This window comes from Taishania pollutisoli, from assembly GCF_014518315.1.
Taxonomy (GTDB): domain Bacteria; phylum Bacteroidota; class Bacteroidia; order Flavobacteriales_D; family Crocinitomicaceae; genus Taishania; species Taishania pollutisoli.
On record NZ_JACVEL010000002.1, the window covers coordinates 402,414 to 497,533 of the forward strand.

The window sequence follows — 95,120 nt, forward strand, 5'->3', positions numbered from 1 at the left end:
CAAATGACTTTCCTTCAATCAGGTCTACGTCTCCGCACAACACTTCAATGTGTTTGCAATTGTTGCGTTGCGCATTTTCGATCGTACTCTCAACAGACCAGTATTCGATATCAATTGCGAGCAATTCAGAGGCTCCAAGTTTCTCCGCAATAATTGCCAGGACTCCCGTTCCTGTTCCCATGTCCAGAACACGCTGCGGAATTTCTTCCTGTTCAAACAGTGCTTTTGACATCATCCAGGTCGTTTGGTGGTGTCCCGTTCCGAATGACATTTTCGGTTGTATTTCCACCAGCATTCCTTTTGCCAGTGTTTTATCGTGAAAAGGAGCCAGGATGCTGACGTACTCTTCTACGTAAACGGGTTCGAAATCACTTTCCCATACCGCATTCCAGTTTTGTCCTTCAATAATAGTAGCTTCGAAGGAGCAGGTAACATCTTCCCGTTGCTCACCGAGGAATGTTTCATTTAACGCGCGTTCTACGGATGTTTCAGACACCTGTCCGTATGCCAGTACACCCTCTTCTGTGTCAACAAAACTTTCAAACCCGGCATCGGCGAGTTGCGCAACAATGATTTCATTGAACGGTTTTACAGGAGACAGTTTTATGTTCAGTTCAAGATAATCCATTCAGAATGCATTGATAATTTGTGTGAATGAATCAGCCTTCAGAGAAGCGCCTCCGACCAATCCTCCGTCTACATTTGGACAGGAGAATAACTCGGATGCATTCTTTTCGTTACAGCTTCCTCCGTAAAGAATAGAGATGTGTTCAGCCGTCTCATTCCCATATTTTCCGGCAATGTACTGACGAATATCCCGGTGCATTTGTTCCGCCTGTTCACTTGTGGCCGTCAACCCGGTACCGATTGCCCAAATAGGTTCATACGCGATGATACATTTTTTGAACTCATCCGCACTCAGGTGAAATAAACTTTCTTCAATCTGCCGGGTTACAAATGCTGTTTCTTCATTTTTTTCACGCACAGGAAGCGATTCACCACAGCAAAAAACAGGGGTGATCCCGTTTTCCAGGCAAGCATCCACTTTTTCTTTCAGAAACGCGTTGCTTTCAGAAAAATAATCTCTTCGCTCACTGTGTCCGATCAATACGTGGGAAACGCCGATACTTTTCAATTGAGAAAAAGCGATTTCACCCGTATATGCGCCGCTGTTTTTCGGATACGCATTTTGCGCACCTACTTTCAGGGAATGGTTGTTCCCGGATGAAAACGCTGCTAAATACAAAGAAGAAGGAAATACAATTACTTCCACCTGTTCGTTCTGAATTGTTTTCAGCGATTGGAATAACGCATTTGCGGCATCCCAATCCAGGTTCATCTTCCAATTCCCCGCTACAATCTTTCTTCTCATTTTTTAGTTAGAATATTTTTGTTTAACCAGTCGAATGTCGGTGTGGAACGGTGAGCGAATTTCCCTTTCACAATTCCCTTCTGAATCACCATCATTGATGGATTACTGCGTGCAATGGCTTTTAACTCGATCTCGTCATTGGTAAACATCGGAATTTCGAAATTGTATTTCTTGCGGAACGCCAGCATATCTTCACGGCTGACACTGCAAAGTAACACCATCGGAATTCCTGCTTTTTTAGCTTCTTTAAGGATGTTCTTATACCGCTCAATCGCATCCCAGTTTGCTTCATTGATGTTTTTCGATGTGATGACAATGATCTGATCGGCAGTGGTGATGTAGTCGCGGATATTGATTTCCGATACCTCCGGATTGATCGTTCTCACTGTATCCAGTACCTGGTAATATTCCGGGGTATATTCCTCCAGAGTAAACTCTTCAGAAGGTACTTCATAGATGTCGCCTGAACTCAGGTTTTTAACACGTATGATATCTACACCGTTATTGGCAATGAAATCCCGGATAAACTCCATTTCTCGCTCCGGTTCGGAAAGGTCAGCGATGGAAATAAACGGGTTAAACTGTTCTGTAATGGACGGAAGTTTGGTTGGTTTGATTACTTTTTGAACCATGTCTTTGTACTCCCAGTCCGTATTTTCCCAGATTTTTGAATCAATGTATGCTTTCGAGGAAGCATCAAAGAGTTTTTCTTCTTTGGTCTTTTTATTGACGTAACGAAGCAGGTTCTGGTAAATTCCCTCTTCACCATTGTTCATCAGTTTTACGAGGTTATTACCCAATGCATACGGACGGTAATCTTTCATCGGTTCATACCGCAATACGAAATAAATAAAGATCGCGGAAATCAACGTTACGAAGAATGAAACTCCGAAATAGTTCCCCATTGCCCGACCTCCGATGCGTAGAATCCAGAGCGATCCTACGATACCTACAAAGGCAAACAATACCGGGAAATACCAGGAGAAAATTGTGGAGAAAAAGACCACCACCAGCAATGAGGCAACGGTGAAAACAATGTTCTGTTTTCGGGTATTCGGTTGAATCAACCATTGGGCGATAAAAATCCACAATCCCAGGTACAGTACAACGATGTCTTTCCAGAGGGATTCTTTTGGTGTCAGCGATCGTCCGATTGAACCTTTCATTGCATCACCAAAGCACCCGCAATCATCTACGCATTGTGGTTGTTTCTTTTCTTCCACAACGATTTCTTCCGAATTCTGACTGACAATTTTGATGCTCTTGTCGGCCTCCGCCTGTTTCAGTTTCACCGCAGCGATCGGATTGGAAAGTGCGTATACATCACGGTCAAGGAATTTTTTACTCGAGTCACACGTTGCCGTATGCCAGGTCAGGAAAGTGAAAAAGACCATCATCAGAACAAGCAGGTAGGAAACCAATTTTATTTTCCCCCCGATAATGAGCAAGACCCCCAGAACGATTTCAACAATACAAATAATTACACTCAGTAACAGGGCATGTTCAATAAGGAATTCCAGGGAGAATCCGGGAGCTCCGAACCATTCTTTAATCCGGTACGCCAATGCACCGTCTTCAAAATATTCTTCGAGTTTGTAAGCAAAACCCAATGGATCGTTTGCTTTTACGAGGCCGGAAACGATAAATAATCCCCCGATAACAGCCCTTGCTACATTGGCCATCATCAGGCGTCCTCTGAAAATGAACAACCCGACGGTGGACAATGCCAAAATTCCAAACCCAATGGATTTGAACAGGGATGCATTTCCTGAAAAGCTTTCATGATAGGCAATCGTGATCAGGGTCAATCCTGTAAGATTGATCAATACGAAGAGTACATTGAATAAAAATGACCTTCCCGAAACAGAAATGTTAGTACTTTTTGTTCTCATAAGTGTTCATTGTTTTCTTGTGTTAAATGAATCAATGCGAAAACAGCATAGTTGAGCATGTCGTAGTAATTTGCATCAATTCCTTCACTGATTAATGTATTTCCTTTGTTGTCTTCTATTTGTTTGACCCGTAATATTTTCGTGAGAATCAAATCGGTCAGGGAGCTAACCCGCATATCCCTCCAGGCCTCACCATAATCGTGATTTTTCTTTTGCATCAACTCGAACGCTTCCCGGGTATATTTTTCATACAATGCAACAGCCTGGTCAGCCGACAAATCCAATTCTTTCAGGGTTGTTTCCTGTAATTGAATCAATGCCATGACACAATAGTTGACAATGGCCATAAATTCACCTTCAACGGTTTCTCCAACCCTGTTCTCGCCGGTCTCCTGAATGGTCCGGATGCGTTGCGCTTTGATAAAGAGTTGGTCTGTCAGGGAACTCGGGCGAAGAATCCGCCAGGAAGTACCATAGTCTTTTGTTTTTTTACTGTAGATTTCCTTACAGTTCGCTATTACTTTTGTATATTGGGCGTCTGTTTGACTCATTATTTATTCAAATGCAAAATTCAAGGGTTGAAGATACAAATTATAAAGATAATCGCATTCAATTTAACGGAATTTTAATGGATTTTACCGTTCCGAAGATCATGGGAATTCTCAATGTGACAGAAGATTCATTTTTTTCAGAAAGTCGGTTGAAGTCTGATAGTGAATTGCTTAAAATGGCAGAAAAACACCTTTCGGAAGGTGCGACATTTTTAGATCTGGGAGGTTTTTCAACGCGTCCCGGGGCGGTGGATGTGGATGAAAAAACAGAGCAACTCCGGATTCAATCGGCCTTGAGGCAATTAAAAACGGAATTCCCGGATGCGCTGATATCAATCGACACATTCCGGGGAGAGGTGGCCCGAACAGCAATTGGTGAAGGAGCTTCTATGATTAACGATATCAGTGGTTTCCAGTTCGATGAAACATTACTGGATGTGCTTGCTGCGGCAACGATTCCATATGTACTGATGCATGTAGAAGGTACGTTTGAAACAATGCACAATATGGCGATATCGCCAGCTGCCGGTATCATAAAAAGACTGACAGATTATTTTGAGAAAAAACTGGCTGTTTTGGGAGAAAAAGGAGTGAAGGATGTGGTGCTGGATCCCGGTTTCGGATTCAGTAAGACCATGGAGGAAAACTATGAGTTGCTACAGCGAATGGATGAATTACTTGTCTTCAAAAAACCGTTGTTAGTCGGTGTTTCCCGAAAATCAATGATCTATAAAAAACTGGGAATTACCCCTGAAGAATCGCTTAACGGAACAACGGTGTTGAACACACTCGCTGTGACGAAAGGAGCAGGAATTCTACGTGTTCACGATGTACGCACCTGCAGTGAAATTATTGATTTACTTTGCCGTTGATGTTACTTCTTCTTCGAATAGTCGAATGGTGTAATCCAATAAATTCTTGTTCCCTGTTTTTCCATGGCCGGGAATCACTGTTTTTACATCCGGAAATGCTTGTTTTATTTGTTGGACTGTTGCCGGCCATTCTTTTGTATCTGCATCGCCCAGATATCCTTTCCCGGCTTTCCGTTCTTTAATCAGACATCCGCCAAACAACGTGTGTTCATCTGGGAAATAAGCAACAATGTTATCACTGGTATGTCCTTTTCCGAAATAACGGGTGTACACTTCTTTCGTTCCGATCCGGAATGTGAAAGTATTACCAATGCTGTTCTCGGGAATGTTAAACTTGTTTTTCTTGGCTAGTTCAATTGTTTGAGCAGAAGCATAGGACGGGATTTCATGTTGATGAAATGCTTGCAACCCGCCCAGGCAATCGACATGAAAATGAGTTGCTACAACCGCTGTGATTTTGCAATGGAGTGTTTCTGAAATCCAATTGATCAGTTCTTCAGAACTTGCGTCATCGATTGTTGTATCAAAAATAATGACTTCATCACCGTCTTTGACAATCATTCCGTTGCAGGGAACTATTCCGAAATCATCGGTTTTCAGAAATGAAATGTGCTCATATACTCCGGGAGACAATTGTTTGATAACCAGTTTGGTTGTTCGGTAAATCACTTTTTCTTTCCCTGCGGAAACAGACATGCTTACCATCAGGGTGCTAATCAACAGGATATAAAAGGTTTTCATGGGAAATTATTCTTTATGTATGCTTTCAACATACAGGTTATCCCCAAAGATAACATGAATCAGGTAAAAACCGGCCTTTAATAACGAAATGGTAATGATTTCTTCTTGTGAAGTTAACTTTACAGAATAAACAAGTTTTCCTGATACATCATACATCTGAACATTGCTGTTTTCCGGATACATTTTATTCAATCGTACATGGATGATTTCCTTTGAAGGGTTCGGAAAAATGGCAACCGGACTTTCCTGTCCTTGTTGTGCTGTTCCGGCAGAAGAGGGTGGGAGATCTGCGTGACAGTAACTATAAGTTCCGGAAAGATAGTTGACTTTGGCTGCGTTATTTCCTGTATTGTAAAGGGTTGGTGTTCCGATTGCCGGAAACGAACCGGTATTGCTCAGGAAAGAAGGAAAAGATGAATGGTAATAAGAAGCCTCCGGTAATAGCTGCGTTCCGGAGGGATTCAACGTGCCTTTGACTGTATTCCCGTATAAAAAATGATCGGTTCCGGACAACAGGTACAGTCCCAGTGTCAGCCCTGTGTTGGTGATTTCATTTCCGACGATGTTTTGCCGGTCGGATGCCGGTGCATTGTTCATGAAAATGCCGTAACGTTCAGCTCTGTTCCTGAAAAAGGTGTTGTAGGGGCCATTTTTACCGTGAGAATCATCGATAACGATGTTTTGCCCGATGTTCCCTTCAAACAAATTAGCGTACACATAATTGCCGTGCAGAACCATATCACCGGCTGAGCCAGAGGGCAGAGATACTTCTGTCCAGTAAGGTGAAACAGAGTAATTGTAGCCGAATACATTGCCGTTGGCTCCGGCCTGGAGAATCATCCCATGACGCAGCTGCCGGAATATATTGTTTTCGACCAGGCATTCTCCCGCGGTCATGTGAATCATGACTCCGTATCCTTTTCCTCCGTTCCCGTAACTGTAGGCATTCTGAAAAAACGAATTCCTGATTTCGATATTGGAACTGTTGGAAATCGCAATGTGTGCATAATTACAGCTGTCGCTTTCAATTCCTTTTACCCAGCTTTCAACAGAATACTCAAACAGGATGTTGTTGGATTGGAAGTTATCGTTACTGCCACGAACAATTTTCATGCATTCGATTCCTACATTTTTCCGGGGATTTATTTTCTTTATCCATGGGGAAAGAGAGAGGGGATAGTCCATCCGCAACGGACTGCTCAGAAAAACAGTATCTGCGTGTACAACCGCTATTTTGTTGATTTGCCCGACAGAACGCAATGCCCATGCAGAGGTGACCAACGTGTCATCATTGAGTGTCAAGAGAATGAAATCACCGGGATTGATCCCATGATTCGGGTTCAGAACCAGGTAATTTTGATTTTTCCCTGCACTTTCCAGTACATTGATTTCCTGATTTTCAATGCTGCCTTTTGCCTGAATTAAATCTCCGGATGCCGTAAATCTTAATGTGGTTAATTCAGCCCCTTTTCCCCGTATGATAACAGCATCGGGGAGGTTAATTACCTGATCAAACAGGTAGGTTCCTTCATTGAACTGAATAACTCCCGGTGTATTGTTGAGTGAATTAATTGCAGCTGAAAGTGCGGTATTAGTGGGGCTACTCCCGTCTCCCGTACCGCCGTAATCGGCGATGTTAACAATCGTCGGGTAGTCCTGAATGCCGTTTTTTAGTCCCGCGAGTGACCAGTTGACCGTTCGTCCGGATGGAATTACCTGGGCAGTGCTGCAAAATGGAATGCCCGTTGTGAGTAGTAATAGTACAAAAATTCGTGTCATAACTGTAGTGATAGAATGACAACTAAAGTAAAGAAATAATCTGAAAATGAGTAATTACAGCTACTGATTGTTAGCTGTAAAGTCGTTATTTTATTCGTAAATCAGGTATTTCTTCCTGATTTTCCGGAACTCTTTCAGGTCATCTTCCCAACTGTCGCGGATTTCAGTTTCGCTGCAAAATGAGTTCAATTGCATGATCAATTGATCGTTGCCTGCAAGCAGGTTGAAAAATTTCGGTCGATCCACCCACTTTTCACCATATTTTTCATACAGAATATCACGTGCTTCAAACAGGTAATCCAGTCGTAATCGCTTGAAACGACGATCATTTTGAGTTAGATCTATACCATAACAAACGGTGTTTTTTAACTTCGGATCGGTTGCTCCTTTTACAGAGACAGGTGTAAATGAAAATTCTTTTCGGGGGAAATCCGGACTTCCGAAGAGTTCAAACGGTGTTGGAGTTCCTCTTCCTACACTGACCATTGTTCCTTCAAAAAAACACAAACTCGGGTACAGGATAATGGCGTTATCCGTTTTCAGATTGGGGGAAGGAGGGACCGGGAGTGAGTAACTGTCTTTGTGGCGATAATTTAGAATTTCAATAACTGTCAGATCACACTTCAGACTGTCTTTCATCCATTTTTCCCCGTTGATCATCTGTCCGTATTCTCCGATTGTCATACCATACAATACAGGGACCGGATGCATTCCGATGAACGACTCAAATCCGGGGGTTCTGACTGGCCCGTCAACGATGTGTCCGTTTGGATTTGGACGATCCAGTAACAGTACCTTAATTCCTTTTTCAGCAGCAGCTTCCATAACGTAATGCAGGGTAGAAATATATGTATAGAAACGTACACCGACATCCTGCAGGTCAAATACGATCACATCGATACTGTCTAATAATTCGGGCTTGGGCTTCTTATTATCGCCATATAGCGATATAACAGGAAGGCCGGTTTTGTCATCGATTCCGTCATCGATTTTTGCTCCTGCATCTCCGTCTCCCCGAAAACCGTGCTCGGGACAAAATACTTTGACTACCTTAATGCTTCTGCTGATGAGTGAATCCACCAGGTGAGTCGTACCAATCAGGGACGTTTGATTTCCGACAACGGCAATGCGTTTATTTTCCAACTGAGGAAGGTACACGTCCATTTGATAAGCACCGGGAAGAATTTCTTCTCCTTTTTCTTCGACATCAGCATCATCCGGAGTATCAGAATTACTATATGAATAATGGGTACTTCCAGTCAGGAGAATTAAAATCATACAAAATGTTTTCAAGCCAAAAACCTTTGTGTAATTTAGCGTCCAAAATCGCATTGTATTGTCTTTCGAGTATTTCATATCAAAACGTATCCTAAAAAGTGAAGCACAAGGTAAGAAAGTTTCCAGGGCAATTGTACGTATCTCTGTAATAAGTATTGCACTGGCCATTGTTGTTAACTTAATCACACTGGCTGTTGTCAAAGGCTTTCAGAATCAGGTAAGGGACAAAGTTTCTGGTTTCGGAGCACATTTAAGCATTTTATCTGCATCCGGCGGAAACATGCATGAATCATCACCAATCCTCAAAAATCAGGCCTTTTTTGACGAAATAAAAAAAATAAAAGGAATCAAGAACATTGCTCCGGTTGCCTATAAACCTGTTTTGTTTCAGAGCGACAGAAATCAGCGGACGGTAAAACTTCCCGATGGAAAAGATACCGTGATTACTGAGCAAAACGTGCACGGTGGTTTGTTGAAAGGTGTGGACAATCAATACGACTGGGATTTTTTTAAAGCCAATCTCAAGGAAGGAAGCATTCCTGTTTTTCAACCAGGTAAAGTTTCGGAAGAAATTTTGCTTTCCCGTAAAATGGCGAATGATCTGAGCTTTAAGACCGGTGATACAATCCGTGCTTATTTTGTCCGATCGAACCCGGTGTTGAAAAAATTAATCGTAAAAGGGATTTATGAAACCGGACTGGAAGAACACGACGCAAAAATTGCGATCGGTGATTTACGTCTGGTACAGGAGTTAAACGATTGGGGAATTCAGGCGACAATTGAAATCGAAGATTCACTGTATACGGTTCCGGGATATGAAAGTCAATTGATTGTTCGTGTCAAAGCACGTGGCGGACAGGGACAATTTCGCTACGATTGGGGCAGGGGAGCTGAAATTTATGGAGCAAAGACATATAATGCAGATAAAGATACGACGTTCCGTGTCATTGTTTCGGATTTTTCGACGAGTCTGTTGAAGGAAGAATCCATTACGCTCGAAGATACTGCTTATTTGAAAATTTCCATTACAGGTGATAGGAACAGTGTGAATCAGTTTGAGAAAGATGCAGACGGATTTCTTGTTAAAAACTACGAAAACGAAGACGGAACTATCTATACAATCAATGCGGGAAATAAAACCGTGCGGGTGGAGCAAATAAACGGACAGGGAAGTTATCAGCAATACATCGCGGGATTTGAAATCAAAGTGAACGATTGGAACCAACTGGATGCCATTCGAAAGGAAGTAAAATCAAAGGTAGAGTTTCTTCCATCTAAAAAAGGAGAGCTGTTCCGGGTAGAAAGCATTCGTGAAGCAGAGAGCGATATTTTTGTGTGGCTCGGATTTCTGGATCTGAATGTATTGATCATCATTGTACTGATGATTCTCATCGGGATTATTAACATGGGGTCTGCGTTGTTGGTACTGATTCTGGTCAGAACAAATTTCATCGGCATCCTGAAATCGATGGGGGCGACGAACTGGGCCATCCGGAAGATTTTCCTGATCCAGGCTGCTTTCCTGATTCTGAAAGGAATGTTGGTTGGCAACATTGTCGGTATCGGTATCGCTTTACTGCAATATTATTTCAACATCATTCCACTCAACCCGGAAGTATATTACCTGAATACCGTTCCGATCGAATTGAGTTTTACCAGCTGGTTCTTATTGAACCTGGGGACACTCATTGTGTGTGTGGCTGCATTGATCGTTCCGAGCATGGTCATTACACGGATCAGTCCGGCAAAAGCAGTGAAATTTAATTAATTCAGATTATTTACAGGAAATAAAAAAAACGGGCTTTGTAAGCCCGCTTCTGTGTTTTGTACGATCCAATCAATTAATCCAGTACGTTTTTATTTTCATCCAGATCAGCAGCACTTTTAATCACAGCTTCTCTCAAATCTTTCATGTAATCATCAATTTTTGCCAGAATCTGATCATTGCTGGCTCCGATGATTTTTGCTGCCAGAATACCTGCGTTTTTCGCTCCGTTCAGAGCAACTGTTGCAACGGGAATTCCATTTGGCATTTGTAAAATGGACAAAATACTGTCCCATCCGTCAATGGAGTTGGCAGATTTAATCGGAACTCCGATCACGGGGATTGCTGTCAATGAAGCAGTCATTCCCGGTAAGTGAGCAGCTCCTCCGGCTCCGGCAATAATTACATTGATTCCTCTTTTTCTTGCTTCACGGGCATATTCGACCATCAAATCCGGTGTTCTGTGCGCCGACACAATATTTAATTCATAAGCAATTCCAAACGATTCCAACATTTCAGCAGCTTCCTGCATGATTGGTAAATCCGTTTTGCTTCCCATGATAATTCCTACTTTTGCCATCCTTTAAATTGTTTATTAGTTGTTAATTCCGAAATGTCGGTTATTGTCTTATAGCCCTCTAAGTTATCAATTCCCCAGTTATCTAACTCACTATCGGTCCATAATTCTGGAAAAAATATTCTTTTCTGGTATTGTGGCAGCATGTATTTCTTCCAGTCACTTCCTCCGGTTGCTTCACCGGAACCTTTACCGCTTTCAATGTAATGTCTGGCGGCATTGAAGTGATTCATGACCCATGAAATGTTTACGGTATAATCATAATGGCGCATCGCATTGACCAATTCCAGGTTGTTGCGATCCTCTTCCGGTAGCGATTTATACTTCGCAAGCAGATTGATGGTATTGTATTCCTGCATGAAATCAATGAATTCCTTTTTATATTTCTTTTCGAAATTGGATAGCAGTGCTGATTTTTTTCCTGTTTTCGGATTCAGTCCCGCAGCCTGCCAGTACATGTTATCAAATGCATGTTCATACGGCGTGTTCCGATCGATGGTCGGACGTACTCTGAAATCGATGAGATTCAGCAGGTCTGTAGAGGCAAATTCTACTTTCCGGAATTGGGCACTCTGGAATCCACTTGCAGGTGTCAATGTATCTCTGTATTTCATGTACTGCTCAATTTCCATTCCGCTCTGCATGATATTGAACGAGTTGGAAAGCATATCAAAATAGCGACTAATACGTCCCAGGTGCATGGAGAATTTCTTGGGAGTAATTTCCTCACAATGAGAGACCTGTCCGATCTCCCATAAGATCATTTTAAATAATAACTCATTGATTTGGTGGTACATGATAAATACCATTTCATCCGGTTCGGTTGTTCGCTGGATCTGTAGTCCAAGCAGTGCATCCACCTGAATATAATCCCAGTAAGTTAACGGTTTCGAATGCAATAACCCTGATAAATAAATATCAGGATTTTCACGCATCGCCTGATATTTTTCATCAATCAACTTCAAAAGTTCCTCTCTACTCAACATTGCTAACGGTTTAATTTTGAATCAAAAATAACAGAATGATTCATTTATAGCAATGTTTTTTATAACAACGAACGACTTATTTGTTAAATAATAAACTCAGTGTTAAATATGTCTTGGGAGGGTTAATTGTTTGTGGTTTGTAGTTTGTTGTCTTACAGTTTGTTATGTTATTTTTTTGTTGAATATTGATAGCCGATCAAAGAAAATAAGAAATCTCCTTTCAGTATATTTCCATAACTAAAACTAAGAAGCATAAAAAAGGGAAGTGTGTTAAAACTTCCCTTTGTGATATATTGTAACATTTTATAACCTGAAGGTCAGCCCACCCAATACCTGGAAGCTGTGAACCGGTGCGTTGTACCAGCGTTGGTAGCGTTGTGCAGCGATGTTGTTGAGCTGTACAAAAACAGACAGTCTGCGTGTATAACGGTATTCCAACCCCAGGTTGAAATCATAGATAGCTCCCAGTTTTCTGAAATACTGTAAATCTTCTTCCTGTACACCGTCTCCCGGTGCATAGACCAATGCTTTCCTTCCCGTTTCCAGTTTGAAATCAAAATTAGCATAGAATTTATCGAATAAATTATAGTGTACGCGGGTTACTAATTCAAAATCTGGTCTGTTCCACGCATGGACATTGTTTCGCAATTCATACGAACGGTAGCGACCCAAGACATCTATTTTTAACTTTTCAAGCATCTGATAGGAAATAGATCCTTCCAGTGTAAATACTTTTGCGGTATCAAAAATAACATCAAAGCGATTTCCCGGTGAATAAACAGTATCATTAACAAACAACGCCATGTTTTGGATAAATGAATATCCTCCGCCGATGTTAAAAGAGATACTTCTGCTCAAGGTTCCTTTGAACCCTCCGTAGACATCAATCGCTGTATTTTCGTTTTTCATCGCCACGTTTGGCCGCAGAAATTCATTTTCCAATGTCAGTGATTTCAATGAAGTTTGTTTCATTCCCCCGCGAACACCAATGTACGGGATAAACATATCGTTGAAAAGGGAATATTTTACTTCGGCAACAGGGTAGATATGTACTTTTGTTTTCCCGTCTGCATTCACCGTCAGGTCCAGTCCGACCGTTGCTTTAAATTTGTCGTTCCACAAGTAGGTTTTAAAGCTTGGCTTTAAACTAATGATGGTGTTTGGTCGTACAATTGCCGTATCGATCGGGCTGATGGAATCGGTTTCATTTCCGTACCGGTACTTGTTGTGCATAATGTCGAGTCCTACCGAATAAATGTTTTCGTTCAGTCGATACTCTCCCAATCCGTTGATGGCAAAGAAATTTTCTCTTGAACGCCAGTCTGCCAGTGAATCAATCGATGGTTTCAGTGTATTGAAATGGTTGTACTTCAATCCCAGTTGGTAATTAATTCCAAAAGTGTCAATTTTTGCATTGCTTTTGTACAACACATCAAATCCCAAGTCATTGTAGCGCTGGCGGGTTCTGTCTTTTCCCAGTGAATCCAGCGGAGCCTGAATGGCATAGTAATGCAATCCCTGATTTCTGTAATGGAAGTCTCCCAGTAACTGGTAGCGTTTTTCATTAATTCCTCCATATGCTCCGATTGAAGTCCTATCAAACGTGTTGCGCTCATAACCGGGAATATTTCCCCATGAACTCAGGTGTTTTACATTGGCACCATACACATATTTCCGCGAACGTGTATTGTTGAAATACACTTCTCCCAGAGGCATGAGTTCTGTTCCTACCCCCAGTTTAATATACGTCGTATATAGTTGATCGAGTTGTTCTTTGATCTTGATTGTTGCCGGTTCGATCCGGTCAACCTCTGTTGTTGTTTTGAATTGTGTGGACAACAAGGGGTATTCGGTAACCTTTTGTTGGATGATGGTATCATCAATCACAGGTCGTCCCGCGATGCGTTGCGCTTTTTCAATTTCACGGCGCGTTTGTCCCTGCAGGATTACATCTTGTGCTAAAACGGCTGAACCGATTCCAAGAAATACAATTGAGATGAATGTCTTCATGGCGATTATTTTCCTTCGTTAATTTCAATTACTGTCGTACCTTGAGGTGTAATGTTGCTCTTCGGTGCGTTTTTGAGTTGCATCAATTCATCGTAAACAGCTTGTGCTTCTGTTTTGATTCCGTCTGTTTCAACCGGGTATTGTTCGATGACGGATAAAATAGTTTGTTCTGCCTGGAAGAGATCGTTTTGTTTCACCAGAATCTTTGTTTGAAGAATCAACGCTTTTGCGATCCAGTAATCGTATGTCGGCTTCATTTTCAATACATCTCTTGCCGTCACATCTGCCTCCGCCAGTTTGTTTTGGTCGAAATAAATTTGAGCAATTAAAAATTTGGCTTCGGATGCGAGCGCCTGCGTTGTGTTCTTGCTGACATACGTCAGAGAGCTGATCGCATCGGAATAATTTTTTGTATGGTAATTGGAAATTCCTGAAATATACTGTGCCTCTAAGCGGTTTTCCTGCTTCAGTAAATTGCTGGCCAATACTTGTTTCGCGTATGCGGCCGCAGGCGTATATTCGGTTTGCTGGTAATAACTTCTCATCAAGCCCGTTTTCGCATTGAAGATCACTTCCGGATCACTGCTCACTTGTTCTGTTCGCTCGTAGTGAGGAATTGCTTTTGCATATTCTTTATTGTTATAATAATAACGGGAAGCACGAATTGCTGCCAGCTCTGTGAAATTAGATGTCGCCTCACTCAGAATCTTCTCATAATTTTCGATGGATTTTGGTAGGTTATCCAATTCATAGTAACAATCCGCCAGGTAATAAACCGCTTTTTTTGCGTGGTATCCTTGCGGGTATTTTGCCAGGTATTCTTCGAATTTAGTTGCTGCATCTGCATATTTCTTGGCGTGATAATCTGTTTCGGCAGGATTGTAAACCAGGTTTTCCAATGTCAGTCCGTTGATGTTCAGACACGGGTATTTTTTTGAGTATTCTTCCAGTTTATTGACCTGTTTTGTCGCTGCATATACATTCTGAAGTCCGTCACCTACCGCATTACAGATGGTATCATGACTGTATTTTTCCAGTACTGTCAGGTATTCAGCTTCCGCTTTTTTGTAATTGTTCTGCTTGTAATAAATGTCCGCCATTTCAATACGGATACTTGCTTCTTTTGATGTGTTCGGATAATCGCGGAGCAATTGTTCGTAATATTTCAATGAATTGTCATAGTCCGGAATCAGTTTATAGGTAAACGCGATTTCAAATAACGCATCCTGTACGTATTTTGACGTTGAATAATTGTTGACCAGGTTCAGTAAAGCTTTGATCTTCTCCTGTTTTTCATTTTTAACTCCGTGAGTTAACGCTTTGTAATACAAGGCCTGGTCCTGGTTGGATGTATTCAGGTTAATAGCCAGGTCATAGTACTGAATAGCAGATTGGTTTTCTCTTCGCATGAAATAACTATCAGCCAGACGCATGTAAGCATCAGTTAATTTGCGTTTATTGGTCGGTTTCTCCTGTGCATAGGTTCTGAAGCTTTCAATAGCTGCTGTTGTGTCCCCTTTGTACAGGTTGGCGTAACCGATGTTGTAATATGCATCTGATTTGAATTCAGAAGTAGCTCCGGGCATTCCCAGGTACGATTTATAACCGCTGATTGCACCGTTAAAATTATTCAACTGGTAATTTGCATCCGCTGTCCAGTACACCGCTTTTGCGGATAATTGTGGATTTACCGGGTATTTTTCGACCAGCTTCAAGGTGTTGATTGCCGGTTGATATTGCTCTTTCTGGTACAATTCAATCCCGTAATTGTATGCGATTAGTTGATAGACCTTACGCAGAGTAATGTCTTTGTTATCCACTCTGTCCAGGCTTTCCAATGCCTTTTGGTAGTTGTTGGTAGATGTGTACACATTTACCAGGTACTGATAAACATCCTCTTTCCGTTTTGAATTCGGGTAATTATTCAGATAAGTTTCAAATGCACGGATGGACTCATTGTACGGGTTGATATCCAACTTGTACGATAACACTGCGAACTGGTACAATGCATCTTCCTGCAATTTCAGATCGGCATCTATTTCAGATGCTTTCTGGAAAGCGGAACGCGCAGACAAGTTGTTCTTCAGGGCGATATAGGACTCACCGATGTGATAAAAAGCGACTTGCGCTAAACTGTCTTTTTCATTACGCGTTACACGATCGAATACTTTTACGGCCTTATCGTATTGCCCGCTCTTGTAATAGGCATATCCCATCTGGTAATCTTCATCGCGGGTTGTTTCTGCGAGTTTATCATAGGCCTCCAGATGAGGAACTGCTTCATCGTATTTTCCGATGCGGTAATATGCATCACCGATCAGGTGGCTAATATCTTTTTCGTTGACAACTGTAGCATTTTCCAATTTTGGTGCATATTCGGTAACAGCATCATATTTTCCCTGTAAATAATAGATTTGAAGAATGTAATACGGAACAACTTTTCCAAAGCTTTCGTCCCCTTCCAGTTTCAGAAAACCGTCCAATGCTGTCTGGTAATTCTTATCCGTGTACGCAATGTGCGAGAAATAATACAGTGCAGGATTGGCATATTGAGAATCACCGTCCTTGATTTCTACAAATGCGTTTCTTGCCGCATCATTATTCCCGAGTTGAAAATTAGAATAACCGACTTTGAAATAATACTCATTGCGGAATTCTTCTTCCAGGTCTTTTGCCGTAAATTTTGAATAATAGGCAAGTGCATCCGTATAATCTTTACTCCGGTAATAGTAATTTCCTAATTTAAAATGAATGATATGCTTGTAAATGCTTTCCGGGTAGTTCATGATGAACCGTTTCAACAGGTCAACGCCATCGTTGTTGAATAATTCCAATGCTGACATTCCTTCGTAGTACAATGCTTTGATGTACATCGGGTCATTCGGCTGGTTGAAGCCGTTGATGAATGTCCGGAATTCTTTTCTGGCAGATCCGTACTGCTGCTTCTGATACAACTCTTCGGCACGGTAGAAACCGGCGTAGACACTATTGTATTTCTCCGACGACTGTCCGAAAACCGACAGTGAAAAACACACGAATAAAATAACCAATAAACGGTTCATACGCAAATTACATTTAATGGAGTAAAATTAGTTGACATAATCGCCACGAACGATGGCTTTTTCAAAAGTTTTAAACGTAGAGATGTTAAGATTATTTCAGTATGTTACTGAGTGAGTTGGATAATTTATTCGCAATTTTACAAAAAAGAAGACGCGTGGAACAGATTATTCGCATTCAGAACGGGAAGATTTTTCAAAACAATAATTTGATTATCAGGGACATCAACTTTGAAATAAAAGGGGATGAATTGGTGTACCTGATCGGGAAGACAGGATCCGGGAAAAGTAGCTTGCTGAAAGTACTGTACGGTGAATTGCCGTTGGGAGAAGGTTCCGGTGAAGTAGTTGGGTTTGATTTACCGTCACTGAAAAAGAAGCAAATTCCGCTGCTGAGAAGAAAGTTAGGAATTGTTTTCCAGGATTTTCAATTGTTAACAGACCGTACCGTAGGGGAGAACCTGCTGTTTGTAATGGGGGCAACCGGATGGAGCGATAAGCGCCTGATGGAAAAACGGGCTACGGAAGTGTTGCAGCTGGTTGGACTGGAGACAAAAATCAATGTAAAACCACACGCGCTTTCCGGAGGAGAACAACAACGGATTTCCATTGCCCGATCATTGTTGAATAAACCGGAACTCATTCTGGCAGATGAGCCGACAGGAAACCTGGACCCAGAGACATCGGAAGAAATCATGCAGCTGTTAATTGCCGTTGCCAAGGAAGAAAAATCAGCAGTTTTTATGGCGACTCACGACATGACAATCGTCGAAAAATTCCCGGGAAGAGTGGTGCGAGTGGAAGACGGACAATTGAAAGAAATCAATACACTAAATCGTTTCAATCCGTTTGAGACATTCGGAATCTAACCCGGCTGTCCTTGTGCGAACAAACAAATAACACAATTCCCAAATCTTTCCAGTTTTCATTTCATACATTTGTCGTATGAAAATTCTGGTAGTTGAAGACGAGAAAGAGTTGCTGAAAAACATTGTCGATTCATTGACCAAAGAACACTTTGTGATTGAATCTGCAAGTGATTTCAGAAGTGCGTCCGACAAAATCGGTTTGTACGATTATGACTGTATTTTACTGGATATTATGCTCCCGGGAGGGAACGGACTTGAACTGCTGGAGCAACTCAAACAGTCCGGGAAAGCAGACAATGTGATTATTATTTCAGCGAAAGATTCCCTGGATGATAAATTGAAAGGCCTGGAGCTGGGAGCGGATGACTACCTCACAAAACCATTTCACATTGCAGAATTAAACGCGAGGGTCAAAGCCGTATTGCGGAGAAATAAACAAGATGGAAAAAACACCATTGAGTTGGCAAATACTGTTCTGGACCTGCAGGATCGTTTGTTTTTAGTGAATGGAGAATCCGTTCCACTCAACCGAAAAGAATTTGATATCCTGAATTATTTCCTGTTCAACAAAAATCGACTGGTTACGAAGACCGCACTGGCAGAACATGTCTGGGGAGATAACATCGATCAGGCGGATAATTTTGATTTTATTTATTACCAGATTAAGAACCTGCGTAAAAAACTAACTGATTCCAATTCCGAGCTGGAAATTGAAGCTGTTTACGGAATCGGTTATAAGCTTGTCGAAAAATGAAATTACTCAACCAATCCATTAAATATTTCTCCATCTCTCTGCTGGTTATTATCAGCTTGTGGGCGATTGTGTTTTATTTCAACATGCTCAGTGAGATCAAGAGTAGCGTGGACGAGGGATTGGAAAACTACAAACGCCAGATTGTATACCGGGCGGAAAATGATTCGACTTTATTGCAGCAACACACGTTTGAAGAAGGTTTTTTTACCATTCACGAGATCAGTCAGGAGAAAGCCATGCGCTTCAAGGATCGCTACATCGATACGATGATGTACATGCAGGATGCGGATGATGAAGAGCCTGAACTGGAACCCGTACGCATGTTGACAACTGCGTTTGAACACGAAGAGAGGTACTATGAGCTGAGTATTATCAATTCCATGGTGGAAGAAGACGATTTGGTTAAAGAAATGCTCTGGGAAACAATTTTTTTGTATGTTTTCCTTGTTGCGGGGATCATTTTGCTTAACAATATTGTTTTGCGCAGGCTGTGGAAGCCTTTTTACGACTTTTTGAGCCAACTCAAAAGCTACCGTTTGGGAAGCAGTAAGCAATTGCCACAAGTGGAGACGACAACCAAAGAATTCAATGATTTACAGCAGGCAGTAACGACATTGTTGTTGCATAGCATTGAATCGTATGAACACCAAAAACAATTCATCGGCAATGCATCGCATGAATTGCAGACTCCCCTGGCGATTGCAACGAATAAGCTGGAGTTGCTGATCGAGCAAGGGAATTTGAAAGAGCAAGATGCCGGAAGTATTTCAGAGGTATTGGAGATTATCCAACGGTTGGTTCGACTTAATAAATCATTGCTATTGCTAACAAAGATTGAAAACAAACAATTTTTAGACAATCAGCTCATTTCTATTAATGAAATTGCCAAACAAAGTTGCGAGGATTTGGAGGAAATGGCTAGCTTTAAACACGTGACACTATCCATTGTTGAACGCGCTGAGTTGAAAGTTGAAATGGACACATCTCTTGCAACGATTATCGTTTCAAACATAGTGAGAAATGCAGTGTTCCACAATCATGACCATGGAAGCGTAGAAGTTGTGGTGTCTGAACAATCGATTCGCATCATCAACACAGGCCATCCGTTTCCGTTGGATGCTGAGAAAGTGTTTACCCGTTTTTACAAATCTGAACTGGAACAAGGAGGTTCCGGACTCGGGTTAGCAATCGTCAAAGCAATTTGTAGCATGTATGGATATTCCGTTGTGTATGCGTTTGAAGAGCAAAAACATTGCTTTGAAATACAATTCAGGAGCTGATTCCTAACGATTCCCAAATTTTTCCCAATTCATGTGCTTGCTTTGCCACATGAAAACAATACAACCATCCATTTTTTTGTCTGGTCTATGCATTCTTGGTGCAATGCTGTCAACGATTGCCACGAGTTCTGCACAAACACAAAATGAACTTCCTCCAAAAGTACGTCATGCAGAGCCGTTGTACCTCGATTTGGTGAGAGATCTTGGTGCCCGGAAAGGAGAAAAGGAAATCAATGTGGGAATTGATTTCATGAATGTACGAAACTACAATCAACATGTGATTCTCGCAGAATACGAATTTGCTCCAATCAATCGGTTGGGGCTGGAAGTGGAAACAGATTTTTCCTTTTTTAAGCGAACAGCAGAAGGGGAGGAGGTACCCAACAATAAACTGGAATGTTTGCGCTTGTCTGCTCAGTATTCGTTTTGGGTGTCGGAGAAACACCGAATGACCCTGGCAGCAGGCTATACCCAGATTTTCGAATTCCCGGATTTTAAAAATTACGGAAAAAGCAGTGCCATTACAGGGGTTGGTTACAACCCGTTTTTTGTCGCTGCAAAACGATTGGGAAAGAACATCCATACATTGGTGTATACATCTCCGGTTGTGGAGCATGATGTATTACAACGTACCACACAGGTGAGATGGCAAATCAATACCGCCGTCCATTATTCAATACCTCAGACAAGCCATTTGATCGGGATCGAAATCAATAAAGAAATCGAGCATGGAATGTTTGAAATGACAGTACGTCCGCAAGTGAAGATCAAATGCAGTAAAAACCTGTCATTGGGACTGGTTGCAGGTATTCCGGTTGTACGAAAACACGAACACTTCAGTTCATTTATCCGGCTCATTTATGAACTCTGAAGGATGATTTTATGATTGGTTGACTTGATGACTAATTGATTATATGACGGAATGACTTTAGGACAGAATGACTGGATGATGGGTTGAGGTTATGAACAGTGATTTTGAATGATCAATAATCAAACGGAGGGATTTTACGTCGCGAAGATTTGATCATTAAAAACTTGAAACAATATTCAATATTATAATAACATGAAAAAGAAACATTCCCAAATGTTTCCAGATTCGGGAAGTTACTTTGTATTAAAATTAAAAATTAAACATTATGAAAAAGTATTTTTTAATCGGAATGTATGTTGCAGGAGCACTGTTTTTCAATACCACTCTTGCACAAGATATTAACCAAAGCGAGGTGCCATCTATCGTTGTAAACAATTTTCAACAACAATTTTCCAAAGCATACGACATTGAATGGGAAAAAGAAGTGGCTTACTATAAAGTAGAATTTGAACTGGGAGCAAACGGAAGAGACCACGAAGTATGGTACGATGCAAAGGGAAATATAGTCAAACACAAGGAAGAAATTTCCAAAAGTGAATTGCCAAAGAGTATACATACAAAGATCGGAAGTGATTTCAACGGTCACAGAATAGATGATACAAAGAAAATTACAGAAGGTTCCAAAATCGTTTATTCCGTAGAACTGAAATCCGCTGCAAGTGAGTGGAAGGTGTTGTTCGACAAAGACGGAAATGTTCTCAGCAAACGCCCGGATTAAAGTGAGAACGTTTATACATACTTTTTCAATGGTGTGTATTTGCTGGAATGGCATGACACAAATCAGTCCGCCGGGATTGGGTGCAGCTCACTCGGCAAGTTGGTTTGCGGCAGGAATCCGGCAGGACGTGGATTCTGCCGGAAACTGGCAATCGGTCAGCTACGTTGGATTTGGAAGAAAAAGCAATCCCACCAATTATTCCCCGTTCTACAAACCGGAGATTTTTGTCGTAAACCAGGAGTTTTATCATACATTTCGCAAAAACTGGCAGTATTCGGTGGCATTGAGTTACAGAAGACAGGATGAATACCAGGACAGTTACCCGTTTGAGCGGGAAAACCCGGGAATTGTACAGGAATTTCGGTTCTACAGCAGATTGTCATACGTGTTTAAAACGCCCCGTATTAAATTCGTACCAACGATTCGGCAGGATGTGAGAACGTTTTTCAATCCCGATTTTTCAACTCCCGATGAAGTCTTTCAATTGCGAAGCCGCTTTCGTATGCAACTGACTGTAAACCTGACCAAAACCGCCAATCACAAACTTATCACAAGTACGGAACAGTTGTTCGCTGCCTCTCAGGAACGAAATGAAAAGATGGGGGCGTTTAATTACCGGGAAAGCCGGTTTTGTTTGTATTATTCCTATTCCCCTTCAAGAATACCCGTTGTCATTAATCTGGGGTATATGAACAACCTGATCGGTAACCAAAAACCGTATTCAGTTCATTACTTAGCGGTTGATGTAATCATTCAGAATCCGTTTGGTTCAAAATGATCGATCCCATCTGTTTTTTGTAGATTATAGCTAACTTTGCATTCAAAACGAATACGAAATGGACGCATTGAAAATTGTAAAAGATTACTACGCAGCATTTAATGACAAAAACTGGGATGGAATGTTGGCGTTGGTAGCAGATGATATCCGGCATGAACCCAATCAGGGAGAGCCGAGAGAAGGAAAAGAATTGTTCACAGCGTTCATGAAAAAAATGGACGAGTCATACGAAGAAACATTAACGAATATGAAGTTTTATGTTTCTGAAGAAAATGACGGAACAATTGCTGCTGAATTCACAGTAAATGGTATTTACAATAAGGCAGAAGACGGATTGCCTGCTGCAGAAGGACAAGCATATGTATTGCCTGCCGCTGCTTTCCTGAAAGTGAAAGACGGGAAGGTGGTTCGCGTTGCAACACATTACAACCTGGAATTGTGGATTGAACTGGTTTCGTGAGATGCCTGAACAACTGCGATTTGTAAAAAAACAAGGAAAAGAAATCCTCAGTTTTGCATCCGATTTTGCAGCGCTGAGGATTGCTGTTTTCAGGGACTTTCCATACCTCTATGAAGGAACACTGGATTATGAACTGGAGTATATTCAAACCTACGCTTCCTGCGCAGACGCATTTGTTTTTACCGTGTATGACGGAGATCAAATGGTGGGGGCAACAACATGTGTTCCCCTTAGACATGAAACACAGAATGTACAGCAACCGTTTCTGGAGAAGAATTACGATATTTATTCCATCTTCTATTTTGGAGAGAGTGTCCTGTTGAAACCCTACCGTGGTCGCGGATTGGGACACCGTTTTTTTGATGAGCGGGAAGCGTATGCCCGTTCGTTCGGAACCTATTCCATTGCTGCGTTTTGCTCCGTAAACAGAGTGGAGCAGCATCCGTTACAACCGGTTGATTACATTCCGAATGATCACTTCTGGGAAAAAAGAAAGTATATAAAACATCCTGAATTGACTTGTGCAATGAGTTGGCAGGACATTGATGAAAAGCAGGAATCACTAAAAACATTAACCTTTTGGTTGAATCACCTTTGATATGACAATAAAAGTAGCTTCGGCACAGTATCCTATTGCCCGGCACAAAACACTGAATGACTGGAAAACGTACACAGAAAAGTGGGTAAAATCAGCAGTTGATCAACAAGCAGATCTGTTGGTCTTCCCGGAATATGGTTCCATGGAACTCGTCAGTATTTTAGCTGTTGAGGTGCAACAGGATTTACACCTGCAAATTGCTGAAATGCAACAGTTACTCCCAGCCTTCAGAGAAGCGTTTACAGCATTTGCAAAGAAATACAATGTAATTATTGTCGCTCCGAGTTTTCCTGTAAAAGTGAAAGACCGTTACTTTAACCGGGCGTATGTATACAGCTCGAAAGGTGAGGCAGGATATCAGGACAAACTCTTCATGACCCGTTTTGAAAACGAAGAATGGGGAATCCATTCTGCCCCGAAACAATTGACTGTTTTTGAAGCCGAATGGGGCAAGTTCGGAATCCAGATTTGTTATGACAGCGAATTTGCGTTGGGAACACATCACCTGGCTGAACATGGGATTGACCTGGTGCTCGTCCCAAGTTGTACCGAAACAATTAGAGGAGCTGCCCGTGTACATGTGGGATCCCGTGCCCGTGCAATGGAACAGCAAGTGTATGCGGTTGTTGCACAAACGGTTGGGAATGCCCAATGGTCCCCGGCGGTGGATATCAATTATGGCTACACCGGTTTTTATGCGACACCGGATAAACAATTGCCGGAAGAAGGAATCATCGCGACAGGAATTCCACAGGCAGAAGAATGGCAGATTATCGAGCTTGATTTTGACCTGATCAAACTGGTACGGAAAGACGGACAAGTATTAAATTTCAAAGACCATCGGCCGTTGGTGACAGCATTTAGACAGGAAACCATACGCATTGTGACGACACAAGTGTAACTTCGTTTGAATGTTTCAAGTTTTTAATGATCATTGATCATCCATAATTTCAAATCATTGTCGTTCGAAGCAAAATTTACAACAAGATAGAGTCAATTAATCATCAAGTCAACCAATCATCCCATCCCCTTTTTAAGGATTCTTTAACGTTTGAAGGAATTTCGGTAACAGTTCGTATGAACTTCTTTGTTTATTTTTGTAGTATGAATAATTTTGAAGCATACAACCCGACGAGAATCATTTTCGGTAAAGATCAACACCACCGGATTCCTGAATTATTAAAGCAACATGCTGTAAAAACAGTTCTTCTTGCATACGGAGGTGGGAGCATCCGGAAAAATGGCGTTTATGATAAAGTCATGCGTCAGCTGGATAGTTTTCGCGTTATTGAATTCGGAGGCATCGAAGCGAATCCGGAATACACGACGTTGATGAAAGCAGCGGCAATTGTCAAAGCTGAGCACATAGATTTCATTCTTGCTGTCGGAGGAGGTTCTGTCATTGACGGAATTAAATTTGTTGCAGGAGCTGCCCGATACGATGGCGATCCGTGGGATGTGCTGGAACGAAAGCCCGGATGTGATTTTAAAGCCGCTGTTCCGTTTGGTACGGTACTCACCTTACCGGCCACCGGTTCAGAAGCGAATTCCGGCGCGGTAATCAGTCGCTCGGAAATTAATGAGAAACGCACGATGGGAGGGCCACTGTTTTTTCCGGTCTTCTCCGTATGTGACCCGCAAGTCGTTGCATCGCTTCCGGCGCGGCAAATTGCTAATGGAATTGCGGATTCATACATGCATACACTGGAACAATACTTAACCTATCCAACCGGTAATTTCCTGCAGGAACGACAAGCGGAAGCCATTCTTTCCACCTTGATTGAAATTGCACCGAAAGTCATGCAAAATCCGGATGATTACGAAGCGGCAGCCAACCTGATGTGGTGTTCCACACACGCGCTGAACGGAAACCTGAGACTGGGAGTTCCAACCGACTGGTGTACGCATATGATCGGACACGAACTGACAGCGTTTTACGGAATTGACCACGCGCGTACACTGGCCATTATCGCACCGCGCCTGTTTGAAAATCAATTTACCAATAAATTTGAAAAATTGGTGCAATACGGAACCCGCGTTTGGAATCTGAAAGGAAGCGAACAGGAAATTGCTCAACAAGCAATCCGTAAAACAGAAATATTCTTTCAGGAACTGGGAATCCAAACACGAATCTCAGCCTATACAACAGATACTGGTTTTATTGCGGAAGCGATTAAACAGCGTTTTATAGACAGAGGATGGACGGAAATGGGAGAGCGAAGAGCCATTACTCCTGTTGATGTTGAGGAAATAGTTTTGAAATCGATATAACGTACGAACGAATTTTGATTATTTTTGACTCCTAAAAACTAAAACTTGTCAGACGCAGTTGTAATAATACCAACCTATAACGAAAAGGAAAATGTAGAGCGGATGACCCGTAAGGTCATGTCGCTGGAAAAAGACTTTCACATTCTCTTCGTTGATGATTCTTCTCCCGATGGAACGGCCACTATCATTCGTCACTTGATGGATGAATTTCCGGGGCGGATTTTCCTGGAAGAGCGCCGGGGGAAATTGGGACTGGGAACAGCCTATATTCATGGTTTCAAATGGGCAATTAACCGGAAATATGATTATATTTTTGAAATGGATTGCGATTTTTCTCACAATCCGGATGACCTTATTCGCCTGTACAAAGCCTGTGCGGAAGGAGGAGCCGATTTGAGTATTGGTTCCAGGTATACAAAAGGAGGGAAGGTCGAAAACTGGCCGATGAAACGGTTGTTGCTTTCATTCTTTGCCAGTATTTATGTGCGAATGATCCTGTGGATTTCTATCCGCGATACAACGGCAGGGTTCAAGTGCTACAAACGGAATGTGCTGGAAACGATCAACCTGGACGGGAATACATTCAAAGGATATGCCTTCCAGATTTGTATGAAATATGCGGCAGTTCGCCATGGATTTAAAGCAAAAGAAGTTCCGATTACCTTTATCGATCGCATTTACGGTGAATCAAAAATGAGCACAAGCATCTTTAAAGAAGCATTTATCGGTGTGTGGAAAATGAGAACGATGAAATTATGAGTAATTACCTGCTGAAGAATGCCGTTATTGTTAACGAAGGAAAAAAACAAAACGGTGATGTATACATCAAAGACGGAAAAATAGAACGTATCGGTTTTGACGTTACTGTCAGTGAAGCACATGAGTTAATTGATTTGAACGGAGCGTATTTATTGCCCGGATGCATCGACGATCAGGTGCATTTCAGAGAACCCGGGTTGACACATAAAGCAACAATTGCATCCGAATCCAGAGCGGCAGTAGCCGGAGGAATTACCTCCTTCATGGAAATGCCCAATACCGTTCCCAATACATTGACACAGGAATTACTGGAAGAAAAATACCAGCGGGCGGCAGCGACGTCGATCGCCAATTACTCTTTTTTCATGGGGGCTTCGAATGACAACATCGAAGAGGTCTTGAAGACAAACGCGAACACCGTATGTGGAGTGAAAGTATTCATGGGGTCTTCAACGGGAAACATGTTGGTGGACAATGAAACAACGCTCAATAACCTGTTTTCAAAAGTGCCGATGCTCATCGCGACACATTGCGAAGACGAAGCGACAATCCGGGCAAATATCGAACACTACAGAGCGATCTACGGGGAAGATGTTCCGGTAGAGATGCATCCGCTCATTCGTTCGGAAGAAGCATGTTATAAATCGTCGTCACTGGCGGTTGGATTGGCAAAAAAACACGGGGCAAGACTTCATATTTTACACATTTCCACTGCGAAAGAACTGTCGTTATTCGATAATTCCATTCCGTTGGAACAGAAAAAGATCACAGCCGAAGCCTGTGTACATCATTTGTGGTTCAGCGATGAGGACTATGCCGCAAAAGGTAATTTCATCAAGTGGAACCCGGCAGTTAAAAAAGCGACCGACAGAGCTGCAATCTGGCAGGCTGTACTCGACAACCGCATCGATGTCATTGCAACCGATCATGCGCCGCATACCATTGAGGAGAAGCAACAGTCTTATTTCAAAGCGCCTTCGGGAGGACCGCTCGTACAACATGCGTTGACAGCCGTGTTGGAACAATCAAAACAAGGGTTGATTTCCATCGAACGGGTTGTTGAAAAGATGGCACATGCCCCTGCGATCCTGTTTCAGATTGAAAAAAGAGGGTTTATCCGCGAAGGGTATTACGCTGACCTGGTTGTGGTAGAAGAAAAACCAATGACTGTAAATAAATCGGATCTGTTATACCAATGTGGCTGGTCTCCGTTTGAAGGGACAACATTTTCATATACCGTTTCAAAAACATTTGTAAATGGAAATCTTGTGTGGAACCACGGAAAAATCATGGAGGGGACAAACGGAAAACGTCTGAAGTTTGTTCGCGGATGAAAAAATGGTGGGTGATAGCAATAATTCTGGCCGGGATGGCTTCCTGTCAGATCGACTATTCAGATGTTTATTCTGAACCGGACGAATTGCTGACATCGGAGCAAATGGTGGATATTCTTACTGAATTATCCGTTGTAGAGGCCGCTTACCAGGCGAAATATATTCAGGTTTCCCGTTTTAGCAGTTTGTTGCAAAAGGAAGCAGATTCTATTTTCACAACCTTTAAAACAAATCGAACTGTTTTTGAAGAAAACATGACCTATTACGGGTACCAACGGGAAGAATTGAGGGAGATTTACCAGCAGGTAAAAGTAAACCTTGAAAAGCGAAAAAGCGAAATTAAAATTGATCCGGATGAACTGCCGGAGACCATACCGGTAAAAAAAGAAGATACGATCCCTAAAATATTAACAGAAGAGGATCTATAGAGCATCCGTTCTTCTAAATTAAGATTATATTTGCCCTTTATTTACAAAGTTTTTAGAATAAAATACAACGATACATGACTGTCTGGATTATATTTTTTGCACTGATTACACTTTTTCTTGCACTGGATCTCGGAGTTTTCCATAAAAAAGATTCGGTTGTATCGATGAAAGAATCGTTGATCTGGACATCAGTGTGGGTGACATTGGCATTGTTGTTCGGAATAGCTGTCTATTTTATTTATGAACACCAACTGTTCGGATTGAATACCCACGGATCTTCAGGTGCTGATGCCATTACGAAATATTACACAGGATATATCCTGGAAGAATCACTGAGTCTGGACAACATTTTTGTGATCGCGATGATCTTCAAATTCTTTAAAATACGACCTGAATTTCAACACCGGGTGTTATTTTGGGGAATCATCGGAGCCGTATTCTTCCGTTTGGTGATGATTTTACTGGGGCAGGCGTTCATAGAGAAATTTGAGTGGTCCATGTACGTATTTGGTGGAATCCTGATCTGGTCGGCAATCAAAATGATGAAAGATGATGACGAGGAAAGTGACTTTAAAGAAAGTATGGGGGTTCGTTTGCTGAGCAGGATTTACCCGATCGATTGGTCCATTCAGAATGGTCATTTCCTGGAAAAAGTAAATGGAAAAACAGTAGCGACTCCTTTACTGGCAACGCTTTTGGTTGTCGAATTTACAGACATTTTGTTTGCAGTGGATTCCATCCCGGCAATTTTCAGTATCACAGATGATTCGTTCATTATCTTCAGTTCCAATATTTTTGCGATCTTGGGCTTGAGAAGCCTTTATTTCTTCCTGTCGGGAATGCTTGACAAATTCAAATACATCAAATTTGCGTTGGTATTTGTACTGATGTTCGTCGGATGTAAAATGATTTTCCACCACCAGCTCACCTTCCTCAAGGAACATTCCTGGGTTTCCCTGGTTGTCATTTTGACGGCTCTTGTCAGTGGCGTAATTGCCTCCATGATTTCCAACAGAAAAGAAGAACGCAATTCAATTGACTAAAAATCAACACGTCCGGGCAACCAGTTGTTTTGCCAGAACAGAAACACCTGCCAACCGGTCAAATATTTCTTACCGATCGCTTGCAAATTGAATCTGATTTTAATTATCTTTGCTCCTGATGGAAAAGCAAATCATTCTGAACAAACGGCACATAGATCTGACTCTGAAACGCCTTTGTTATCAATTGATTGAGTCTCACAACGATTTTTCAAATGCTATCATCATCGGTTTACAGCCACGTGGAATCCATGTGGTGACCCGCCTCAAAAAACAATTGGAAGAAATTCTCGGAAAAGAAGTGATCTGTGGTAACCTGGACATTACTTTCTACCGCGATGACTTCCGGAGAAGAGAAAAGCCACTCATTCCAAGTGCTACCAACATTGATTTTGTAATTGAAGGAAAAAACATCATTATTGTGGATGACGTTTTGTTTACCGGAAGAACAATCCGTGCGGGTCTGGATGCGCTTCTTGCATTCGGACGCCCTGCCAGGGTAGAGTTGCTGGCATTTATCGACCGTCGCTTCAACCGGGATTTACCGATTCAGGCCGACTATATCGGAAAAACAGTGGACACCTTGAGCGAAGAACGGGTTTCGGTAGAGTGGAGTGAGACAGAAGGAGAAGATAAAGTTATATTGTTTACACCTGATAGTAATGAATAATTTAAGCGTAGAACATTTAACCGGAATAAAAGATCTGACACCAGCAGACATTGAATTGATTCTCAATACCGCTGAAACGTTCAAGCAAGTGATCAACCGGCCGATTAAAAAAGTTCCTTCGCTCAGAGACATTACCATTGCCAACCTGTTTTTTGAAAATTCCACACGTACACGGCTCTCTTTCGAACTGGCTGAAAAACGTCTCTCTGCCGATGTTGTCAATTTCAGTGCGGCGAGCAGTTCCGTGAAAAAAGGAGAAACATTGATTGATACCGTCAACAATATCCTGTCGATGAAAGTTGACCTGGTGGTGATGCGGCATCCGAACCCGGGAGCAGCTAAATTTTTATCTGAGCGGGTGGACGCGCGCGTCATCAATGCCGGTGACGGAACACATGAACATCCTACGCAAGCTTTACTGGATGCTTTTTCCATTCGTGAACAACTGGGAACACTGGAAGGGAAAAAAGTCGTGATCGTAGGAGATATTCTACACTCACGGGTGGCGTTATCAAATATTTATTGCCTGCAAAAAATGGGAGCGGAAGTAATGGTGTGCGGACCGACCACCCTGATACCGAAATATATTTCAGCGTTGGGAGTGAAGGTAGAACACAACTTACGTCGGGCATTGGAGTGGTGCGATGTAGCCAATATGCTGCGCATTCAATTGGAGCGCCAGGATATTAAATTCTTTCCTTCCCTGCGCGAGTACAGTATGCAGTTCGGTTTGGACAAGCAATTGCTGGATTCCCTCAACAAACGTATTATTGTGATGCACCCGGGCCCCATTAACAGGGGAGTGGAAATCACCAGTGACGTAGCCGACTCCGATCAATCCATTATTCTGCAACAGGTAGAAAACGGTGTCGCGGTGAGAATGGCTTGTATTTATTTGCTGGCTTCCAAGATCGGGCGATAGATCCGAAAGGCGTTGATAATTTGCGATGCAACACCGATAATTGATAAAAAATATTACTTTTGAGAAAATTAGATTGCTAATGAATTTCGAAACTACACAAAATCGTAACACGGCCATTGTAAAAACGCTGGTTGAGAAATTAGATGCTGCCAATGCGTCTTCGCTGAAGGCTGAGTTAGTCGTGTTAAACAAGAACGGAGTGAATACTGTTGTACTTGATTTTTCTGCGACAAAGTATTGTGATTCATCCGGTCTGAGTGCTATTCTGACAGCTAACAGGTTGTGTAAAGAATCCAGCGGGCAATTTATTTTGTGTGGATTGAATTCAACAGTTCGGAAATTAATTGAAATTGCGCAACTGGATAAAGTACTCTCCATTGCCGATAACCTTGAAGAAGCAAAGAAATTGATTTAAGTGAAATTTGAAGTAACCATTCTCGGCAGTAGTGCCGCCCTACCGACTTTACAACGCAATTCAACCGCCCAGTTCGTTACCTGCTGCAATCGGAGCATCCTTATTGACTGCGGAGAAGGAACACAAATGCAAATGCGCAAATTTGGTGTACGTTTCCAACGATTAGACATCATTCTCATTTCCCATTTACACGGTGATCACTTTTTTGGATTGGTTGGTCTGCTGAGCACAATGCGTTTGCTGGGAAGGGATGCCAAACTAACAATCATTTGCCCGAAGGGATTACCGGAAATCATTGTACAGCAATTGGAAGTCGGACATGCACAGCTGGATTTCGATATACGTTTCATTGAATTAACAGGTAAAGAACACGAAGTGGTGTATGAAGATAAATCAATGCTCATTGAAACAGTTCCGCTAAAGCATAAAATTCCGACAAACGGATTTGTTATTCGTGAAAAGCCGAAAGAACGGAAAATGCGAAAGGAATCCCTGGAACATCCGTTGATGAAGGTGGAATACATTCACCGGTTAAAAAAAGGGGAAGATATTGTGACCGAATCGGGAGATGTATTGAAATCACTTGAATTGACAGATGCATCGAAGCCTGCTTGTTCGTATGCCTATTGTTCGGATACCGCATATGCGGAGAAAATAATTCCTTTTATTAAAGATGTGACGGTTCTATACCACGAGGCAACATTTACCGAGCAGCACCGGGAACTGGCAAAAGCAACCATGCATTCGACGGCAAAACAAGCCGCTGAAATTGCCCGGCAGGCAAATGTTTCCCGACTTTACCTGGGACATTTAAGTGCCCGGTACGCAGATGGAAAGCAACACGAGGAAGAAGCAAAAGAAGTGTTTTCCAATACCATTTACGTGGAAGACGGAATGTCTTTTTTAGTGGAGAATTAAGGGGTTAAAACCATTTTGAATAACTAATTTATTGTTTTTTAAAAGTTTATATTTTTGTTTCCAACTCTGTTCCTGTAACTTGAACTTCATAAACTGAAAAATCGTTTAGTTATGAAACGAAAACCATTTCTCACGATCGCAGTCGTGTTGTGTGCGACAATACTCATGTGTGCATGTAAAAAGAAAGAAACAGGAATCTGTTACTGCAAATACCTGAGTGGCGACAAAAAACAATTTGATTTAAGGCATTTACCCCGTACAGAACAAATAGATAGTTGTTACGTCTACAACCAAAACGCATCTCATTTTGCAGGAGAATGTGAATTGGAGTAAAATGGTGGTAGAATAAAAAAGCTCTCTTGTTTGCAAGAGAGCTTTTACAGTATCGTATGAAAAGTTTACTTTACTACAAATTCATTGATGATCAGTTCTGCCAGTTCCGCGCCGATTCTGTCCTGTGCTTCCATTGTTGCAGCTCCGATGTGAGGAGTACATGCAATTTTAGGATGTGTTAGTAATTCTTTATTCGGATTTGGTTCGTTTTCATACACGTCCAATGCGCATGCGGCTACTTTTCCGCTGTTCAGAGCAGCGAGTAGTGCCATTTCATCGAATACACCACCCCGTGCCGCATTTGCCAGTCGTACACCGTTTTTCATCAACGCGAATTCCGCTGCGCCGATGACAGCACTTCCGTCTGCCTGCTTTGGAACGTGAATGGAAATATAGTCACATTTTCCCAACATGGATTTCAAATCTGTTTCCGTGGAGATCGAAACACTGACATCCTGGGAGTTTCCTAATTTTACAGGAATATTCACGGTACATGCCATGTTGTCCACGGCAATGACATCCATACCAATTCCCAATGCATACGAAGCAAGGCTTTGTCCGATTCTGCCGAACCCGATGATACCGAGTGTTTTTCCTCTCAGCTCAACTCCTTTTCCGTAATTCTTCTTCAAGGTATTGAAATCACCGTGCTCCATGTTCTTAAAGGAATCATTCAGGAAACGGGAAATGGAGAACAATTGGCCCATTACTAACTCCGCAACCGATTGTGAAGAGGATGCCGGCGTATTGATCACCGTTTTACCCTTTTCCCGTGCGTATGCCACGTCAATATTATCCATTCCGACACCTCCGCGTCCAATTAGTTTGAGTCCCGGGCATGCATCGATGACTTCTTTTCGAACAGTTGTTGCACTGCGCACCAAAACGATCTCATAGTTTTCCGTGTTGATGGCATTGATCAGATCTTCCTGGTTCACTTTGTCTGTGACAACTGTAAAACCTGCTTCTTCCAGTAATTGCTTACCGATTGCAGAAATACCGTCATTCGCTAAAATTTTCATTTCTGTTTATGCGTTTTTAGTTGCGAATTCTTTCATTACATCTACCAGTACCTGAACACTTGATAACGGAAGTGCGTTGTATAAAGATGCCCGGTAACCACCTGTTGAACGGTGACCTTTTAACCCGACAATTCCTGCATCATTCCAGGTTTTGTTGAATGCTTCTTCCAGTCCTGCATATTCATCTTTCAATACGAAAGCGACATTCATTTTTGAACGGTCTTCAACAGCAACTTTTGATGCGAATAACGGGTTGTTATCAATTTCATTGTACAGCAATCCTGCTTTTGCATTGTTGCGCTCTTCAGCGGCTTTTACTCCTCCCGTTGCAATCAGGTCCCGGAGGTTCAACATGGCCACATATACTGAAAATACCGGTGGTGTATTCAGCATCGATTCTTTTTCGTGTTGTTTTGCCAGGTTGAAGTACGTCGGCATAAACGGTGTTTTGAATTGACCGAGTACTTCCTCTTTTACGATGTACAATGTAGCTCCTGCAGGCCCCAGATTTTTTTGCGCTCCTGCATAGATCAGATCGAAATCGGAAACATTGATTTCTTTTGAGAAAATATCCGATGACATATCACATACCAGCGGAACAGTCGTCTTAATTTGTTCCTGGAATTGTGTTCCGTAAATGGTATTGTTGGATGTGTAATGCAAATAGTCCAGATCAGAAGGAATTGCATACCCTTTGGGGATGTAAGAAAAGTTTTTATCCTCGGATGAAGCCAACACTTCCACATCAACCCCGACAATTTTAGCTTCCTTGATGGCTCCGCTGGCCCATACACCTGTGTTGATGTACCCGGCCTTTCCGCCTCGTGTCATGTTTAATGCCGAGATCGTGAAACCTAAAGTTGCACCGCCCTGAAGATACAAAACAGTGTACCCGTCAGGTACATTCAATGCTTTTTTTACCAGTTCACGGGCTTCTTCCATCACAGCGACAAAATCTTTGTGCCGGTGAGATACTTCTAAGATGGATAGTCCGTTAAAATCTAAAACTCCTTTTGCAGCCTGTTCAAATACCGTCTGTGGTAAAATACAAGGTCCTGCCCCAAAATTGTGTTTCATTTTAAGATTATTTTTATGTACAACTTTTACTCCTGCAAAGGTGTTAGTTTTTTTTGTTTGGAAACAGATTTTGCGGAATAAAAATGAATGAATCTATGTTTAAGGAATTGTTACGCCTCCGATTCCTTTTTTGTCGGCTTTTTTTCAGCCGGAGCTTTCTTTGCTGCCGGTTTTTTCTCAACGGGCTTTTTCTCCGTTACGGTTTTTTTAGGTTTTACTTCTTTTGCAACGGTTTCCTTTTTTTCAGCCACCTTTTTGACACCCGCTTTAGGAGTTGCAGTTGACTTTTTGCGCTTTCTTGTTATCCCGTAGCTTCCTTGTGCACGTTTACCTTTGGCAGTCTTTTTATCACCTTTTCCCATAACTCAATAGTTTTAAATTTCCATTACTGACAAATATACCAAAGTTTTTCAATTGAGAGTCAAGAATTACGGGTTGTTTGCGGCTTTACAAAAAAATAACTTTTAAGCGTTTGATCACCTCCGGAACAACCTTATTCCCGTGCGGAATAATGCGTGTGCACCAGTTGATTTTTAACTTCACAAGTTCTTCAGGAGTCATTTTCCAGTTGATATCTGATTTTTCGAGGCGTGAGCGCAGCGCGTACATTGAAATAGCAGCAGAAACAGAAATGTTGAAGCTTTCAGTGAAGCCATACATCGGGATTTTAACAAATTCATCCGCCAGGCCGATGACGTCCTGTGAAATTCCGTCTCCCTCTGTTCCAAATACCAGTGCCATCGGTTTGTCAATGGAAACTGTGTCAATGGTGCAGTCATTTTCATGTGGTGTGGTCGCTAAAATGCGGTATCCTTTAGATTTTAGTTGTTGTAAACATGTGATGGTCGGGTTTTCGTCATTGTAGTTATACATATCGACCCATCTTCCTGCGCCTCTTGCGATGTCACGCTGAACCTGGTATTTACAGTCTTTTTCAATGATGTGTAAACTTTGAACACCAAAACTCTCGCAGGTACGCAATACCGCAGACGCGTTGTGTTCCTGGTAAATATTTTCCAGAACAACAGTAAGGTAATCAGACTTCATGGGAGCCAATCGTTCGAACATTTCCACTTTGCTCGGTGTAATCATGCCGTACAATTGTTCCAGAACTATTTCATCAAATGTTTTCATCGGGCTGCAAAGATGAAGAAAAATAAGGGAAATCGGAAGATGAAGCAGCAGAAAAGCTATCTTTGACACTCCATAAAAATGTATGAAAAGAGATTCTTCAACTATATTTTTTGTCTCCGGAATCGGAACAGATGTCGGAAAAACAGTCGTTGCTGCGATTCTGTCAGAGGCGTTGAACGCACATTACTGGAAGCCCATTCAGTCAGGAGACCTGGATCATTCAGATTCGATGAAAGTGCAAGGCTGGACAGAAAATGTAACAGTGCTGGAAGAATGCTACCGGTTGACAAAACCACTGTCTCCGCATACAAGCGCTCGTTTGGACGGTGTTACAATTACCACACAGTTTCCGATTCAGGAAGTCGATGGAACCCTTATTATCGAAGGGGCCGGAGGAGTGTTGGTTCCTGTTAATGATCGGGGGAATACCATTTCGGACATAGTCGCTTATTGGGATATCCCCGCGATTATTGTGGTAAAACACTACCTGGGAAGTATCAACCACACACTGTTGACGCTGGAATACCTGAAGACAAAAGGAATCCGGTTGGCCGGACTTGTTGTGACAGGAGAGGCACACGAAGAGTCGGAGAAAATCATTGAAACGATCACCGGAAATAAGGTGAACCTTCACATCCCTCTTGCTGCACAGGTAGATGCTGCTTTTATCCGGCAACAGGCACTGATTCACAAAGAAAAAATAGAACAATGGCTTCTTGGATAGAAAAAGACAACGCGTATGTGTGGCATCCGTTCACACAAATGAAAACAGCTCCGTTGCCACTGGAGGTTGTGGCTGCGAAAGATACTTGTTTTTATACCGCAACAGGCGAAAAATACATTGACATTAATTCGTCGTGGTGGGTAAACGTGCACGGACACGGAAATGAATACATCGGAAAAGCGCTTTCGGAGCAATTCTCAAAAATAGATCATACCATTTTTGCTGATGCCACACACCACAAAGCAATTGAACTGGCGGAACGGGTGTGTCAAAAACTTCCGGAAACGTTTCAGAAAGTATTTTTCTCGGACAACGGATCGACAGCTGTTGAAGTAGCATTGAAAATGATTGTGCAATACTGGTACAACCAGGGGATTCATAAACCAAAAATTCTGGCCCTGGATGGCGCTTATCACGGTGATACCTTCGGAGCAATGTCCGTAGGACAGCGGGGTGGATTCAACACACCTTTCGAACCGTATTTTTTTGATGTGGACTTTTTAGACTTTCCGACTGCGGAAAATGAACAGCTCATTCTGGAAAATGCGCGCCTGAAGATGGAATCGGGAGAAGTCGGGTGTTTGATCATCGAACCACTGGTGCAGGGATCGGCAGGAATGCGCATGTACCGGGCTGAATGGCTGGATGCACTTGTCCGCCTGGCACATGCGTTTGATGTGAAGGTGATTTTTGACGAGGTAATGACCGGATGGGGGCGAACGGGTAAACTGTTTGCAATGAACCATTGTGAAGAAGTTCCGGATATTGTTTGTCTTTCTAAAGGATTGACCGGTGGTACTTTGCCATTGGGACTGACCGTTGCCACGCTTGAAATTTACAACGCTTTCCTGAGTGATAAAAAAGCGAATGCACTATTACACGGACATTCATTTACCGGTAATTCACTTGCCTGTGCCTGTGCCTGCGCAAGCCTGGATTTGTTTGAACAACAAAAAACATGGGACAATGTAAAACGCATTGAAGGCTGGAATCAGCGCCTGATGGGAAAGCTGGAAAAACATCCGGCCATTTTCAATACCAGGATGACCGGTACAATTCTTGCCATTGAATTACGACAACAGGAAGGAACATCCTATTATTCAGCTATCCGGGATGAAATTGTGGCTCATTTCCTTGAAAACGGTATTTTTATCCGACCGTTAGGGAATGTTTTTTTCTTTAATCCCCCTTATTGTATTTCAGATGAAGAATTGCGGCAGGTGGAAGACGTGACAATGTGCTTTTTAGAAAAAATAATAGAAATGTGACACTGCTATGAAAACAACTATTTATTTACTACTTCTGAGTTTAATGCAGGTTCTTCATTCCACTGCACAACATGACCAATTTCCCCAGGCATGGGAGGGAAACTGGAGAGGAGATCTGATGATTTATTCTTCCGGGGTTGAAGGGAGTGGTCCTGCTCAGGTTATTCCAATGGAACTGGATATTCAGCCGCTGGGAGCAAAGCGTTGGACGTGGACAATTACATACGATATAGAGCAGGAAACCACCCGTGCGTATGAATTGGTACAGGATTCGGTAAGCGGTCAATGGATGATTGATGAAAAAAACGGCATTCAACTTCCCCAAATACGAATCGGCGGGCGGATTGTAAGTTCCTTCTCTGTGATGGGGAGCTTATTGATTTGCTATTACTGGTTTGAAAATGACGCGATGAACATGGAGATTCATGTAACAAGTACGAAGGAACAAAGTACAACAGGATTGGGAACAGAGGAGTCGCCGGAAGTAGGTAATCACTTTATCGGAACGTTTCAGAAAGCTGTTTTATACAGAAAATAATGCGTTTTTCTATTCAATAATACGGTAGGAGTATGGATTGATTTTCCACTTCCCGTTTTCTACGACCAGGTTATACCGCCAATTGTCGGAACGAAGTTCAAACTGATGTGCCCCTACTTTTACCAACTCAGACACATCTATTGACCGGATAATTTCAGTTAAATGTTCAATTACCTGCCGTTTTTCTGTTTCCGTCATCAGCATTCCGTCTGTTTCAAGATGTTTGTAAACTTCTTCTGCAATGGCTTCCGATTCATGTTCTTTGTATACGCACAGAAACTTTAATACGTAGACAATATTATTTTGCTCAAAGCCTTTGATAAGGGAATGAAACAATTCCTGAACAGTGGCCTGGGGGTAGTTGAATGCATCTTCCTTTACCCGTTCAATTTTATTGAGAGGTCGTTTCTTCGGTGCTTCGAATGCGGGGGATAATTTTTTCTTATTAAATGAGACGTCCGCGTAAATGCCGGGAATATGGTAGTAGAGGTTGTTCTCATTGATAACACGGATATAATTGTTGTTGATGGTGTCTTTTATGTTGAACCGGGATTCATCAGTGAGCGACCAACACACCCATTCGTTGGATTTATTCCGGTACCAGAGTTTATTTTTTGAAAGACGGTATGGTTCAGCGACCGATCCCAGAACGGCTCCGTTTCCGGATTGAATCTTTATAACATCCTGATTGTTTGCTCCTTTTAAAACAAACGTGTCTGAATAGTTTTTTGCCTTCGGGGAATCAAACCATTCAATGCTGATAAAGCATCCGTTCTCTCCTACTTGAATATGATCCTGTGAGACGTCGACAGAGACCCATTCATTTCCGGAAGTGCCCGATACAATACGATTGGATTGAGTGAGTTCTTGTCCCGGTTTTTTCTCAAGGGGATTACATGCATAGATGTGGATACGAATCGCAGCATCCGGAAAACCGGAATCGGTTAAATAGATGTGCACTTTTTTCAGAAAACCTGAAGAAGAATAAGGATTGGGAATCCAAACTGCTTTTTCCTCTCCGTTCTTTCCTGTATAGCTATATAGTTGAGCCACTCGTTCTGTTTTTGTTACACCCAGCTTTTTTGTTTGATCGTTTCGTTGCTGTGCTGCGACATGAACTTCTGCGAGGTTTTGAACGACAGGCTCCAGTTCAATGACGGATATCGATTGAAGTGCCTGGAAAGGAATGGTTGCCGGTTTATACCCAGTACAGGAAAATAAAAGTGTGTCCGATGCATTGAATGTCTCCGGATACTGAAAGATTCCATTCACATCGGAAATTATTTTGTGTACCTGTCCGATTGGTTGTAGTGTTACATAAGAAATGGATTGCTTTGTTTCACGATCGAGTACTGTAACCTGAGAGAAACTGTTGAGATGAATGAGAAGTGGAAGAAATAACCGGATGGTATTTAGTATCTTTTTTTTCAAGCGTATTACTGTTGATTGGTTTCTTCGTAAAACTATAATAAATAACGTTCAGTTTCAACCAGGAAACATAAAAACGTTGCTGGTTACATGTACTGTTGTCTGGTTTTTTATATAAACTTAAGCGCAATGAAGGAGGTGTCAATTATTTTGTCATCTTTGTTAGAACATGAATCCACAGCATGCCGAAAGCACTTAAAATACTGATTGGTATCTTCGTTCTTCTTTTCGCGGGAGCTGTATTGTTCGTTTATTTCCGGACGCGGCAACAATTGGATTATGTTAAAAATGAATCTTCCGAACAGGTTGAACCCGCTGTTTCAACATTGTATTTTCCAGTCTACATCGCAGTTGATGACCTTCAACAATTAGCTAACAAAAAATTGAAACGCATACTGGCGGAAGAGACTCAACCGATGAAAAATCAGAAAGATTCAGTGGAATTGAAAGTAACACGAACGGGAAATGTGACGTTCCGTCTGAAAAATGAACAACTGTATACCACAATTCCATTAAAAGTAGATATTGTTCTCATCAAAAAAGTAGGGAAGTCTGCTGTTCGGATTTTTGAGAAGCAACCATTGACTTTCACGATCTCCGCTCACCTGTTGTCATCTGTTGATTTGAATGAATACATTCAGCTGAAAACGAAAACACAATTGCAGTCTATCGAATGGATTGAGGAACCAGTTGCCGAAATTGCAGGTTTTCAAATCAACTTGAAAAAAATAGTAGAGAAGAAGCTCCTGGAAAAATCAACGGAACTAATTGCAACGGTTGATCAGGTATTAACGGAAAAAGTTAACCTGGTAAAGCCGGTTAAAAAGTCTGGACGAATCTTCAAAAAAACAAGCCGGTAGGGAAGGGGTACAGCGATTTTTACCTGCATGTTCAACCACAACATATGGGAGTACACATTGATCAGTCAATGGGAGACTCGATCCGGTTGAATTTAGCGGTGCAGTCAAAACTGTATGTGCGGCATGGTTCGGATACCAGCACCATTGAAAAGACCCCGTTTCCCAAAAAGATAGAAATTCTCAAACAATATAGCGGTGAACAACAAAGTACAATTCACCTGCATGTGTTACTGCCACTGCAGCAGGTGAACGATGCTGTCAACCTGCAGCTAAAGGGGAAACAGGTCCACATGAAGGGATTTACTTTTCGGATATCTTCCGTCAGTATTTCGAGCGGAACGAATAATTTAATTGGTGAAATCGGTATTTCAGGAGACTTAAACGGAATTGTTAAGACAAAGGGATTTCCGCAATTCTCGAAACAAGATGCAACGCTTACAATTAACAATATTGGCATTGAAAGCAGGTTGGAGGAAGAGTTGGTCAATTCGGCAACTGATTTGCTCCACGCAGAAATTCTTCAACTGTTAAATAAGTATGCAGTAATTGATGTAGCGGAATACCTGCAGGTGATTCCGACCTTGATAAAAGAGGGCGTGCAAAAGACAAAACTGGTTCAGAAGGCGGACGTAAGAATCAATGAGATCGATATCAATGCGGTGGATTTAAAACTTGGGAAAGACAACGTTCAGGTACTGATTACCGCATCCACAGATTTCGAAATCGCATTGAGAAAAGAAGGATTGAAGTTGAAAAAGATAGAAAATTACTGATTACTTAACCACTTGAATGTATCAGCTTCAATCATTTTTAGTTCATATAGAGTAAATTAAAGACAGGATGAATCAAACAGAAAACGAAGTGAGCTGTTGTGTGTCGCTGTGCCTGTTTTGCATATGACACCGATTGCCTGTATGTTCTATGTGGTTTTATAACCATAGCTTCCAATCACGATCGGGATAGATTGTCTCTGTTTATTGGTGTTATTTTTTCTTCTGTTATTCCTTTTTCATCCGTGAATCAGGGGCAAAAATGATTCTTCGTTTTTTAGAACAAAGTCAAAATTAAACATCAGATGAATTGGAAATCGACTCTTCTGTTGCGCTGCCGTCCTTCCGGCGTAGAATTGGTGTCGGCTGGTGCTTTTTCACCTTTAAAATCAAATTCCAACCGGTCTGCGCTTAGTCCTCTCGCGACAAAAAAGTCGATGATGGCTTGCGCACGTCGCTGTGATAAACCATCATTGTAGGCATCCGAACCATCAGAATCGGTGTGTCCCGTTACTTTTACCCGCAGGTCGGAATGTCCTTCAACGACATGAATTAATTTGTTCAGAAACTCATGAAATTCCGGTTTGATCTCTGATTTGTCATAATCGAAATAGATGGGTTGAAATACAAAATTATCGCGCTCTTTTTTTCGTATTTCAGGGGCATTCAATCCCTTTTTCAAGTCTTTTGCCAGTACGTCAAACCAATGATGAGATTCCGGATTTTCAGTTTCTCCGGGAAAAGAACCTTCTGCCCGGTACAAAACCACTTTTCCCATCTGATTTTTACATTCATTACTGGAGTAGGTTCCCTCGAGGTAACCCGTTTCCTGATTATAGGTGAGTTGGAATTGCATTCTGCACCAGCTGGTTCTGCTTCCTGTTGCTTTTTTTGAAAGCACTGTTTCATTGAGGGAGATTTTCCCTCCCTTTTTTTCTCCTTTTATATTTTTGATTGCAAAATCAGCGGAGTTGTAGAGCTCATTTCTAAACTTACCGGTAATTTCCCCTGTTTTTTGTTCGTTTAGTTCCAGATAGACGGCCATTCCTTTTTCAGGAGCAGTTCCGTTCGGGTAGAGGCTTCCTTTCCACAACCCTGTTTCAGACTGTCCGAATAGCGGGATTAGAAAGCAGACAAACGATATGAAACTAAAAAATTTACTCATGCTTATTGTATTCGGAGAAAAGCAAAAAATGTTCCGTTTTTCCGGGATTTTTGTTCTCCCGGATCACTTTTTCCCTTCTTTGTTTAACCAGCGATGGTATGCCAGGGCATTTTTAACGTGAACGATATCCGAATGTGTAAAATCGTGTTCTCCTGAATAGTCGGGTTTGGCACACATAAATAAATAATTATTTTCAGCAGGGCTTAAGACCGCATCAATTACTTTTTTAGGGACAATACAAATCGGCCCGGGAGGAAGTCCGTTGATTTTATAAGTGTTATAATCACAATCAATGTTTCTGTGTTTCCCCACCAGTCGTTGAACGCCATTTAATTCACTCCCCCAGCAAAACTTAAACGTCGGGTCTGACTGGAGTTTCATTCCTTTTTTCAGGCGGTTGAGGTACAAACGTGCAATGACAGGCCATTCGGCAGCAATCTTTCCTTGTTCCGCATAGACAATACTGGCCAGCGTGGTTGCCTGGGAAGGGTAGGCGAGTCCGATTGCTTTCAACTTACTTTTTCGTTCTTCTGTCCAGAATTGTTTGAATTCATCTGCCATTGCAGCAACAAATTCAGCTGCATCGGTATCGTAATACATTTCGTATTCATCCGGTAAAAAGAGTGCGGGCATCTGTTGGAGTGTGAAACTGTACTTTGATAACGTGGACGGCGCACTGATGTAATCGACAAGCGAACTGCTGTCTGCTGAGATGCATTTGGAGATGTTCATCCCGATGTCTTCAATTGTTGTGCACCGGTTGAAGAGCACCTTTACTTTCAGTTCCGCCACACCGTGTCCGTTTTCTCCCCTGGAAAATCCATGAGCGAGATCTGTGAGTTTGGTGCCTGATAAGATAACGTATTTTCCGGCGTCGAATGTTTCACCTGACAACTCTTGTTTTTCCAGTTGTTTTAAGAAGGGTTTCGTCTCGTTTAAAACCCCTTTTTCAACCAGGAATCCGGCAAGTGCATCTGCGGTCATGTCTTCTTTGATCAGCAGGGTGACTTCTGAGCGGTTAATTGTTTTTTGCGTGCCAAACAATAATTGTTTGATTTCGGCCCGTTTCAAATATGCCAATGCAATTCCGGCTGCAATGAAACCTATAATAATGATGCGTTTTGCCATGGGGCTTTTCAAAGAATGTTAAGGAAATATTTCAAAAATGTCAACACTATACCGTTTAATCAATAAAAACTACAGTTAAAATTTTTTGTCAAAACTAATCGGATACTTTTGTTTAATTTCAACGTCAAGTAGAAGTTCCATAAGAAAACATTATATAGATTGTTTTCATTTGTTTTTGGTTTAGGTGCCTGATGTTGAAAAATACATCAGGCTTTTTTTATGCTGTATTGCTGAGGTCATATTGTCATAAATGAATAACCGGAAGAAATAGTCAGTTCCTCTGCATTTGCTGTTAACAATGGAATCTGACGATCATTTTCAATCAGTGCCTGGATGAATGAGTTCATGGTTGGCAGGAAAGTATCCACAAAGAACGAGGAAGCAATCAAATCCGCATTTACTGTATCCGTATATTGTAGCAGTGCATCGATGTAAACACTTGATTTCGGAAGGTTGGCGATTTCGTATTTGACATTGTGTTCTTCAAATTGCTTGCGGACCACCAATTGATTGGCATGCGATTTACCTCTGAGCCATTCATCGTTGTCATGGTATCCGACCAGGTGAATTGTCGCATCAAATTGTTTGGCGATAAATCCTGCGAAATTGGCAATCTGAATGCTTTCCCGCTCAAAATTGAACGGCATCACGATTGTTTTTATGTCCGTCAGTGATCCGCCTTCCTGAAGAATGACAAATGGCGTTCCTGTACTGCTGACCAATCGAAGTGCGTGACTTCCGAACAGTTTTTGGATTCCTTTTGCCCCATGTGTTCCCATGACGATCAGGCTGGCCCCGATAATTTCGGCAGCTTTTGCAATGTCTTCGTAAATTCCTCCGATCAATACTTTCGTTTCAATCAACTCCTGATCTTCTGTCTGAAGCTCCTGGATAATCTGTTTAAACTGAGTTCTGGCAGTATCTCTTTCCGATTTTTTTGCAACAATATGAATGGCAAGAACAGAGCCGTTGTTTCGTTTAGCCAATGCGATTGCTGTTGTGATGGCTTCAATGGAAACCGGTGAAAAATCTACAGGAACTAAATAAATGGGTTTTTTCATGGTTATTATCTTTTAATGAACTAAAGTTACGTTTTTTATATTGAACTACACACCGGGGCATCAAATTCATTTACGATACATCACCTGTGTTCTGAAGCAGGTTCTTTTTGCTGGTGTCAATGAGAAAGTGTTTGTTGAGCAATTTTCTTCCAAGCAGAATGGGATAACGCATTCCGCTTCTGTCTGTCAGCGAAAACGGGGTGTTATAATCAATATCTCCCAACCGGATGGTACCTTTTATAACATAACGTTCCTGTATAATGCCATTGGAACTTTTGACACGTTTGACTTTGTACTTTTTAAAGAGTACCTCTTCCTTTCCTTTTTCAAACAAGACAAACAATAAATCATTTTCCAGTCGTACATTGACGATGTCAATACTGGAAGTATATGCTCCGGAATCTATTTTTACCGTTTTGTTCATCAATCCGAATGTGGGCAAATCCGCAGTCTCTTGTCTTCCGATAATTCGTTTATCCATACCAGGAAAATGTAAATGTTTCAAAAGTTTTCAGGTGTTAAATTTACCAAATCAGCTATATTTACCAAGGAAAAAGGAGGTTTAATTTTTTTTTCGAAAAAAGTTTAGGTGATTCATGTGTTATTAAATAAAATATTCGTAATATTGCACCCCGTTTCAGGCGGAGTGAATTAAGAAAGAAATTAAGAGTCATGAGCAATAATGTTATTATCAGAGAAATTCAAAACGAATTGGTAGAGCGTAAAGAGCTTCCTAACTTTGGAGCCGGAGATACAATCATCGTTTCGTATAAGATCAAGGAAGGAAACAAAGAGCGTACTCAGTTGTTTCAAGGTGTTGTAATCCAGCGTCGTGGAGAAGGTTCAACTGAAACGTTTACTGTTCGTAAGATGTCAGGAAACGTAGGAGTTGAGCGTATCTTCCCTGTTTCTTCACCGTTTTTGGAGTCCATCCAAATCGTGAAAAAAGGTGCTGTTCGTCGTGCTCGTATTTTCTACTTCCGTGAAAGAACAGGAAAATCAGCAAGAATCAAAGAAAAGCGTTCATTCGCAAAATAATAATAGTTCTGTTTGTAGAATTAGAAAGGGATCTTCAATCGAAGGTCCCTTTTTTATTTCAGAATTATGCCGAATTATGAATGTTGAAGAATCAACTCATCATACCGTCAACCCTTCATCAAATCATACTATCAACTCATCATACTGTCATCCCCTTACTGCTTCAGCATGCGCTTGGTTGCTGCGATCTTGCCATCGGCGACCAGTGAATAGGTATACATTCCCGTACTCAGATCGTTCGCATAGACGTTGAGCTGTCCCTCACCCCGTTCATGAATGTCCAGTGATTTGATTCGGGCACCTGTTGCATCGTGGAAGATGATTTGCGCGGTCTGTACACTGGAAGGAATGCGGTATGTAATCACGGTTGACTCTGCAAACGGATTCGGTACATTTTGATTCAGTACAATCGCTTCACCATTGCTCAACTCCACCTCCATGATGTGTCTCAGCTGCTCCTGTGCTTCCGGCCCGTTCTGTTCAACTGCTTGTTGACTGAGTTGACACAACAGCGGTAAAATTCCACTCAGGCAGTTTTCCAGCTGTGAAAGCCGATCGTTGAGTTCGCTGATTTGGCTTTGCAACGAGCCATTAGCTGCCTGCAATGAGTCAATTATAGTACTTTGTTCCTGGTGTCCTTTTACAAGAATGGGAATCAGCCCTTCGTAATTCATGGTTTTGAACTCGATTGCAGCAGCAGTTTCATTGCCCAGGCTGTCATATTCGGCAGGATAATGCCCTTGTTTGATCAATGTCGGGAGAACCGGCTCTACTTCTTGTGCGATTAATCCATATTGCATGTTTTGTGGCATGTGCATTCGCTCATAGATCCCGCTGTGCTTGTAGGCAAATGAAACCGGATTCAGGCTGTTCAGCGTGGCTCCTGCATCGGTAAGCGGTGTTATGTTTTCTTTCAGGTTAATATCCGAGGTTAATACGATATTCCCATTGGCAAAGACATCCCCTGTCAGGTGAGCAGCGTAGTTTGCCGTGGAGGCACCGCTTGCCACAGCATACAATCCATAGGCATGCGTTCCTCCGTGCCCGTTTGCCATGACACCATAATTCAACCCGGACGCATAAGACCCTGTCGCCCGTATACCAATCGTTTCAGTACCTTCCACCGCACGGAAGACACCAGCATGATTGTTCGATGCGGTCTGGCTTCCTGCTTCAGCGTATGCAAAAACAGCATAGTTTGCCACTGCATTCGCGGCGTGAAAATCTCCTCCTTTGTTCTGTACGTAGTCGGTGGTGGTATGTGCTCCCAGCGATTTTCCCTGTACACCGATGTGTTCGGTAAGTGCCGTCACCGAAAGGTCTTCATTGATCCCACTGACAGCGACCGTTGTTTGATTCACCACGGCAGGATGCCACTGATAGGTACTCAATTTGGCTGGAAGTATTTGAGAACAATCATACCCGATCCCGATGTGGTTCATTCCTTGCAGATCATTGCCTTCGAAATACAGGTTGTTATTGTTCAGGTTTGTCTTAACATCTGCAGTCAGGTCAGCCGCTGCTGTTGTATCTGTACAGTCAACAAAACCATTTCCAGCAGGTAGGTTTATATCCGCCCAATGCACCCGGTTGTGGTCTGCCGGGTCGATCACCAGTACCTGTGTGAGGGAATTGTCTTGTGTAACGGTTCGGATGCGGAGATCCCCGTCAATGTCCAGCTTGGCATCAATTGCATTTGCCGGAGCAGTGTTGGTGCCGTTTGCGGAAAAGTTTCCGATGCCCACCATTCCGTAGTTATTGGTTAGCGTAGAAGCCTGTCCGGGATGCATGCGCGCTACTTCCAGTCCGTCAGTGGAGGTGGAGACCGGATCTCCCGGATTGGTGGTAGATGTCGTGGTAGCGGTGAAGATAAAGCGCAAGTTATCCGGTCCTTCATTACTGACAGGTCCCGCAGACTGGTTGTCCCCCCAGCTTACCACCGCATCCAGGCGGTCGGTTCCTTCGGCTTTCAATCCTACGTATACATTATCCGTTCCGTTGGAAGTAAAGGTTCCGATGTCCATCCAGGGTCGCCATCCGTCATCCGCGCCGGGTGGAAAGGAGTTCAGACCGGTATTGTATCCCAGGTGGAGCAGACTCATCGGCCGGGTTACCGGTTGTGCCGGATTGTGGCTGACAGCCATACGGGTAAGGTTGGTACCGATACCGGCAGGATTGTGAATTCCCATGCCTCCTGCTGCCAGGTTGGTTGGCGTACCTGCCGACATAATGCGGACACGCTCCTGTGTGCTTCCATTTGTCACGTTAATGGAATTGGTGTTCACATTTGTAGAAAATAAAAGTGCTGCATTTTCCTGGTTGTAGACAGCTGCGGTTCCATTCACATTGACATTTGTGTGCCCGATGATTCCGATGCGTAGCCCGTCTGAAGCTGTTTCTCCCGTTCCGGAACCGGTTGTGGTGTTTCGGTTGGTGAACTGCTGCCACACGGAGCGAACATTACTCAGACTGTAATGTGCCAACGACTGTGGGCGGACATACAGGTTGTTCGGTGTTCCGGCAGCATTGATGCCAAAGGTATTTCCCAACCCGAATTCACCTGTGCCTGCAAAACGTGCGACGTGCAAGCCATCCAGGTCTCCGGTTTCCTGTAGGTTGGTAGTGCTGATAGCCGTATTTCCCGAACCACCCATAAAACGAATGGAGAAATCATCCGGTCCGTTGGTAGAGGAAGGATTATCCGACCAGGCAATGACTGTTTCCGTGACATCAAATCCGCTGCCTACGCGGCGCATTCCCAGGTACGACAAATCCTGGTTATCCGTAAGGGTGATTCCCGCCTGCATCCAGGGACGGTAACCCAATTCCTGTACAAAGGTGCCGTTTCTGCCATTGAGGTGCAGTAGTGAAAAAGGACCTTTGTTGGACCACAGAAACTGATTTCCGGGAATGGGACTATTTACACCCAAGCCCATGTAACCGGTAGTGTTGACGTTTTGATTCCAGCCATAATTGTTAATGGAATATTGGGGGACTATAGTAAAATCACCGTTCAATTTCATTCGTACATGTGCAGGAGAAATCCCTCCTGTAATTGTGTAAATGGGAGAATTCCATTTGGGGCCAAAAATATTGTTATTGGAACCGTTGTGGTTATTCCCACTTCTCGACCAGTATTCAATGCTATTAGTGCCCTGTCCGCCACCAACGGGGGCAATTTGTGCTATACCGGTGCCATAAACTAATAGTGCACCGGCAAATAATAATTTTCGTTTCATTATTTGACAAGTTTTACCTCACCAACTGAATGAAACCGCTTTGGTGTTTTTGTTTACTACTTACTTCATATTTAAAAATGTAATAATACACTCCGTCCGGGCAATTGCTTCCATTCCATATGGGATTATCCTTGTTTAACAGAGTAATTACATTTCCCCACCGGTTCAGTATTTTCACTTCTTTCACAAATCCCAACAGGTCAGAAATATTAATTATATCATTCATCCCATCACCATTGGGAGTAAATACATTTGGAAAAGTTATCTGAAAATCACAAGGAACAGTGTTATTAGATTCCACTTGATACAAAGAAATGCTATCAACATAATAGTATGGATGAAAATAGAATCCCAAAGAGGATTGCACAAAAAGTGTATCAATATTTTCATCAAAAAATCCAATGGTTAAGTATTGCTCTCCGCCATCGGCGGTAAATGTTCCTTCTATTTTTGTCCAGTTAATGGTGTCGGTAATTGGAACTCCTGTATATTTGATCTGAGGATTATTTATAATTCTACTTGTATTTTGTTGATAAGGATTATCAGTAGAAAAATAGGCACCTAATTTACTTAATCCGTGCGTTGAATAATCGGCTAATGAAACATACATACTGAAACGATATTCTATACAAGGTTTCAACGGAGAAATTAATTCAGTTCTAAAATATTCATATTCCAATCCACTGCCATCCATAACAGGAATAAAACCGGCATAGCCATCTCCATAAAATGTTTCCTGATGTCCCCAAAAATTATTTGGTATCCATACTGAGTTCCAAGTACCATTATTATCATTATTACAACGATGATAATAATCCGGTGATGCCAATGTAGGTATCCACCAACCTCTTGCGCGTTCAAATTGCCCATTATTCATTTCAGCACTTACAGGGCATTCAGAATATTCTTCAAAACTTCCGTTATACACGAGGTTCTGTTCCTGAGCATTCAAAAGATGACTAAAGAATAATAAAATGATATGTAAAACAAAACGGTTCACTCAATTAAATGAAGGTTGTTTATAAAATTAGTTATTTTCTTTCATTTCGCAGAAAGCGAGCGTGTAAAAGCGCTTATACTCTATAAACGAATGAACAAGGGGAATAGTTGGTCTGTCTGTTTTGTAGCATTGAGTTTTATGTTTTCGATATAAATATACGACAATAATGTCATATTTATGTTTTTTTGTTTATTGAATTTTGTATGTGCCTGTTGAATTTGAAAATAGCAGAGAAATTCTACCAAAAATTGGAGATAAAATTCGTAAACTTAGAATGTCAAAAAATCTAAGTCAATCTCAACTCGCTTTTGAAGTTGGAACAACATTACGTCAAATACAACGCATTGAAGTTGGAACAGTCAATGCTGGTATTCTTTACTACATACAGATCGCAAAAGTTTTAGATATAGAGTTTCACGATTTTTTTGAATCACTTTAATAAGAAAATTCCACTTCGTTCCAAAAATGTTGTTGTTGGAGCCATTCTGATTATCTCCACTCCGAGACCAGTACTCGATACTATTGGTACCTTGTCCACCTCCTGCAGGTGGAAGCTGACCATACGTGTTACTTCCAAAAAGTAACAGGGTCATAAAAATGATACTTTTTTTCATGTTTGATAAGTTTTACCTTATCAACTGAATAAAACCTGTTTGTTTTTCTTTTTTATTATTTATTTGGTATTCCAGCACATAGAAGTACACTCCTTCTGTCAGTTTTTCTCCTGATTGCGGCCATAGTAATTCTGAATCTGAGTTTTTGTACACAATATTTCCCCAACGATTCAAAATTGTAAACGTTGCTCCCGATGGTAGTTGCAATTTAAAAAAATCGTTGATTCCATCACTGTTTGCCGTCACTACATTGGGAATAGTAAATTCCAACTTGCACAGGTCCGATTCTACCACAGAAATATCATCCCAGTAATAGCCAGCGTGAATATCTTCAGGATGAACTAAATTTGGATATGCAGGTTGAACAGGATAATAAATGTAATTATCCCATTCATCAAACATTCCAATCGTGAGAAATTGCTCTCCACCTTTTGCGAGATAACACGTGGTTAAACATTGCCAGTTAGCGGTATCGTTTTTAATTCCTTCAAAATAGGCATCCGCTTCCGTCCACCGTTGTAAATCATTCCGGTAGAGTGTGTCTTTTGTAAAACGAATACCTAACTTTTCAACCCAGTACTGAGAAGTTTCAGTTAGACTGACATAAACAGAGATTAAATACAATTTATTTGCTTTCAATGATTCCGACAAACGACATTCCATGTATTCAGAACCACTACCAAAATTGATGGAATGTGCATATCCATTACCTATTTTAGGATATTGATAACCAACAGCATTCTGAGGAATCGTATTATAAATATAAGTAGCGCACAGATTCATATAATCACTTGTCGCTAAGTTAGCTTTGAACCATCCTGTGGCATAATTCAATTGCCCCTCATAATCAGGGCATTCAGTGTACTCATCAAAGCTCGGATTCGGCACCAGATTTTCTTGTGCTTTCAATGAAACAACAATAAAGAGTAAAATGATGGTATGTAAAACAGGTTTTATCACACGTGATAAGATTGTTTATAAAATTAGTTATTTTCTTTAATTTCGCAGAAAGTGAGCGTGTAAAAGCGCTTATACTCTATAAACGAATGAACAAGGGGAATAGTTGGTCTGTCTGTTTTGTGGCATTGAGTTTTATGTTTTCGATATAAATGTAGTAAAAATATTTTTAACGCTCAAATATGAGCGAAATTAATTTTACTATTCGACCATATTTGGATATGGTTATTGAACAGGATAAAATTTTTCTTCAACGACTTGGAAAAAGAATTTCTGAGTTAAGATTGCGTTATAAGTTAACCAAAGTTCAATTGGCTTTTGAAATTAACACAAGCGAAAGCAATATACGGAGAATTGAAAAAGGTCAAATAAATGTTGGTATTATTACGCTTAACAAAATTGCAGAAGTTTTCAATATTTCTCTATCTGAGCTTGTTAGGTTTGATTAGACCTTGTTTAGCTTTGTCTGAGGGTGGTTTTTCTTATTATTTATTTTTTTCCTGTCTATCAGCTATGTCTTATGTGCAGAATAAAATCCCTGCGCTACTATAACCCGATAAAATTCCGCATCAGTGTTTCTCCTGCTTCATAGCTTTTTTCCGGGTGGTATTGCACGCCGAAAATGTTCTCGTGTTGAAATGCGGAAGTAAATGTCTCTTCAAAATGAGTTGTGTTCAGAATGTTGTTGCGGTTGTTGCAGATGACATGGTAGCTGTGTACGAAATAAAACTCTTCTCCTGTTGAAATTCCCTCCATGATCGGGCTTTCTTTTTCTACAGATACCTGGTTCCATCCGGTGTGCGGAACTTTGAAGCGCAATGAATCGTTTACCCGGAACCGTTTGACCGAAGCATCCACCCAGTTTAATCCTTTGTAGTTGCCTTCTTCGCTTTCCGTGCACATCAGTTGCATTCCCAGGCAAATGCCCAATACCGGGGTTTTGTCTACCAGTACTTTTTTGTTTAATACATCGATCAAACCGCGTTGAGCAAGGTTTTCCATGGCTTTCCCGAAATGGCCTACTCCGGGCAAGAGAATCTTGTCAGCTGTCTCAAGGGCTGTTAATGAATCGGAAACAACAGCATCTGCTCCGATCCGTTTGAGTTTTTTGATAACGGAAAATAAATTTCCCATTCCATAATCGACAACAACAACTCGCTGCATGGTTTTGTATTTGATGGTAAAGGTATAATAATTATCGATTGTATGATTGAATAAAAAGTGCATTGTATTTCGTACTTTTGTAGGGAAAAACGAGGTTATGAAATTAGATATTCTTGCATTTGCAGCACATCCCGACGATATAGAGATCTCAGCATCCGGAACGCTGATAAAACACATTCAAAACGGAAAAACAGTTGGAATTGTAGACCTTACACAGGGGGAGTTGGGAACGAGGGGGACCATTGAAACAAGATATGCGGAAGCTGCAGAAGCTTCCAGGCTGATGGGATTGCATTACCGTACCAATTTAAAAATGGCGGACGGATTCTTTGAAGACAATGCGGAAAACCGTTTGGCGATTATCCGGGAAATCAGAAAGTGCAGACCTGAAATCGTCCTGGCAAATTCGATTACAGACCGTCATCCGGATCACGGAAGAGCTTCCAAACTCGTTTCAGATGCCTGCTTTTTTGCCGGATTGGAAAAAATCCGTACAGAACTGGATGGAGAACAGCAACAGGCTTACCGCCCGAAAGCAGTGTACCATTACATTCAGGATCGCTATATTGAACCTGACTTTGTAGTAGATGTTACACCATTTGCCGAACAAAAAATGGAGGTTCTTAAGGCATTCCGTACGCAATTTTACGATCCGAATACCGATGCACCGAAGACACCGATTTCCGGAAAGGAATTTTTTGACTTCATCAAGGGAAGAATGTCCAACATGGGACGCCCGATCGGGGTCGAGTATGCCGAAGGATTTACCGTAGAGCGGTTTATCGGTGTTGAAGACCTGTTAGCGTTGAAATAACCGTCGGATAAACAGGACCTGAGACGGCATATTTGTATGGATTTCCTTCTCGCAGACGAATGAGTACATCTTCAATGTAAAATGGAGTTTTAGCTTTGTTCCAGATCATGATTTTAAGTTGATTGTTTCGGATGTAATCCAGTTTAGAAACCGTCATGGAGTGAAAGATTTTTCCCCGGTCACTGTTCGCATCCGGAATATAGGTGCTTCCTCCTGTCCACATCAATGTAGAGTCGTTGTCGGTAACCATTGCCGTAATGATTACTTCTTTTCCCGGGACTAATCCCTTTGTCGTGACTTCGATATCAATAATGTTGTGAGGAGCAGCGGTAATGTCTTTCAGGTCGAACACAATTTCGGGCCCCCATTCGGTGATTGAATCCATCCTGTAGTACCAGTGATTATCTATGGTTGTCCTGTTTTTCTCATCGGTATTTATCCAGCTTTTTGGCAGACGGGAAGGTTCCCAGTGATGAATGACAGGGGTGTGACTTCTTTTTCCTTTTTTTGAAAAAACATAAATGACGTTCACCTGATTGGTTTGTTGCTGTTCGATGACCGGGAAATAATGTTGAATCAACGGAACTATTTCCGGTGGATTGTCAAATGACAGTACGCAGTATAACCGATCACTTTTTTGTGAAACAGAATCCAGGTAGTGAAGGAGCTGTGCATTGTCTGTAAATGTATATTTATCAAATGGCACCGGGTACGTTCGGTGTTGCTGATCAAAATCTGAAAAACGAAAATCAGTGGCAATCAACGCGGGAATCTCCGGGTATTTTTTTCGTACAACTTCCAGTTCATCCAATGCGGAAGTATACCCGACCTGGTAATTGACCTGGTAATGTTTTCTGACATAAATCAGTGTCAACGTATTGGTTAGTACGATCGCTGCAACAAGTATTGCATTGTAAACAGGTTTTAGTTGTTTCAGCCAGCCAAACAGAAATAAGTAAATCGTGAAATGTGTGAAAATAAGCACGGAAAACTGAAGAATCGGATTTTTGTACACCGAATAAAAATAACAGATCAAAAACGGCGTAATAAACCAGCATAGCAAGAAATAAAACCGGTATTTCGACTTGTTAACAGTCGATTCTCCTGGTACGGAACGCCCCCCGTACCAGCCCAAAAAAAGAATGAAAAAAATCAAAGCGATTGACCACCGGGAGTAATGTCCCAGGTATGCCAGGTAATCTATGATAAAGCCAGGATCGGGTGGAAGTAACCACCCGTCACCACCTCCGACACCTCCCTTACTCATGTGAAAGAACAGGATGGGAAGATGGGGGATGTAGAGTAGTCCGATTGTAACTCCCGCTATGATGTACTTTAGAATAAACGTTCGCGGGATAAGGGGAAGAACAGAAATTCCGATGACACCTGCGATCAGCATATTCACATAATGATTGTAGGCGCAGGCAGTTCCTGCCAGAACGAATAAAATCCAGTTCCACCAAAACCGTCGCTCCGGACGTTGAATGAAATTGGTGACTGCCAGTACCAGTAACAAGGTGAAAAACAACCCGGAAGCGTAAGGACGGGCATAAACACCGTAGAGAACAGTATATTGAGTGGTAGCCAGAAATGCGGCTGAAACCAAGCCCGCTGTTTCGCTGGACCATTGTTTTACGACGCGATAAACCAGGTAAACGCTTGCAATGCTCATCAGTACAAACGGAAACTTAACAACCCAGGTGGCAGTCCCGAATAAGTGTACCCAATAGAACAGGAATAGTTGTACTCCAGCCGGGTGAAAATCGGGGAGAACTCCGTGTGTGATTAAATCGTCTGTGTTGGAATAGGCTGTTCTGACGATGGCACTGTATTCATCGTGAAAAAATTGTAACTCAAAAAAATTATAAAACCGAAGAATGCCCGCAATAATCAGGATTCCCGACAAAATAATGTGATTGTTTCGGAGCGTAATTTTCGGATAGAGCATTTACAAAGTTACTTTTTTTCCGGTTGATGGTTCTTTTCTGAAAAAAGTAACTGAAAATTTTCATTCAGGCAGGAGTGCTTTCAACGGCTATTTTTCCGGCTATACGTATAGTTCGAATTAATTTTAATAATTTCGACCAATAGATTGATATGAAAATGAAGAAAATTGCTCTTTTACTGATTGTTACCCTGGGATTGGTTGTGAACGGAATCGCACAATCGGGGAAAATCAGAACTTATACCTCCGAAGACTGGGACCATTGGGAAGTGAATTGTGGAAGTAATTCGGGAAAAATCAAAACCTATACTTCTGAAGATTGGGATTATTGGGAATATACCTATGCCGGAGTTTCCGGAAAAATCAGAACGTACACTTCTGAAGACTGGGATTACTGGGAACTGGATGGGGGAGCGATCAAAATCAGAACCTATACTTCCGAAGATTGGGACTATTGGGAGATTACCGGATCAGGAACTTCATTAAAAATGAGAACGTATACTTCAGAGGATTGGGACTACTGGGAATATTCGGGAGATGCTTCCGGGAAAATCAGAACGTATACTTCCGAAGACTGGGATTACTGGGAAATCTCAGGTAATCTTGCTTCGTTGAGTCCCCAAAAACAACTGGCTGTGATGTTTGTTGCCATTTTCACCAGTAGCATTCATATGCGTGGAATCAATAAATAAGTTATGTGATTTGTTCAACCACGGATTTACAGATTAGGTATATTGAACATACTGTCGTTAATCTCACAGATTTCAAATGCAAAATTTTTCACTACTTTGAGAGAATAGAGTAGACATTTCAACCTATTTTGAGTGTTTTTTGTTTATCTGTACCATATTGTTTTTGTATCCGTGTTCGTCTGTGGTCAATACGTTGTGAAGCCATAGAGCTGAGTAATTGACGGATAATATCCGGGAAGATGTGTGTTTGAACACTTTAATGGAATGCGTTCCGTTTTTTAGAGTATCATTTTTAAACTTTTTGTTATTTCCTAAAACGGTTAAATTAAAATCCGTAAATTTGCACCTCAATTTAGTTTCCGAATAACGATGAGCGATGCTATCAAACACGAGTGTGGAATTGCACTTTTAAGGCTGAAAAAGCCCCTTCAATTTTATCTGGACAAATACGGAACAGCATTTTATGGATTGAATAAAATGAACCTGCTCATGGAAAAGCAGATCAACCGTGGACAGGATGGAGCCGGGTTAGCCAATATCAAATTGGATATGAATCCGGGAGAGCGATACATTTCACGTTACCGCTCCATTGATAGCAAGCCGATTCAGGATATTTTCAGTCACATCAACAGTCGCTTTGCGGAGATTGGTAAAGAAAACCCGGCACTGTTAAAAGACGTCGACTATCTGAAAAAAAATGCGGGTTTTACAGGAGAATTATTCCTGGGACACCTGCGATACGGAACATTCGGACGCAATTCAATCGAAAGTTGTCACCCTTTCCTGCGCCAGAATAACTGGATTACGAGAAACCTTGTCGTAGCCGGAAATTTTAACCTGACCAACGTTGATGAATTATTTGACGTATTGACTTCCATCGGACAGCACCCGAAGGAAAAATCAGATACAGTAACAGTTCTGGAGAAGATTGGGCATTTCCTGGATGAAGAAAACGATGAATTGTATTACGAGCTGAAAGCAAAAGGATATGTTAATCCTGAAATTACACATAAGATTATTGATACACTCAATATTGAACGCATTTTGAAACGTGCTTCCGCCGATTGGGACGGAGGATACGCAATGGCCGGTTTGTTCGGACACGGAGATGCGTTTGTACTGAGAGATCCGAATGGTATTCGCCCCGCTTATTGGTATGAAGACGATGAAATTTGTATCGTAGCATCCGAGCGTCCTGTGATTCAGACGACATTTAAACTGAAACGTGAACAAATCAAAGAATTGACACCCGGACACGCGTTGATCATTCGTAAGAACGGAAGTGTTTCTGAGACATTGATCAACGAGCCGAAAGAACCGAAAAAATGTTCGTTTGAGCGTATTTACTTCTCCAGAGGAAATGATGCGTCGATCTATGAAGAGCGCAAAAACCTGGGAAGATATGTCGTGCCACAGGTATTGGATGCAGTGAATCACGACCTGGACAATTCGGTATTCTCATTTATACCCAATACAGCTGAAACATCCTTCTACGGGATGATCAAAGGATTGGAAGATTATCTCAATCAGCAGAAATTACAGCAGGTGCTGGAGTTGGGAACAGCGATCACAAAGGAACAACTGGAAAAAATCTTATTTCAGCGGGCCCGGATTGAGAAAATTGCGATCAAAGATGCAAAAGTGCGCACCTTTATTTCCCAGGATGAGTCGCGGGATGACCTGGTTGCGTCTTCCTATGACATCACTTACGGAAGTGTGATTCGCGGAAAAGATAACCTGGTGGTGATTGATGACAGCATTGTACGTGGAACGACCCTCAAGCAGTCTATTTTCCGCATTCTGGATCGATTGGATCCGAAACGCATCGTTGTTGTTTCTTCTGCTCCGCAAATCCGCTACCCGGATTGTTATGGGATTGATATGGCAAAAATGGGTGATTTTATCGCATTTGAAGCAGCCATTGAGTTGTTGAAAGAGTCGGGGAGAGGGCAGGTGATTGAAGACGTCTACAGAAAGTGTAAAGAACAGATCCAGTATCCGAAAGAACAGATTAAAAACTATGTGAAAGAGATCTACGCACCGTTTACCGATGAACAGATCTCAGCAAAGATCGCGCAAATGCTCACTCCGGAGGACATCAACGCGGAAGTATCCATTGTTTATCAATCCGTTGAGAACTTACACAAAGCATGTCCGGATAACCTGGGAGACTGGTATTTTACCGGTAATTATCCGACTCCGGGAGGAAATAAAGTTGTCAATAAAGCATTCATTAACTGGAAAGAAGGAATCAACGAACGGGCGTATTAGGAAACCAGTGGGTGACGGTATGACGTTATGATCTCATGATATTTTGATAGAAAGCAAGTAATGCGTTTATAATCAATCTTTTAATTATTGAAGATTCACCACTTGATCATTATTCAATTGATACTTGATGATTTCCCTTCTAAAATCCTTCCTGTCCTTTTAGTTTTTCAGCATTTTCCGCCAGTTTCAGTGAGTCAATCATTTCCTGGATGTCACCGTTCATAAAAGCAGACAAATTATAAATCGTTTTATTGATGCGGTGATCTGTAATTCTTCCCTGTGGATAATTGTACGTTCTGATTTTAGCGGAACGGTCTCCTGTCGATACCAATGTTTTTCGCTGCTCTGCACGCTCACTCTGCACCCTGTCCAACTCAATCTGATACAAGCGGGAACGGAGCATGGAAATTGCCTTTTCCAGGTTCTTGTGCTGCGAACGGCCGTCCTGACATTCAGCTACGACTCCGGTCGGAATGTGCGTCAGACGAATAGCAGATTCCGTTTTATTGACGTGCTGACCACCTGCTCCGGATGCTCTGAATGTATCTTTACGGACATCGCTCATGTTCAGTTCAAAATCCACTTCTTCCGCTTCCGGCAGAACCGCCACTGTAATGGCCGAAGTGTGAACGCGTCCTTGTGATTCCGTTTCAGGAACACGTTGAACGCGGTGAACACCTGATTCAAACTTCAAGGTTCCGTAAACACCGGCACCGGTCACACTCATTGAGATTTCTTTGTATCCTTTTATGGTTCCTTCGGACGAGTTAATGACTTCATATTGAAGCCCCGCTTCCTTGAAAAACATGGTATACATACGGAAACAGTCTTCCACAAAGATGCACGCTTCATCACCACCTGTTCCTGCACGTAATTCCATGATGGCGTTCTTATCGTCTTCCGGATCTTTGGGGATGAGCATGAACTTTATTTCTTCTTCCATCTCCGGTTTTCTGGATTCCAGTTCTTCGATTTCCAGTTTGGCCATTTCCCGCATTTCAGGGTCTGTTTCTACTTCCAGCAATTCACGGGAAGAGCGAATGTTTCCGAGTAAATTTTTATAGGTATGGTATGTCTGGTCGATTTCTTCCAGGTCCTTGTATTCTTTATTCAGCTTAACATAGCGATCCATATCGGCAATGATGTCCGGATCGACAATCATTTTACCAACTTCAACAAATCTGTAGTGAATTGCTTCTAATTTTTGCAATAAATCGCTCATAGTAAATTTTTAGGGTGCAAATATAGTGAATTCAACACAAAATCAGTCACCCCGAATGTAGAAGTAGTGCACAAAAAAAGGGAATCAGTCTGATTCCCTTCTCATGTTGTTTGAAAACGTTAATTAGTTTACGTTTCCAGAAAGTTCTGCACCTGCCTTGAAACGTACTACGTTTTTCGCAGCAATTTTAATTTCTTTACCAGTTTGTGGGTTGCGTCCTGTTCTTGCAGCTCTTTTAGAAACTGAGAAAGAACCGAAACCTACCAAAGAAACTCTGTCGCCTTTTTTCAAATCTGTAGCAACATTAGATAAGAAAGAATCCAATGCTTTTTTTGCTGCAGCCTTAGAAATTCCTGCGTCAGCAGCAATTGAATCAATAAATCTAGACTTACTCATAGATAATAGTTTTTATGTTATTACTAAATTTTAACCAAAGCAAATATATTCAATATCCTTTACTACCAACAGATTCCGGCTAAAAAAGTGGGGTTTTGTTGAAAAAAGTGCTGTTTTGTTGATAAAGTAAGGAGAAAACCCCGTGTTTATACGGGTAACAGCATGGTTTTACAGATGTTAGTCAGGCCTTTTTCAGCCGGACCGTTTCGGCTGAATGTTAAAATCGAATGATAAAACAGATCATTGTCTGGCCGTTAGAAAATAGTCAATTTCCCGGTTGATTTCCGCTTTTTGTTCATCGGTCGCTTTATCGTTCATGTCACCGTGATTGGTATTGGCCAGGTAAACGATTTTCATTTTGTACTTCTTTTGATCTTCACTGTTGGGCAATACTCCCGGGTCGGCTTCTGTATCGGAAGCGCGCAGGGACATCACCGAAACAGAATTGAATTTGGGAAGCGGCATCCGCAAATTGTCCAGTGTAATGAGCTTTTTAATGGAATCCGGGTATGAAAAAACATAATTGGCAGCAATGTCGCCGCCATTGGAGTGACCGATCAATGTCAGCTTCTTAAAATTGAATTGCGGACGTAATGAATCCAGTTCCCGGATAACAAACCGCATGTTTTCAACTCCTCTGTCCCAGATCGGTTTTCTCAATTCCTGTAAATTCCCTTCCATCGGAAGTTTTTCATCTGTTTTTACCTCGTGCTGGATACTGATAACGCAATATCCTTTTGATGCCAGAAATTCATTGAGATACGAATACGTCAGGTAACTGTCTCCCTGGTTTTTTCCATAACCGTGATTGAATAAAATGACTGGTAAATTTTGCTTGGCACTATCAGCATAGCTGGTGTAAATCGCTACCGGAACCAGCCGCGAACGTTCAGCATCATTGAGCATGACCGTTTCCAAACGAATTCCTTCCATTAAATCAGCCTCGCTGATCCCGAAAAAATACGTAGAACGGGAGTGTGCAAACAATGCACCCAATAATACAAATATGAAGATATACCGTAACAATCCGTTCGTTTTTAGTCGCTTTTATTTTATTCTACTGGCCGTTTTCGCATGTAAAGTTAACGGATTTTTAACGTAATTTCACAGCTATCGTGTTAACTTTTTGTAATTTCCTCTGCCAGGAGGTCGTAATCGATCCCGTCAAAATTCCCGGAAGACATCAGCAGCAACACTTTGTTATTCCAGTCTTTACCCCTGATAAACTGCAATACATCTTCCGTTTTTGTCATCACCTTTACTCCTCCGTTAAACCCTTCGAAGACTTGTTGCTCGGTAATCGGTTCCAGTTTTTTATGCTGTACAACTTCATGATTGAAATAAACAACCGCTTCATCTGCTGCTTTCATGGCATCTTTGTAATGCGGGAGAAACTCTTTCTTCAAGGATGAAAAGGTATGGAGTTCCATACATGCAACAACCGTTCTGTCCGGATATTGATCTTTCACAGCTTTCGTCGTCGCTTTCAGTTTGGAGGGGGAATGCGCAAAGTCCTTAAACATTACAAATGAATCGGTTTCCCTGATTTTCTGTAATCGTTTTCCGGCCCCCGTGAACGACTCAATAGCTGTTAAAAAATCGTGAGCAGCAATTCCCATCTGAATTCCCACATACATTGCTCCCATGAGGTTTTGCATGTTGTGCTGACCGAAAATCTGTAGTTGATACTCTTTTCCTTCAAATGACAACAGTGTTCCTTTTTGATTGACTTTGTAAACCGGAGTCGGGTATGGAATCGTTGTGATCCGGGAGGCGTACTTTTCTCCCAATTTTTTTACTTCCTCATCTTCCTGGTTGTATACAAGGCAGTCGTTGACCAGTGAGCAAAATACATCGAATTGTTCCACATAGTTCTCAAATGTTGGGAATACATTGATGTGGTCCCATGCAATTCCACTCAGAATCGCGACATCGGGATGGTACAGGTGAAATTTAGGCCGCCGGTCGATCGGGGAACTGAGGTATTCATCTCCTTCGAGCAACATCATCGGTGCGTTGTCACTTAGTTTAACCATGCAGTCATACCCTTCCAGTTGTGCGCCTACCATATAATCAATGTTGATGCCTAACTGGTTGGTGACATGAAGAATCATAGAGGTAATGGTTGTTTTCCCGTGGCTCCCTCCGACAACAATCCGCTTTTTATGCTTACTTTGTTCATACAGGTATTCCGGATAGGAAAACAATTTCAACCCCAGTTCCTTTGCTTTCAACAGCTCCGGATTATCTGCCCGGGCATGCATTCCCAGGATTACGGCGTCCAGTTGTGAGTGAATGTTGTTCTCATCCCAGCCGATCTTAGCCGGTAAAATCCCCTCGCGTTCAAGGCGTGAGCGGGAGGGTTCAAAAATTTCATCATCCGATCCGCTGACGTTATAACCTTTTCGTTTCAGTGCGATCGCCAGATTGTGCATAGCGCTTCCTCCGATGGCAATAAAATGTACGTTCATGTGTGTAAAATATCCGTTTAAAAGTACAGATAGAACCGGTTTGAAAATCAATTCCGGGTGATTGTTACTAACAATGATCTGTGTTTAAATCAATTTGCAGGATCAACCCGACTCTTATTTTCTTTTGAGTTCAAATAAATCTTTTCTTCTGTCCTTGAGATTTCGGACGCTCCCGAATTCATGTAATTCCCGGAGCAATCCCAGATCAACATCAGCAATAAGGATCATTTCTGTGTTGGGTGTTGCTTCCGCTTTGATTCCATTGGTCGGAAATGCGAAGTCACATGGAGTGAAAACCATTGATTGGGCAAACTGAATGTCCATGTTGTGTACATTCGGAAGGTTGCCCACGCTTCCTGCAATTGCCACGTAACATTCATTTTCAATTGCCCTTGCCTGTGCACAATGCCGGACGCGGGAATATCCGTTTTGTGTATCTGTGAGGAAGGGAACAAATAAAATGTCCATTCCTTCATCCGCCAGCATCCTGCTTAACTCAGGAAATTCAGAATCGTAGCAAATCAGGATGCCGATTTTCCCACAATCGGTATCGAAGACCTTAAATTTATTTCCTCCCTGCATTCCCCAGATTTTTTCTTCGTCAGGAGTGACGTGCAGTTTTTCATACCGTTCAACAGTCCCGTCGCGTTTACACAGGTATCCGACATTGTACAGTTTCCCATGCCTGATTTCAGGCATACTTCCGGAAATGATGTTGATGTTGTAAGAAATGGAAAAACCGGAGAAGGTTTTGATAATTTCTTCTGTATGTTTGGCAAGCTCCCGAATGGCTTCCGCTTCCGGAAGGTGGTTGTTTTGTGCCATCAGCGGGGCATTGAAAAACTCCGGAAACAATGCGAAGTCACACCGGTATCCGGATACGGCATCGATGAAATACTCTGCCTGTTGAATCAAGGATTGCAGATCGTTGTACGGGCGCATTTGCCACTGAATTAATCCCAGGCGTACAACGGTCTTCTGTGTGGAGGCCTTCTTGACCGGCTTTTCATAGTAAATGTTATGCCATTCCAGCAGAACCGCAAATTCATTCGATGCTTCATCACCTTCCAGGTAACCTTTGAGAATTCGGGTCGGGTGGAAATCATTGGACAATTGAAAATTGAGTACCGGATCGTAGATTTCTTTCCTGCGTACTTTCTCAATGTATTGCTTGGGGCTGAATTTATCGGCATATTTGTGGTAGTTCGGAATACGTCCGCCAAATGTGATTCCTTTCAGATTTAGTTTTTCACACAATTCTTTTCGGTAATCATAAAGCCTTCTCCCCAGACGTAATCCACGGTATTCCGGGTTGATGAAAATGTCAATTCCATAGAGCGTGTCGCCGTCGGAAGTATGTGAATCAAATGTATAGTCAGCTGTGATTTCTTTATAGGTATGGTTTTTATTAAAATCGTCATGCGTTACAATGATCGCTAATGCACATCCTGCAATTTTTCCGTTGACTTTAATCACCACCTGACCTTCCGGAAACTTTTTCAGCAGTGATTTTATTTGATTTTCTTCCCAGTAAGCATTTTGCAGCGACGGATAAGCCGCGATCATTGTGTTTTTAATTTCCAGATAGTCTTTGAACTGAAGGTATTTCAATTCTATTTTATTAATTTCTTCAAGATTCATATACGTCGTTATATTGCAAGTGGTATTGATCTGACACAAGAAAACAGGCAGGTATTTTCTCCATGTCATTTTCAAATATAATGAAAAAGAATGAATTCCTTTCACCGGAATGAAGTGGGATTGTTAACAAATGATAACGTAACAGAAATCAGAACGTTGTTATACGATAGAGCCGTTTTTATGGAAAAATACCGACTTTTGCATCTGTATTGAAAACAGTACTATGAAAGTCATCTTCTTTTTTCTTTTTGTTCTCCTGATTCAGCCGCTTAAGGCACAGGATTCGTTGTATGTATCCATTCAACTACTGGATAAAAAGACAGGGGATGTTGTCCCGAATGTGAATGTGACGGTGTTGAACGGAAGTGACCGGATGCGTATTCTTACATCTACCCAAAAAGGGAGCATCGGGTTCTATGCCCAAAAAGGAGTGTTGGTAAAAACCAGTTATTCTCACCCGATTTACCAGTCGTCTTGCAAAGATATTTCAATTCCTTCTTCCGGAGATACATTGAAACTGGAAGTATTTCTGACAGCAGAAAAATTTACCAACCTGGGGGATGTGGTCATTAAACCGGTCGGAACGCCATATACCGTCTATGGTTCGCAGCGTTTGAGCGTTGCCGATTTTGAAATTCAGAAAGACGGAACTTTTGTTTTGTTGGCCTACCCGAAACGCCTGACGAAGGGAAGTGAATTGTTGGTGTACAACGGACAGGATGTTGTCAACTCCTTCCAGGTTCCGGGAGTAGCAAAGGAATTGAAGCGCGATTTCCGGGGAAATGCACACATTGTCTGCGAGGAAAACGTGTTTGGTGTTTATGTTGATGAAGGGCGCGTTAAACTCGCCAATTTATCGAAAGAATACTTTACCAGGTATGTGATGCCGATTGTTGATACCAACGAGTCAACGGTGTATTTTTCTAACTTTAACCCGGATTACCCTGCGTTTGACTACTTCAGTTTTGATCAGCTGGATTCGGCCTATTTGAAAATCGTAAGTGTAGAAGACCAGCTGATGATGGAGTTGTATCGTGCAGAGTATAAATGGGCGGATGTACGCGTAAAACTCTGGGCGAAACAAAAAGAACTGGAGACTGGAATTGATGCCGAAATCTGGGTTGGAGCGAACTATTTCACCCGTTCCATTTATTATAAAGAATTATATGCCCCCATGTTTCACCGGAACGATACACTGTTTGTATTTGATTATTACAAAGACAAGTTGTTAAAATACGATCATTTGGGAAATCCGTTGGACTCGGTGGCCATTTTTCATCATTATCAACCGAAATCTACCGGCTGGAAAAAAGACCTGATCCAGGATCCGGTGACAGGGCAGATTTACGCACGGTTTGAGAAATCCGGGTTGACGTACATCGGTTTGATTGATACCAATACAGGAGAAATCAAAGAGCGCATTCAGCTGGAGTATCAATGGGTAGATAAAGTCGCCGTTCACGATAATTTTGTTTACTACCTTTACCGCCCGTTGGAGTCCATTCAAAAACGGTATTTATACAAGGAGCAATTGCCTTATAAGTTTTGATGCCGCGAATTATCGTAGAATTTTTGAAATATTGGATTTGATGCGTTCCGACAATTCATCTGTCGGCAGGTCATTATCGTCCAATCCGAACGGATCTTCAATTTCTTCCGCCAGGATTTCCATACTGACAAGTACATAGAAAACAAGGACTGTTACCGCGACAGAGAAATACCCCAACAACCCGACAAATGCAATCGGCAGGGTGCCGGTATAGATGAAAATAAATTTCTTAATGAATAAACTGTACGAATAGGGGATGGGGGTATTGCGGATTCGCTCGCAGGCTCCGATCATGTCAATGAACCCATTCAGATTTTTGTCCAGTACCAGGTACTCTTCCCATTGGATAACCCCTGCTTTTTTCAATTGGTTCAGTCGTTCGTACATCAATTCAACAATACTGACAGGAATGTGTTCTTCCTGGTTGAGTCGCGCGATTTCTTCCGTTGTGAGATTTAGGTTATTTAGAATCGCCTCTTTTTTCAGATGATCTTTGGATGCAACTGCAAAATTGGAGATCATGCGTGAAAAGAACAGTTGGTCTTCCCGACTAAGGTTCAGTGTCTTGATTTTTACCGCCAGGTTACGGGAATCATTGACCAATTCTCCCCATTTCTTTCGTCCTTCCCACCAACGGTCATAAGCGGTATTGGTTCGGAATACGAGTAAGAGAGAAATAACAAATCCGACCAGGGAATACACAATGTTCAGGTTTGTCAGCACCCGGTTTTCTGGAAAATAAGTGATTTCAACCCATGCAATTCCGGTACTCAACAATGCGATGTATATCAATTCTTTCCACAAGATGCGCAGGGTGTCGCTTTTGTGCAGGGCGAAGATCATTGTGACCCAGGATTTGGGGTTGTATTTTATCATTTATTCGAATTTTAACAGGCTCAAAAATAATAAAAAAGACGTTTTTCCGGCAGTGTTCAATATGATTTCAAAACGATAGGCGGCAAGATTGGAAAAAACGGGATGAATATCCGATCTTTTTAACGGATTAATTATATTCGTGGCTGAAACAAAAAATAAGAGTTATTCTTCCGAAAACACATGAAAAGAATACAGCAACAGCAGATCATCCAACAATTACAAACGAGCAAAATATTACTGATTTCCGGTCCGCGGCTGGCAGGAAAAGAAGAGATTATCCAGGAGGTGCTTGCAGAATTGAATACGAACACCCTGCAAATTAATGCGGGGAATAAGAAAGAACGCCAGGCAATTGAGGAATCTACGGAAACGGATTTGTCTGCTTCCTTTTCAGCATATCCGTTGGTCGTTATTCATGAAGCGCAATACCTGAGCAATTTGCAGCAGATCATTGAACTTGTTTTGTCAGATACCATTTCGTCAAGTATTTTGCTGAACTGTTCTTTCGAACCGATGATGGACGAATTGTTAAAAGAAGTACTGGACACTCAGAAACTACACGTTCGGATTTATCCGCCTTCTTTTTATGAGCTGGCGTCTCATTTTGGTCTTCCCGAAGAAGAAAAAATGTTGGAGCAACGATTGATTTACGGAAATTACCCGGCAGTTGTTTTGACACCGGAAGTAGCAGAAGAAATTTTGTCGCACCTGCTCGATACAGTGTTGATTACGGACCTCGGGGTAACCGACCGGATCAATAAAAAGAAACAGTTGACACGGGTATTGCAAACGTTGTCATTCCTGATCGGAGAACCTGTTTCATACAATGAAGTGGCAGAACGATGCGACCTGGACAATGAAACAGTTGAGCGGTATGTCCTGCTGCTGGAAAAAGCGTATGTGTTGATCCGTATTCCCTCTTACTCTACAGACAAACGATATGAATTGAAAAAAAGTCAGTTGATCTATTTCGTAGACACGGGGTTGCGCAATATGCTCATCAATAATTTCAATCCCCCTGCTATCCGGATGGACCTGGACGCATTGTGGAAAAACTGGCTGATCTCAGAACGGGTGAAGTGGAATGCTGTCAATAATAAACAGACAACCTACTGGTTCTGGCGGACACATACCAAACAAAGCATTGATCTTATTGAGGAAAACGAGGGACATAAAATTGCATACAAATCAACCTGGGAAAAGAAAAAGAAATTGAAATTCCCGGCGATGTTCCAGGAATACTATCCTGAAATTCCAACACATACATTGAACCGGTCCACTTATTGGACCTTCCTGAGTCGAAAATGATCACATTTACGGATAAAATAGCAGACTACATCTACAGCAATCAGCTGGATCATAAGAACCTGACGATTGTACTTCCGTCCGAACGAGCGAAGAAGTATGTGGCTGCTTCTATTTTTGATAAATACCGAAAACCTGTTGCCGCTCCGGCGATGATTACCATGGATACATGGATTCGTCAACATACGGAAAAAACGGTCATTGACAAGACAAGAGCATTGGTCAGGCTGTTTGACGTGCAATTGAAAACGGCTCAGAAAGACGAAGACCGTTCATTCGATGAATTCCTGGAATGGGGAGCGATCTTATTATCCGATTTTGACGAACTGGACCGATACCTGATCGAGGCAGCTACTATTTTCAAAGACCTCCACAACATCAAAGAATTGGAATACTGGCGGATTGATGCGGAAGAAGATTACAAACTATCCGATGCGCGAAAACGATTCCTTGAATTCTGGGACCGGTTACCCTTCTATTACAAAGAACTCAATGAAAGCCTGGGGAAAAACGGAGCGACATATATGGGAGCGGCTTATAAAGAACTCGCAGGAAATATTGCGGTTTTGTTCCGGGAGAATAAAAATGCACACTTTCTCTTCGCCGGGTTTAATGCGTTCTCACAGGCAGAGATGAGCATCGTGAAGCAATTACACCAGATGGGACGAGGACATGTGCTGGTTGATGCAGATGCCTTTTACCTGAATGATAAAAATCATGAGGCGGGAGAATTTATTCGAAAACAAATCAAAGGGCTGGGCGTAAAAGAACTTCCCGTTGTGGAAAATCGTTTGCTGGAAAAAGAAATGCGGATAGAGGTTGTGGAATGTGCACAGCTGACAGGACAGGTGAAAGTCGCCTCTTCGCGATTACTGGAGTTGCCTGAACATGAAATTGCACAGACATTGGTTTTGCTCGCGGATGAATCATTGATCGGACCGTTTCTGAAAAATATTCCGAAAAAGGTAGGGAAGACGAATGTCACCCTGGGAATGCCGATGAAAGGAACAGCTGTTAAGAATTGGGTGGATATCCTTTTTTCGATACAGGAAACCAAAAACAGGTTTAATTCTTCTGCCTATTATCACAATGATTTGAAACGAATGCTCAATCACCCGTTTTTTATTGCATGTCTGAATGCGGATGAAAAAGAATTGTTGCAGAAACTGGAAGAAACAATCATTCAGAAAAACTGGATTTTCATTGCCCCTAAACAGATTCTTCTGGGTAAAAAGTTAGAGAAAATTATTGAAATAGCAGGTGTTAACTGGAAAAGAAATTGGAAAATCGCCATGCACCAGATTCGTTCACTTAATAGAATCTTGTTCAGTGAATTTTCAGAAGAAAATCAGTTTGAAAGGGCCTTGATTCATTCATTTGACAATGCGTTGATTGAGTTTCAAAATATTGTTTCCGAAGGATTGCCGGAGATGAGTCTTCGCAGCTTCAGAGGATTGTTTACCCAGCATTGGAGTAATAAGGGAATCGCCTACCATGGAAACCCCGTGGACGGATTGCAGGTGATGGGAGTATTGGAGACCCGACTACTGGATTTCAAACACATTATTTGCCTGGGGTTAAATGAAGGAATGATGCCTCCGACAAACCCGATCCAATCGATGTTCCCGATGGATTTGCGGCGCTATTCCGGCTTGCCCGTTCCGCGCGATAAACAAGGATTGTTTGCACATCATTTTTACCGGTTACTACATGCGTGCGACCATTTACTTGTCACCTATTCAGGAACAAAAGAATCGATCGGAAGCAATGAGCGAAGCCGTTACCTGCAGCAGATTGAAAAAGAATTGGTGCGAAGAAATCCGAAGATTAGCTGGGAGTTCAGTTATTACAATATCCCGATGGAGGAAGACCGCCACGTTGATCTTCGTTCTGTACAAAAAGATCCACAGATTCTGGCAAAGATGGATGAACTTTTTGAGCGTTCTGCATCATTCTCAGCGTTGAACAAATACCACAAATGCCCACTTGATTTTTATTATCGGTATGTACTGGAGTTTGGAGAGGAAGATGTTGTTGAAGAAGAACTGGAATCCAGTACGTTTGGAACAATTCTTCATGCTGCGTTTGAGGCGTTGTATACCAAACATGCGAAATACACAAAAGAAGGAGAATTAAATCCGGGAGGAGGATTGCCGCTTCGTGTTTCAGATATCGATGAAATGCTGGTCAAAATTGAGCCGATTATCCGTGAATTATTTACGGCTTATTTCAACGGAGATCAGGATGCGTTTTCATTTGGAAAAAATTACCTGTCCTATAAAATGGCAGTTGACATGGCCCGTCAGTTTTTGAAAGAAGAACGAACATTTATTGCGGCACCTAATACAGTAATCATTCACAGCCTGGAAAAAAATATAAAAGTTCCGATCGGGTTCACCATTCACGGACAGGAAAAAAACATCCGATTGAACGGAACCATCGACCGGGTGGATGAGGTAAATGGTAAAATTCGACTGGTAGATTACAAAACGGGAAGCTGCAAAGACGAGGATGTGCGTTTAAAACAGGAAACCAACCGGACCAAAAACTCGGAGTTAAAACTCAACCTAGATGTCAAACACATTATGCAGTTGCTGATGTATTGCTACATCTATTACCGGGATACGAATACCTATCCGGATACTGCCGGAATCTTTTCAATGATCCGGTTGAAAAACGGATTGTGTACAATGGACTTACTCGACAAAACGGTGCCGGAGATGATGGAAAAATTTCCGGAGTGGTTACAGGAACTCTTTGAAGAATTATACGATGTCGATATCCCCTTTGAGCACAAAGACAGGGGAGAATACAGTTATTGTACGTACTGTGGCTAACTTAACGGGTTTTATTTTCCTTTAGAAACTTGATTGAAACACAATACATCCTTCTGTATTGAAGTGTTGCGGAACCGTTTCAAAAATTCCGAATACAGCAGATCCGCTACCGGACATACTGGCATAAACAGCACCTGCTTCATATAATTTTGTCTTTATTTCTGAAAGTTCAGGATATAACACGAACAGGTGTTCCTCGAAGTCATTTTTTATGTGCGCTTTCCATTCCGTCACCGGTAGCAAAAGCTGCTCCTCCAGCTTTCCCCGGTCACCACTGATGTGTACTCCTGAATAGGCCTGACGCGTATTAACATGAATTGAGGGCTTTACAACGATGAGATGGTACCCGGAGAGCTTCAGGTGAATCGGTTGTAATTGTTCTCCTCTTCCTGTTGCCAGCTGAGCGGTATTGCGAATAAAAAAGGGACAATCACTTCCCAGTTGACTTGCCAGTTCCTGTTGTTTTTCAATGCTGATGTTCAGCAAAAACAGTTCATTTAAACCGTTGATCACATAAGCAGCATCTGAAGAACCTCCCCCTAATCCGGCTCCCATTGGAATTTGTTTGCGCAGGTGCATGTATACATTGCCAATTCCATATACAGATTGCATAAGCCGAAATGCCCGTACACACAAGTTGTCATCCGGGTTTCCATCCACCGGAATGCCGGATTGCTTCCATTCAAAGTGATTGTTTTGAATGATTTCCAGCACATCATATACGGGAATTGGTGCCATCACTGTTTCCAGTTCATGGTACCCGTCTGCGCGCTTTTCAACGATGTTCAGACCGATATTTATTTTGGCCGGAGGATATAAGATCACACGGTAAAGATAGACACATAAACCGGATTATCAACAAATGAAAACCAGGTGAAATAAATCTGAAAAATAACTAATCCGATTTAGTCAGTGTTTTTATAGTTATCCCCCGTTTTTCTGTTAACAAACAACCGCAAACATGGCATTTTCTGTGAATAACTTTTGTTGGTAACTTGTTATTTTTTCATTAAAAATGGTTTATGTTTGTATCAAATTTAAAATTCATATTTATGAGAAAACCTTACAAAAGAGTCATCTACTCACTGATGATGCTGCTCTCCCTTGGGCTGAGTTTGGCATCATATGGTCAGTTGGGGACTATTCAGATTGGTTCGGGAACAGCTACCATTAATGGAGGAGCCGCGATTCCCGTCACGAATTTCAATTACACATACAGTCAACAGTTGGTAACAGCTGCTGAGTATGTAGCAGGAGGAGGTGCCGCTACAGGACAAATTACCAAAATTCGATATTATTGTACAAGTGTTGGTACTGCTTCTGTCTGGAATAACTGGACGGTATTTATAGGGAATACTACAAAAACATCATTTACATCGGATACCGATTGGGTTCCTTTGGCACAATTGACTCAGGTGTTTAGTGGTACAATTACACCTGTCGCAAATAACTGGTTTGAAATTACATTTACAGCGCCATTTAACTATACAGGAGGAAACATTGTTGTTGCAATTGATGAAAATGCACCAGGATGGAACTCATCTCCAACGTTTCGATCGTATACATCCACAGCAAATAGTGGAATTCAATACCGAGATGATAATGTTGCGAATAACCCCGACCCGGCTAGTCCGCCTACAGCTAATAACAGAGTTGCTGCCTTGCCGCAATTACAATTCGAAGGGACATTACCTACTTGTATCAGACCTTCTGCATTAACATTGGGTTCTGTTTCTTCAGCATCGGCTAATATTACATGGACTGCAGGAGGTACGGAAACCAACTGGAACATCCAATGGGGTACGCCAGGTTTTACTCCTGGAACAGGAACACAAATTGGGAGTGATGTTTCTACGGTTGCATCTGCTACAATCAATGGATTAACTCAGTTGACTTCTTATGATATATACGTACAGGCAGATTGTGGAGCTGGAGATGTGAGTTTATGGAGAGGTCCATTGAATATTACAACAATTCAAACACCAGTTACTCTTCCATATACAGATGATTTTTCTGCAAACAACTGGATTCTCAACAATGGTTCCCAAACGAACAAATGGTTTGTTGGTGCAGCAGATGGAAATCCGGCTAATAGTTTGTATATTTCAAATGATGCGGGAGGAGCGACAACGACATACGGACACACAACTTCTGTTGTTCGTGCGACAAAAACAATTGCATTTACAGCAGGATCTAATCCGTTTGAATTATCTTTTGACTGGAAAGCAGGAGGAGAAGGTTCCTCTGATTATTTGCGTGTATGGATCGTTCCAGCAACGGCAACACTTGCTGCCGGAACACAAATTAATACAACCAATACACCGGGAGCTCTTCAATTGGGGGGGAACCTCAATTTGCAGGCGACCTGGAAAACGAATCATTATATGATTCCTGCTTCATATGCCGGAACGAATGCAAAATTGGTATTTGAGTGGAGAAACGATGGAAGTGGCGGTACGACTACACCATCTATTGTTGTTGACAATGTAAATGTAAAATCAAGTACATGTCCTCCACCTACAGCATTAGCAGTTGCTTCTGTTTCTTCAGCATCAGCTAACACGACATGGACTGCAGGAGGTACGGAAACCAACTGGAACATTCAATGGGGTGCGCCAGGATTTACTCCTGGAACAGGAACAGAAATTGGTAGTGGTACATCAACCGTTGCTTCTTATACAGTTAATGGGTTAACTCAGTTGACTTCTTATGATATATACGTACAGGCAGATTGTGGGGCAGGAGACGTGAGCTTCTGGGTAGGACCGTTGAATATTACAACAATTCAAACACCGGTTACTCTTCCATATACAGATGATTTTTCTGCGAATAACTGGATTCTCAACAATGGTTCCCAAACGAACAAATGGTTTGTTGGTGCAGCAGATGGAAATCCGGCTAATAGTTTGTATATTTCAAATGATGCAGGAGGTGCGACAACGACATACGGACACACGACTTCTGTTGTTCGTGCGACAAAAACAATTGCATTTACAGCAGGATCTAATCCGTTTGAATTATCTTTTGACTGGAAAGCAGGAGGAGAAAGTTCCTCTGATTATTTGCGTGTATGGATCGTTCCAGCAACAGCAACACTTGCTGCCGGAACACAAATTAATACAACCAATACACCTGGAGCTCTTCAATTGGGGGGAAACCTCAATTTGCAGGCGACCTGGAAAACGAACCATTATATGATTCCTGCTTCATATGCCGGAACGAATGCAAAATTGGTATTTGAGTGGAGAAACGATGGAGGTGGCGGTACGACTACACCATCTATTGTTGTTGACAATGTAAATGTAAAATCAAGTACATGTCCTCCACCTACAGCATTAGCTGCCACTCCAACATCTGTTAACTCAATGAATGTGTCTTGGACTGCAGGGGGTACAGAAACCGCTTGGACGGTTGTTTGGGGAACTCCGGGATTCACACCAGGTGGTTCAGGACAACTTGGAACTCAAAATTTCACTTCAACTAGTGGACCGGTTTCAACACTTACTGCAAATACGAACTACGAAGTATACGTACGGGCAGATTGTGGTTCAGGGGACTTAAGTTTATGGACAGGACCTGTGAGTATTTATACAGGATATTGTACTCCTTCTTATACAAATACAAGTGACTATACTTCTTCATTTGTAACAACGGGAGCATATAGTAATGTGTCTTATTCGGCAACTACTCAACCGGCAACGGGGTATGCAAATCAAACTGGAGGAACTCCAATTGTATCTTCTGCAGGGAGTACATTCAATTTTTCACACTCTTATGTTGGAGGAGAGAATACCGTTAGAATTTGGGTAGATTGGAATAACAATTTGGTATTTGAAGCTTCTGAGCAAGTTTATCAGCAGTATAATGGAACTTCTCCGTATAATCAATCAGGTTCAATTGCTATTCCTGCAGGGACACCAAATGGAAATTACCGAATGAGAGTCCGTTCAAGATACTATACAACAGTGCCAGGAGCTTGTTCTTCAGAATCGTACGGTAGTGCGATTGATTTTACATTGGCGGTGATTACTCCACCATCAGCTCCTGCAATTACTCAGGCTGCAGGTACTCCTAACTGTACTGATGGAACTGATTTGACAGTTACAGGTACGCCGGCTGCAAATGAAACATGGTACTGGCAAACAACAGCAACTGGTACAAGTACTGCAAACAATGCAACAACTCCATGGACAGTTTACCAAAACGGGACGTATTATGTGAGATCTTTGAACACGGTTTACAATATTTGGTCTACCGCAAATTCAGTTACGGTAACAAACGTTCCTACAGCACCAACACCACCGACACCGGTTGCAGCACAAAACCCGGCATGTACACCTGGAACGGATATCGTTGTACCTACGGCTACAGGAGGATTGGAATATTACTGGCAAGGTACAAGTAACACGTCATCTTCTACAGCAAATAATGCTTCAGCGCCTTATGCTGTTACAGCTACAGGAACATATTATGTGAAAGCGTTTGATCCTGCTACAGGATGTTGGTCTGCTCCGCAAGGATTACTGGTTACAGTTGATACCTATATTCCGGCTGCTCCAACTGCTAACCCTGCGGTTTATACTTTCTGTACTTCAGACTCTCCAATGGACATAGCGGCTCAGGTACCGGTTGTAACTGGTACATGTACAGCTACAAACAATGCTGCTGGTTCTGATGGAAGTGGTGTGACAGCTACAGTGAATAATTTCTCATGTGCTCAGGGAACAATTACAGGAGCAACAATGAATGCTACAATTGTTTCTCCAAGTGGAACTTCCTGGTGTTCAAGTGGATGGTATTCTTATAATATCATTGTGAATGGTACGACGGTTGCTACTGATCAGTGTAACTTGACAGGATTCAACCTGACTCCATACCTTCCGTTGACATCTGTATCAATCGTGTCAAATGATGATGATAGTGATCCGGGAGATCAGGTGACGTTGACTCTAACAGTTAATATTACTTACTCAAATCCGGCACCTTCAATTAACTGGTATGATGCTGCGACTGCAGGAAACAACCTTGGTTCAGGTGCGACATTAAACACATTGGGTACGTCTGTTATTCCGACATCTACAGTGGGACAATACGAATTCTATGCTGGAACAATGTCAGGAGGATGTGCGAGTGCAACAAGAACATTGGTTACGGTAAATATCAGCGATGTGAATGTTGAATTGACAGCAATCGATGCATCTTGTAACAATGGCAATGACGGTTCATTTACAGTTGCAGATACATTGTGTGGAACAGCTCCGTTTACATATGCAATTGACGGTGGTGCGTTTGGAGCGCTTCCAACGGATTTGGTTGCTGGAACGCATACAGTTACTGTACGTGATGCGAATGGAAATGAAAGTGCTGAATACACAATCACAATTGGAAGTGCTGCGGGACCAAGTGGCGTTGTAGTGAACTCGTTTGATAACGATCAGGCGAACATTTCATGGGTTGCAGGAGGTTCTGAAACACAATGGAACATTGAGTGGGGAGCACCTGGATTTACACCTGGAACAGGTACAGCAGTAGGTACTGCAACAGCAACAGATACAACGTATACAATTACTGGTTTAGACGGTGATACAGAATACGATATTTATGTGTCTGCTAACTGTGGTACAGGGACAACAGCAGGTGACTGGGCAGCGACAGATGTATTGACAGACTGTGATCCGATGCCGGCAGCAGGTTATTGTGAAGATTTCGAAGACATCGCTGCATTAGGATGTTGGAGAGTTCTCAATGAAAACGGAGATGGTGATGTTTGGGGAATCTACACAGGTTATGCAAACTCAGGAACACAATCCGCAGGTATCTATACAGATTACAATGCCGGAAATAACAACGATTATTTGGTACTTCCTAGATTGACATTAACTGGAAACGAAGTAATGACGTTCCATTACCGTGCAAGAAGTTCTTCTGAACCGAATGATTACCGTGTTGTATTGTCTACAACAGGATACGAAGCAGCAGACTTCACAAATGTATTGTTGACAGATACAGTAAATAATACGGTATATAACGACACAATGATCAATCTGAGTGCTTATACAGGTGATGTATACATTGCCTTCCACGTTCCTCAGGGAGGATTAGACGGGTATTACCTCTATATTGATGATGTTTGTTTCGACGTATGTATTCCTAATCCGGGAACAGACGGAACAACAGATGTATGTCGTACGACTGGTACAGTTGATTTGGATGGAGTGATCACTTCTGACTACTCAAACGGATCATGGGTACACCCTGCTAACCAAAGTATCATCAACGGATCTACAATGAACGTGTCTACATTGGCAAATGGTTCTTATGATGTGTTGTATGTTGTAACAACTGCATGTACTTCTGATACAACTGTTGCAACAATTAATGTTGTAAACCCTTCTTCTGCGGGTAATGATGGTTTGATTACGACATGTAAAAACCAGATGATTGATTTGTACGGAGGATTGAGCGGAACAGTTGACTTTGGTGGTACATGGTACAGACCTAACGGAACGGCAATGACAAGTTCATACTTCCAGACAGGTACGGTACAAGGACAATCAACATATACATACATTGTCAGCAATGGTCCTTGTGGTCCGGATACAGCACAAGTAGTGGTAAATATCCAAAACTGTGATTTCTTAGGATTGGAAGATGTGTCATTGTTGGAGAATGTGAGCGTAGCTCCAAACCCTAACAGCGGTCAATTCCAAATCATCGGAATCCCTGGTACGGACTACGTGTTTGAAATCCTTGATTTGAATGGACGTGTAATCCGTTCTTCTAAGAAGATTGTTTCTTCTGTAACAGATGTTAATTTGACAGATGTAGAAGACGGAGTATACATGATCCGTATCTCAGGAAACAATTCTGAGCGAATGATGAGAGTGGTTAAACAACACTAAGATTCAAACGATAAATTAATAGGAGAGGCTGTTCGAAAGAGCAGCCTCTTTTTTATTTGTATACAACAACGCGCAGAAATTGTTGTCCTCCTACGATGTATTTCTACTTGTTACAGTTGTTTTAATGGATGTTCTATGATCTCTTATGCGAATGCTTGTCTGCTTTCAGATGTGGTCTTACAAATGAAAAAAAGAGATAAACTAAACTATGTAGACAACTACATTGTGAATAAAACAGTAGTAATCAAATCAGTTAACAGAGTTAACTGCTATATGTCACTATATCTATTACACGCAACATTTATGTTTCTATGTTTACTATGTGGTTTTAATATTCTTTTAACCACATAGGGTACATAGTTAAGAGAAGATTACTAAATCAAATCAGTTAACAGAGTTAACTGCTATGCGTCACTATATCTATTACACGCAACATCTATGTTTCTATGTTTACTATGATGTGGTTTTAATATTCTTTTAACCACATAGGGTACATAGTTAAGAGAAGATTACTAAATCAAATCAGTTAACAGAGTTAACTGCTATGCGTCACTATATCTATTACACGCAACATCTATGTTTCTATGTTTACTATGATGTGGTTTTAATATTCTTTTAACCACATAGGGTACATAGTTAAGAGAAGATTACTAAATCAAATCAGTTAACAGAGTTAACTGCTATGTGTCACTATATCTATTACCACCCAACAGTTATGTTTCTATGTTTACTATGTGGTTTTAATATTCTTTTAACTTTCATCCGGTCGCAGTGACAAGTAATTACCGGACCATTATAATCGAAACAATGGCGCACAAAAAAAGGAGGACCATTGCCCTCCTTCGTATCGTCTATCGAATTTCGATTATTTTGCAGGTTCCTGTAATTGATCTGCAACTGTTTGAGCAATCGCAGACTTTTCAAAACGCAACTTTGTTCCTTCGCTGCTGATCAATACCGTTGTATCTGAAACTTCGAGGATTTTCCCATGAATTCCACCAATCGTAACGACTTTGTCACCTTGTGAAAGGTTTTCTCTGAACTTTTTTAATTCTTTTTGTTTTTTCATTTGAGGGCGGATCATAAAAAAGTAAAATACTCCGACCATCAATAAGATCATGATTAACTGTTGTTCCATTTTCTATTATTTATTTGATTAAAAATTATTGAATCTCTCCTTGAATTGATACGACCAAAACAGAGGGAGTTGTGTTCGCGATGATGCGAATATCGCGGCTGAATTTTCCCATTCCTACTTTATCTGTGTCAACAGAAGCCTCGACAACTCCTGTTTCACCTGGTTTGATTGGTCCTTCCGGTTTACTCGCCAGTGTACAGCTGCACGCCACTTCAACATCGCCGACTACAAGCGGATAATCACCTGTGTTTTTGACTTTGATCTTTGCCTTAATGATTTCTCCTTTCGCTACCTTTCCGGCATTGTATACACTTTCAAACTCTGCGGTTGTTCTGTTTCCGATCATTGCTTCATCGCCACCGCAGGCTGAGAAAAGAAACAATGCACCGATAAAAAATAATGCTTTCATAGTTTACTGTTTTAGTTTAACAAACCCCTTCCAATCTTTACAATTTTGTTTTCCGCCTGCAAGCGTATAATTGCTTTGTCAAGAACACCATTGATAAATCCGTTACTTTTCGGAGTTGAATAAAACTTGGAAATTTCGATGTATTCATTCAACGTTACCTTGGTAGGAATCGTCTTGAAAATCTGGAACTCCGTGATGGCCATTTTCATCAGAATCACATCCATTTTTGCAATACGATCCAATTCCCAGTTTTTTGTTAACTCATCAATCAACAATTCATTTTCCTTGTCCATTGAAATCGTTTTACGAAGCAACTCACGGGTGAATTCTTTTTCATCTTCTTCATCCTTATACAAATCCATCACAAGTAACGGGTCGGTCTCAGCATCCATCGTTTTGATTGATTTCAATACCATGGTACACGCCAGGTCAATGTCATCCAACCAATGAATACTTAGCTCTTCGAAGTAATTGTATAAAAGCGGGAAGTTTGCTATTTCCACTTTAAACAAGTCGATCAGAAATTGTTTGTCTGCCTCAAATCCCGTATTCCCATTGTTCATGTGTTCGAAATACGTTTCACTTTCACGAATGTGAAGGAACATTTTTCGGAAAATTTCCTGTTTTTCATCTCCGATCCAGTTCACTTTATTGGATTCGGAAATCTCACGAAGCTTTTTGTCGGATTCAATTTTTTGAATAATTGAATTGTTAACAAACTTCATGTTTGGATGCAAATCTTCTTCTGTCGGACGAATTTTTTTCTTGTTTTCGTCAATTCTGCGTTCCGCAAAAACTTTTACCTCCGGAATGGACAGTAACAGGTAGATGTACAAATCATAAATCCGGTCAATTGCATCAAATAACTCCTTTTCGGTACGGCGGTAATTTTCTTCGTCGGATTGAAAATAAGCATACAATGCCTGAAGTACTTTTATCCTTAGATGTCGTCTGTTTAACATTCTTTCTTTTTTGTTTTTCTTATCTCGGCAATTTAACTTTCCCTACTTTTTCAATCCGCTCTTCAGCCATTCTGTTCGCAATCTGGTAAGTTGGAATCTGTTCTTCTTTTGAACGTCTCACAATTGTAGAAATAGTTGAATAAATATCATCAGCTTTGCGCAATGCCCACTCAGGTGACAAGCCCGCTACTTCTGAATAACAATTGATCACACCACCCGCATTCAATGCAAAGTCAGGAGCATAAATGATTCCTCTGTCCATTACCGCCTGTCCGTGAATTGCTTCCACTTTCAACTGATTGTTGGCAGCTCCCGCAATGATTGAGCACTTTAACCTGCTCAATGTTTCATCATTGACCGTTGCACCTAATGCACATGGAGCGTAGATATCCACATCCAGGTCATAAATTTCGTTCAGTCCCACAACTTTCGCACCATATGTTTCAGAAACGCGCTTTAATGTCGGTTCATATACATCGGTGATGAATACTTCAGCACCTTCTTTCGTCAAGGATTCCACCAGGTATTCTCCTACGTGTCCTACTCCCTGAACGGCGATTTTTCTACCTGCCAGTGAGTCCGTGCCAAATTGTTCTTTTGCACATGCTTTCATTCCCACGTATACACCTCTTGCAGTTACAGGGGAAGGGTCTCCCGACTTTCCGGGCAATCCCACAACATGGTTTGTTTCCATGTTTACATATACCATGTCCGCAGGAGAAATCCCTACATCTTCGGCCGTAATGTAATTTCCGCCCAGACTGTTGACAAATTTTCCGAAACGACGCATCAGCGCTTCCGATTTAATTTGCCTGGAATCACCAATAATCACAGCTTTTCCTCCTCCTAAGTTTAAACCCGCCAGTGAATTCTTATACGTCATCCCTCTGGAAAGACGTAATACGTCATTCAAGGCTTCCATTTCATTGTTGTACGCCCATATTCGGGTTCCGCCAAGAGCAGGACCTAAAACAGTATTGTGAACAGCGATGATCGCTTTTAAACCAGTGTCGTTATCGTTACAGAAAAGTAATTCTTCGTGATTGTATTGACTCATTTGAGCAATGACAGGATTCTCGGTCAGGTCGACGTCCGAGATATTTTTTATTTCAAACATACGTTAATTATTATTTAAAACACACATCCGTTTACTGTCGAATGACTACTTTTGCAATCATCCGATCATAGGGATGTGCAAATTTAGGAATTTTATAGTATGAAATCACTTCGATACCTCAACAAATATTTTTTAAAATACAAATGGCTGCTGTTGTTGGGGACCTTGTTTGTTGTCGCTTCCAACTATTTCTACATTAAAATGCCTGTTTTCCTGAAAGATGTGATCGATTCTATTATTTCCGGGAACAATGATGTAGAGGTAATCGGATTGCACATCGACATGGAAACCAATAATGTGGTCAGGGCAGCGCTCTATATCGGGGTAATTTACCTGAGTCTTGCAGTCATAAAAGGCATCTTCGTATTTTTTATGCGGCAGACAATTATCAAAGTTTCGCGTTTCATCGAGTTTGATTTAAAGAACGAGATTTATGCGCATTACCAGGTGTTGGGATACAAGTTTTATAAGAAAAACAGTACCGGTGACCTGATGAACAGGATTGCGGAAGATGTGTCTCATGTCAGAATGTATCTGGGGCCGGGAATTATGTACAACATCAACCTAGTGGCATTATTTGCAATGACCGTTTACCAGATGATCAACATCAATGCATGGTTGACACTGATTGTATTGATTCCGTTACCGATTATGTCTTACCTGATCTACAAAGTTTCAGAACGAATCAATGCAGTCAGCCTGCAGGCACAGAAAGAACAATCCGGATTGTCTACAATTGTTCAGGAAACATTTTCAGGAATCCGTGTGGTGAAAGCTTATGGTAGGGAAAGTGAAGTGAACGAACGTTTTGTCGGCTCGACTAAAAAATACAAAGGGAAGCTGATGAAACTGGTGTTCATTAATTCCCTGTTTCAGCCGACAATTATGTGCTTGATCGGACTTTCTACCATTCTTGCTATTTATGTCGGTGGGTTATTTTCATTTACAGGAGAAGTCTCATTTGGTGGAATTGTCGCATTTGTTTCGTTTGTAAACTCCCTCACATGGCCCTTTGCCAGTTTGGGGTGGTTGACGTCAATCATCCAACGTGCAGAAGCATCCCAGGCAAGAATCAACGAGTTTCTACATGAACAACCTGAAATTGTAAATGAAAACCACCGGGAATTTACATTTCGGGGAAAGATCGAATTTCGCAATGTGACATTTACATACGAAGGAGCAAATGAACCTGCGATCAAGAACCTGAGCTTTACGATCCTTCCGGGGGAAAATGTTGCCTTTGTGGGAAGAACCGCGAGCGGTAAAAGTACAATACTGAAATTACTGATGCGGCAGGTAGAGCCCCAGCATGGAGAAATTTTGATTGATGATCAGCCATTGGATTCAATCAATCTGGATCTGTTCAGAGACCAGACAGGTATCGTTCCGCAGGAAGTTTTTCTGTTCAGTGACACCATCGCAAACAATATTCGGTTTGGCACAAACGAAACCGTTTCGGATGAGGAAGTATTTAAAGTGGCCGAATATGCCTATGTGCGTCACAATATTGAAGCTTTTGACGACGGGTTCAATACCATGCTGGGAGAGCGGGGAGTTAATCTGAGTGGTGGACAGAAACAGCGGGTGAGCATTGCCCGTGCGTTGATTCGTAAACCCAAATTACTCTTGTTGGACGATTGCCTTTCTGCAGTAGATACCGAAACCGAAGAAATCATTCTCAAACACCTCAAAGAAGACCGGAATGTTCTTAATACCATCATTGTCTCTCACCGTATTTCGTCCCTTCGCAATGCTCAAAAAATCATTGTACTGGACAATGGCGAAAAAGTGGAAGAAGGAAGTCACGAGCAATTGATCAATGCCGAAGGCGTGTATAACGACATGTACATCAAGCAGCTTGCAGAGGAAAATATTTGATGATTTTCTTGCATATTTCAAAAAAAAATGCAAATTTGTTCTCCTATTTATGCTAAAATAACATATAACCATGGAAAACGAGAGTGGAGGAGAAGTGTTTTCAAAATCTGTGAGAGCGGGAAAAAGAACGTATTTTTTTGATGTAAAATCAACCAAGGGAAACGATTTGTATTTGACAGTCACTGAAAGTAAAAAAGTGCTTAACAATGGTCGTGAGACCTTTCAGAAGCATAAGATTTTTCTATACAAAGAAGATTTTGAAAAATTTAAAGAAGGGTTTGAAGAAGCATTGGCAAAAATAGAAGAATTGAGAGGGGGCGTGTCCGTGGAAGATTCCTCTTTTTCCAGAGTGGATTTTGAAGATTTATAATCGCTGATTTTTAAACGTCATTGCACATGAAACAGCTACTGTTGGGATTCACATGCTGTGTGTGCCTGTTTGCTTCTGCACAAACATCTGTCACTGAAATTAAAACACCTTCCGGAATGCTGACCGTTGATAAGTCGGATAATGCGCTTTCAATATCCGGAATACTTCATGTTTCTGCTGAAACATCCGCTGAGCTGACCAAGTTCGGTTTGCAAAACCAGAAAGGGAAATTCAAATGCATCCTCAGTAAAAATTGCCAGTTAACAGGAATTGAGGTCATCGGACAATCACCTGTGACATCCCTCGATCATGAACTGAAGCAATTTGCTTCTGACCTGCATCAACGGGTTCGTCAACAAGAGTTGGATCACTTGTTCCAGTTTGATAATGAGTTGGGATTTGTGAATGAAGATAGTTGTTCGGACAATCTGAATGTTATCATCACCCTGGTATTGAAATAAGTCAGTCTCCCAGTGTAATAATCAGTTTTTTCTTCATTTTAGTGGTGAAACCGCGCCGAACTTCTCTGAATAAAAACCATTCAAGGTTCGAATTGTCCTCTTTGGTGATATTCAAAATGGCATGTTTGACAATGAAATCTTTCTCCGGGTCTACCAAAATCTTTTTGTTGCCGCCGATTGTGTCGTTGTCAGCAATGGCGATGTAATAGATGTACTTTTCCCGGGGATTGGTATAAAACATTTCCTTTTCTTCACCTGCGGGAACTTCCAGCCATCCTTTGGAAACCCAACCGCTGAAAGTGAACCCCGTATCGTAAAAAGCAACAGCTACTTTGTAGGGCTTTTGGAAGTTGTTTTTAATAATTAACTGGCTGTTACTAACAGCGCAGATCAATGACAGACATACAGTAAGAATGATTCCCCTCATAGCATTTGCTCGTTTAAATCCAGGCTAAAATACACCTATTTGCGGAATTAGAATTCATCTGGTCGAATATTGTTGTCAAATCCGCTTTTTTCAACCAGAATACAGCTGTCTTTGATTATATTTGTTGCGTAAAAGAAAATTACAAGTAAAGTCAATGCATTTCAAACAAGTAGATACATCCGTTGAACTACCGGTAATGGAGCATTTTTATACAATTCAGGGAGAAGGATTCCACTCCGGAAGAGCTGCCTATTTTGTTCGTTTAGCCGGATGTGACGTCGGATGTGTATGGTGCGATGTGAAGGAAAGTTGGGATGCCGGTAGTCACCCGGTAGTGAAGTTGGATGCATTAATGAAAGAAATCATTGCAACCAAAGCCGATTTTTGCGTTATTACAGGTGGTGAACCGGCACTGTATGATTTGACGGGAATCTGTTCTTTATTGAAGCGCAATGGAATTGAAACAGCCATTGAAACATCCGGAACAGCCCCGTTAGCAGGTGACGTTGACTGGTATTGTTTTTCTCCGAAGAAATTTAAAGCTCCGGTTGAAGAAGCATACTACAAGGCCAATGAATTAAAAGTTGTGATCAATCATCCGTCAGATTTCAGCTGGGCAGAAGAGCATGCTGTGAAAGTGAACGCGTCCTGCAAGCTATACCTGCAACCGGAATGGTCAAAACAGGAACGGTTTTTGCCTCAGATAATAGCGTATGTGAAGGAAAACCCAAAATGGAGTTTATCTTTACAAACACACAAGTTCATGAATATACCCTAAACTATGAAGTATTTATTTTTTATTGCCTCCGTATTTTTTGTTGCAAGTTGCAGTATTTCACAAACTTATTCAACAACAAATAAAAAAGCAATCAAATTGTTCGAAGATGCATTGCAGGCACCGAACTTGACAATTGACCCTGTTCGCAGGACTCCCAATTTCAGAGCGGGAATTGACTTGGCGGAAAAGGCACTGGAAAAAGATCCTCGTTTTGTGGAAGCACATTTACTTGCCGCGGAATACTATGAAAATTACCGTGAATTTGATCAGGCGATCAAACACTATGAGGTTGCATTAGGGATCAATCCGAACCATTCTTCTACGGGAAGCACCTACTTTTACCTGGGGAACGCCCAGTTCCTGGTAGGAAATTACAACGGTGCGTTGAAAAATATGGAAATCTATGTTGCCAACCGCAATGCGAATCCACAAATGCTCCGTGAGGCAAATACCATTATGAATAAAGCTGATTTCGCGATTCAGTCCATGGCCAATCCGAGTAAATTCAATCCGGTGAATGTCGGCCCGGGAATCAATACAAAGGATCCGGAATACTTCCCGACCATTACCGTAGATGGAAAGACAATCCTGTTTACCCGCCGGTTGAAAGATCCGAATGCGATGATGGGAATGCAGGAAGATTTTTACGTTTCTAAATCCAAAGATGGAAAAACATGGGAAACAGCAGTGCCAATGCCCGGGAATATCAATACCTCTAACAATGAAGGGGCTCCGACGATCTCAGCCGACGGTCGCTCACTTATTTTTGTTGCCTGTTCAGATGAAACAGGAAAAGATTATGGTCCCGGACGTGAAGGAAGAGGAAGCTGTGACTTATTTTATACCAAACGACTGGGAACTAAATGGCTGGATCCTGTCAATCTGCCGGGGCGGGTAAATACGTTTTCATGGGAATCGCAACCCTCGTTGTCGGCAGACGGAAAAACATTGTACTTTGTCAGACGTGTCAGTAAACCGGGAGAACTTCCGAACAGTGATATTTTTGTGAGTCAATTGCAGGAAGACGGAACCTGGGGAGTTGCAAAACCACTACCCAATACGATCAATACCCCATACCTTGAAGAATCGGTGTTGATCCACCCGGATGGAAAAACACTCTATTTCGCTTCCCAGGGACATGTAGGGCTGGGGGGATCCGATTTGTTCGTTTCCCGAATGGATAAAAACGGCAATTGGGGAAAGGCAGTTAACCTCGGATATCCGATCAATACCCAGTACGACGAAAATTCATTAATGGTGTCTCCTACAGGAGAAATTGCTTTTTTTGCATCGGATAGAGAAGGCGGATACGGCGATCTGGACATTTATTACTTTGAACTGCCTGAATCGTTGAGACCGACCAGAACAGTATACTTTGACGGTACTGTGTACGACGCAACGAACAGATTGCCGTTGGCAGGAAAATTTGAGTTGCTGGATATCGAAACCGGCGAGCAGGTGATTGTTTCAGAAGCGGATAAAGTTACCGGACAATTCATGGTTTCATTACCGGTGAACAGAGAATATGCGTTGAATGTAACTTATCCCGGATATTTATTCTTTTCCCAGAATTTCAATATGACTTTGGCGGATAACCAGGATGCATTTCACATGGATGTTCCGCTCGTTCCGATAAACGAAGAAATTCCCGTTTCTCTGAACAATGTATTCTTTGACCTGGCAAAAGCTACCTTGCGTCCTGAATCACATGTGGAATTGAATAAACTGGTTGATTTCCTGGTGAAAAATCCGGCGTTGAAAATCGAAATCGGTGGACATACAGATACACGCGGGGATGACAAGGCGAATCTGATCTTGTCACAGGATCGTGCTAATTCCGTTGTTCAATACCTGATCAGTAAAGGAATTGATGCAAAACGATTGACAGCAAAAGGGTATGGGGAAACAAAAACCAAAATCTCTGATGCGGACATTGCAGACTTGACGAGCGAGAAAGAAAAAGAAGCGGCTCACCAGCAAAACCGAAGAACAGAATACAAGATTATCAAATAAGTATGCACTTTATACGCCTTATCCGACCGGTTAATCTGTTGATCATCGTACTCACAATGATCGGGGTGAGGCAATACATGCTGCAATTTGGCGGGGAAAATCATGCTTCTCTGTTCAATTTTTCGTTACTTGTTTTATCTACGGTCATTATTGCCGCTGCCGGAAATATGATCAATGATTATTTCGATGTGCGTGCCGACCGGGTAAACCGTCCCGACACGGTTATTGTTGGTAAATTCATCAAAAGGAGATGGGCGATTGCGTTGCATTGGATGTTTAATCTGCTCGCGTTTTGTGTGGGATTATACCTGGGATGGTATTACCAGTCATTTGTATTTTTAATCATTCATTTCAGTTCCATCACCTGTTTGTGGTGGTACAGTGTTTCGCTGAAGAAAAAACCGGCCATCGGAAACCTTGTTGTCTCCGCTCTCACCGTTTTAGTGATCTACCTCACCCAAAAATTTACTCTGATGGACTCGTTGATGGGGGAACTGGTGATGTACTTATCCCATGATCGGGTATTCGATATCCCTTCTATTTATATTGTATGGATTTTTATGGGAATGGCATTCGTTCAGAATTTTGCGAGGGAAATTATAAAAGATGCAGAAGACATAACCGGAGATCTGGTCATCGGAGCGCGAACGATTCCGATGATTATCGGACGGACAGCAACGATCCGGTTAATTGGGTTTCTGCTCGTATTGTTCCCCCTGATTTATTTCACAGGTGTTCTGTTCTTTTTCCCCCGTTTTGACTGGTTTCAGGGATTGCCGATTACATTGGCTGCACTGACCAATATGCTGGCATTTGTTGTGGCATTCTTTTCAAAACAGGAAAATGCCATTGTTTTGATCAAGCGATTACTAAAACTTTCCATGATGTTCGGAATCATTTATCTTTTCTTGCCGCAATGAAACTTATCCTCGGTTCAAAATCTCCAAGAAGACAGCAACTACTCCGGGAAATGGGATTTTCCTTTGAAGTACGTGTGAAAGATACAGACGAATCGTATCCTGATCACCTTCAACCGGCGGAAATTGCCAGGTATATTGCGATGCAAAAAGCACAGGCATTGCAGGAAGAATTGCAACACGATGAAATATTGTTGACTGCTGATACAATTGTGTGTGTAGATACACGTATTTTGGGTAAACCCCGGGATGAAAACGAAGCAAGGGAAATGTTGCAACTGCTATCGGGGAGAAAACACCTTGTGATGACGGGCGTTTCAATTGCTGACCGTGAAAACATAACGACTGAGTATTGCGAAACAACCGTTCATGTGCGAGCGTTGACAACAGAAGAAATTACTGCTTATATCGAAAAATGCCAGCCATTTGACAAGGCCGGTTCGTATGGAATTCAGGAGTGGCTCGGGGCTGTAGCGGTCGAAAAAATAGAAGGATCTTACAACAATGTGGTAGGATTGCCGACGCATCTGGTTTACCGCTTACTAAAATCTGCTGCTTTTTAAAAATATAAGTAGTTGTTAATTATATAACTAACTTTTTTTTGCAATGTTATAGAGAAGTAGGTAGCAACCTATTGGTGAAAAAAGGCGTCTATTGACAAACTACACGTCTACATTATGAAATTTGAAAAACTTAAGACGCTCGTTGTGCTGGTTGCGTTTTTTATCATTGTATCACCGAAAAGTAACGCCCAGACGGTACATTCCGATCAAAATCCGAAAGTTGCAGTCATAGCAGTCAAGCAGAAAAAAAACAGTACGGTTTATTCATTCAGCGCCTTAACTGCATACGATGAATTTAAAACGACTCAACGTATTCAACGTATCAATGAATTGACAGGAGACAATGCAACGGCTGTTTTTAAGCAAAATAAAATCATGTTGCAGGTAAATCCTCAAAAGATAAAGGATGAAATGCTGAAGAAATTGCTGAGTGCGACGGCACGAAGCCACGGCTATGATGATTTTATACTTCAATATTAATCGACTACAGAACAATGAAAAAAGTAATCGCATTATCTTGTTTTTTAATCGTATTATTTCCATTCTATAACCTTTCTCAATGTAATACGAACACGACAATCTGTTCATTGAATGGAACTTCCCAAACGTTTAACTTTCAGACTCCTTCCGGAAACCCATCATCCTGCCTTGATTTTTTTAATGGGGGTTCGGCGAATTATGGCTACATTGTCTTGTATATCACGCAAACAGGAAGCCTTGATTTATTGATTCAGGGCAATAATGCTGGTACGGGATGTCTGGATGTTGCGATTTTTGATATCACAGGTCAGACCAATCCGTGCGGAAGTTTGTCAACGGCTACTGAGATCGCGTGTAACTACGTCTCTCCGTGTGAAGGATGTGCCGAATTCGGAAGCGCAAATCTGGGATGTAATGCAGTTATTAATACAGGAACTGTTTCTGCCGGAGATGTTATTATGATTTTGGTAGAAGACTGGAGTGATACTCAAAACTCATTTACATTGGAATTAGGAAACAATCCGAACAGTGCTCAAACAGGACTTCCGGATGCAACGATTGATGTGAGCTCAACCGGTCCCTTTTGTACAACAGACGGATTGCAACAAATTTTAGCGGGAAATATGGGAGGAACCTGGTCCGGCCCCGGAATGTCTGCCAATGGAATGTTTAACCCGGCAGTAGCAGGAGTTGGTACACATACGATTAACTACTCAATTGGAGTTGCTCCGTGTAATTCCTCTTCCTCTGTTCAGATCACTGTAGGATCCATTGCCATGTCAGGATTAAATGTTGGCTCTTGCCAACCAGGCGGAGTGTATGGGGTATCGGGAAATATTCAAATTTCAAATCCACCGCCAACCGGACAGCTGATTGTTGAAAACTGTGAAGGAGTGCAGACAGTCGTCGCGACAGCACCTTTTAGTGTCGGATCTTATCCGTTCAACTTATCCGGATTAACGGCAAATGGAGCAGGGTGTGATGTTCATGCTTATTTTACTGGTTCGGATTGCTCTCACATACTTACATACACAGCGCCATCATGTCCGGCATCGTGTGGTTTTACCAATTTGACGACCGTCCCCGGAAACTGCCAGCCGGGAAATACCTACAATTTAACCGGAACATTGAACTTCAATAATCCTCCTTCAACCGGACAATTAATTGTACAGGATTGTAGCGGAAACACAGCAACATTTAACGCTCCGTTTACAAGCCCGTTGAATTATTCAATCAATACATTGACACCGAACGGACAATCATGTGCTGTTACAGCTCATTTCACAGCAGAACCAGCATGTACCATTACAACAAATTATACACGTCCGGCTATTCCTGTTGTTAATGCCGGAGCAGATGTCTCGGTCTGCCAGGGAAATTCAATTACCTTGAATGCTTCAGGAGCTACCTCTTATTCGTGGAATAACGGAGGAGGAACAAATGCAGCAGCAACGGTAAGTCCTCCAACCACCACCACCTATACAGTTACAGGTACGACCAATGGTTGTACAGCAACAGACCAGGTCGTTGTTACGGTAAATCCGGCAGTTCAACCTACGGTGTCTCCGAATACAGCTGTTTGCGCCGGTCAATCGACAGTAATTACTGCAGGAGGAGGAGGAACATATTCGTGGGACAATGGTTTGGGAGCCGGAGCGTCTCATACTGTTACGCCTACAGTAACAACAACGTATACTGTTATTGTGACAGATGCGAATAATTGCCAGGCAACCAATCAAACAACAATTACTGTCAACCCATTGCCGGTTATTTATGCAGCAAATATTACCGTCTGTGAATCTGCAACGGGAAATATAACTGCAACGGGTGCTGCGAACTATGCCTGGTCTCCTGCCAGTCATTTGAATGCAACAACCGGACAGACCGTAACATTTACACCCGGTACATCAACAACGTATACAGTCACTGGTACAGATTTAAATGGATGTGTAGGAACGACAACTGTTTCTGCAATTGTAGGAAATAATCCTGTGATTGATGCCGGTGCGGATATCTATGAATGTGAAGGAAACCAGATTACATTAACCGGTAGTGGTGCCGGTGTAGGGGGGACGTATGAATGGGCAGGCAACGCCGGAAACAGCACGATCACAAATGGACTTTCTTTTGTGCCTCCGGTAGGAATAACGACATATACTGTTACCGGTACGACTGCTACAGGTTGTGTAGGTACAGATGTTGTCACCGTAAACATCGATGAACTTCCGGATGTTAGTTTCACCGTAACACAAGACCAGGGATGTGTGCCGGTAGTCGCAGTTTTTGAAAATACATCTCCTAACGCAGCGAGTTGCGTCTGGACATTTGATAACGGACAAACGGTTAGCGGCTGTGGTCCTGTAACGCAGACGTTTGGAAACCCGGGTGTTTTTGGAGCTTCGTTGCAAGTATCAACTCAGAGTGGTTGCATCTCAACGGTTTATCAGGATTCAATGGTAACGGTAGATGCAGCTCCTGTTGCTTCATTTATCCCCAAACCAGCTGTTTTTCCGATTTCCAACCCGGTTGTGAACTTTGAAAATCATTCAACAGGAGCTACATCTTACCGATGGGATTTCGGATACGGAAATGCTGAGTCGACAGAAAACTCGCCGAGCTATACATATCCGTCAGAAGTAGCAGGATATGAAGTAACCCTGATTGCTTATTCACAAGGAGGATGCATGGATACTGTTCGGTATACTGTAAATTCGCAGGAAGATCTGATCTTCTATATTCCGAATACATTTACTCCGGACGGAGATGAATACAATCAGACATTTCAGCCGGTCTTCACATCAGGATTCGATCCGTATGATTATTCATTGTTTATTTTTAACCGGTGGGGGGAAATGGTATTTGAATCACACGATGTGACCGTTGGATGGAAAGGTACTTATGGAAAGGATGGGAATGTCTGTCAGCAAGGTACGTATACCTGGAAGATAGAATTCAAAACATTAGTAAATGATGAACGGAAGATGTACGTAGGAAATGTAAACATCTTGAGGTAATGATTTTTTGTTGGTTTAATCCCTGTTTTTTCACGAGAGCAGGGATTTTTTTTCTGAGAACAGTTGTGCTTTTACACAGAAATAATAGAAATTTAACATGAAATATTTGTTCAAAATACATGAATGAAAGGTCGGAGGGCATGTATGAAAAATCGCTTGGATTTTGACTTTTTATTGAGAAAAAATCGACATCTTTATATCATTAATACGGCTAATTTATGAGTAATTTCTACATGTCTCTGATATTCATCAGTTTCTTTCAACTCCTCAATGGACAAATCCCCAACACTTCCCTGGAAAATTTAACAGTCGGCGTACATGAAGGCCATGATTATGCACAAATAAAGCTGCTGCATTCGGATGATCTTCATGTTAAGAAATTTCAACTACAGATGAAAACAACTCCTGATCCGGAGTTTAAAAATGCACAGCTTCAGCGCTACCAAGCAATTCCGGGCTTTATTTCCCTGAAAGAAGAGCAAAATGAAGCTGTTATAATAACACGTTCGGATGTTGAACTGGATCACTTACAACATATCTTACTACATATATCCAGGTTATACGGTTATGTAGGATTCAAACTCTCATTATTAGGTTAAATCTCCAAAAAATACAATTATGAAATTAAGACTACCCATACTAATTTGTTTAGTGTTGCTGATGGGGAGAAATTCAATTGCTCAGATTGTTTTAAACCAAACGACAGTAAATGACTATGTAACCAGGATTTGCGGACCCGGGATTACCTTTTCGAATGCAACTTTGACCGGTGACAACAGAGCCATCGCTAATTTTGTCGGAGGAATTTCCGGTGGCCTCGGGTCAACAATGAATTCAGGAATTGTGATGAGTACCGGCTTTGTGAATGCTGCAAATACATTACAAGGAGCACGAACCATTCAACGTTCGGATGATAACAACGGACCATCTATTGCTGCATTGAATACAATTGCAGGAGCCGGAACAAATGACGGAATCATTTTGGAATTTGACTTTATACCGATCACGAACCAGATCAATGTGAATTTCCAGTTCGGATCAGAAGAGTATAATGAATACGTAAACGGTGGATACAATGATGCGTTTGCATTTTTTATCAGTGGCCCGGGGATTGTAGGGACCCCCAATATTGCTGTTGTTCCGGGAGTAGGAACACCTGTAACAATCGACAACATCAACCGTGGATATGCAGTCAATTGTGGAGGAGGCTGTACGAATTGTGCATACTACAATGATAACTGTAACAGTACGTTTAACAATTGCATGGATGGTTTTACAACCATGTTGACGGCTTCACAAGCGGTAATTCCATGTTCGACATACCACATACGTTTGATGATTGCAGACGGAGGAGACTCCATTTATGATTCGTGGGTATTTGTTCAGGAAAACGGTTTGTTTGCGGTTGGAAATCCACCGGTTGCATTGAATGCATCAAGTGGAGGAGGAGTAGGTGTCTTTCCGGAAGCTTGTTCCAACGCATTGGTAACCTTTAGCATTCCAACTGCACAACCTGCTGATTATACCTTTAATGTAACCTATACAGGAACCGCAACATATGGGGTTGATTACTCCTCGCTCCCCACCTCCATAACGATACCGGCAGGGGCGACAACTGTTTCTATTCCGGTTGTTATTTATGCAGATGGAATCACGGAAGGAAGCGAGACAATTATCATTACATATCCGGCAACAATTTGTGAGATGGGAATGTCAACCATTACAATTGTAGATGCAGACCCACTTACTGTTACGGCAAGTAACGATACCTATATTTGTGCTTCAGGCGGAAGTGTCCCGATATCAGCAAGCGCTGCAGGAGGCACAGGAACAGTAACATACACCTGGAACAATGGTGCCGGAACAGGTACTCCGGTGACAGTTGCTCCCGGATCAACAACTACATATACTGTGACGGCAACAGACCAATGTGCGAATGTTGCGACGGATCAGGTAGTTGTAAATGTTACAAACCTGACAGGACTAACGGCAACTCCTTCCAATTGTACAACTGGAAACCAATATAGTATTTCAGGGCAGATAGCATTTACAGCAGCACCTCCTACGGGTACTTTGACAGTTACAAGTTCATGCGGAGGAACACAAATATTTAATGCGCCGTTTACATCTCCGCTTTCATACAACTTAACGGGATTAATTGCAAACGGAGCAACTTGTACTGTGACAGCTGCATTTTCGGCCGTACCATGCTCCATTACGCAAAATTATACCGCTCCTGCATTACCTGCTATTGTAGCAAGCAATGATGTTGCTTTTTGTATTGGTGGCTCAACGCCGATTTCTGCGACAGGCGGATCCACATATTCGTGGAACAACGGTTTGGGAGCCGGAGCTTCGCATACGGTTTCCCCTACAGCAACAACAACGTATACGGTAACAGGTACCGGTGCAAATAACTGCACGAATACCGACCAGGTTGTGGTCACGGTAAATCCATTACCGACAATTGTGGCAAGTAACGATGTTTCAATTTGTATCGGTGGCTCAACGCCGATTTCTGCGACAGGCGGTTCTACATACTCGTGGAACAACGGGTTAGGAGCCGGAGCTTCGCATACGGTTTCTCCTACAGCAACAACGACTTATACGGTAACAGGTACGGATGCCAACGGATGTGTAAACACGGATCAGGTGATTGTGACAGTCAATCCATTGCCGGCAATTGTGGCAAGTAACGATGTTGCAATTTGTATCGGTGGCTCAACACCGGTCTCTGCGACAGGTGGTTCTACATATTCGTGGAACAATGGTTTGGGATCTGGAGCTTCGCATACGGTTTCTCCTACAGCAACAACGACTTATACGGTAACAGGTACGGATGCCAACGGGTGTGTAAACACGGATCAGGTGATAGTGACAGTCAATCCATTGCCGGCAATTGTGGCAAGTAACGATGTTGCAATTTGTATCGGTGGCTCAACACTGATTTCTGCGACAGGCGGTTCTACATATTCGTGGAACAATGGTTTGGGATCCGGAGCTTCGCATACGGTTTCTCCTACAGCAACAACGACTTATACGGTAACAGGTACGGATGCCAACGGGTGTGTAAACACGGATCAGGTGATTGTGACAGTCAATCCATTACCGGCAATTGTGGCAAGTAACGATGTTGCAATTTGTATCGGTGGCTCAACACCGATTTCTGCGACAGGTGGTTCTAC

General features: G+C 41.9%; 82 protein-coding genes and 1 pseudogene (1 of these 83 only partly in view). 46 read left to right on the top strand and 37 right to left on the bottom strand.

What is annotated here, in order from left to right:
* The 4 genes in view from prmA to H9Y05_RS04970 are tightly spaced (each overlapping or abutting the next) and all read right to left on the bottom strand, a layout consistent with a single transcriptional unit that may run on beyond the window.
* Nucleotides 1-628, bottom strand: the 5' portion of a protein-coding gene (prmA, locus tag H9Y05_RS04955) for a 50S ribosomal protein L11 methyltransferase (RefSeq protein ID WP_216713654.1). 215 nt of this gene lie to the left of the window's left edge; only the first 628 of its 843 coding nucleotides appear in the window; its start codon is at nucleotides 626-628; the stop codon falls past the left edge of the window.
* Nucleotides 629-1,372 carry a triose-phosphate isomerase gene (gene tpiA, locus H9Y05_RS04960; RefSeq protein ID WP_216713655.1) on the bottom strand — a complete coding sequence of 248 codons (744 nt, stop codon included), beginning with the start codon at nucleotides 1,370-1,372 and terminating at the stop codon, nucleotides 629-631. It abuts the gene before it with no gap.
* Nucleotides 1,369-3,264, bottom strand: coding sequence for a DoxX family protein (locus tag H9Y05_RS04965; RefSeq protein WP_216713656.1), 1,896 nt, complete (start codon nucleotides 3,262-3,264; stop codon nucleotides 1,369-1,371). The genes tpiA and H9Y05_RS04965 overlap by 4 nt, the downstream gene beginning before the upstream one ends.
* The gene (locus H9Y05_RS04970) at nucleotides 3,261-3,815 is read right to left on the bottom strand and encodes a DUF1599 domain-containing protein (protein ID WP_216713657.1); all 555 of its coding nucleotides are present in this window, start codon (nucleotides 3,813-3,815) and stop codon (nucleotides 3,261-3,263) included. Before H9Y05_RS04970 ends, H9Y05_RS04965 begins: the two co-directional genes overlap by 4 nt.
* An 11-nt stretch (nucleotides 3,816-3,826) precedes the next feature.
* Between H9Y05_RS04970 and folP the strand changes: the two genes are divergently transcribed.
* Nucleotides 3,827-4,687 carry a dihydropteroate synthase gene (gene folP, locus H9Y05_RS04975; protein ID WP_216713658.1) on the top strand — a complete coding sequence of 287 codons (861 nt, stop codon included), beginning with the start codon at nucleotides 3,827-3,829 and terminating at the stop codon, nucleotides 4,685-4,687.
* Here the strand turns inward: folP and bla are convergent.
* The 3 genes from bla to H9Y05_RS04990 form a co-directional block, all read right to left on the bottom strand.
* Nucleotides 4,673-5,428: a subclass B1 metallo-beta-lactamase gene (bla, locus tag H9Y05_RS04980; protein WP_216713659.1), complete on the bottom strand. Its 756-nt coding sequence runs from the start codon at nucleotides 5,426-5,428 to the stop codon at nucleotides 4,673-4,675. The genes folP and bla overlap by 15 nt on opposite strands.
* 6 nt (nucleotides 5,429-5,434) lie before the next feature.
* The gene (locus tag H9Y05_RS04985) at nucleotides 5,435-7,207 is read right to left on the bottom strand and encodes a glycosyl hydrolase family 28-related protein (protein WP_216713660.1); all 1,773 of its coding nucleotides are present in this window, start codon (nucleotides 7,205-7,207) and stop codon (nucleotides 5,435-5,437) included.
* Between the two features lie 90 nt (nucleotides 7,208-7,297).
* Complete coding sequence (locus H9Y05_RS04990; RefSeq protein WP_235992113.1) at nucleotides 7,298-8,485, bottom strand: exo-beta-N-acetylmuramidase NamZ family protein; 1,188 nt, start codon at nucleotides 8,483-8,485, stop codon at nucleotides 7,298-7,300.
* A gap of 58 nt (nucleotides 8,486-8,543) precedes the next feature.
* Here H9Y05_RS04990 and H9Y05_RS04995 point away from each other — a divergent pair, with 58 nt between their 5' ends.
* Nucleotides 8,544-10,253, top strand: a complete 1,710-nt coding sequence (locus H9Y05_RS04995) for an FtsX-like permease family protein (protein ID WP_163490738.1) — start codon at nucleotides 8,544-8,546, stop codon at nucleotides 10,251-10,253.
* A gap of 73 nt (nucleotides 10,254-10,326) precedes the next feature.
* Here H9Y05_RS04995 and purE read toward each other — a convergent pair whose 3' ends face one another.
* The 4 genes from purE to H9Y05_RS05015 form a co-directional block, all read right to left on the bottom strand.
* Nucleotides 10,327-10,830: a 5-(carboxyamino)imidazole ribonucleotide mutase gene (purE, locus tag H9Y05_RS05000; RefSeq protein ID WP_163490737.1), complete on the bottom strand. Its 504-nt coding sequence runs from the start codon at nucleotides 10,828-10,830 to the stop codon at nucleotides 10,327-10,329.
* Entirely contained in the window at nucleotides 10,818-11,813 is a 996-nt protein-coding gene (locus tag H9Y05_RS05005) for a tryptophan 2,3-dioxygenase family protein (protein WP_163490736.1), read from the bottom strand. The genes purE and H9Y05_RS05005 overlap by 13 nt, the downstream gene beginning before the upstream one ends.
* Before the next feature lie 303 nt (nucleotides 11,814-12,116).
* Nucleotides 12,117-13,823 (bottom strand): TonB-dependent receptor, encoded by a 1,707-nt coding sequence (locus tag H9Y05_RS05010; protein WP_216713661.1) that lies wholly within the window; start codon nucleotides 13,821-13,823, stop codon nucleotides 12,117-12,119.
* Nucleotides 13,824-13,828: 5 nt separating this feature from the next.
* Nucleotides 13,829-16,885: a tetratricopeptide repeat protein gene (locus H9Y05_RS05015; RefSeq protein WP_216713662.1), complete on the bottom strand. Its 3,057-nt coding sequence runs from the start codon at nucleotides 16,883-16,885 to the stop codon at nucleotides 13,829-13,831.
* A gap of 101 nt (nucleotides 16,886-16,986) precedes the next feature.
* On the opposite strand from H9Y05_RS05015, the gene H9Y05_RS05020 reads away from it, so the two are divergent.
* From H9Y05_RS05020 to H9Y05_RS05110, 19 genes are all read left to right on the top strand, one after another.
* A complete protein-coding gene (locus tag H9Y05_RS05020; protein WP_163490733.1) occupies nucleotides 16,987-17,751 on the top strand; it encodes a cell division ATP-binding protein FtsE in 765 nt (254 codons plus the stop codon).
* Nucleotides 17,752-17,827: 76 nt separating this feature from the next.
* On the top strand, nucleotides 17,828-18,505 hold the full coding sequence (locus tag H9Y05_RS05025) for a response regulator transcription factor (protein ID WP_163490732.1): 678 nt from the start codon (nucleotides 17,828-17,830) through the stop codon (nucleotides 18,503-18,505).
* A complete protein-coding gene (locus tag H9Y05_RS05030) occupies nucleotides 18,502-19,785 on the top strand; it encodes a sensor histidine kinase (protein ID WP_163490731.1) in 1,284 nt (427 codons plus the stop codon). Before H9Y05_RS05025 ends, H9Y05_RS05030 begins: the two co-directional genes overlap by 4 nt.
* Nucleotides 19,786-19,834: 49 nt before the next feature.
* Nucleotides 19,835-20,656: an HAEPLYID family protein gene (locus H9Y05_RS05035; protein WP_235992114.1), complete on the top strand. Its 822-nt coding sequence runs from the start codon at nucleotides 19,835-19,837 to the stop codon at nucleotides 20,654-20,656.
* Between the two features lie 265 nt (nucleotides 20,657-20,921).
* A complete protein-coding gene (locus H9Y05_RS05040) occupies nucleotides 20,922-21,374 on the top strand; it encodes a PepSY-like domain-containing protein (RefSeq protein ID WP_216713663.1) in 453 nt (150 codons plus the stop codon).
* Nucleotides 21,349-22,152: a DUF2490 domain-containing protein gene (locus H9Y05_RS05045; RefSeq protein ID WP_216713664.1), complete on the top strand. Its 804-nt coding sequence runs from the start codon at nucleotides 21,349-21,351 to the stop codon at nucleotides 22,150-22,152. The genes H9Y05_RS05040 and H9Y05_RS05045 overlap by 26 nt, the downstream gene beginning before the upstream one ends.
* Nucleotides 22,153-22,210: 58 nt before the next feature.
* Nucleotides 22,211-22,612, top strand: coding sequence for a nuclear transport factor 2 family protein (locus H9Y05_RS05050; RefSeq protein WP_216713665.1), 402 nt, complete (start codon nucleotides 22,211-22,213; stop codon nucleotides 22,610-22,612).
* Nucleotide 22,613: 1 nt separating this feature from the next.
* Nucleotides 22,614-23,210: a GNAT family N-acetyltransferase gene (locus H9Y05_RS05055; RefSeq protein ID WP_216713666.1), complete on the top strand. Its 597-nt coding sequence runs from the start codon at nucleotides 22,614-22,616 to the stop codon at nucleotides 23,208-23,210.
* 1 nt (nucleotide 23,211) lies between these two features.
* Nucleotides 23,212-24,111, top strand: a complete 900-nt coding sequence (locus H9Y05_RS05060; RefSeq protein WP_216713667.1) for a carbon-nitrogen hydrolase family protein — start codon at nucleotides 23,212-23,214, stop codon at nucleotides 24,109-24,111.
* A gap of 203 nt (nucleotides 24,112-24,314) precedes the next feature.
* The gene (locus tag H9Y05_RS05065) at nucleotides 24,315-25,481 is read left to right on the top strand and encodes an iron-containing alcohol dehydrogenase (RefSeq protein WP_216713668.1); all 1,167 of its coding nucleotides are present in this window, start codon (nucleotides 24,315-24,317) and stop codon (nucleotides 25,479-25,481) included.
* 45 nt (nucleotides 25,482-25,526) lie between these two features.
* Complete coding sequence (locus tag H9Y05_RS05070) at nucleotides 25,527-26,240, top strand: polyprenol monophosphomannose synthase (protein WP_163490725.1); 714 nt, start codon at nucleotides 25,527-25,529, stop codon at nucleotides 26,238-26,240.
* The gene (locus tag H9Y05_RS05075; RefSeq protein ID WP_216713669.1) at nucleotides 26,237-27,574 is read left to right on the top strand and encodes a dihydroorotase; all 1,338 of its coding nucleotides are present in this window, start codon (nucleotides 26,237-26,239) and stop codon (nucleotides 27,572-27,574) included. Before H9Y05_RS05070 ends, H9Y05_RS05075 begins: the two co-directional genes overlap by 4 nt.
* An 11-nt stretch (nucleotides 27,575-27,585) precedes the next feature.
* Nucleotides 27,586-28,002, top strand: a complete 417-nt coding sequence (locus tag H9Y05_RS05080; protein WP_163490723.1) for a DUF4296 domain-containing protein — start codon at nucleotides 27,586-27,588, stop codon at nucleotides 28,000-28,002.
* A gap of 74 nt (nucleotides 28,003-28,076) precedes the next feature.
* Nucleotides 28,077-29,045: a TerC family protein gene (locus H9Y05_RS05085; protein WP_163490722.1), complete on the top strand. Its 969-nt coding sequence runs from the start codon at nucleotides 28,077-28,079 to the stop codon at nucleotides 29,043-29,045.
* Between the two features lie 118 nt (nucleotides 29,046-29,163).
* On the top strand, nucleotides 29,164-29,712 hold the full coding sequence (pyrR, locus tag H9Y05_RS05090; RefSeq protein ID WP_163490721.1) for a bifunctional pyr operon transcriptional regulator/uracil phosphoribosyltransferase PyrR: 549 nt from the start codon (nucleotides 29,164-29,166) through the stop codon (nucleotides 29,710-29,712).
* Complete coding sequence (locus H9Y05_RS05095) at nucleotides 29,705-30,634, top strand: aspartate carbamoyltransferase catalytic subunit (protein ID WP_216713670.1); 930 nt, start codon at nucleotides 29,705-29,707, stop codon at nucleotides 30,632-30,634. The genes pyrR and H9Y05_RS05095 overlap by 8 nt, the downstream gene beginning before the upstream one ends.
* A 79-nt stretch (nucleotides 30,635-30,713) precedes the next feature.
* The gene (locus tag H9Y05_RS05100; RefSeq protein ID WP_163490719.1) at nucleotides 30,714-31,049 is read left to right on the top strand and encodes an STAS domain-containing protein; all 336 of its coding nucleotides are present in this window, start codon (nucleotides 30,714-30,716) and stop codon (nucleotides 31,047-31,049) included.
* Nucleotides 31,050-31,967: a ribonuclease Z gene (locus tag H9Y05_RS05105; RefSeq protein WP_216713671.1), complete on the top strand. Its 918-nt coding sequence runs from the start codon at nucleotides 31,050-31,052 to the stop codon at nucleotides 31,965-31,967. It begins immediately after the preceding gene.
* Between the two features lie 111 nt (nucleotides 31,968-32,078).
* Entirely contained in the window at nucleotides 32,079-32,300 is a 222-nt protein-coding gene (locus H9Y05_RS05110; RefSeq protein ID WP_163490717.1) for a hypothetical protein, read from the top strand.
* 65 nt (nucleotides 32,301-32,365) lie between these two features.
* Here the strand turns inward: H9Y05_RS05110 and H9Y05_RS05115 are convergent, their stop codons facing one another.
* From H9Y05_RS05115 to H9Y05_RS05130, 4 genes are all read right to left on the bottom strand, one after another.
* Nucleotides 32,366-33,322 (bottom strand): D-2-hydroxyacid dehydrogenase, encoded by a 957-nt coding sequence (locus tag H9Y05_RS05115; protein ID WP_163490716.1) that lies wholly within the window; start codon nucleotides 33,320-33,322, stop codon nucleotides 32,366-32,368.
* A gap of 6 nt (nucleotides 33,323-33,328) precedes the next feature.
* Nucleotides 33,329-34,399 carry a 3-phosphoserine/phosphohydroxythreonine transaminase gene (serC, locus tag H9Y05_RS05120; RefSeq protein ID WP_216713672.1) on the bottom strand — a complete coding sequence of 357 codons (1,071 nt, stop codon included), beginning with the start codon at nucleotides 34,397-34,399 and terminating at the stop codon, nucleotides 33,329-33,331.
* Between the two features lie 110 nt (nucleotides 34,400-34,509).
* Complete coding sequence (locus tag H9Y05_RS16300; RefSeq protein ID WP_235992115.1) at nucleotides 34,510-34,761, bottom strand: 30S ribosomal protein THX; 252 nt, start codon at nucleotides 34,759-34,761, stop codon at nucleotides 34,510-34,512.
* A gap of 85 nt (nucleotides 34,762-34,846) precedes the next feature.
* Nucleotides 34,847-35,533, bottom strand: coding sequence for a TrmH family RNA methyltransferase (locus H9Y05_RS05130; RefSeq protein WP_216713673.1), 687 nt, complete (start codon nucleotides 35,531-35,533; stop codon nucleotides 34,847-34,849).
* 82 nt (nucleotides 35,534-35,615) lie between these two features.
* Here H9Y05_RS05130 and bioD point away from each other — a divergent pair, with 82 nt between their 5' ends.
* The 3 genes from bioD to H9Y05_RS05145 are packed head-to-tail and all read left to right on the top strand — an operon-like array spanning nucleotide 35,616 to nucleotide 38,063.
* Nucleotides 35,616-36,257 (top strand): dethiobiotin synthase, encoded by a 642-nt coding sequence (gene bioD, locus H9Y05_RS05135; RefSeq protein WP_216713674.1) that lies wholly within the window; start codon nucleotides 35,616-35,618, stop codon nucleotides 36,255-36,257.
* Nucleotides 36,242-37,525, top strand: a complete 1,284-nt coding sequence (bioA, locus tag H9Y05_RS05140) for an adenosylmethionine--8-amino-7-oxononanoate transaminase (protein WP_216713675.1) — start codon at nucleotides 36,242-36,244, stop codon at nucleotides 37,523-37,525. Before bioD ends, bioA begins: the two co-directional genes overlap by 16 nt.
* A gap of 7 nt (nucleotides 37,526-37,532) precedes the next feature.
* The gene (locus tag H9Y05_RS05145) at nucleotides 37,533-38,063 is read left to right on the top strand and encodes a hypothetical protein (protein ID WP_216713676.1); all 531 of its coding nucleotides are present in this window, start codon (nucleotides 37,533-37,535) and stop codon (nucleotides 38,061-38,063) included.
* 9 nt (nucleotides 38,064-38,072) lie between these two features.
* Here the strand turns inward: H9Y05_RS05145 and H9Y05_RS05150 are convergent, their stop codons facing one another.
* Complete coding sequence (locus H9Y05_RS05150; protein ID WP_216713677.1) at nucleotides 38,073-39,494, bottom strand: peptidase associated/transthyretin-like domain-containing protein; 1,422 nt, start codon at nucleotides 39,492-39,494, stop codon at nucleotides 38,073-38,075.
* 179 nt (nucleotides 39,495-39,673) lie between these two features.
* Between H9Y05_RS05150 and H9Y05_RS16305 the strand changes: the two are divergent.
* A pseudogene (locus H9Y05_RS16305) lies at nucleotides 39,674-41,124 on the top strand (DUF4403 family protein).
* Nucleotides 41,125-41,422: 298 nt separating this feature from the next.
* Here the strand turns inward: H9Y05_RS16305 and H9Y05_RS05165 are convergent.
* The 4 genes from H9Y05_RS05165 to H9Y05_RS05180 form a co-directional block, all read right to left on the bottom strand.
* A complete protein-coding gene (locus H9Y05_RS05165) occupies nucleotides 41,423-42,286 on the bottom strand; it encodes an OmpA family protein (protein ID WP_216713679.1) in 864 nt (287 codons plus the stop codon).
* Between the two features lie 63 nt (nucleotides 42,287-42,349).
* Nucleotides 42,350-43,414: an endolytic transglycosylase MltG gene (gene mltG / locus H9Y05_RS05170; RefSeq protein ID WP_216713680.1), complete on the bottom strand. Its 1,065-nt coding sequence runs from the start codon at nucleotides 43,412-43,414 to the stop codon at nucleotides 42,350-42,352.
* Between the two features lie 236 nt (nucleotides 43,415-43,650).
* The gene (locus H9Y05_RS05175; protein WP_216713681.1) at nucleotides 43,651-44,475 is read right to left on the bottom strand and encodes a universal stress protein; all 825 of its coding nucleotides are present in this window, start codon (nucleotides 44,473-44,475) and stop codon (nucleotides 43,651-43,653) included.
* 70 nt (nucleotides 44,476-44,545) lie between these two features.
* The gene (locus H9Y05_RS05180; protein ID WP_216713682.1) at nucleotides 44,546-44,956 is read right to left on the bottom strand and encodes an ATP-dependent zinc protease family protein; all 411 of its coding nucleotides are present in this window, start codon (nucleotides 44,954-44,956) and stop codon (nucleotides 44,546-44,548) included.
* Nucleotides 44,957-45,147: 191 nt separating this feature from the next.
* Here H9Y05_RS05180 and rplS point away from each other — a divergent pair, with 191 nt between their 5' ends.
* Nucleotides 45,148-45,513 carry a 50S ribosomal protein L19 gene (gene rplS / locus H9Y05_RS05185; RefSeq protein ID WP_163490703.1) on the top strand — a complete coding sequence of 122 codons (366 nt, stop codon included), beginning with the start codon at nucleotides 45,148-45,150 and terminating at the stop codon, nucleotides 45,511-45,513.
* Nucleotides 45,514-45,668: 155 nt separating this feature from the next.
* On the opposite strand, the gene H9Y05_RS05190 is transcribed toward rplS, so the two are convergent.
* Both H9Y05_RS05190 and H9Y05_RS16455 read right to left on the bottom strand, forming a co-directional pair.
* Nucleotides 45,669-48,752: a tail fiber domain-containing protein gene (locus H9Y05_RS05190; protein WP_216713683.1), complete on the bottom strand. Its 3,084-nt coding sequence runs from the start codon at nucleotides 48,750-48,752 to the stop codon at nucleotides 45,669-45,671.
* Nucleotides 48,753-48,765: 13 nt separating this feature from the next.
* Nucleotides 48,766-49,680 (bottom strand): T9SS type B sorting domain-containing protein, encoded by a 915-nt coding sequence (locus H9Y05_RS16455; RefSeq protein WP_216713684.1) that lies wholly within the window; start codon nucleotides 49,678-49,680, stop codon nucleotides 48,766-48,768.
* A gap of 277 nt (nucleotides 49,681-49,957) precedes the next feature.
* On the opposite strand from H9Y05_RS16455, the gene H9Y05_RS05200 reads away from it, so the two are divergent.
* A complete protein-coding gene (locus tag H9Y05_RS05200; RefSeq protein ID WP_163490700.1) occupies nucleotides 49,958-50,191 on the top strand; it encodes a helix-turn-helix domain-containing protein in 234 nt (77 codons plus the stop codon).
* 187 nt (nucleotides 50,192-50,378) lie between these two features.
* On the opposite strand, the gene H9Y05_RS16525 is transcribed toward H9Y05_RS05200, so the two are convergent.
* Nucleotides 50,379-51,326, bottom strand: a complete 948-nt coding sequence (locus tag H9Y05_RS16525) for a gliding motility-associated C-terminal domain-containing protein (protein WP_216713685.1) — start codon at nucleotides 51,324-51,326, stop codon at nucleotides 50,379-50,381.
* A 179-nt stretch (nucleotides 51,327-51,505) separates the two neighbouring features.
* Here H9Y05_RS16525 and H9Y05_RS05210 point away from each other — a divergent pair, with 179 nt between their 5' ends.
* Complete coding sequence (locus H9Y05_RS05210) at nucleotides 51,506-51,772, top strand: helix-turn-helix domain-containing protein (RefSeq protein WP_163490698.1); 267 nt, start codon at nucleotides 51,506-51,508, stop codon at nucleotides 51,770-51,772.
* 97 nt (nucleotides 51,773-51,869) lie between these two features.
* Here the strand turns inward: H9Y05_RS05210 and hisH are convergent, their stop codons facing one another.
* Nucleotides 51,870-52,550, bottom strand: a complete 681-nt coding sequence (gene hisH / locus H9Y05_RS05215) for an imidazole glycerol phosphate synthase subunit HisH (RefSeq protein WP_216713686.1) — start codon at nucleotides 52,548-52,550, stop codon at nucleotides 51,870-51,872.
* A gap of 34 nt (nucleotides 52,551-52,584) precedes the next feature.
* Between hisH and bshB1 the strand changes: the two genes are divergently transcribed.
* Entirely contained in the window at nucleotides 52,585-53,301 is a 717-nt protein-coding gene (bshB1, locus tag H9Y05_RS05220) for a bacillithiol biosynthesis deacetylase BshB1 (RefSeq protein ID WP_163490697.1), read from the top strand.
* On the opposite strand, the gene H9Y05_RS05225 is transcribed toward bshB1, so the two are convergent.
* Nucleotides 53,267-55,249, bottom strand: coding sequence for a glycosyltransferase family 39 protein (locus tag H9Y05_RS05225; protein ID WP_216713687.1), 1,983 nt, complete (start codon nucleotides 55,247-55,249; stop codon nucleotides 53,267-53,269). The genes bshB1 and H9Y05_RS05225 overlap by 35 nt on opposite strands.
* A gap of 149 nt (nucleotides 55,250-55,398) precedes the next feature.
* On the opposite strand from H9Y05_RS05225, the gene H9Y05_RS05230 reads away from it, so the two are divergent.
* Nucleotides 55,399-55,938, top strand: a complete 540-nt coding sequence (locus tag H9Y05_RS05230) for a hypothetical protein (protein ID WP_163490695.1) — start codon at nucleotides 55,399-55,401, stop codon at nucleotides 55,936-55,938.
* A gap of 369 nt (nucleotides 55,939-56,307) precedes the next feature.
* Nucleotides 56,308-58,209: an amidophosphoribosyltransferase gene (locus H9Y05_RS05235; protein WP_216713688.1), complete on the top strand. Its 1,902-nt coding sequence runs from the start codon at nucleotides 56,308-56,310 to the stop codon at nucleotides 58,207-58,209.
* 139 nt (nucleotides 58,210-58,348) lie between these two features.
* Here H9Y05_RS05235 and prfA read toward each other — a convergent pair whose 3' ends face one another.
* From prfA to H9Y05_RS05260, 5 genes are all read right to left on the bottom strand, one after another.
* Entirely contained in the window at nucleotides 58,349-59,431 is a 1,083-nt protein-coding gene (prfA, locus tag H9Y05_RS05240; RefSeq protein WP_163490693.1) for a peptide chain release factor 1, read from the bottom strand.
* A gap of 123 nt (nucleotides 59,432-59,554) precedes the next feature.
* The gene (locus H9Y05_RS05245; RefSeq protein WP_163490692.1) at nucleotides 59,555-59,827 is read right to left on the bottom strand and encodes an HU family DNA-binding protein; all 273 of its coding nucleotides are present in this window, start codon (nucleotides 59,825-59,827) and stop codon (nucleotides 59,555-59,557) included.
* Nucleotides 59,828-60,067: 240 nt separating this feature from the next.
* Nucleotides 60,068-60,853: an alpha/beta fold hydrolase gene (locus H9Y05_RS05250; protein ID WP_163490691.1), complete on the bottom strand. Its 786-nt coding sequence runs from the start codon at nucleotides 60,851-60,853 to the stop codon at nucleotides 60,068-60,070.
* A 92-nt stretch (nucleotides 60,854-60,945) separates the two neighbouring features.
* Nucleotides 60,946-62,298 (bottom strand): UDP-N-acetylmuramate--L-alanine ligase, encoded by a 1,353-nt coding sequence (locus H9Y05_RS05255; RefSeq protein ID WP_216713689.1) that lies wholly within the window; start codon nucleotides 62,296-62,298, stop codon nucleotides 60,946-60,948.
* A 114-nt stretch (nucleotides 62,299-62,412) separates the two neighbouring features.
* Nucleotides 62,413-63,939 (bottom strand): bifunctional GNAT family N-acetyltransferase/carbon-nitrogen hydrolase family protein, encoded by a 1,527-nt coding sequence (locus H9Y05_RS05260; RefSeq protein ID WP_163490967.1) that lies wholly within the window; start codon nucleotides 63,937-63,939, stop codon nucleotides 62,413-62,415.
* A gap of 223 nt (nucleotides 63,940-64,162) precedes the next feature.
* On the opposite strand from H9Y05_RS05260, the gene H9Y05_RS05265 reads away from it, so the two are divergent.
* A complete protein-coding gene (locus tag H9Y05_RS05265) occupies nucleotides 64,163-65,488 on the top strand; it encodes a hypothetical protein (RefSeq protein WP_216713690.1) in 1,326 nt (441 codons plus the stop codon).
* Between the two features lie 9 nt (nucleotides 65,489-65,497).
* On the opposite strand, the gene H9Y05_RS05270 is transcribed toward H9Y05_RS05265, so the two are convergent.
* Nucleotides 65,498-66,364 (bottom strand): bestrophin family protein, encoded by an 867-nt coding sequence (locus tag H9Y05_RS05270; protein ID WP_163490688.1) that lies wholly within the window; start codon nucleotides 66,362-66,364, stop codon nucleotides 65,498-65,500.
* 180 nt (nucleotides 66,365-66,544) lie between these two features.
* On the opposite strand from H9Y05_RS05270, the gene H9Y05_RS05275 reads away from it, so the two are divergent.
* Complete coding sequence (locus H9Y05_RS05275) at nucleotides 66,545-67,672, top strand: ATP-binding protein (RefSeq protein ID WP_163490687.1); 1,128 nt, start codon at nucleotides 66,545-66,547, stop codon at nucleotides 67,670-67,672.
* Nucleotides 67,669-70,506 carry a PD-(D/E)XK nuclease family protein gene (locus tag H9Y05_RS05280; RefSeq protein WP_216713691.1) on the top strand — a complete coding sequence of 946 codons (2,838 nt, stop codon included), beginning with the start codon at nucleotides 67,669-67,671 and terminating at the stop codon, nucleotides 70,504-70,506. Before H9Y05_RS05275 ends, H9Y05_RS05280 begins: the two co-directional genes overlap by 4 nt.
* A 21-nt stretch (nucleotides 70,507-70,527) precedes the next feature.
* Here H9Y05_RS05280 and ispE read toward each other — a convergent pair whose 3' ends face one another.
* Nucleotides 70,528-71,331: a 4-(cytidine 5'-diphospho)-2-C-methyl-D-erythritol kinase gene (gene ispE / locus H9Y05_RS05285; RefSeq protein WP_163490685.1), complete on the bottom strand. Its 804-nt coding sequence runs from the start codon at nucleotides 71,329-71,331 to the stop codon at nucleotides 70,528-70,530.
* Between the two features lie 227 nt (nucleotides 71,332-71,558).
* On the opposite strand from ispE, the gene H9Y05_RS05290 reads away from it, so the two are divergent.
* Nucleotides 71,559-77,408, top strand: coding sequence for a T9SS-dependent choice-of-anchor J family protein (locus tag H9Y05_RS05290; RefSeq protein WP_216713692.1), 5,850 nt, complete (start codon nucleotides 71,559-71,561; stop codon nucleotides 77,406-77,408).
* Between the two features lie 865 nt (nucleotides 77,409-78,273).
* Here the strand turns inward: H9Y05_RS05290 and yajC are convergent.
* Genes yajC through H9Y05_RS05310 form a run of 4 tightly spaced genes read right to left on the bottom strand, consistent with a single transcriptional unit; the run spans nucleotide 78,274 to nucleotide 81,034 of the window.
* Nucleotides 78,274-78,546 carry a preprotein translocase subunit YajC gene (gene yajC / locus H9Y05_RS05295; RefSeq protein WP_163490683.1) on the bottom strand — a complete coding sequence of 91 codons (273 nt, stop codon included), beginning with the start codon at nucleotides 78,544-78,546 and terminating at the stop codon, nucleotides 78,274-78,276.
* Between the two features lie 25 nt (nucleotides 78,547-78,571).
* Nucleotides 78,572-78,955 (bottom strand): DUF1573 domain-containing protein, encoded by a 384-nt coding sequence (locus H9Y05_RS05300; RefSeq protein ID WP_163490682.1) that lies wholly within the window; start codon nucleotides 78,953-78,955, stop codon nucleotides 78,572-78,574.
* Between the two features lie 11 nt (nucleotides 78,956-78,966).
* Nucleotides 78,967-79,917: a transcription antitermination protein NusB gene (locus H9Y05_RS05305; RefSeq protein WP_163490681.1), complete on the bottom strand. Its 951-nt coding sequence runs from the start codon at nucleotides 79,915-79,917 to the stop codon at nucleotides 78,967-78,969.
* Between the two features lie 19 nt (nucleotides 79,918-79,936).
* Nucleotides 79,937-81,034 carry a Glu/Leu/Phe/Val family dehydrogenase gene (locus H9Y05_RS05310; RefSeq protein ID WP_163490680.1) on the bottom strand — a complete coding sequence of 366 codons (1,098 nt, stop codon included), beginning with the start codon at nucleotides 81,032-81,034 and terminating at the stop codon, nucleotides 79,937-79,939.
* Nucleotides 81,035-81,133: 99 nt separating this feature from the next.
* Between H9Y05_RS05310 and H9Y05_RS05315 the strand changes: the two genes are divergently transcribed.
* The 3 genes from H9Y05_RS05315 to H9Y05_RS05325 all read left to right on the top strand — a co-directional run bounded on the left by H9Y05_RS05315 (nucleotide 81,134) and on the right by H9Y05_RS05325 (nucleotide 83,743).
* Complete coding sequence (locus H9Y05_RS05315) at nucleotides 81,134-82,912, top strand: ABC transporter ATP-binding protein (protein ID WP_216713693.1); 1,779 nt, start codon at nucleotides 81,134-81,136, stop codon at nucleotides 82,910-82,912.
* Nucleotides 82,913-82,982: 70 nt separating this feature from the next.
* Nucleotides 82,983-83,282, top strand: coding sequence for a DUF3276 family protein (locus H9Y05_RS05320; protein ID WP_163490678.1), 300 nt, complete (start codon nucleotides 82,983-82,985; stop codon nucleotides 83,280-83,282).
* A gap of 26 nt (nucleotides 83,283-83,308) precedes the next feature.
* Entirely contained in the window at nucleotides 83,309-83,743 is a 435-nt protein-coding gene (locus tag H9Y05_RS05325; RefSeq protein WP_216713694.1) for a hypothetical protein, read from the top strand.
* A gap of 1 nt (nucleotide 83,744) precedes the next feature.
* Here the strand turns inward: H9Y05_RS05325 and H9Y05_RS05330 are convergent, their stop codons facing one another.
* Nucleotides 83,745-84,170, bottom strand: a complete 426-nt coding sequence (locus H9Y05_RS05330; RefSeq protein ID WP_216713695.1) for a DUF1036 domain-containing protein — start codon at nucleotides 84,168-84,170, stop codon at nucleotides 83,745-83,747.
* A 154-nt stretch (nucleotides 84,171-84,324) separates the two neighbouring features.
* Between H9Y05_RS05330 and H9Y05_RS05335 the strand changes: the two genes are divergently transcribed.
* The 8 genes from H9Y05_RS05335 to H9Y05_RS05370 all read left to right on the top strand — a co-directional run.
* On the top strand, nucleotides 84,325-84,948 hold the full coding sequence (locus tag H9Y05_RS05335; protein WP_205729546.1) for a 7-carboxy-7-deazaguanine synthase QueE: 624 nt from the start codon (nucleotides 84,325-84,327) through the stop codon (nucleotides 84,946-84,948).
* 3 nt (nucleotides 84,949-84,951) lie between these two features.
* Nucleotides 84,952-86,961, top strand: coding sequence for an OmpA family protein (locus H9Y05_RS05340; RefSeq protein WP_216713696.1), 2,010 nt, complete (start codon nucleotides 84,952-84,954; stop codon nucleotides 86,959-86,961).
* Nucleotides 86,962-86,963: 2 nt separating this feature from the next.
* Nucleotides 86,964-87,881: a geranylgeranylglycerol-phosphate geranylgeranyltransferase gene (locus H9Y05_RS05345; RefSeq protein WP_216713697.1), complete on the top strand. Its 918-nt coding sequence runs from the start codon at nucleotides 86,964-86,966 to the stop codon at nucleotides 87,879-87,881.
* Complete coding sequence (locus tag H9Y05_RS05350; protein ID WP_216713698.1) at nucleotides 87,878-88,441, top strand: Maf family protein; 564 nt, start codon at nucleotides 87,878-87,880, stop codon at nucleotides 88,439-88,441. The genes H9Y05_RS05345 and H9Y05_RS05350 overlap by 4 nt, the downstream gene beginning before the upstream one ends.
* A gap of 114 nt (nucleotides 88,442-88,555) precedes the next feature.
* Nucleotides 88,556-88,921, top strand: a complete 366-nt coding sequence (locus tag H9Y05_RS05355) for a hypothetical protein (protein ID WP_163490672.1) — start codon at nucleotides 88,556-88,558, stop codon at nucleotides 88,919-88,921.
* Nucleotides 88,922-88,935: 14 nt separating this feature from the next.
* Nucleotides 88,936-91,935 carry a T9SS type B sorting domain-containing protein gene (locus tag H9Y05_RS05360; protein WP_216713699.1) on the top strand — a complete coding sequence of 1,000 codons (3,000 nt, stop codon included), beginning with the start codon at nucleotides 88,936-88,938 and terminating at the stop codon, nucleotides 91,933-91,935.
* A 218-nt stretch (nucleotides 91,936-92,153) separates the two neighbouring features.
* The gene (locus H9Y05_RS05365; RefSeq protein ID WP_216713700.1) at nucleotides 92,154-92,534 is read left to right on the top strand and encodes a hypothetical protein; all 381 of its coding nucleotides are present in this window, start codon (nucleotides 92,154-92,156) and stop codon (nucleotides 92,532-92,534) included.
* Between the two features lie 19 nt (nucleotides 92,535-92,553).
* Nucleotides 92,554-95,120 (top strand): choice-of-anchor L domain-containing protein (locus H9Y05_RS05370; RefSeq protein WP_216713701.1); only part of this gene is annotated, 2,567 nt, incomplete at its 3' end.

Coding starts and splice junctions, on each gene's coding strand:
- tpiA (WP_216713655.1), bottom strand. CDS start 1,372: ATGAGAAGAAAGATTGTAGCGGGGAATTGGAAGATGAACCTGGATTGG.
- H9Y05_RS04965 (WP_216713656.1), bottom strand. CDS start 3,264: ATGAGAACAAAAAGTACTAACATTTCTGTTTCGGGAAGGTCATTTTTA.
- H9Y05_RS04970 (WP_216713657.1), bottom strand. CDS start 3,815: ATGAGTCAAACAGACGCCCAATATACAAAAGTAATAGCGAACTGTAAG.
- folP (WP_216713658.1), top strand. CDS start 3,827: ATGCAAAATTCAAGGGTTGAAGATACAAATTATAAAGATAATCGCATT.
- bla (WP_216713659.1), bottom strand. CDS start 5,428: ATGAAAACCTTTTATATCCTGTTGATTAGCACCCTGATGGTAAGCATG.
- H9Y05_RS04985 (WP_216713660.1), bottom strand. CDS start 7,207: ATGACACGAATTTTTGTACTATTACTACTCACAACGGGCATTCCATTT.
- H9Y05_RS04990 (WP_235992113.1), bottom strand. CDS start 8,485: ATGATTTTAATTCTCCTGACTGGAAGTACCCATTATTCATATAGTAAT.
- purE (WP_163490737.1), bottom strand. CDS start 10,830: ATGGCAAAAGTAGGAATTATCATGGGAAGCAAAACGGATTTACCAATC.
- H9Y05_RS05005 (WP_163490736.1), bottom strand. CDS start 11,813: ATGTTGAGTAGAGAGGAACTTTTGAAGTTGATTGATGAAAAATATCAG.
- H9Y05_RS05010 (WP_216713661.1), bottom strand. CDS start 13,823: ATGAAGACATTCATCTCAATTGTATTTCTTGGAATCGGTTCAGCCGTT.
- H9Y05_RS05015 (WP_216713662.1), bottom strand. CDS start 16,885: ATGAACCGTTTATTGGTTATTTTATTCGTGTGTTTTTCACTGTCGGTT.
- H9Y05_RS05020 (WP_163490733.1), top strand. CDS start 16,987: ATGTTACTGAGTGAGTTGGATAATTTATTCGCAATTTTACAAAAAAGA.
- H9Y05_RS05025 (WP_163490732.1), top strand. CDS start 17,828: ATGAAAATTCTGGTAGTTGAAGACGAGAAAGAGTTGCTGAAAAACATT.
- H9Y05_RS05030 (WP_163490731.1), top strand. CDS start 18,502: ATGAAATTACTCAACCAATCCATTAAATATTTCTCCATCTCTCTGCTG.
- H9Y05_RS05035 (WP_235992114.1), top strand. CDS start 19,835: ATGAAAACAATACAACCATCCATTTTTTTGTCTGGTCTATGCATTCTT.
- H9Y05_RS05040 (WP_216713663.1), top strand. CDS start 20,922: ATGAAAAAGTATTTTTTAATCGGAATGTATGTTGCAGGAGCACTGTTT.
- H9Y05_RS05045 (WP_216713664.1), top strand. CDS start 21,349: ATGTTCTCAGCAAACGCCCGGATTAAAGTGAGAACGTTTATACATACT.
- H9Y05_RS05050 (WP_216713665.1), top strand. CDS start 22,211: ATGGACGCATTGAAAATTGTAAAAGATTACTACGCAGCATTTAATGAC.
- H9Y05_RS05055 (WP_216713666.1), top strand. CDS start 22,614: ATGCCTGAACAACTGCGATTTGTAAAAAAACAAGGAAAAGAAATCCTC.
- H9Y05_RS05060 (WP_216713667.1), top strand. CDS start 23,212: ATGACAATAAAAGTAGCTTCGGCACAGTATCCTATTGCCCGGCACAAA.
- H9Y05_RS05065 (WP_216713668.1), top strand. CDS start 24,315: ATGAATAATTTTGAAGCATACAACCCGACGAGAATCATTTTCGGTAAA.
- H9Y05_RS05075 (WP_216713669.1), top strand. CDS start 26,237: ATGAGTAATTACCTGCTGAAGAATGCCGTTATTGTTAACGAAGGAAAA.
- H9Y05_RS05085 (WP_163490722.1), top strand. CDS start 28,077: ATGACTGTCTGGATTATATTTTTTGCACTGATTACACTTTTTCTTGCA.
- pyrR (WP_163490721.1), top strand. CDS start 29,164: ATGGAAAAGCAAATCATTCTGAACAAACGGCACATAGATCTGACTCTG.
- H9Y05_RS05095 (WP_216713670.1), top strand. CDS start 29,705: ATGAATAATTTAAGCGTAGAACATTTAACCGGAATAAAAGATCTGACA.
- H9Y05_RS05100 (WP_163490719.1), top strand. CDS start 30,714: ATGAATTTCGAAACTACACAAAATCGTAACACGGCCATTGTAAAAACG.
- H9Y05_RS05110 (WP_163490717.1), top strand. CDS start 32,079: ATGAAACGAAAACCATTTCTCACGATCGCAGTCGTGTTGTGTGCGACA.
- H9Y05_RS05115 (WP_163490716.1), bottom strand. CDS start 33,322: ATGAAAATTTTAGCGAATGACGGTATTTCTGCAATCGGTAAGCAATTA.
- serC (WP_216713672.1), bottom strand. CDS start 34,399: ATGAAACACAATTTTGGGGCAGGACCTTGTATTTTACCACAGACGGTA.
- H9Y05_RS16300 (WP_235992115.1), bottom strand. CDS start 34,761: ATGGGAAAAGGTGATAAAAAGACTGCCAAAGGTAAACGTGCACAAGGA.
- H9Y05_RS05130 (WP_216713673.1), bottom strand. CDS start 35,533: ATGAAAACATTTGATGAAATAGTTCTGGAACAATTGTACGGCATGATT.
- bioD (WP_216713674.1), top strand. CDS start 35,616: ATGAAAAGAGATTCTTCAACTATATTTTTTGTCTCCGGAATCGGAACA.
- bioA (WP_216713675.1), top strand. CDS start 36,242: ATGGCTTCTTGGATAGAAAAAGACAACGCGTATGTGTGGCATCCGTTC.
- H9Y05_RS05145 (WP_216713676.1), top strand. CDS start 37,533: ATGAAAACAACTATTTATTTACTACTTCTGAGTTTAATGCAGGTTCTT.
- H9Y05_RS05165 (WP_216713679.1), bottom strand. CDS start 42,286: ATGAGTAAATTTTTTAGTTTCATATCGTTTGTCTGCTTTCTAATCCCG.
- mltG (WP_216713680.1), bottom strand. CDS start 43,414: ATGGCAAAACGCATCATTATTATAGGTTTCATTGCAGCCGGAATTGCA.
- H9Y05_RS05175 (WP_216713681.1), bottom strand. CDS start 44,475: ATGAAAAAACCCATTTATTTAGTTCCTGTAGATTTTTCACCGGTTTCC.
- H9Y05_RS05180 (WP_216713682.1), bottom strand. CDS start 44,956: ATGGATAAACGAATTATCGGAAGACAAGAGACTGCGGATTTGCCCACA.
- rplS (WP_163490703.1), top strand. CDS start 45,148: ATGAGCAATAATGTTATTATCAGAGAAATTCAAAACGAATTGGTAGAG.
- H9Y05_RS05190 (WP_216713683.1), bottom strand. CDS start 48,752: ATGAAACGAAAATTATTATTTGCCGGTGCACTATTAGTTTATGGCACC.
- H9Y05_RS05210 (WP_163490698.1), top strand. CDS start 51,506: ATGAGCGAAATTAATTTTACTATTCGACCATATTTGGATATGGTTATT.
- hisH (WP_216713686.1), bottom strand. CDS start 52,550: ATGCACTTTTTATTCAATCATACAATCGATAATTATTATACCTTTACC.
- bshB1 (WP_163490697.1), top strand. CDS start 52,585: ATGAAATTAGATATTCTTGCATTTGCAGCACATCCCGACGATATAGAG.
- H9Y05_RS05225 (WP_216713687.1), bottom strand. CDS start 55,249: ATGCTCTATCCGAAAATTACGCTCCGAAACAATCACATTATTTTGTCG.
- H9Y05_RS05230 (WP_163490695.1), top strand. CDS start 55,399: ATGAAAATGAAGAAAATTGCTCTTTTACTGATTGTTACCCTGGGATTG.
- H9Y05_RS05235 (WP_216713688.1), top strand. CDS start 56,308: ATGAGCGATGCTATCAAACACGAGTGTGGAATTGCACTTTTAAGGCTG.
- prfA (WP_163490693.1), bottom strand. CDS start 59,431: ATGAGCGATTTATTGCAAAAATTAGAAGCAATTCACTACAGATTTGTT.
- H9Y05_RS05245 (WP_163490692.1), bottom strand. CDS start 59,827: ATGAGTAAGTCTAGATTTATTGATTCAATTGCTGCTGACGCAGGAATT.
- H9Y05_RS05255 (WP_216713689.1), bottom strand. CDS start 62,298: ATGAACGTACATTTTATTGCCATCGGAGGAAGCGCTATGCACAATCTG.
- H9Y05_RS05260 (WP_163490967.1), bottom strand. CDS start 63,939: ATGAATCTTGAAGAAATTAATAAAATAGAATTGAAATACCTTCAGTTC.
- H9Y05_RS05265 (WP_216713690.1), top strand. CDS start 64,163: ATGAAAGTCATCTTCTTTTTTCTTTTTGTTCTCCTGATTCAGCCGCTT.
- H9Y05_RS05270 (WP_163490688.1), bottom strand. CDS start 66,364: ATGATAAAATACAACCCCAAATCCTGGGTCACAATGATCTTCGCCCTG.
- H9Y05_RS05275 (WP_163490687.1), top strand. CDS start 66,545: ATGAAAAGAATACAGCAACAGCAGATCATCCAACAATTACAAACGAGC.
- H9Y05_RS05280 (WP_216713691.1), top strand. CDS start 67,669: ATGATCACATTTACGGATAAAATAGCAGACTACATCTACAGCAATCAG.
- H9Y05_RS05290 (WP_216713692.1), top strand. CDS start 71,559: ATGAGAAAACCTTACAAAAGAGTCATCTACTCACTGATGATGCTGCTC.
- yajC (WP_163490683.1), bottom strand. CDS start 78,546: ATGGAACAACAGTTAATCATGATCTTATTGATGGTCGGAGTATTTTAC.
- H9Y05_RS05300 (WP_163490682.1), bottom strand. CDS start 78,955: ATGAAAGCATTATTTTTTATCGGTGCATTGTTTCTTTTCTCAGCCTGC.
- H9Y05_RS05305 (WP_163490681.1), bottom strand. CDS start 79,917: ATGTTAAACAGACGACATCTAAGGATAAAAGTACTTCAGGCATTGTAT.
- H9Y05_RS05310 (WP_163490680.1), bottom strand. CDS start 81,034: ATGTTTGAAATAAAAAATATCTCGGACGTCGACCTGACCGAGAATCCT.
- H9Y05_RS05315 (WP_216713693.1), top strand. CDS start 81,134: ATGAAATCACTTCGATACCTCAACAAATATTTTTTAAAATACAAATGG.
- H9Y05_RS05320 (WP_163490678.1), top strand. CDS start 82,983: ATGGAAAACGAGAGTGGAGGAGAAGTGTTTTCAAAATCTGTGAGAGCG.
- H9Y05_RS05325 (WP_216713694.1), top strand. CDS start 83,309: ATGAAACAGCTACTGTTGGGATTCACATGCTGTGTGTGCCTGTTTGCT.
- H9Y05_RS05330 (WP_216713695.1), bottom strand. CDS start 84,170: ATGAGGGGAATCATTCTTACTGTATGTCTGTCATTGATCTGCGCTGTT.
- H9Y05_RS05335 (WP_205729546.1), top strand. CDS start 84,325: ATGCATTTCAAACAAGTAGATACATCCGTTGAACTACCGGTAATGGAG.
- H9Y05_RS05340 (WP_216713696.1), top strand. CDS start 84,952: ATGAAGTATTTATTTTTTATTGCCTCCGTATTTTTTGTTGCAAGTTGC.
- H9Y05_RS05345 (WP_216713697.1), top strand. CDS start 86,964: ATGCACTTTATACGCCTTATCCGACCGGTTAATCTGTTGATCATCGTA.
- H9Y05_RS05350 (WP_216713698.1), top strand. CDS start 87,878: ATGAAACTTATCCTCGGTTCAAAATCTCCAAGAAGACAGCAACTACTC.
- H9Y05_RS05355 (WP_163490672.1), top strand. CDS start 88,556: ATGAAATTTGAAAAACTTAAGACGCTCGTTGTGCTGGTTGCGTTTTTT.
- H9Y05_RS05360 (WP_216713699.1), top strand. CDS start 88,936: ATGAAAAAAGTAATCGCATTATCTTGTTTTTTAATCGTATTATTTCCA.
- H9Y05_RS05365 (WP_216713700.1), top strand. CDS start 92,154: ATGAGTAATTTCTACATGTCTCTGATATTCATCAGTTTCTTTCAACTC.